The sequence below is a fragment of the Caballeronia eucalypticola genome (assembly GCF_047608185.1).
In the GTDB taxonomy this organism is placed as follows: domain Bacteria; phylum Pseudomonadota; class Gammaproteobacteria; order Burkholderiales; family Burkholderiaceae; genus Caballeronia.
In genome coordinates, this window is record NZ_JBLKRU010000002.1 from 287,625 (window position 1) to 402,967 (window position 115,343).

At 59.7% G+C, this 115,343-nt stretch carries 99 protein-coding genes, 1 tRNA gene and 4 pseudogenes (2 of these 104 cut by a window edge); 67 read left to right on the top strand and 37 right to left on the bottom strand.

The annotated features are described in order from the left end of the window. A protein-coding gene (locus ACMX25_RS03485; RefSeq protein ID WP_414948151.1) for a YadA family autotransporter adhesin crosses the window boundary here: on the bottom strand, nucleotides 1-2,071 show its 5' portion. The gene continues 383 nt to the left of window position 1, outside the view; 2,071 of the gene's 2,454 nt are visible here — the first part of the coding sequence; the start codon lies at nucleotides 2,069-2,071; its stop codon lies beyond the left edge, outside the window. 517 nt (nucleotides 2,072-2,588) lie between these two features. Between ACMX25_RS03485 and ACMX25_RS03490 the strand changes: the two genes are divergently transcribed. The 4 genes from ACMX25_RS03490 to ACMX25_RS03505 all read left to right on the top strand — a co-directional run bounded on the left by ACMX25_RS03490 (nucleotide 2,589) and on the right by ACMX25_RS03505 (nucleotide 6,626). Beyond that, complete coding sequence (locus ACMX25_RS03490; RefSeq protein WP_414948152.1) at nucleotides 2,589-3,599, top strand: YVTN family beta-propeller repeat protein; 1,011 nt, start codon at nucleotides 2,589-2,591, stop codon at nucleotides 3,597-3,599. A gap of 84 nt (nucleotides 3,600-3,683) precedes the next feature. Next, nucleotides 3,684-4,709, top strand: coding sequence for a sterol desaturase family protein (locus ACMX25_RS03495; protein ID WP_414948153.1), 1,026 nt, complete (start codon nucleotides 3,684-3,686; stop codon nucleotides 4,707-4,709). Between the two features lie 225 nt (nucleotides 4,710-4,934). Beyond that, a complete protein-coding gene (locus ACMX25_RS03500) occupies nucleotides 4,935-5,792 on the top strand; it encodes an EI24 domain-containing protein (RefSeq protein WP_414948154.1) in 858 nt (285 codons plus the stop codon). A gap of 21 nt (nucleotides 5,793-5,813) precedes the next feature. Continuing rightward, nucleotides 5,814-6,626, top strand: coding sequence for a competence/damage-inducible protein A (locus ACMX25_RS03505; RefSeq protein WP_414948155.1), 813 nt, complete (start codon nucleotides 5,814-5,816; stop codon nucleotides 6,624-6,626). 39 nt (nucleotides 6,627-6,665) lie between these two features. Here the strand turns inward: ACMX25_RS03505 and ACMX25_RS03510 are convergent, their stop codons facing one another. Continuing rightward, the gene (locus tag ACMX25_RS03510; RefSeq protein WP_414948156.1) at nucleotides 6,666-7,130 is read right to left on the bottom strand and encodes a rhodanese-like domain-containing protein; all 465 of its coding nucleotides are present in this window, start codon (nucleotides 7,128-7,130) and stop codon (nucleotides 6,666-6,668) included. 365 nt (nucleotides 7,131-7,495) lie between these two features. Here ACMX25_RS03510 and glnA point away from each other — a divergent pair, with 365 nt between their 5' ends. The 3 genes from glnA to ntrC all read left to right on the top strand — a co-directional run bounded on the left by glnA (nucleotide 7,496) and on the right by ntrC (nucleotide 11,889). Beyond that, nucleotides 7,496-8,911: a type I glutamate--ammonia ligase gene (gene glnA, locus ACMX25_RS03515; protein WP_213763361.1), complete on the top strand. Its 1,416-nt coding sequence runs from the start codon at nucleotides 7,496-7,498 to the stop codon at nucleotides 8,909-8,911. Between the two features lie 181 nt (nucleotides 8,912-9,092). Further along, entirely contained in the window at nucleotides 9,093-10,238 is a 1,146-nt protein-coding gene (gene glnL / locus ACMX25_RS03520) for a nitrogen regulation protein NR(II) (protein ID WP_414948157.1), read from the top strand. A gap of 145 nt (nucleotides 10,239-10,383) precedes the next feature. Next, nucleotides 10,384-11,889 (top strand): nitrogen regulation protein NR(I), encoded by a 1,506-nt coding sequence (gene ntrC, locus ACMX25_RS03525; RefSeq protein ID WP_414948158.1) that lies wholly within the window; start codon nucleotides 10,384-10,386, stop codon nucleotides 11,887-11,889. A gap of 143 nt (nucleotides 11,890-12,032) precedes the next feature. Here the strand turns inward: ntrC and xth are convergent, their stop codons facing one another. From xth to ACMX25_RS03540, 3 genes are all read right to left on the bottom strand, one after another. After that, nucleotides 12,033-12,809: an exodeoxyribonuclease III gene (xth, locus tag ACMX25_RS03530; RefSeq protein WP_414948159.1), complete on the bottom strand. Its 777-nt coding sequence runs from the start codon at nucleotides 12,807-12,809 to the stop codon at nucleotides 12,033-12,035. A gap of 159 nt (nucleotides 12,810-12,968) precedes the next feature. Further along, nucleotides 12,969-13,262 (bottom strand): addiction module antidote protein, encoded by a 294-nt coding sequence (locus tag ACMX25_RS03535; protein ID WP_414948160.1) that lies wholly within the window; start codon nucleotides 13,260-13,262, stop codon nucleotides 12,969-12,971. After that, the gene (locus ACMX25_RS03540) at nucleotides 13,259-13,615 is read right to left on the bottom strand and encodes a type II toxin-antitoxin system RelE/ParE family toxin (protein ID WP_414948306.1); all 357 of its coding nucleotides are present in this window, start codon (nucleotides 13,613-13,615) and stop codon (nucleotides 13,259-13,261) included. The genes ACMX25_RS03535 and ACMX25_RS03540 overlap by 4 nt, the downstream gene beginning before the upstream one ends. A 257-nt stretch (nucleotides 13,616-13,872) precedes the next feature. Here ACMX25_RS03540 and ACMX25_RS03545 point away from each other — a divergent pair, with 257 nt between their 5' ends. Next, nucleotides 13,873-15,147 carry an amidohydrolase family protein gene (locus tag ACMX25_RS03545; RefSeq protein WP_414948161.1) on the top strand — a complete coding sequence of 425 codons (1,275 nt, stop codon included), beginning with the start codon at nucleotides 13,873-13,875 and terminating at the stop codon, nucleotides 15,145-15,147. 106 nt (nucleotides 15,148-15,253) lie between these two features. On the opposite strand, the gene ACMX25_RS03550 is transcribed toward ACMX25_RS03545, so the two are convergent. From ACMX25_RS03550 to fixL, 4 genes are all read right to left on the bottom strand, one after another. Continuing rightward, on the bottom strand, nucleotides 15,254-17,395 hold the full coding sequence (locus tag ACMX25_RS03550) for a M3 family metallopeptidase (RefSeq protein WP_414948162.1): 2,142 nt from the start codon (nucleotides 17,393-17,395) through the stop codon (nucleotides 15,254-15,256). Between the two features lie 186 nt (nucleotides 17,396-17,581). After that, a complete protein-coding gene (gene folD, locus ACMX25_RS03555; RefSeq protein ID WP_414948163.1) occupies nucleotides 17,582-18,445 on the bottom strand; it encodes a bifunctional methylenetetrahydrofolate dehydrogenase/methenyltetrahydrofolate cyclohydrolase FolD in 864 nt (287 codons plus the stop codon). Between the two features lie 297 nt (nucleotides 18,446-18,742). Then, nucleotides 18,743-19,387, bottom strand: coding sequence for an oxygen response regulator transcription factor FixJ (gene fixJ / locus ACMX25_RS03560; RefSeq protein ID WP_414948164.1), 645 nt, complete (start codon nucleotides 19,385-19,387; stop codon nucleotides 18,743-18,745). Further along, nucleotides 19,384-21,912 (bottom strand): oxygen sensor histidine kinase FixL, encoded by a 2,529-nt coding sequence (gene fixL, locus ACMX25_RS03565; protein ID WP_414948165.1) that lies wholly within the window; start codon nucleotides 21,910-21,912, stop codon nucleotides 19,384-19,386. The genes fixJ and fixL overlap by 4 nt, the downstream gene beginning before the upstream one ends. Before the next feature lie 307 nt (nucleotides 21,913-22,219). Here fixL and aceE point away from each other — a divergent pair, with 307 nt between their 5' ends. The 4 genes and pseudogenes from aceE (at nucleotide 22,220) to lpdA (ending at nucleotide 28,983) form a co-directional block, all read left to right on the top strand. Next, a complete protein-coding gene (gene aceE / locus ACMX25_RS03570) occupies nucleotides 22,220-24,919 on the top strand; it encodes a pyruvate dehydrogenase (acetyl-transferring), homodimeric type (protein ID WP_414948166.1) in 2,700 nt (899 codons plus the stop codon). A gap of 87 nt (nucleotides 24,920-25,006) precedes the next feature. Next, entirely contained in the window at nucleotides 25,007-26,668 is a 1,662-nt protein-coding gene (gene aceF / locus ACMX25_RS03575; protein WP_414948167.1) for a dihydrolipoyllysine-residue acetyltransferase, read from the top strand. Between the two features lie 221 nt (nucleotides 26,669-26,889). Continuing rightward, nucleotides 26,890-27,228 (top strand): annotated as a pseudogene (locus ACMX25_RS40375) (biotin/lipoyl-containing protein); the annotation flags it as partial. A 12-nt stretch (nucleotides 27,229-27,240) separates the two neighbouring features. Further along, the gene (gene lpdA / locus ACMX25_RS03585) at nucleotides 27,241-28,983 is read left to right on the top strand and encodes a dihydrolipoyl dehydrogenase (protein WP_414948307.1); all 1,743 of its coding nucleotides are present in this window, start codon (nucleotides 27,241-27,243) and stop codon (nucleotides 28,981-28,983) included. 231 nt (nucleotides 28,984-29,214) lie between these two features. Here the strand turns inward: lpdA and ACMX25_RS03590 are convergent, their stop codons facing one another. Continuing rightward, nucleotides 29,215-29,787 carry a phasin family protein gene (locus ACMX25_RS03590; RefSeq protein WP_414948168.1) on the bottom strand — a complete coding sequence of 191 codons (573 nt, stop codon included), beginning with the start codon at nucleotides 29,785-29,787 and terminating at the stop codon, nucleotides 29,215-29,217. Nucleotides 29,788-30,106: 319 nt separating this feature from the next. Here ACMX25_RS03590 and ACMX25_RS03595 point away from each other — a divergent pair, with 319 nt between their 5' ends. Together ACMX25_RS03595 and pbpG are read left to right on the top strand one after the other, a co-directional pair. Further along, a complete protein-coding gene (locus ACMX25_RS03595; RefSeq protein ID WP_414948169.1) occupies nucleotides 30,107-31,066 on the top strand; it encodes a histone deacetylase family protein in 960 nt (319 codons plus the stop codon). A gap of 456 nt (nucleotides 31,067-31,522) precedes the next feature. After that, nucleotides 31,523-32,725 carry a D-alanyl-D-alanine endopeptidase gene (gene pbpG / locus ACMX25_RS03600; protein ID WP_414948170.1) on the top strand — a complete coding sequence of 401 codons (1,203 nt, stop codon included), beginning with the start codon at nucleotides 31,523-31,525 and terminating at the stop codon, nucleotides 32,723-32,725. 119 nt (nucleotides 32,726-32,844) lie between these two features. On the opposite strand, the gene ACMX25_RS03605 is transcribed toward pbpG, so the two are convergent. Further along, the gene (locus ACMX25_RS03605) at nucleotides 32,845-33,642 is read right to left on the bottom strand and encodes an IclR family transcriptional regulator (RefSeq protein WP_414948171.1); all 798 of its coding nucleotides are present in this window, start codon (nucleotides 33,640-33,642) and stop codon (nucleotides 32,845-32,847) included. Nucleotides 33,643-33,817: 175 nt separating this feature from the next. Beyond that, a complete protein-coding gene (locus ACMX25_RS03610) occupies nucleotides 33,818-34,378 on the bottom strand; it encodes a hypothetical protein (RefSeq protein ID WP_414948172.1) in 561 nt (186 codons plus the stop codon). Nucleotides 34,379-34,659: 281 nt separating this feature from the next. Between ACMX25_RS03610 and ACMX25_RS03615 the strand changes: the two genes are divergently transcribed. The 10 genes from ACMX25_RS03615 (at nucleotide 34,660) to iscX (ending at nucleotide 41,742) form a co-directional block, all read left to right on the top strand. Beyond that, nucleotides 34,660-34,899 (top strand): hypothetical protein, encoded by a 240-nt coding sequence (locus ACMX25_RS03615; RefSeq protein ID WP_414948173.1) that lies wholly within the window; start codon nucleotides 34,660-34,662, stop codon nucleotides 34,897-34,899. Nucleotides 34,900-35,091: 192 nt separating this feature from the next. Then, entirely contained in the window at nucleotides 35,092-35,574 is a 483-nt protein-coding gene (locus ACMX25_RS03620) for a low molecular weight protein-tyrosine-phosphatase (RefSeq protein WP_414948174.1), read from the top strand. A gap of 163 nt (nucleotides 35,575-35,737) precedes the next feature. Then, on the top strand, nucleotides 35,738-36,265 hold the full coding sequence (iscR, locus tag ACMX25_RS03625) for a Fe-S cluster assembly transcriptional regulator IscR (protein WP_213763320.1): 528 nt from the start codon (nucleotides 35,738-35,740) through the stop codon (nucleotides 36,263-36,265). An 86-nt stretch (nucleotides 36,266-36,351) separates the two neighbouring features. After that, nucleotides 36,352-37,575 carry an IscS subfamily cysteine desulfurase gene (locus ACMX25_RS03630; RefSeq protein ID WP_414948175.1) on the top strand — a complete coding sequence of 408 codons (1,224 nt, stop codon included), beginning with the start codon at nucleotides 36,352-36,354 and terminating at the stop codon, nucleotides 37,573-37,575. A gap of 82 nt (nucleotides 37,576-37,657) precedes the next feature. Continuing rightward, on the top strand, nucleotides 37,658-38,086 hold the full coding sequence (gene iscU, locus ACMX25_RS03635) for a Fe-S cluster assembly scaffold IscU (RefSeq protein WP_299714701.1): 429 nt from the start codon (nucleotides 37,658-37,660) through the stop codon (nucleotides 38,084-38,086). Between the two features lie 156 nt (nucleotides 38,087-38,242). Next, nucleotides 38,243-38,566, top strand: coding sequence for an iron-sulfur cluster assembly protein IscA (gene iscA / locus ACMX25_RS03640; RefSeq protein ID WP_299714671.1), 324 nt, complete (start codon nucleotides 38,243-38,245; stop codon nucleotides 38,564-38,566). 94 nt (nucleotides 38,567-38,660) lie between these two features. Then, nucleotides 38,661-39,185 (top strand): Fe-S protein assembly co-chaperone HscB, encoded by a 525-nt coding sequence (gene hscB, locus ACMX25_RS03645; protein ID WP_414948176.1) that lies wholly within the window; start codon nucleotides 38,661-38,663, stop codon nucleotides 39,183-39,185. A 60-nt stretch (nucleotides 39,186-39,245) separates the two neighbouring features. After that, on the top strand, nucleotides 39,246-41,111 hold the full coding sequence (hscA, locus tag ACMX25_RS03650; protein ID WP_414948177.1) for a Fe-S protein assembly chaperone HscA: 1,866 nt from the start codon (nucleotides 39,246-39,248) through the stop codon (nucleotides 41,109-41,111). A 54-nt stretch (nucleotides 41,112-41,165) separates the two neighbouring features. Beyond that, a complete protein-coding gene (gene fdx / locus ACMX25_RS03655) occupies nucleotides 41,166-41,507 on the top strand; it encodes an ISC system 2Fe-2S type ferredoxin (protein ID WP_414948178.1) in 342 nt (113 codons plus the stop codon). A 37-nt stretch (nucleotides 41,508-41,544) separates the two neighbouring features. Then, the gene (iscX, locus tag ACMX25_RS03660) at nucleotides 41,545-41,742 is read left to right on the top strand and encodes a Fe-S cluster assembly protein IscX (protein WP_031363898.1); all 198 of its coding nucleotides are present in this window, start codon (nucleotides 41,545-41,547) and stop codon (nucleotides 41,740-41,742) included. A gap of 84 nt (nucleotides 41,743-41,826) precedes the next feature. Here iscX and ACMX25_RS03665 read toward each other — a convergent pair whose 3' ends face one another. The 7 genes from ACMX25_RS03665 to ACMX25_RS03695 form a co-directional block, all read right to left on the bottom strand. Continuing rightward, complete coding sequence (locus ACMX25_RS03665) at nucleotides 41,827-42,582, bottom strand: glycine zipper 2TM domain-containing protein (RefSeq protein WP_414948179.1); 756 nt, start codon at nucleotides 42,580-42,582, stop codon at nucleotides 41,827-41,829. 329 nt (nucleotides 42,583-42,911) lie between these two features. Next, complete coding sequence (gene lysS / locus ACMX25_RS03670) at nucleotides 42,912-44,438, bottom strand: lysine--tRNA ligase (protein WP_414948180.1); 1,527 nt, start codon at nucleotides 44,436-44,438, stop codon at nucleotides 42,912-42,914. 229 nt (nucleotides 44,439-44,667) lie between these two features. Continuing rightward, nucleotides 44,668-45,772, bottom strand: a protein-coding gene (gene prfB, locus ACMX25_RS03675; protein WP_414948181.1) for a peptide chain release factor 2 whose coding sequence is annotated in 2 segments (ribosomal slippage) — nucleotides 44,668-45,690 and nucleotides 45,692-45,772 — 1,104 coding nt in all. Because the reading frame shifts where the segments join, the coding sequence is not laid out codon by codon here. A gap of 105 nt (nucleotides 45,773-45,877) precedes the next feature. Continuing rightward, complete coding sequence (recJ, locus tag ACMX25_RS03680; RefSeq protein ID WP_414948182.1) at nucleotides 45,878-47,584, bottom strand: single-stranded-DNA-specific exonuclease RecJ; 1,707 nt, start codon at nucleotides 47,582-47,584, stop codon at nucleotides 45,878-45,880. Nucleotides 47,585-47,625: 41 nt separating this feature from the next. Beyond that, the gene (locus ACMX25_RS03685; protein ID WP_414948183.1) at nucleotides 47,626-48,738 is read right to left on the bottom strand and encodes a regulator; all 1,113 of its coding nucleotides are present in this window, start codon (nucleotides 48,736-48,738) and stop codon (nucleotides 47,626-47,628) included. Nucleotides 48,739-49,019: 281 nt separating this feature from the next. Then, on the bottom strand, nucleotides 49,020-49,322 hold the full coding sequence (locus ACMX25_RS03690) for a HigA family addiction module antitoxin (RefSeq protein WP_414948184.1): 303 nt from the start codon (nucleotides 49,320-49,322) through the stop codon (nucleotides 49,020-49,022). Nucleotides 49,323-49,335: 13 nt separating this feature from the next. Then, nucleotides 49,336-49,614, bottom strand: a complete 279-nt coding sequence (locus ACMX25_RS03695; protein WP_414948308.1) for a type II toxin-antitoxin system RelE/ParE family toxin — start codon at nucleotides 49,612-49,614, stop codon at nucleotides 49,336-49,338. 483 nt (nucleotides 49,615-50,097) lie between these two features. On the opposite strand from ACMX25_RS03695, the gene ACMX25_RS03700 reads away from it, so the two are divergent. From ACMX25_RS03700 to ftsB, 11 genes and pseudogenes are all read left to right on the top strand, one after another. Continuing rightward, nucleotides 50,098-51,351, top strand: a complete 1,254-nt coding sequence (locus ACMX25_RS03700) for a lipoprotein-releasing ABC transporter permease subunit (protein ID WP_414948185.1) — start codon at nucleotides 50,098-50,100, stop codon at nucleotides 51,349-51,351. Further along, nucleotides 51,344-52,051: a lipoprotein-releasing ABC transporter ATP-binding protein LolD gene (gene lolD, locus ACMX25_RS03705; RefSeq protein WP_414948186.1), complete on the top strand. Its 708-nt coding sequence runs from the start codon at nucleotides 51,344-51,346 to the stop codon at nucleotides 52,049-52,051. Before ACMX25_RS03700 ends, lolD begins: the two co-directional genes overlap by 8 nt. Nucleotides 52,052-52,086: 35 nt before the next feature. Then, nucleotides 52,087-52,875, top strand: a complete 789-nt coding sequence (locus ACMX25_RS03710; protein WP_414948187.1) for a TatD family hydrolase — start codon at nucleotides 52,087-52,089, stop codon at nucleotides 52,873-52,875. 149 nt (nucleotides 52,876-53,024) lie between these two features. Further along, nucleotides 53,025-54,056: pseudogene (locus ACMX25_RS03715) on the top strand (ComEC/Rec2 family competence protein); the annotation flags it as partial. 296 nt (nucleotides 54,057-54,352) lie between these two features. After that, nucleotides 54,353-55,549 (top strand): DNA internalization-related competence protein ComEC/Rec2, encoded by a 1,197-nt coding sequence (locus tag ACMX25_RS03720; RefSeq protein WP_414948188.1) that lies wholly within the window; start codon nucleotides 54,353-54,355, stop codon nucleotides 55,547-55,549. 72 nt (nucleotides 55,550-55,621) lie between these two features. Continuing rightward, nucleotides 55,622-56,497: an alpha/beta fold hydrolase gene (locus tag ACMX25_RS03725; protein WP_414948189.1), complete on the top strand. Its 876-nt coding sequence runs from the start codon at nucleotides 55,622-55,624 to the stop codon at nucleotides 56,495-56,497. Nucleotides 56,498-56,642: 145 nt separating this feature from the next. Then, nucleotides 56,643-58,367 (top strand): CTP synthase, encoded by a 1,725-nt coding sequence (locus ACMX25_RS03730; protein WP_414948190.1) that lies wholly within the window; start codon nucleotides 56,643-56,645, stop codon nucleotides 58,365-58,367. Further along, nucleotides 58,364-59,218 carry a 3-deoxy-8-phosphooctulonate synthase gene (kdsA, locus tag ACMX25_RS03735; protein ID WP_414948191.1) on the top strand — a complete coding sequence of 285 codons (855 nt, stop codon included), beginning with the start codon at nucleotides 58,364-58,366 and terminating at the stop codon, nucleotides 59,216-59,218. The genes ACMX25_RS03730 and kdsA overlap by 4 nt, the downstream gene beginning before the upstream one ends. Before the next feature lie 100 nt (nucleotides 59,219-59,318). Continuing rightward, complete coding sequence (locus ACMX25_RS03740; protein WP_414948192.1) at nucleotides 59,319-59,477, top strand: DUF1330 domain-containing protein; 159 nt, start codon at nucleotides 59,319-59,321, stop codon at nucleotides 59,475-59,477. A gap of 198 nt (nucleotides 59,478-59,675) precedes the next feature. Continuing rightward, nucleotides 59,676-60,959, top strand: coding sequence for a phosphopyruvate hydratase (eno, locus tag ACMX25_RS03745; protein ID WP_097262069.1), 1,284 nt, complete (start codon nucleotides 59,676-59,678; stop codon nucleotides 60,957-60,959). A 131-nt stretch (nucleotides 60,960-61,090) separates the two neighbouring features. Further along, a complete protein-coding gene (ftsB, locus tag ACMX25_RS03750) occupies nucleotides 61,091-61,546 on the top strand; it encodes a cell division protein FtsB (RefSeq protein WP_299707698.1) in 456 nt (151 codons plus the stop codon). A gap of 100 nt (nucleotides 61,547-61,646) precedes the next feature. Here ftsB and ACMX25_RS03755 read toward each other — a convergent pair whose 3' ends face one another. The 3 genes from ACMX25_RS03755 to ACMX25_RS03765 all read right to left on the bottom strand — a co-directional run bounded on the left by ACMX25_RS03755 (nucleotide 61,647) and on the right by ACMX25_RS03765 (nucleotide 63,658). After that, nucleotides 61,647-62,006 (bottom strand): hypothetical protein, encoded by a 360-nt coding sequence (locus ACMX25_RS03755; RefSeq protein WP_414948193.1) that lies wholly within the window; start codon nucleotides 62,004-62,006, stop codon nucleotides 61,647-61,649. A gap of 111 nt (nucleotides 62,007-62,117) precedes the next feature. After that, complete coding sequence (gene hslO, locus ACMX25_RS03760) at nucleotides 62,118-63,089, bottom strand: Hsp33 family molecular chaperone HslO (protein WP_414948194.1); 972 nt, start codon at nucleotides 63,087-63,089, stop codon at nucleotides 62,118-62,120. Nucleotides 63,090-63,133: 44 nt separating this feature from the next. Continuing rightward, nucleotides 63,134-63,658, bottom strand: a complete 525-nt coding sequence (locus ACMX25_RS03765; RefSeq protein ID WP_414948195.1) for a gamma carbonic anhydrase family protein — start codon at nucleotides 63,656-63,658, stop codon at nucleotides 63,134-63,136. A 378-nt stretch (nucleotides 63,659-64,036) separates the two neighbouring features. Between ACMX25_RS03765 and ACMX25_RS03770 the strand changes: the two genes are divergently transcribed. From ACMX25_RS03770 to ACMX25_RS03815, 10 genes are all read left to right on the top strand, one after another. Continuing rightward, nucleotides 64,037-64,900, top strand: coding sequence for a ferritin-like domain-containing protein (locus ACMX25_RS03770; protein ID WP_414948196.1), 864 nt, complete (start codon nucleotides 64,037-64,039; stop codon nucleotides 64,898-64,900). Then, nucleotides 64,897-65,802 carry an alpha/beta fold hydrolase gene (locus ACMX25_RS03775; RefSeq protein ID WP_414948197.1) on the top strand — a complete coding sequence of 302 codons (906 nt, stop codon included), beginning with the start codon at nucleotides 64,897-64,899 and terminating at the stop codon, nucleotides 65,800-65,802. The genes ACMX25_RS03770 and ACMX25_RS03775 overlap by 4 nt, the downstream gene beginning before the upstream one ends. A 101-nt stretch (nucleotides 65,803-65,903) precedes the next feature. Continuing rightward, complete coding sequence (locus ACMX25_RS03780) at nucleotides 65,904-66,734, top strand: 3',5'-nucleoside bisphosphate phosphatase (RefSeq protein ID WP_414948309.1); 831 nt, start codon at nucleotides 65,904-65,906, stop codon at nucleotides 66,732-66,734. Nucleotides 66,735-67,006: 272 nt separating this feature from the next. Next, the gene (locus tag ACMX25_RS03785; protein WP_414948198.1) at nucleotides 67,007-67,645 is read left to right on the top strand and encodes an L-threonylcarbamoyladenylate synthase; all 639 of its coding nucleotides are present in this window, start codon (nucleotides 67,007-67,009) and stop codon (nucleotides 67,643-67,645) included. Between the two features lie 157 nt (nucleotides 67,646-67,802). Then, entirely contained in the window at nucleotides 67,803-68,468 is a 666-nt protein-coding gene (locus ACMX25_RS03790) for a site-2 protease family protein (RefSeq protein WP_414948199.1), read from the top strand. Between the two features lie 4 nt (nucleotides 68,469-68,472). Beyond that, a complete protein-coding gene (locus ACMX25_RS03795) occupies nucleotides 68,473-69,675 on the top strand; it encodes a tryptophan--tRNA ligase (protein WP_414948200.1) in 1,203 nt (400 codons plus the stop codon). Between the two features lie 8 nt (nucleotides 69,676-69,683). Beyond that, entirely contained in the window at nucleotides 69,684-70,310 is a 627-nt protein-coding gene (locus ACMX25_RS03800; protein WP_414948201.1) for a class I SAM-dependent methyltransferase, read from the top strand. Between the two features lie 42 nt (nucleotides 70,311-70,352). Next, nucleotides 70,353-71,258 carry a 4-hydroxy-tetrahydrodipicolinate synthase gene (dapA, locus tag ACMX25_RS03805; RefSeq protein ID WP_414948202.1) on the top strand — a complete coding sequence of 302 codons (906 nt, stop codon included), beginning with the start codon at nucleotides 70,353-70,355 and terminating at the stop codon, nucleotides 71,256-71,258. A 162-nt stretch (nucleotides 71,259-71,420) separates the two neighbouring features. After that, on the top strand, nucleotides 71,421-72,563 hold the full coding sequence (gene bamC / locus ACMX25_RS03810; protein WP_414948203.1) for an outer membrane protein assembly factor BamC: 1,143 nt from the start codon (nucleotides 71,421-71,423) through the stop codon (nucleotides 72,561-72,563). Nucleotides 72,564-72,573: 10 nt separating this feature from the next. After that, nucleotides 72,574-73,347 carry an MBL fold metallo-hydrolase gene (locus ACMX25_RS03815; protein ID WP_414948204.1) on the top strand — a complete coding sequence of 258 codons (774 nt, stop codon included), beginning with the start codon at nucleotides 72,574-72,576 and terminating at the stop codon, nucleotides 73,345-73,347. A gap of 236 nt (nucleotides 73,348-73,583) precedes the next feature. Here ACMX25_RS03815 and ACMX25_RS03820 read toward each other — a convergent pair whose 3' ends face one another. Together ACMX25_RS03820 and ACMX25_RS03825 are read right to left on the bottom strand one after the other, a co-directional pair. Next, nucleotides 73,584-73,847, bottom strand: a complete 264-nt coding sequence (locus ACMX25_RS03820) for a hypothetical protein (RefSeq protein ID WP_414948205.1) — start codon at nucleotides 73,845-73,847, stop codon at nucleotides 73,584-73,586. A gap of 228 nt (nucleotides 73,848-74,075) precedes the next feature. Further along, nucleotides 74,076-75,308, bottom strand: coding sequence for a JmjC domain-containing protein (locus tag ACMX25_RS03825; RefSeq protein WP_414948206.1), 1,233 nt, complete (start codon nucleotides 75,306-75,308; stop codon nucleotides 74,076-74,078). Nucleotides 75,309-75,341: 33 nt separating this feature from the next. Between ACMX25_RS03825 and ACMX25_RS03830 the strand changes: the two genes are divergently transcribed. Further along, nucleotides 75,342-75,881 carry an FKBP-type peptidyl-prolyl cis-trans isomerase gene (locus tag ACMX25_RS03830; protein ID WP_031363930.1) on the top strand — a complete coding sequence of 180 codons (540 nt, stop codon included), beginning with the start codon at nucleotides 75,342-75,344 and terminating at the stop codon, nucleotides 75,879-75,881. Nucleotides 75,882-75,974: 93 nt separating this feature from the next. On the opposite strand, the gene ACMX25_RS03835 is transcribed toward ACMX25_RS03830, so the two are convergent. The 5 genes from ACMX25_RS03835 to ACMX25_RS03855 form a co-directional block, all read right to left on the bottom strand. Further along, complete coding sequence (locus ACMX25_RS03835; RefSeq protein ID WP_414948207.1) at nucleotides 75,975-77,405, bottom strand: hypothetical protein; 1,431 nt, start codon at nucleotides 77,403-77,405, stop codon at nucleotides 75,975-75,977. Then, nucleotides 77,392-80,109: a DNA mismatch repair protein MutS gene (mutS, locus tag ACMX25_RS03840; RefSeq protein WP_414948208.1), complete on the bottom strand. Its 2,718-nt coding sequence runs from the start codon at nucleotides 80,107-80,109 to the stop codon at nucleotides 77,392-77,394. Before mutS ends, ACMX25_RS03835 begins: the two co-directional genes overlap by 14 nt. A gap of 257 nt (nucleotides 80,110-80,366) precedes the next feature. Beyond that, the gene (locus ACMX25_RS03845; RefSeq protein WP_414948209.1) at nucleotides 80,367-80,735 is read right to left on the bottom strand and encodes an ElaB/YgaM/YqjD family protein; all 369 of its coding nucleotides are present in this window, start codon (nucleotides 80,733-80,735) and stop codon (nucleotides 80,367-80,369) included. 158 nt (nucleotides 80,736-80,893) lie between these two features. Then, nucleotides 80,894-82,192, bottom strand: coding sequence for a lysophospholipid transporter LplT (gene lplT / locus ACMX25_RS03850; protein WP_414948210.1), 1,299 nt, complete (start codon nucleotides 82,190-82,192; stop codon nucleotides 80,894-80,896). Nucleotides 82,193-82,422: 230 nt separating this feature from the next. Further along, complete coding sequence (locus ACMX25_RS03855; RefSeq protein ID WP_414948211.1) at nucleotides 82,423-83,223, bottom strand: inositol monophosphatase family protein; 801 nt, start codon at nucleotides 83,221-83,223, stop codon at nucleotides 82,423-82,425. A gap of 350 nt (nucleotides 83,224-83,573) precedes the next feature. On the opposite strand from ACMX25_RS03855, the gene ACMX25_RS03860 reads away from it, so the two are divergent. Together ACMX25_RS03860 and cysE are read left to right on the top strand one after the other, a co-directional pair. Further along, nucleotides 83,574-84,380: an RNA methyltransferase gene (locus ACMX25_RS03860; protein ID WP_414948212.1), complete on the top strand. Its 807-nt coding sequence runs from the start codon at nucleotides 83,574-83,576 to the stop codon at nucleotides 84,378-84,380. Nucleotides 84,381-84,620: 240 nt separating this feature from the next. Further along, the gene (gene cysE / locus ACMX25_RS03865; RefSeq protein WP_414948213.1) at nucleotides 84,621-85,409 is read left to right on the top strand and encodes a serine O-acetyltransferase; all 789 of its coding nucleotides are present in this window, start codon (nucleotides 84,621-84,623) and stop codon (nucleotides 85,407-85,409) included. A 19-nt stretch (nucleotides 85,410-85,428) separates the two neighbouring features. Here the strand turns inward: cysE and ACMX25_RS03870 are convergent, their stop codons facing one another. From ACMX25_RS03870 to ACMX25_RS03885, 4 genes are all read right to left on the bottom strand, one after another. Then, entirely contained in the window at nucleotides 85,429-86,238 is an 810-nt protein-coding gene (locus ACMX25_RS03870; protein ID WP_414948214.1) for a UDP-2,3-diacylglucosamine diphosphatase, read from the bottom strand. Then, nucleotides 86,235-86,732: a peptidylprolyl isomerase gene (locus ACMX25_RS03875; protein WP_047896501.1), complete on the bottom strand. Its 498-nt coding sequence runs from the start codon at nucleotides 86,730-86,732 to the stop codon at nucleotides 86,235-86,237. Before ACMX25_RS03875 ends, ACMX25_RS03870 begins: the two co-directional genes overlap by 4 nt. 118 nt (nucleotides 86,733-86,850) lie before the next feature. Continuing rightward, nucleotides 86,851-87,432, bottom strand: a complete 582-nt coding sequence (locus ACMX25_RS03880; RefSeq protein ID WP_414948215.1) for a peptidylprolyl isomerase — start codon at nucleotides 87,430-87,432, stop codon at nucleotides 86,851-86,853. A gap of 104 nt (nucleotides 87,433-87,536) precedes the next feature. After that, nucleotides 87,537-88,415 carry a tetratricopeptide repeat protein gene (locus tag ACMX25_RS03885; RefSeq protein WP_414948216.1) on the bottom strand — a complete coding sequence of 293 codons (879 nt, stop codon included), beginning with the start codon at nucleotides 88,413-88,415 and terminating at the stop codon, nucleotides 87,537-87,539. Between the two features lie 464 nt (nucleotides 88,416-88,879). On the opposite strand from ACMX25_RS03885, the gene cysS reads away from it, so the two are divergent. The 7 genes from cysS (at nucleotide 88,880) to ACMX25_RS03920 (ending at nucleotide 96,701) form a co-directional block, all read left to right on the top strand. Continuing rightward, complete coding sequence (gene cysS, locus ACMX25_RS03890) at nucleotides 88,880-90,298, top strand: cysteine--tRNA ligase (RefSeq protein ID WP_414948217.1); 1,419 nt, start codon at nucleotides 88,880-88,882, stop codon at nucleotides 90,296-90,298. 44 nt (nucleotides 90,299-90,342) lie between these two features. After that, nucleotides 90,343-91,443 (top strand): DNA-3-methyladenine glycosylase family protein, encoded by a 1,101-nt coding sequence (locus tag ACMX25_RS03895; RefSeq protein WP_414948310.1) that lies wholly within the window; start codon nucleotides 90,343-90,345, stop codon nucleotides 91,441-91,443. 132 nt (nucleotides 91,444-91,575) lie between these two features. Further along, complete coding sequence (locus tag ACMX25_RS03900) at nucleotides 91,576-92,547, top strand: acetyl-CoA carboxylase carboxyltransferase subunit alpha (protein ID WP_031363946.1); 972 nt, start codon at nucleotides 91,576-91,578, stop codon at nucleotides 92,545-92,547. A gap of 139 nt (nucleotides 92,548-92,686) precedes the next feature. Continuing rightward, nucleotides 92,687-94,135 (top strand): tRNA lysidine(34) synthetase TilS, encoded by a 1,449-nt coding sequence (tilS, locus tag ACMX25_RS03905; protein WP_414948218.1) that lies wholly within the window; start codon nucleotides 92,687-92,689, stop codon nucleotides 94,133-94,135. 438 nt (nucleotides 94,136-94,573) lie between these two features. Beyond that, entirely contained in the window at nucleotides 94,574-95,824 is a 1,251-nt protein-coding gene (locus ACMX25_RS03910; RefSeq protein WP_414948219.1) for an aspartate kinase, read from the top strand. A 184-nt stretch (nucleotides 95,825-96,008) separates the two neighbouring features. Beyond that, nucleotides 96,009-96,102, top strand: a tRNA-Ser gene (locus ACMX25_RS03915). A gap of 389 nt (nucleotides 96,103-96,491) precedes the next feature. Continuing rightward, nucleotides 96,492-96,701, top strand: a complete 210-nt coding sequence (locus ACMX25_RS03920; RefSeq protein ID WP_414948220.1) for a hypothetical protein — start codon at nucleotides 96,492-96,494, stop codon at nucleotides 96,699-96,701. A 363-nt stretch (nucleotides 96,702-97,064) separates the two neighbouring features. Here ACMX25_RS03920 and ACMX25_RS03925 read toward each other — a convergent pair whose 3' ends face one another. Then, the gene (locus ACMX25_RS03925) at nucleotides 97,065-97,865 is read right to left on the bottom strand and encodes a helix-turn-helix domain-containing protein (RefSeq protein WP_414948221.1); all 801 of its coding nucleotides are present in this window, start codon (nucleotides 97,863-97,865) and stop codon (nucleotides 97,065-97,067) included. A gap of 142 nt (nucleotides 97,866-98,007) precedes the next feature. On the opposite strand from ACMX25_RS03925, the gene ACMX25_RS03930 reads away from it, so the two are divergent. After that, nucleotides 98,008-98,733, top strand: coding sequence for a nuclear transport factor 2 family protein (locus tag ACMX25_RS03930; RefSeq protein WP_414948222.1), 726 nt, complete (start codon nucleotides 98,008-98,010; stop codon nucleotides 98,731-98,733). Nucleotides 98,734-98,790: 57 nt separating this feature from the next. On the opposite strand, the gene ACMX25_RS03935 is transcribed toward ACMX25_RS03930, so the two are convergent. Continuing rightward, nucleotides 98,791-99,171 carry a single-stranded DNA-binding protein gene (locus ACMX25_RS03935; protein WP_414948223.1) on the bottom strand — a complete coding sequence of 127 codons (381 nt, stop codon included), beginning with the start codon at nucleotides 99,169-99,171 and terminating at the stop codon, nucleotides 98,791-98,793. Between the two features lie 180 nt (nucleotides 99,172-99,351). Here ACMX25_RS03935 and ACMX25_RS03940 point away from each other — a divergent pair, with 180 nt between their 5' ends. Continuing rightward, a complete protein-coding gene (locus ACMX25_RS03940; protein ID WP_414948224.1) occupies nucleotides 99,352-99,675 on the top strand; it encodes a hypothetical protein in 324 nt (107 codons plus the stop codon). Nucleotides 99,676-99,907: 232 nt separating this feature from the next. After that, nucleotides 99,908-100,303, top strand: a complete 396-nt coding sequence (locus ACMX25_RS03945; protein ID WP_414948225.1) for a hypothetical protein — start codon at nucleotides 99,908-99,910, stop codon at nucleotides 100,301-100,303. A 106-nt stretch (nucleotides 100,304-100,409) separates the two neighbouring features. Here ACMX25_RS03945 and fabI read toward each other — a convergent pair whose 3' ends face one another. Continuing rightward, complete coding sequence (gene fabI / locus ACMX25_RS03950; RefSeq protein ID WP_414948226.1) at nucleotides 100,410-101,207, bottom strand: enoyl-ACP reductase FabI; 798 nt, start codon at nucleotides 101,205-101,207, stop codon at nucleotides 100,410-100,412. Between the two features lie 196 nt (nucleotides 101,208-101,403). Between fabI and ACMX25_RS03955 the strand changes: the two genes are divergently transcribed. From ACMX25_RS03955 to ACMX25_RS03990, 8 genes and pseudogenes are all read left to right on the top strand, one after another. Beyond that, entirely contained in the window at nucleotides 101,404-103,275 is a 1,872-nt protein-coding gene (locus ACMX25_RS03955) for an extracellular solute-binding protein (protein WP_414948227.1), read from the top strand. A gap of 34 nt (nucleotides 103,276-103,309) precedes the next feature. Continuing rightward, a complete protein-coding gene (locus ACMX25_RS03960; RefSeq protein ID WP_414948228.1) occupies nucleotides 103,310-104,344 on the top strand; it encodes a microcin C ABC transporter permease YejB in 1,035 nt (344 codons plus the stop codon). Continuing rightward, nucleotides 104,298-105,452, top strand: a complete 1,155-nt coding sequence (locus ACMX25_RS03965) for an ABC transporter permease (RefSeq protein WP_414948230.1) — start codon at nucleotides 104,298-104,300, stop codon at nucleotides 105,450-105,452. The genes ACMX25_RS03960 and ACMX25_RS03965 overlap by 47 nt, the downstream gene beginning before the upstream one ends. Then, complete coding sequence (locus ACMX25_RS03970; RefSeq protein ID WP_414948231.1) at nucleotides 105,449-107,047, top strand: ABC transporter ATP-binding protein; 1,599 nt, start codon at nucleotides 105,449-105,451, stop codon at nucleotides 107,045-107,047. The genes ACMX25_RS03965 and ACMX25_RS03970 overlap by 4 nt, the downstream gene beginning before the upstream one ends. 136 nt (nucleotides 107,048-107,183) lie before the next feature. Further along, a complete protein-coding gene (locus ACMX25_RS03975) occupies nucleotides 107,184-107,867 on the top strand; it encodes a C40 family peptidase (protein ID WP_414948233.1) in 684 nt (227 codons plus the stop codon). Between the two features lie 630 nt (nucleotides 107,868-108,497). Further along, a pseudogene (locus ACMX25_RS03980) lies at nucleotides 108,498-111,328 on the top strand (xanthine dehydrogenase family protein molybdopterin-binding subunit). After that, nucleotides 111,325-111,918, top strand: a complete 594-nt coding sequence (locus ACMX25_RS03985; protein ID WP_414948234.1) for a (2Fe-2S)-binding protein — start codon at nucleotides 111,325-111,327, stop codon at nucleotides 111,916-111,918. The pseudogene ACMX25_RS03980 and the gene ACMX25_RS03985 overlap by 4 nt, the downstream one beginning before the upstream one ends. Continuing rightward, nucleotides 111,915-113,154 (top strand): annotated as a pseudogene (locus ACMX25_RS03990) (c-type cytochrome). Before ACMX25_RS03985 ends, ACMX25_RS03990 begins: the two are co-directional and overlap by 4 nt. Before the next feature lie 40 nt (nucleotides 113,155-113,194). Here the strand turns inward: ACMX25_RS03990 and ACMX25_RS03995 are convergent. Then, complete coding sequence (locus ACMX25_RS03995) at nucleotides 113,195-114,322, bottom strand: patatin-like phospholipase family protein (RefSeq protein ID WP_414948311.1); 1,128 nt, start codon at nucleotides 114,320-114,322, stop codon at nucleotides 113,195-113,197. Nucleotides 114,323-114,496: 174 nt separating this feature from the next. Between ACMX25_RS03995 and gltX the strand changes: the two genes are divergently transcribed. After that, nucleotides 114,497-115,343, top strand: the 5' portion of a protein-coding gene (gltX, locus tag ACMX25_RS04000) for a glutamate--tRNA ligase (RefSeq protein WP_414948235.1). Its footprint extends 560 nt past the window's final position; only the first 847 of its 1,407 coding nucleotides appear in the window; its start codon is at nucleotides 114,497-114,499; the stop codon falls past the right edge of the window.

Genomic DNA, 115,343 nt, shown 5'->3' on the forward strand with positions numbered 1-115,343 from the left:
CCACCGAAACCGTGTTCGCACGATCCGCGACTGAGTTCTGGCCCAGTGCTACTGTGTTGTTGGCAGTTGCTTGCGCACCGTTACCCAAGGCAACACCACCGGCGCCGGACGCCACCGAATTCTGGCCGACTGCTGTAGTGCTCTCGGCGGAAGCCTGAGCGCCGTTGCCCATGGCGACTGAACCTGTGCCGCTTGCCACGGCGTTTTGACCGAGCGCCATAGCGTTATCGGCTGTAGCCTGAGCGCCACTGCCCATTGCGATCGAGCCAGCGCCCGTAGCCACTGCCTGCGCACCTACCGCAACCGCCTTCGTGCCGGTGGCTGATGCCGCGTCTGTGCTGCGATCGCCATCTGCGCTGAATAAGGGGTCGCTGGCGTCGATCACGGCGTTATTGACAACATCGCCAACTGACGCGTTGACCTGACCGATAGCGTCGTTCAACTGGCCGACGTTCACGGCGTCGGTGGACTCCACGCCAGCTGCGACGTTGTGAAGCGCCGTTCCGCTGGTGCCTTCGAGAGTCACGCTGTCGTGATTGACTGAGCCGTCGGCATTGCGATCGTATTTGACCGCGCCTTCCGACGCGGTGGTCGCGTTCGCGATTGCCGCGGTCGTCTGGTCACTGACGGCCTGCAACTGTGCGACGTTCACAGCGTCGGTGTCCGCTGCGCCGGGCGCAACGCCGCTGATCGTGCGGCTACCGACGTTGACTTCACCCGTTGACGTCTGCGATCCGGTCAGACCATAAGCGGCGTACCCCGATTGAGCGCCGATGGTCGTTGCCGATCCCGCGCCGAGCGCGACACTATTCGCGTTGTTTGCGATCGCGTTATTGCCGATCGCGATGGAGTTTTCAAATGCGGCATTGGCGGAGTTGCCGACTGCGACTGCGCTTTCCCCCGCTGCGACAGCCTGGTAACCGCCAGCAAACGAGGTTGCGCCCTGTGCTTGTGCAGACGTGCCAATGGCAATTGCATCGGCTGCTGAGGCAACTGCAGCACGGCCGACGGCGATCGACTCTGTTTTGGTCGCCAATGCACCGGCGCCTACCGCTACCGAGTTTTCAGCGGCCGCCGAGTTACCGCCCACGGCGATCGCGTTATCCTGAGTTGCGTTCGCGAAGGCTCCAACCGCGACGCCGTTGAGGCCGCCAGCATTAGCATTGGTGCCAAGCGCACTTGACTGGGCGCCGGACGCGGTGGAGGAGTTGCCAACTGCGACTGCGCTTTCGCCTTGAGCGTCAGCCTTGTAACCGGCAGCAATCGAGTTTGCGCCCTGTGCTTGTGCAGACGTGCCAATGGCAATTGCATCGGCTGCCGACGCAGTAGCCAATGCGCCGAGCGCTACCGCGTTTGCTGCCGCTGAAGCAGAACCGGTGCCAATAGCGACCGAATCAGTGGCCTGTGCGTTTGCACCCGTGCCGAAAGCAATAGCATTACTTCCCTGCGCCTGTGAGGATGCACCGATGGCATTTGAACCATCACCTGTTGCAACCGCGTTTGCGCCAATACCGGTCGATTGTTCGCCGACGGCCGAAGCCGTGTCGCCGAGCGCTGTTGCGCTGTTTCCGGCGGCCGTCGATTCTGCACCAACCGCGACGGACCGGGCGCCGCCTGATGTTGCCTTTGTCCCTATTGCGGCACTGCTGTCGCCACTCGCGTAGGTTCCGCCACCCAAAGCCGTGGATGCATTTGCCGACGCATTTGCCCCCATGCCGTACGCGCTGGCGCCCGTATTTGCGTTAGCGAAGGAACCGGTGGCTGTCGCGCCAGTAGCTTTCGCGCGCGTGGCGTAGCCAATCGCGACCGAATTTTCGCCCGAAGCATTGTCCGGATTCGTGGAGGCATTAGGTCCAACGATGGTGGAGTTAGCACCTGTGCCCTCAGCTGCCCAGTCGTCAGCAGCATGAGCGCCAGACGCAACAGCAAGGCTGCCAACTCCAATTATCAACGCCTGCACTATCGCAAGCTTGCGCGCCGACGACCGCTTGGTCTTCGACTTCGACGTTTCGGAAGCCGCGACCCACGTGCCTGTTGATTCGTTCCAGACTGCTTTAAAGATTCTATTCATGAAAGAAGGATGTCTAACAATTTGACAAATACATGTCGGGTTGATCGGTGGATTCGATCACGTGAATGCCTGCCTGCTGTAAAGGGAGGCATTTGGACGCGATCGTTCCTTGGAACGAGGATCTCCCGCCTCGTAAGTTCTGGCCCGCTGGGGCGTCGGACAGCCTTCCTGCATTGCTACGTCCGGACTCAGAAGGTCGGGATGATCGCGGTTATGGTGTTTTCGAAATACACGATCTTTCCTAAAGTGATCGCAGTGAAGAAAATATAATTTGGATTGCAAAGTAAACTAAAAAATGGTCATTTTTTGTTGCGTATTTTTTCCATTCCAGCGCGCTCCATTTGTATGTGATTCTGTGTCTAGAAGGACCGGGAACACAGCTTCGATAAATGCTTCGGACCTGCTTCCGGGGCAGTTGCGGCGTCAATGTCGAAAAATGCCAAAAACCCGTTCTGGATCAACACTCTGGCCAGTGCAAACGTTCTACAATGACGGCTATTTTCCGACCTGGGTTTTCATGAGCAATTCTCTCCGTACTTGTTTCTCGCGCGCCACTGCTGCCACCGCTGCATCAATCGTTGCTTTTTCTGTCTCCGCACCGGTTTACGCCAACAACGTGATCGTGCTGAATTCCGGCGAGGCGACCCTGAGCCTCATCGACGAAGCGACTCGCCAGGTTGTGTCGACCATTCCGACCGGCAAGGAACCGCACCATTTGATGGCGACGCCCGACAACGGGTCGCTGATCGTGGCGAATTCGGTGTCGAACAATCTGATGTTCATCGACCCGAAGACGGGCAAGCCGCAACGCTGGGTTGAAAACATCGAGGATCCGTATCAAGTCGGATTTTCGCCAGACAAGAAGTGGTTCGTGTCGACCGGCTTGCGACTCGACAGGCTGGATATCTACCGTTACGACGGCGCGAATATCTCGATCGCCAAGCGCATACCGCTGGCGGTCATGCCTAGCCACATTGCATTCACGAATGACAGCAAGACGGCGCTCATCTCGCTGCAGGTATCCGGCGAAGTTGCGGCGATCGACCTGGCAACGCAAACGGTGAAATGGAAGATGAAGGTCGGGCCAGTGCCTGCCGGCCTGTGGATGACCCCGGGTGACAAATACCTGCTGGTGGGCATGACGGGCGCTGACTACGTCGCGGTGGTGGACTGGCGTAACCAGAAGATCGTGAAGACGATCAAGACGGGCAATGGCGCGCACAACTTCCGCTCGCTGGCGGACAGTAAACACGTCGTGGTGTCAAACCGGGTTGCGAGTACGATCAGCATCATCGATCAAGACTCGTTGACGAATGTCGGCGACATCACGGGTTTGCTGCCCGGTCCGGACGATATGGAACTTTCCGCTGACAAGCGTTATCTTTGGGTTACGTTCCGGTTTGCGAAGAAGATTGGCATTATTGATCTGACAAATCGCAAGCTTATCCAGACAATCGCTGTGGGCCGTTCTCCGCATGGCATCTACTTTTTCGACCGCGCGCCGGTGACAGGCCCGAATGGCGGCTGAGATCGACGGACGAAGAAGCGCTTGAATTGAAGTTTGAGGTGCCGCGAGGGAAACGGCGGCGCCTGGTAACAGTAACGGAGCACCATGTTTCATTCCATTTTTTCCCTGTTCGACACGTTCGTGTCAACGCTGCAGACGTGGCTGTACATCGACATCGTGCAGCCGTTTCTGTTCAAGGCCGGCCTGATGGGTTACGACGAAGACACCTATGACGCGCTTTATTGGGTGATCGTGGGCGTGCTCGAAGTGCTGATCATGTACGCGATCCTGCGACCGCTTGAAGCCTTGCGGCCTGCCGAAAGGTGGCAGAACAGGAAAGGCGTGCGAGTGGACGCGCTATATACATGGATCGTCAAACTGGGCATCCTGAACCTGTTCTTTTTCTTCACGTTCCAGCCATTCTTCGATGGCTTTCAAAGTTGGCTGCGGTTGCACAACATCGCCAATATCGAACTCGACAATCTTTGGCCGGGCGTGACTTCCCAGCCGATCATCGCGTTCGCTATTTACCTGGTCGTGCTCGATTTCGCCGGGTATTGGTATCACCGTATGGAACACCGGATTGGCATCTGGTGGGAATTGCACGCGGTCCATCACAGCCAGCAAAAGATGTCGCTGTGGACTGACGACCGGAATCATCTGCTCGACAACATCGTGCAAGCAGGCTTTTTCGCCGCTGTGGCGTTGGTGATCGGTGTACAACCGTCGCAGTTCGTGGTGCTGGTCGCCATCACTAATCTGATGCAAAGCGTGCAGCACGCGAATATTCGGATGCACTTCGGCTGGCTTGGCGAGCGCTTGCTTGTCAGCCCGACGTTCCATCGGCGGCACCATGCAATTGGCTATGGTCACGAGGGCACCACGTACGGATGCAACTTTGGCGTCCTGCTACCGTGGTGGGACATGATGTTCAGAAGTGTGTCGTGGAATCGGGAGCTTGAGCCGACCGGCATTCGCGATCAACTGTCGGTTGCCGACAAACCCGGACGCAATTACGGCGATGGCTTCTTCGAGCAGCACTGGCTAGCGTTCAAGCGCATTGGCGAGCGCATCGCGTCACATCGGGCAACCAGCGCGCCGGGTTCGGATTCGGACACAGCCGCCGTTTAAGCAGCCATACTTGATCAAAACCGGCTCGTTCAGGCGCTCCTGTCTGAGCGGGTGTGTTTTGTTGGAACCTGCTCAGTTTTTTGCGTCTCCGTCCTCGTCAAAACAACTTCGCCGGCTTCCAGCCGGCGAAGTTGTTTTGACTGGCAGCGTTAGCCAAACGGACGAGCAGCGCGCCATGCGCTCAGTGGTTTATCCTGTCTTCTTTCCCTTTCAGACGACCTTTGCATGAATGACTTGCTGCGTTCGTTCGTGCGCGCGCTCGCGAACGCTTTTCACCCGAGAATGCTGTGGCTGACATTCATGCCGTTCGCTGTGGCGACCGTTGCATGGGGCGCTCTCCTGTGGTTTTTCTGGCAAACGCTGACAGGCGCCGCGCGTAACTGGCTTGATGGCTGGGCGCTCACTTCCGCCATGTACCGCTTGTTCGATTCGATCGGGTTTTCGGCGCTGCACGCGGTGATTGCACCGTTTTTTATCGTGATCATGGCGATTCCGTTGATTGTCGTGACCATTTTGCTGCTCATCGCGACGCTTTCAATGCCTTCTGTGATCAAGCTGCTGACGCGGCGTCAGTACGCGTCGCTTGAAATGAGGCGCGGGGGTTCCTGGTACGGGAGTCTTGGGCATTCAGTGATCACCACGGGCGTATGTCTTGTTCTGCTGGTTGTGACGTTGCCGCTGTGGCTGATCCCGCCTTTTTTCGCGATCATTCCGCCTGTTTTGTGGGGCTGGCTGACTTATCGCGTCATGACTTACGACGCACTCGCGTTGCATGCCAGCGCAGAGGAGCGCCGGGCTATCGTGCGTCGTGCGCGCTGGCCGTTGTTCGGGATCGGCGTGATCAGCGGGCTGCTGGGTTCGTTGCCAACCATGCTGTGGGCGTGGTCGGTGTGGCTGCTGCCCTTGTTTCCGGTCATCGCGGCGGCAACCATCTGGATCTACGCATTCATTCTCGTTTTTTCGGCGCTTTGGTTCGCGCACTATTGCCTGCATGCGCTGGAGCGCCTGCGGACGGAAACTACCGCTGCGCCGCCTCCATTGAACGGTCCGGGCGCGGCGGCCAAGTTCCGAATTTCCGGCTAATTTCAAGATCAGGGAGCATTCATGGGCTTTGGCATGATCATCATTGGCGACGAGATATTGTCCGGTCGAAGGACCGACAAGCATCTGCCAAAAGTTATCGAATTATTGTCGGCGAGGGGATTGTCGCTGGAGTGGGCCGAATATATTGGCGACGACCGTGAACGCATCACGGCTACGCTCAAGCGCGCGTTCGCATCGGGCGATGTCGTGTTTTCAACGGGTGGGATTGGTGCGACGCCCGACGACCACACGCGTCAATGCGCGGCCGCAGCGCTTGGCGTGCCGCTTGAGTCGCATCCGGAAGCGGCCGAACTGATTCGGGCGCGGATCAGGGAAACAGCGGGTGACAAACCGGCGGATCTCAATTTGCCGGAGAACCTGCATCGGTTGAACATGGGCACGTTCCCGAAGGGCGCGAGCATTATCCCGAACAGCTATAACCGGATCCCTGGTTTCTCGGTCGGGAACATTCATTTCGTGCCTGGCTTTCCTGTCATGGCATGGCCAATGATTGAATGGGTGCTGGACACGAAATTCGCGGACCTTCACCACGCAACGCCTTATGTAGAGCGTTCAGTATTGGTGTTCGGTCTACCGGAATCACGCATCACGCCGTTGATGGAGTCAATCGAGCGCGATTTCGCGGGGGTGCGCGTGTTCAGCTTGCCAAGCGTCGGCGACGCGACGCGCGGGGAGATTTACGGGCGTGCTCACATTGATCTGGGTGTCAAAGGTGAGCCGGAAGCGGCGAACGCCGCGTTTGCCCGGTTACGTGAGGGTGTGGCGGCGCTCGGCGGCGAGATAGTGGAGATTGAACCGGGCGCAGCGGCTTAAGCCACTCAAGTCACGGAGTCGCCCCGGCATTCAGAGGATTCAAGCGCCGATCCAGGGCAGGCCACGAAAGCACCAGCCGGATACGGTTTTGCGATGTCCCTGGCCGTCCTTGTCGCCCTCAAAGCCTTCGAGCAGGTCGAAAGCTTTGGTAAAACCCTCCTTGTGAGCTAGGACCGCGGCGAGTTTCGACCGCGCGGCGCTACGGCAGAGGAACAGGACGGGGGTGTCGGGCGAGGTCACTTCGCGCAACTGCTCCATAAACGCTGCGTTTGGGACAGAGCCGGGGTATTGGATCCACTCAACGTGCGAGTACTGGGCGGTGTCAATGGCCGGACGGCCAACCCAATCGAGCTCGGCACGCGTGCGCACATCGACCAGGCGAACGGAAGGATCGAGCTGAAGAAGTTCGAAAGCCTCCGCGGGCAGAATGGCGCCCGCGTAGGGCAACTGGTCTTGAACGGCGCGTTGCGTGGCCTGGGCGTACAACTGCTCGAGCGTGCTCATGGACGAGGTCTCCAATCGGACATTTTAATCAGGCATTCTAGCGTGCTGTCGGCGCTTCGATCATGCGCGGTCGGCTGGGTGGTAGAACGCATCGGACTGGTGCGAGGCATTTGAATTGCCCCGAATCGGTGCTAACGTTACGGGTCTCAGTTTTCGATGCACCGAATATGTGCATGACAATGCGGTTTTGATCGAGTAAGCCCCTTGAAGGGTGGTGGTGCTTCCCCGAAAAAGCGCGCAGCTTCAATTGCTTAGCGCAATACTGGTGCACTTGGCATGGAAGCTGCTTTCGACTCTACCGATGGTTTCGAATCGGTTAGGCGGCGAATTGAGTTCGTCGACTTTTGTTAATCAGGAGATAGGTAATGAGCAAATCCGTGGCCGACGTCATGCAACTCGTCAAGGACGAGGACGTCAAGTTTGTCGACTTCCGTTTCACCGACACGCGCGGTAAAGAACAACACGTTTCGGTGCCGGTTTCGGCATTCGACGAAGACAAGTTTGAAAGCGGCCACGCTTTCGATGGTTCGTCTATCGCCGGCTGGAAGGGCATCGAAGCGTCGGACATGCTGCTGATCCCGGATGCGGATACCGCGTTCATCGACCCGTTCTATGAAGAGTCGACGCTCGTGATGTCCTGCGACGTGGTGGAACCGGCGGATGGCAAAGGCTACGAACGCGATCCGCGTTCGCTGGCAAAGCGCGCTGAAGCCTATCTGAAGAGCTCGGGTCTGGGCGACGCCGCTTTCTTCGGTCCGGAACCTGAATTCTTCATTTTCGACTCGGTTCGCTGGAGTGCAGATCAGTCGGGTTGCTTCGTCAAGATCGGTTCGGAAGAAGCACCGTGGTCTTCGTCGATGGAATTCGAAGGCGGCAACACGGGTCATCGTCCGGGCACGAAGGGCGGTTATTTCCCGGTTGCCCCGGTTGACACGTTCCAGGACATCCGTTCGGAAATGTGCCTGTTGCTTGAGCAAATTGGCATTCCGGTCGAAGTGCACCACCACGAAGTGGCGGGCCAGGGCCAGAACGAAATCGGCACGAAGTTCTCGACGCTGGTTCAACGCGCCGACTGGACGCAGCAACTCAAGTACATCGTCCATAACGTGGCGCACACGTACGGCAAGACGGCTACGTTCATGCCGAAGCCGGTCGTGGGCGACAACGGTTCGGGTATGCACGTTCACCAGTCGATCTGGAAGGACGGCAAGAACCTGTTTGCCGGCGACGGATATGCAGGCCTGTCGGAATTCGCGTTGTTCTACATCGGCGGCATCATCAAGCATGCTCGCGCGCTGAACGCAATCACGAACCCGTCGACGAACTCGTACAAGCGTCTCGTGCCGCACTTCGAAGCACCGGTGAAGCTCGCCTACTCGGCGAAAAACCGTTCGGCTTCGATCCGCATTCCGCACGTGTCCAACCCGAAGGGCCGCCGTATCGAAACGCGTTTCCCGGATCCGATGGCGAACCCGTACCTGTGCTTCTCGGCACTGATGATGGCCGGGCTGGATGGCGTGCAGAACAAGATCCATCCGGGCGAAGCTGCCGATAAGAACCTGTACGACCTGCCGCCGGAAGAGGATGCAAAGATCCCGACCGTGTGTGCCGGCCTCGACGAAGCGCTGGACGCGCTTAACGCTGATCGTGAGTTCCTGACGGTCGGCGGCGTGTTCACCGACTCCATGCTCGACGCGTATATCGAACTGAAGACGAATGAATTGCAGCGCTATCGCCAGGCTGTGCATCCGATCGAGTTCGAAATGTACTACTCGCTGTAAAGCGCGTTGCATGGCGCACGCGCTTCTTCGTTCGCTGTCTTACGGAGAAGTGCGTTGCGTGACGCGAAGCAGGAGTATCGGATGATCAAAAAGGGACGGCGTGCCGTCCCTTTTTTTAATCGCCGGCACTTCTCCTGACAAGTTTCAAGACGGGGTCTTAAAGACGGGGTCTCACTGCACGATGGTTCTCAAGAATCTCATCAAGGCGAGAAAGAGTCCTCCCGACAATTCGTTGTCCGACGACGCCACGCTCGTCGCTACGCATTTGCTGCCGGGCATGGAAGCACTGCCCACGGTCGTACTTGTGCTCGACAAGTCGAGCCTCAAGATCGCATTCGCGAATCCGTCGGCCGAAGCCATGCTCGAGCGCTCGCGCAAGCAACTGGCTCAAACCTCATGGCCCGAACTGTTCGCCAATGCAGACGAACTGGTGACGACCATTGCGTCGATTGCCGATCATCGTTTCAACGCAACGCATCTTGACGCCGTGCTCGAACGTCCCGGCCGCGAGCCGCTGCATGTTCACGCGATAGTCGCGTATCTGGAAGTTGCACCGAATTACGTGCTGCTCGAGCTATTCGAGAACGAGCGGCATTTGAAGACCGACCGCGAAGAGCGTATTCATGATCTCACCGCGGTCAACAAGCAACTGATTCGCAACCTCGCGCATGAGATCAAAAATCCGCTTGGCGGCATTCGAGGCGCAGCGCAACTACTCGAGTTTGAGTTAGGCGCGCGTGAACGCGACGAGTTGCGCGAGTACACGCAGGTGATCATCAAGGAATCGGATCGGCTGCAAACACTGGTGGACCGATTGCTTGAGCCGCATCGGCATCCGCATATTGTTGGTGACGTGAACATTCACGAAGTATGCGAACGCGTGCGCGCTGTGATTCTCGCGGAGTTTCCGCGTGGCCTTACGCTTGATCGCGATTACGACGTGAGCGTGCCCGACTTGCGAGGCGACAAAGAGCAGCTCATCCAGGCATTGCTAAACATCGTGCGTAATGCGGCGGAAGCGTTGCGCGAACGCATTTCACAAGGCGATGCGCGTATCGAACTACGTACGCGCATTGCGCGCAAAGTGACAATCGGCAAGCGCCTGCACAAACTGGCACTGGACTTGCATATCACTGACAACGGTCCCGGCATCCCGGAAGAGATACGCGACCGGATTTTTTATCCGCTCGTGTCCGGGCGGGAAGATGGAAGTGGACTGGGTCTTACGCTCGCTCAGACTTTCGTGCAGCAGCACGATGGGTTGATCGAAGTGGAAAGCAAGCCCGGTTGCACCGAGTTCACCATCTTGTTGCCGTTCGAAGGCTGACCGGACACCGATGAACGATCGACGCACCGAAGCATGGAGTTAAGGATCGATTACGAGGGTTCATCGACATTTTGAAAAGCGCTAGAGCGCCTGACCGTTTCGACGGGCTTAAACCGAACCACACGAAGACATCTCGCCGAACTATATGAAGCCGATCTGGATAGTAGACGACGACCAATCCATCCGCTGGGTGCTTGAAAAAGCGCTCGCAAGAGAGAACTTCGCTACGCGCAGTTTTTCCGGCGTCCGGGACGCGCTGACTGCGCTCGAACAGGAGAGTCCGCAAGTACTTGTGTCCGACATCCGCATGCCAGGCGGTTCCGGACTCGAATTGCTGCAAACCGTGCGCGACAAGTTGCCCGGTTTGCCGGTCATCATCATGACGGCGTTCTCCGATCTCGACAGCGCCGTGGCTGCGTTCCAAGGCGGCGCGTTTGAGTATCTGGCGAAGCCGTTCGACGTCGACAAGGCGGTTGAACTGATCCGCCGCGCCGTCGATGAAAGCATGCGCGGTGAAGCGGCCTACGACAATAGCGTCACCGAAACACCTGAAATGCTCGGGCAGGCGCCAGCGATGCAGGACATGTTTCGCGCAATTGGCCGTCTGTCACATTCCGCCGCCACTGTGCTCATCACGGGCGAATCAGGCACCGGAAAGGAGCTTGTTGCGCGCGCGCTGCACCGACATAGCCCGCGCGCGAACGGCCCGTTCATAGCATTGAACACCGCCGCGATCCCAAAGGATCTGCTTGAGTCCGAGCTGTTCGGTCACGAGCGCGGCGCGTTCACGGGTGCGCAGGCAATGCGGCAGGGGCGCTTCGAGCAAGCTGAAAACGGAACCTTGTTTCTCGATGAAATCGGCGACATGCCGTTCGATCTGCAGACGCGTCTGTTACGCGTGTTATCCGATGGGCAGTTTTATCGCGTAGGCGGCCACAACCCGTTGAAAGCGAATGTTCGCGTGATCGCGGCGACGCATCAGAACCTTGAATCGCGTGTGCGGCAAGGGCTGTTTCGAGAGGACTTGTATCACCGGCTTAACGTGATTCGCTTGCGCTTACCTGCGTTGCGCGAGCGCAGTGAAGACATTCCGCTACTTACGCGACATTTCCTGCAGAAAAGCGCACGTGATCTAGGCGTGGAGCCGAAGCGTGTATCGGAAGATGCGCTTGGGTTTTTGGCATCGCTGCCGTTTCCCGGCAACGTGCGGCAACTCGAAAACCTGTGTAACTGGCTGACTGTGATGGCGCCGGCGCAAACGATTGAGCAAAAGGATTTGCCGCCGGATCTCACGCCGACTCAGGAATACGCTGGCGAAAGCACTGCGTTGACGGCGTCTGCGGCGGAAAACGGCGGCGGGTCGAATTCGGCGCTTTCGGGTGGTGTCGGCGGTTTGCCGGCTTCGCTTGGTACGCCGCCTGCGGGCGTTCCCGCAAGCGTTTGGGAAAATGGCTTGCGGACCGAAGTCGCACGATTACTGCGCGAGAATACCGCCGATGTCATGGACGAACTCGCGCGCCGCTTTGAAGCTGCCGTGATTCGCGAGGCGTTGGACTTCACGCGGGGCCGGAAGGTGGAAGCGGCCGAGCGGCTGGGGATCGGGCGCAATACGATCACGCGCAAGATTCAGGAGCTGCATCTGGACGCTTGAGGTGAGTAGCGGAGGGCGTCTGACGACGCCCTCGCAACGGTTCTTCCAGACAGCAGCCTCAAGCCCCAAGTTGCAGGCAAGGCATAACGCAGTCGCCTACGCGCTTGGCATAGTTTCCGCGATCACTCGCCGTTCCCGACTCCTCAGTTAATCGTTGCGATCACTGGCGCGTGATCCGACGGCTGCTCCCACTTTCTCGGCACTTTGTCCACTTCGCACGCTGTGCACCGCGCGGCGAGTTCTGCCGTGACCAGAATGTGATCGATGCGCAGTCCCGCGTTACGCCGGAACCCGAGCATCCGATAATCCCACCACGTGTAAAGCTTCTCAGGCTGCTCGAACATACGGAAGGTGTCAGTGAGACCGAGTTCGATCAACTGCACGAAATGCGCGCGCTCTTCAGGCGAGACGAGGTTCTGGCCTTCCCACGCTTTCGGGTCGTGGACGTCGCGATCTTCCGGTGCAATGTTGTAGTCACCTAGAAGCGCGAGTTGCGGATACGTCTTCATCTCGCCTTCGATCCAGTCCCGAAGTGCTTCCAGCCATCGCATCTTGTAGGCGAACTTTTCGGTTCCCGGCGCCTGGCCGTTGGGGAAATAGGCCGAGATGATTCGCACGCCTCCGACGGTCACGGCAATCACGCGTTGCTGCGGATCCTCGAATGCCGGAATGTTGCGAACGATCGTGGTTTCGTCGACCGCCAGGCTGTCACGTACGAGAATGCCGACGCCGTTATAGGTCTTCTGCCCGGCGAACCAGCTTTTGTAGCCAACGGCCGCGAGTTCAGCGACGGGGAATTTGTCGTCGGTGAGCTTGAGTTCCTGCAAGCACAGCACGTCGACGCCGCTCGTTGCCAGCCAGTCGATGACATGCTGTTGGCGGACCTTGAGAGAGTTGACGTTCCAAGTGGCAATTTTCATTTGATTAGTGCAGAGATTGACTCTCGTCAGTGATGAGCCATAGGCGTGGATCTGTAGCCGGTTGTTGGCCTTTCAGCGCTATAAGCTGAGGCTCGATTAATTAAGGCTTGGGCGAAGCTTACCTGAGCCGCAGATCATGAGCCCGCAACGCGAAGGGCGTCATTGATGCACAGGTACGGCGACCAGTTTCACTCCCAACGCAGCGGCAACTTTTTGGATGGTTTCAAATCGGGGCTTCGCGCCTTCAGCCAGCGACTTGTACAGGCTCTCGCGTTGCACGCCGGCTTCGGAGGCAACTTTGGACATGCCGCGCGCTTTCACGATATCGGCAAAAGCCGCCAGGAGAATGTCGGGGTCGCCCGTGGCGAGCGCCTCGTTCAGATAGGCCGCGATGGCCTCTTCGCTATCGAGATAATCGGATGCGTCGAAAGCTGAAATGTGAGTCGGGTTCATTTCCGTTCCTGTCTGATTCGTTGCCACATGGCCTTCGCTCGGGCGATATCCAATGCCTGCCCTTGCTTGCTTCCTCCGGGCAACAGTAGATAAACCGTCAAGCCGTCACGCACGTAATACACACGACAGCCCGCGCCGGTGTGTATTCGCATTTCCCACACACTGCCGCCGACGTCATGACAATCGCCGAAATTTCCCAACGCGGCGCGTTTGATCCGAACCAGGATGGCGGCTCTTGCCAACACATCAGTCACGCCCAACAGCCAGACCGAAAAGTCGTGCGTTGATTGATTGTGTTCGTCATGCGTGTGGATCCCAAAGAGCGTTAAATGGGATGCCTTGATGAACTGTATCCTATTGGATACGAAAGCTCAAGACATCAATGGAACGGGTTGATTTGATCTGACTTGAACTTGATCACGCGCAACTGAGCATTGGAGGAGACTCGAAGGGGGCTATACACGCCGTCCTTCGTGCGAATGGAGTGTCAACTGTGATCGATCGGCGAAGCCTGGTGCAGTCGACCAAATGGCTAACGTCGCCAGCACACCGAAAATCGTGCTTTCTGTCCCGCTACAATCATCGAAACACTTGGAAAGAGGACAACCCCATGGACCTGGTCATTCGACGCGCAACGCTTGCGCATTCCCGCGATCTGGTGGACATCGGAATTGAAGGAGACCGTTTTGCTGCCATTGAGCCGCAGCTCGCGGCGAGCGCTCCGGAGGAAATTGATGCAGCGGGCTGTCTTGTCACCGCGCCGTTCGTCGATGCGCATTTCCACATGGATGCCACGCTGTCCTACGGATTGCCGCGCGTGAACGCGTCGGGCACGCTGCTGGAGGGAATCGCGTTATGGGGTGAACTGAAGCCCGAGCTGACGCAGGAAGCACTGATCGATCGGGCGATGCAGTATTGCGACTGGGCCGTCGCGCGTGGCCTGCTCGCGATCCGCTCGCACGTGGATGTGTGCGATCCGCGTCTGCTTGCCGTCGAAGCGTTGCTGGAAGTGAAGCGGCGCGTGAAGCCGTATCTGGACTTGCAACTCGTTGCGTTCCCGCAGGACGGTGTTTTGCGCAGCAAGGGCGCTTTTGAGAACCTTAAGCGTGCTATCTCGATGGGCGTGGATGTTGTCGGCGGAATTCCGCACTTCGAACGCACGATGTCCGATGGTGCCGAGTCCGTGCGTATCCTTTGCGAGTTCGCGGCGGAGAAGGGGCTGCGCGTGGACATGCATTGCGACGAGTCAGATGACCCGATGTCGCGTCATATAGAAACGTTGGCGGCGGAGACGCATCGCTTGGGTTTGCAGGGACGCGTCACGGGTTCGCATCTCACGTCGATGCATTCAATGGACAACTACTATGTGAGCAAGCTGATCCCGTTGATTCGCGATTCCGGCGTGGCCGCGATCGCGAATCCGCTGATCAACATCACGCTTCAAGGTCGCGCCGATACCTACCCAAAACGTCGAGGCATGACGCGCGTGCCGGAGTTAATCGCTGCAGGCGTGGACGTTGCGTTCGGCCACGACTGCGTGATGGACCCGTGGTATAGCCTAGGCTCCGGCGACATGCTGGAAGTGGCGCACATGGGATTGCACGTCGCGCAAATGACGGGCATTGACGCAATGCGCGCCGCGTTCGAGGCGGTCACGACAACGCCGGCGAAGATCCTGGGTATCGAAGGGTACGGAATTGCCGTGGGCAACAATGCGGATTGCGTGCTGCTGGATGCCCGTGATCCTGTGGAAGCCATTCGATTGCGTGCAGCGCGTACGGCTGTGCTTCGTCGAGGCAAGGTAGTTAGCCGCGCGCCTGCCATGCGGGCGAAACTCAGCCTGCAAGGGCGGCCGGAGGAAGTGAATTTTCGGCTGGATCGGTAAAGAGCGGCCTGATAAGACCGCAAGATAGCCGCATAAAAAAACCGTTCCAACTCGCGCTGGAACGGTCTTCTTCAATCATGCAAACAGCGTCGCCGCCATCCTGACCTCAATGTGCAGTCTCCGGCGACATGCCGTTATGCCGCAGCAGCGCATCGATATTCGGTTCCCGTCCGCGGAATGCCTTGAACGAGTCCATCGCTGGCCGGCTGCCGCCCACCTCGAGAATTTCCCGACGATACCGAATGCCCGTTGTCGCATCGAGCACCGATCCACCGGCAAGCTTCGCGGCCTCTTCGAATGCCGCGTACGCATCCGCCGACAACACTTCCGCCCATTTGTAGCTGTAATACCCGGCGGCATACCCACCCGCGAAAATATGCGTGAAGGTATTGGTCCAACGGGAGAAGGGCGCTTGCGGCACAACGTGGAAGCGCTCGTTGATTTCACGAGCAAAGTCGTTGACGTTAGTCGCGCCGGCCGGATCGTAGTCGCTGTGAAGCTGGATATCGAACATGGAAAGCACGATCTGGCGCAACGTGCCCAGACCGCTCTGAAAGTTCTTCGCGGCCAGCATCTTGTCGAAGAGTTCGCGCGGCAGCGTGGCGCCCGTGTCCACGTGCCCGGACATGTCGGTGAGTACGTCCCACTCCCAGCAGAAGTTCTCCATGAACTGCGACGGCAGTTCAACGGCATCCCACTCCACGCCGTTAATTCCCGACACTCCGAGTTCATCGACGCGCGTCAGCATGTGATGCAAGCCGTGGCCGAATTCATGGAACAGCGTGATGACTTCGTCGTGCGTAAAGCACGCGGGCTTGCCGCCAACGGGTGCAGAAAAGTTGCACGTCAGATACGCGACGGGCGTCTGTACACCGCCTTCACGGCGTTTGTGGCGTGAACGAGCGTCGTCCATCCAGGCGCCGCCGCGTTTGCCTTCGCGCGCGTACAGGTCCAGATAGAACTGCGCGACAAGCGAACCGTCCTTGTTTTCGACGCGGAAAAAACGTACTTCCGGATTCCAGACCGCGGCTTCATCGCGACGGATGCTCACGCCAAACAGCGTCTCCGTGACCTTGAACAAACCCTTCAGCACGGCCTCTTGCGGGAAATACTGCTTCACTTCGTTTTCCGAGAACGAATATCGCTGCTGGCGCAGGCGTTCGGCGGCGAACGTCGAATCCCACGGCTGCAATTCCGGCATGCCAAGCTCAGTCGCGGCGAACGCACGCAATTCCATCCAGTCTTTTTCCGCGTGCGGGCGCGCGCGCAGGGCGAGGTCCTCGAGGAACGCGACCACTTGCGCCGGCGATTCGGCCATCTTCGGCGCAAGCGATACTTCAGCAAAGTTCTGATACCCGAGCGCATGCGCTTCTTCGGCACGCAGTTTCAACTGTTCGACGACGTTCGCCGTGTTGTCCCATTCGGCCTTGCCGTTGCCGTAGTTCGCGCCCAGTTCGGACGCGCGCGTCACATACGCGCGATACATCGCTTCACGCAGCGGCCGATGCTCCGCGTACTGCATGACCGGGAAATACGAAGGGAAATGCAGCGTGAACTTCCAGCCCTCAACGCCTTCTTTCTGCGCGGCTTCGCGGGCCGCTTCGTTTACGTCTTCCGGCAAACCAGCAAGTTCGCTTTCCTTGGTGACGACGTACGAAAACGCGTTGGTGGCATCAAGGACGTGATCGGAGAATGCCTTCGATAACGCCGCCTGTTCTTCCTGAACGCGCGCAAAACGGGGTTTTTTATCTTCGGGCAACTCGGCGCCCGACAGACGGAAACCGCGCAACTCGTTGCTGAGCATTTTCTTCTGCTCGACGGACAGCGACGCGTGCTCTTCACCCGCAGCAATCGCCTTGTATTTCTCATAGAGCGCCAGATTCTGCCCGACGCTCGCGGAGAACTCCGTCACGCGCGGCAAATTTTCGGCGTGCGCGGCGCGCAATTCGGGGGTGTCGGCGACGGCGTTCAGGTGGCCGATCACGCCCCACGCACGCGACAGCCGCTCGCTCGCACGTTCCACGCTTTCCACAATGTCTCGCCACGTAGCCGGCGTTTCGGGTGCGCTGGCGTGATCGACGGCGGCTTTTGCATCGGCGAGCAGGACGTCGAGCGCGGGCGTGACGTGTTCCGGCTTGATGTCGTTGAAACGGGGCAAGTCGGAGAAGTCGAGCAGGGGGTTGCCTGTGGCTTGGGTCTGAGCCTGATTCGCTGGATTCGCGGTATTCGATGGTGTCGAACTGGACATGACTCTCCCGGTCTCGGATAAAAATGGATGCGACGATGAATGTAACGCCGCGCCCGACATAGCGTCTGACGCAGCGCGCGATTTCAACGAATGCGCTTTCTCTATTGTGGGGACGTCTTTGCCGATTCTCAAATCGATTCTGGCTAAGGCGGTGATTTACCCGATCGGCGTGTTCGCCCGACGGTTTTAATCCCGATCTTGCTGCATCGCGCGTTCAGCCGCTTCGATGGTATTCACCAGCAGCATGGTAATGGTCATCGGCCCGACGCCGCCCGGCACGGGTGTGATGAAACCGGCGACTTCTTTCACGCCCGCGAAATCCACATCGCCGCAGAGTTTGCCGTTCTCGTCGCGATTCATGCCGACGTCGATCACGGTTGCACCGGGTTTGACCATGTCGGCGGTCAGGATATTGCGCCGGCCGGTTGCCGCGACGACTACATCCGCGTTGCGCGTCAGCGCGGCCAGATCGCGCGTTTTGCTGTGCGTGATGGTGACCGTGGCGCCGGCTTCGAGCAGCAGCATGGCCATTGGCTTGCCGACGATGTTCGAGCGCCCGATCACGACAGCATTCGCGCCTTCCAGCGCGATCTTATGCGCTTCGAACATCTTCATGACGCCGTAGGGCGTGCACGGGCGGAACAGCGGTTTTCCGGTCATCAGCGCACCGGCGTTTTCGACGTTGAAACCATCGACGTCCTTGGCGGGAGCAATGGCTTCGATCACCTTGTGGCTATCGATATGTTTCGGTAACGGAAGTTGCACCAGGATGCCGTGTACGTTCGGGTCGTTGTTCAGGTCGTCGAGCCTCGTCAGCAATTCGCTTTCGGTCAGCGTGGACGGGAAACGATCGAATACCGAATGCAAACCGTTGTCCTGACAGGCTTTTACCTTATTGCGGACGTAAACCTCGCTGGCCGGATTTTCGCCCACGAGAATGACCGCCAGGCCGGGTTGCTGGCCACGTGCGGTCAGGGCGGCGGCACGCGTGGCGACATCGGCGCGAAGGGTCTTGGAGAGGGCATTGCCGTCGATGATTTGGGCAGTCATAGGAGGTCTGGGCGGAGGAGAAATCCGCTGATTTTCTTGAGGGCGCAGGGTCGCAGGAGGCCTGTTGCGACAGCGTGGCGCGGCGTTGCGGTCGGTTTTTAATTATACCGGACGGGGATTTTTGCTGGCGCGGACGAGCGGGGGAGGTACTTGGAGGAATAACCGGTTCAGCTTGCGGCCGAGCGGCAAAGAAGCGTTGCGGATGAACCATGACTCCGCGCTCGTACGGCCGAAACGAAAACACGTACGGCCGAGGGACAAACTATGCCCCCGGCGCAGAGAAAAAACGATGAGATCTTACTGAGCTTGCGCCTGCGGCTTGTTGGACAGTGCCAGCCTGAGCAAATCCGCAACCGTGTTCACGGAAAGCTTCTCCATGATATTCGCGCGGTGCGCTTCAACCGTCTTGATACTGATACCAAGATCATCGGCGATCTGCTTGTTCAGGCGGCCCGCGATAATGCGCTCCAGAACCTGATGCTCACGCGCCGTCAGCTTGCCCAGCCGCTCAGCCGCAGCACGCTGCTGCTGCACGCTGGAACTCTCGGTACGCGCCTTGTTCAGCATGCGTTCAACCAGCTTGCGCAACTCGGCTTCATCGAATGGCTTTTCGATGAAATCCATCGCGCCCTTCTTCATGGTCGAGACGGCCATGGGCACGTCGCCGTGACCCGTCACGAAGATGATCGGCAGCAGCGAATTTTCCGCGATCAGCCGTTCCTGCAACTCGAGACCGCTCATGCCCGACATCCGAACGTCCAGGATCAGGCACGAGATCGCGCCTGAATGGGCGATCGGGAGGTACGCATCGAGGTACGCTTCAGCGCTCGCAAAGCACGAGACGCGGTAGCCATTGGCTTCAAGCAGCCAGCGCAAAGAATCACGCACGGCTTCATCGTCGTCGACGACAAAGACGGTTTCCTGAGTGGTGACTGTGCTCATAGCTCTCCCGTAACAGTTTGTTGTGTGGGTTGATGACTGAGAGCTTCCGATCCGCTACTGCCTGGACCATCGGCTTCTCCGATTGGCAAACTGCAATGGAATGTGGCGCCCGTAACGTTGCCCGAGGCATCGATATTGTTCACCACCCAAAGACGTCCACGATGCGATTCAATGATCGATCGGCAAATGTTCAAGCCCATGCCCATGCCATCGGACTTGGTGCTGTAGAAGGGTTCAAACAGGCGTTCCGCCGTGGCTTCGTCCACACCCGGCCCCTGGTCCACCACGCTCACGCAGACAAACCCGCCGTCCACGCGCTGCACGACCACGCGGATCACGGGATCGACGGCGTTCGGCTTGGCATCGTGCATGGCTTCCGCGGCGTTTTTCAGCAAGTTCACGAGCACTTGCTCGATCAGAACCGGATCCACATGGATCACCGGCATGCGCGAGCGGATCTCGGTGAGAATGCGAATCTTGCGTTTACGCGCTTCGATTTCCGCCAGGCCAACAGCGTCCGCAACGATATCCGCCACGCGAGTAGGCTGCCGTTTCGGTTCGCTGCGTTTCACGAATTCGCGAATGCGCTTGATGATCATGCCAGCGCGCACCGCTTGCTGCGCCGTTTTTTCAAGCACCGGCAATAACGCTTCCTGCGTCATGCGGCCCGATTTGACCAGCGCGACGCACCCCGAACAATAGTTGTTGATTGCGGCCAAAGGCTGGTTCAGCTCGTGCGCCAGCGACGAGGCCATTTCGCCCATCGTCATCAAACGGCTGGTGAACTGCAGCTTTTCTTCCTGCTGATCGGCGAGTTCCTGCGCCTGCTTGCGCGTGGTGATGTCGGTGGCGATCTGCATCTGTGCGAGGTGACCGTCCACCCACTGAATGTATTGGCGGCGAACTTCGAACCACTTCTGGATGCTCTCCACATACACTTCTTGCGCATCCGATGTGCTTTCGGTCAACGCGGTAGCGGGCAGGCCGGCGTAGGTATCGACCATATCGATGGAGTCCGACGACGTCTGCGCGGTATCGAATCCCGCACCAGCCAGTTCGAGATGACCGTCCGGGCGAATCCCGAACAAGTGCCGGTAATAGCGGTTTGCAAACAGCAGTTCGGCTTCGTCGGCAGCGAGCACGGATACGGCCGCGTCGAGACTTTCGAGCACGGTGGTAAAGCGTTCGTGCGCGGCGGCGAGATCTTCGCGGGCGCGGCGCGGCTCGGTGATGTCGGTCATGGACGACATCCAGCCGGTCTGGCGGCCCGAACTATCAATCAGCGGCGACACATAAAGCCGCGCGTGGAAGAACGAACCGTCCTTGCGGCGCACGCGCAATTCGAAGCCGGACGAGGGCGCCTTGCCGCGCAAGGTCATGTCCAGTTGCCGCTGCATTTCCGGATACGCGTCTTTCGGCCAGTACGGAAAGGGCGCCACTTTGGACACGAGATCGCTTTCGTCCCAGCCGGTCATCCGGCAAAACGCGGGATTCACGTGCGTGATCCGGCCGTGCATGTCGAGCACGCGCATGCCGATCAGCACGGAGTTTTCCATCGCGCGGCGGAAGAACGCCTCGGCGTAGAGCGCTTGTTGCGCCTCAAAGCGTTGCCGCGTGTGTTTCCACAGGCTCCACAAACTCCACAACACAAAACATGACAAACCGGCGACGAGCCAGACAAGCGTGTTGTTGGTGAAGTTCGTGAGTTGCGGATACGAATAAACGCGTACCGACACCCCTTGGCCCGGTGGATCGAGCGGCAGGTCGTAGAACATGTCGCGCGGCAGACGCGGCCGGCTGGAAGTGGTCGCGAGCTCGCGATTGTTCAGGTCGGTGATCGAAATCTTGTACTTCGCGGAGAGTTCGCTGGGGATGTCGTGCTTGAGAATCCCTTCGATGGAAAACACCGCCGCAATGGACCCGAGGAAATCGCGGTCGCGATAAACCGGCGTCTGCAACGTGATGTAGCCGTTGCCTAAATCGTCGTATAGAAGCGGGGAGTAAACCTGACGGCGGCTGGTGCGGGCTTCATCGAAGGCTGACTGAACGGCGTCGTCCATCTGCGCGTCGGTGGGCTTGGCAAGCCGTGAACCGAGGATAGGCAGCGGCGTATTCGGCCAGCGCGGCTTATGTTGCGCCGTGTACCAGTTCATGTAGAGGATCTCGGGATGCCCCTGCATGATGTCGCCCGTGGAACTCTGGAACGACGCCGGGTCTCCGTGGCCACTCGCGATGTCGCGAGCCAGTGCCTGGATCTGCTCCTGCGCGCCAGTCATGGAAAGCCTGATTTGCTGCTGCGCCCAAGCCACGTTACGGTAGAGCGTGTCTTCCTGTTGTTGCTGTTCGCGCCGGTTGAGACTCCACAAGATCAGGCTCATCACGACGAGGAACACCAGGATCGAGATCAGTGGGGTCAGCAAGTACGAGTTCGACCACCACGGTCCGTGGTGCCAGCGGGTCGGCGCCGAGTCGTTGGGTTTGCCCCGCGATCGCGCCGAGCGTGCGAAAAGCCGTTCGGTCAACATGCGCGCAATTGTAACGCAGCGCCACACTGTTAAATGGCGTAAAAAGTCTTGAAAAGGCCCGCAATTGATCGCAAGGACACCAACGAGACCATCAAAAAGTCCTTGTCCCACGGTGCGTTGCAGCATTTTTCCGCATTATGAGATTGAGTCTCATGATTCGAAATATTGCTTGCACTACAGTTCGGAGGCTCTTTAGAATTGCCGCACGCGCGCTTGTCCCTCATTGTTTTCCGCAACTATGTCTTGCGGATGGCTTAAAGGCTCGCGTCGTCTGTTCACAGAGCGTTCCTCAAATCAGGAGACGAGCATGTCAGCTGTACCCGACGAAGTAATGAAATATGTCGCCAACGCCAAGGACGACGAAGATCCCCAGGAAACAGGCGAGTGGCTGGAAGCCCTCGACGGCGTGATTTCGGCAGTAGGCCCGGATCGTGCCCATTACCTGATCGAAAAGCAGATCGAATTCGCGCGCGTTCATGGCGAACATCTGCCGTTTTCCGCGAACACGCCGTACATCAACACCATTCCGGTTGCAGCTCAGGCGAAGATTCCCGGCGACCAGGACATCGAACACAAGATCCGCTCGTACACGCGCTGGAACGCCATTGCCATGGTGCTGCGCGCCGGCAAGGAGACGAACGTGGGCGGGCACATTGCGTCGTTTGCGTCGGCGGCCACGCTGTATGACGTTGGTTTCAACCATTTCTGGCACGCACCGTCGCCCGAGCATGGCGGCGATCTCGTGTTCGTACAGGGCCATTCGTCGCCGGGTGTGTACTCGCGCGCGTTTTTGCTCGGCCGGCTGAAAGCCAGCCAGCTCGATAACTTCCGCCAGGAAGTGGGCGGCGAAGGTATTTCGTCGTATCCGCATCCGTGGCTGATGCCGGATTTCTGGCAGTTCCCGACCGTATCCATGGGCCTCGGCCCGATCATGGCGATCTATCAGGCGCGCTTCATGAAGTACATGGACGCGCGCGGCATCATCAAGGCGGGCAGCCGCAAGGTCTGGGCATTCCTCGGCGACGGCGAAACGGACGAACCGGAATCGCTCGGCGCGATCGGCATGGCCGGCCGTGAACGGCTCGACAACCTCGTCTTCGTGATCAACTGCAACTTGCAGCGTCTCGACGGCCCGGTGCGCGGCAACGGCAAGATCATCCAGGAACTGGAAAGCGAATTTCGCGGCGCCGGCTGGAACGTGATCAAGGTGGTGTGGGGCAGCCGCTGGGACTCTCTCTTCGCCCGCGATAAAACCGGTGCACTGATGCGCCGCATGATGGAAGTGGTCGACGGCGAATATCAGACCTACAAGTCTGAGTCGGGCGCCTATGTGCGCGAGCATTTCTTCAACACGCCGGAACTCAAGGCGATGGTGGCGGAATGGTCCGACGAAGACATCTGGAACCTGAATCGCGGCGGCCATGATCCGCACAAGATCTACGCAGCGTATTCGGAAGCATCGAAGACGAAGGGTCAGCCGACCGTCATCCTCGCCAAGACCATCAAGGGTTATGGCATGGGCGAAGCCGGTCAGGCGATGAACATCACGCACCAGCAGAAGAAGCTTCACACTGATCAGCTGATGAAATTCCGCGATCAGTTCAAGCTGCCGATCCCCGACGACAAGATCGCCGACGTGCCGTATCTGGAGTTCGAAGAAGGATCGAAGGAACTCGAGTACATGCGTGCTCGCCGCCAGGAACTCGGTGGTTATCTGCCGGCGCGTCGTCAGAAGGCCGAGTCGCTGCCGGTGCCGGATCTGTCGGCATTCGAGCCGGTGCTGAAGGGCACGGGTCCGGGCCGCGAGATCTCCACGACCATGGCGTTCGTGCGGATTCTCAACATCCTGCTGAAGGACAAGGCGCTCGGCAAACGCATCGTGCCGATCGTGCCGGATGAATCGCGTACGTTCGGTATGGAAGGTTTGTTCCGCCAGATCGGTATCTGGAATCAGGACGGCCAGAAGTACGTGCCGGAAGATTCCGACCAGCTGATGTTCTATCGTGAATCGGAAACCGGCCAGATCCTGCAGGAAGGGATCAACGAAGCCGGCGGGATGTGTGACTGGATCGCGGCCGCTACGTCGTATTCGACGCACGGCGAGATCATGATCCCGTTCTACATCTTCTATTCCATGTTCGGCTTCCAGCGTATTGGCGACCTGGCGTGGGCGGCAGGCGACATGCGTTCGCGCGGTTTCTTGCTGGGCGGCACGGCTGGACGTACCACGCTCAACGGCGAAGGCCTGCAGCACGAAGACGGCCATTCGCTGATGTGGGCGGCGTCGGTGCCGAATTGCGTGAGCTATGACCCGACCTTCGGTTACGAACTCGCGGTCATCATGCAGGACGGTTTGCGTCGCATGGTGGCGGATCAGGAAGACGTGTACTACTACGTCACGGTGATGAACGAGAACTACGAGCACCCGGCGATTCCGCAAGGTGAAGGCGTAGCGACCGACATCATCAAGGGCATGTACTCGTTCCGCAAATCGGATGCCGACGCAAAAACGCCGCGCGTTCAATTGATGGGCGCGGGCACGATCTTCAACGAAGTGATCGCCGCTGCCGACCTGCTGAAGAACGACTGGAACGTCGCCGCCGATCTCTGGAGCGTCCCGAGCTTTACGGAACTGGCGCGCGAAGGTGCGCAAGTGGAGCGCTGGAACCTGCTGCATCCGGCTGAAGAGCGTCAAGTCTCGCACGTGACGAAGTTACTGAAGGACGCGAAAGGCCCGGTGATTGCATCGACGGATTATGTGCGTGCGCTCGTCGATCAGATTCGCGGTTACGTGCCGAACAAGTTTGTCGTGCTCGGCACCGACGGTTACGGCCGTTCGGACACGCGCGAAAAGCTGCGTCATTTCTTCGAAGTCGACCGCTACTGGGTCACCGTCGCGGCGCTCAATGCGCTGGCCGACGAAGGCACGATCGACCGCAAGATTGTCGCCGACGCGATCAAGAAGTACGCGCTCGACCCTGCTAAACCCAACCCGATGACGGTTTAACGCATCGGCCCCCGAGTGTTGTTGCGCGAACTCGCCTTGCTTGTCAGCAGGGCGATTTTCGCGTCGCGACCCAGGAGACAATAAACAATGAGTCAAGCGATCGAAGTCAAAGTACCGGATATCGGCGATTACACGGACATTCCGGTGATCGAAGTGCTGGTAAAAGTTGGGGACACCGTCGAGAAGGAGCAATCGCTCGTCACGCTCGAATCCGATAAAGCGACCATGGACGTGCCAAGTTCGGCGGCCGGCGTCGTGAAGGAAGTGAAGGTCAAGGTTGGCGACAATGTGTCGGAAGGTGCGTTGATCGTCGTGCTGGAAGCGGCTGAGTCGGGCGGCGCTGCCGCTGCACCGAAGGCCGCTGAAAAGGCCGCTGATACACCTGCGCAGGAAAAGGCTCCGGCTGCATCGTCGGGCGGCGGATCGGTTGAAGTGAAGGTGCCGGATATCGGCGACTTCAAGGACATTCCGGTCATCGAAGTGAACGTGAAGGTCGGCGACAAGGTCGAGAAGGAGCAATCGCTCGTTACGCTCGAATCCGATAAAGCCACCATGGACGTGCCGTCGCCCGCAGCGGGCACGGTCAAGGAACTGAAAGTCAAGGTCGGCGAAAACGTCTCGGAAGGCACATTGATTCTTGTGCTGGAAGGCGGTGAAGGAGCGGCTCCCGCAGCGGCTGCTGCCGCACCGAAGCAGGAAGCGCCGAAGGCAGAAGCACCTTCGGATGCACCGGCGAAGTCCGCGCCGGCTCGGAGAGAGGCAGAAGCGCCATCCGCACTCGCGCTCGCCCCGGCTATTCCGGCAGGCGACGGAGGTTCGCGGACGTCGAGCCATGCATCGCCGTCCGTGCGCAAATTCGCGCGCGAACTCGGCGTGGATGTCGCGTCAGTCAAGGGTTCGGGTCCCAAGAACCGCATCACCCAAGCGGACGTAACCGCGTTTGTGAAGGGCGTGATGAGCGGCCAGGGTAAAGCGCCGGCGGCAGCTGCCGCAGCGCCGGCTGGTGGTGGTGGCGAGTTGAATCTGCTGCCGTGGCCGAAGGTCGACTTCACGAAGTTCGGTCCTGTCGATCCGAAGCCGCTGTCGCGTATCAAGAAGATTTCGGGTGCGAATTTGCATCGCAACTGGGTCATGATTCCGCACGTCACGAACAACGACGAAGCCGATATCACCGACCTCGAAGCGCTGCGTGTGACGCTGAACAAGGAAAACGAAAAGGCCGGCGTGAAGTTCACCATGCTCGCGTTCGTGATCAAGGCGGTCGTTGCCGCGTTGAAAAAATTCCCGACGTTCAATGCGAGCCTTGACGGCGATAACCTCGTCTTCAAGCAGTATTACAACATCGGTTTTGCCGCCGACACCCCGAACGGTTTGATGGTTCCGGTGATTCGTGATGCGGACAAGAAGGGCCTCGTCGATGTCGCCAAGGAAATGGCCGATCTGTCGAAGGCGGCGCGCGAAGGCAAGCTCAAGCCCGATCAGATGCAAGGCGGCTGTTTCTCGATTTCGTCGCTGGGTGGCATTGGCGGGACGCATTTCACGCCGATCATCAATGCGCCTGAAGTGGCCATTTTGGGGTTATCGCGCGGCGCGATGAAGCCGGTATGGGACGGCAAGGCGTTTGTACCTCGCCTGATTCTGCCGCTATCGCTGTCGTACGATCATCGGGTTATCGATGGCGCCGAGGCCGCGCGGTTCAATGCCTACCTTTCTGCTGTGCTGGCGGATTTTCGTCGCGTGAGTCTTTGAGGGTTTTGCTTGGCGGGCCGCTTTTTGTGGCTTGCCTGTTTCCTCGTTGAACTTGCTTTGCACTGCATCTTGCGAGTCGCCCCTGTGCGGGGCGGCACTTACTTTCTTTGAATTGCCAAAGAAAGTAAGCAAAGAAAGGCAAGTCTGCCGACGGCAGAACCAAGGGCTACGCGTTGCGTTCTTGCTTTTTGGTTCTGCCCGCTTCCTTCTTAGGGGACACCATGAGTCTCACCGAACTTAAAGTACCCGATATCGGCGATTTCAAAGACGTCGATGTCGTCGAAGTCAATATCAAAGCCGGCGACGCCATCGAAAAAGAACAAGGCGTCCTCACCCTCGAATCGGATAAAGCTTCCATCGAAGTGCCGAGCGATCTGGTGGGTACGGTCAAGGAAGTCAAGATCAAAGCCGGCGATAAAGTCTCGCAAGGCACCGTGATCGCATTGGTGGAAACGGCCGACGCCGGCAGCGAAAAGCCGGCAGCGCCCGCTGAGAAACCTGCTGCGGCAAAAGAAGCAACTGCACCTGCCAAGCCCGCCGAACAAAAACCCGCGGGCGGTGGATCGCAGGACGTGAAGGTGCCGGACATCGGCGATTTTACCGACATCCCGGTGATCGAAATTCACGTGAAGGCCGGCGATACAGTCGAGAAGGAGCAATCGCTCGTCACGCTCGAATCCGATAAAGCGACCATGGACGTGCCGTCTCCTGCAGCGGGCACGGTCAAGGAAGTCAAGGTCAAGATCGGCGATAACGTCTCCGAAGGCTCGATCATCCTCACGCTCGAAGGCCAGGGCGGCGGTGTCAGCCAGGTCGAGGAAAAGCCGAAGGCCGCCGCGCCGCAACCAGCCGAAAAAGCCACTGCCGCACCGGCACCGAAGCCTGCCTCGTTCTCCGGTTCCGCCGATATCGAATGCGACATGCTCGTGCTCGGCGCCGGTCCCGGCGGTTATTCGGCCGCGTTCCGCGCAGCGGATCTCGGCATGAAGACGGTTATCGTCGAACGGTATGAAACGCTTGGCGGCGTGTGCCTGAACGTGGGCTGTATTCCGTCGAAAGCCTTGCTTCACGCTGCATCGATCACTGACGCCGCGAAGGAACTTGCGCACCACGGCATCTCGTTCGGTGAACCAACGATCGATCTCGACAAGCTCCGCGACTTCAAGTCGGGCGTCGTCAAGAAGCTGACCGGCGGGCTGGCCGGCATGGCGAAGGCGCGCAAGGTCCAGGTGGTGACGGGTGTCGGCAAATTCGTCGGCCCGAATCACATGGAGATCGAAGGCAAGGACGGCAAGAAGGTCGTGCAGTTCAAGAACTCGATCATCGCGGCAGGTTCGCAAGCCGTGAAGTTGCCGTTCATGCCGGAAGATCCGCGCGTCGTCGACTCAACCGGCGCGCTCGAACTCCGCCAGATCCCGAAGCGCATGCTCGTGATCGGCGGGGGCATTATCGGCCTGGAAATGGCAACGGTGTATGCGTCGTTGGGCGCGGAAATCGATGTGGTCGAAATGCTCGATGTCCTGATGGCCGGAGCTGATCGCGACCTTGTGAAGGTGTGGGAGAAGTTCAACGCCAAGCGGTTCGCGAACGTCATGCTCAAGACGAAAACGACCAAGGCGGAAGCGAAGGACGACGGCATTTACGTGAGCTTCGAAGGCGAAAAAGCGCCGGCCGAAGCGCAGCGTTATGACCTCGTGCTCGTGGCTGTCGGCCGCAGCCCGAATGGTGGCAAGATCGGCGCGGACAAGGCTGGCGTGGCGGTGACGGATCGCGGGTTCATCAACGTCGACAAGCAGTTGCGTACGAACGTCGAGCATATTTTTGCCATCGGCGATCTGGTCGGCCAGCCGATGCTCGCACACAAGGCCGTGCACGAAGGCCACGTTGCGGCAGAAGCGGCGCATGGCGAAAAGTCCTACTTCGACGCGTTGCAGATCCCGTCGGTCGCTTACACCGATCCGGAAGTGGCGTGGGCCGGCAAGACTGAAGACCAGTGCAAGGCCGAAGGCATCAAGTACGGCAAGGCCTCGTTCCCGTGGGCTGCATCGGGCCGGGCGATTGCAAACGGCCGCGACGAAGGTTTCACCAAGCTCATTTTCGATGAAGAAACCCACCGGATCATCGGCGGCGGAATCGTGGGATTGAATGCGGGCGACCTGATCAGCGAAGTATGTCTGGCGATCGAGATGGGCGCGGACGCGGAGGATATCGGCAAGACGATTCATCCGCACCCGACGCTCGGCGAATCGATCGGCATGGCCGCTGAGTTGTACGAAGGCGTATGTACGGACTTGCCGCCGCAGCGCAAGAAGTAAAGAGCGGTTGGTTGGTTGAAAAAGCGGCGCGTTCTGTCAGGAACGCGCCGCTTTGTTTTTTGCGGGCTTGCGCGTTGGACTCGTTAGGTTTGGCAGCTGGACGGTGAAAAAGCACGAAAAGAAAGTACAAAAAAAACCGTCCCAACTTTCGTTGGAACGGTTTCTTATACAGCTTGCTTGTCTCACGGCACCGCCGGATTTCCCGGTGCCACCGCGTGCGATTGAATTCGCTTAGACCGCTTTCTTGGTAGCGCGCGAAGCTTGAGCCGTAGCTTGCGAAGCAGCCTTCGTGGCGGCCGTAGCGGCTGCGTTGAAGTTGCTTTCTGCGATCTCGACAGCTTGCTTGCTAGCCTTGTGGATCGTTTCGTACGTGGTGTTGGCGGCGGTGATGGCCGACTTCATCACGGCGACAGCCGTTTCCGAACCTGCCGGGGCATTCTTCGCGACGTTGTCTACGAGCGTTTGCACCTTGCGGTTCTGGTCTTCGTATTGCTCTTCAGCAACACGGGCAAATTCAGCTTGCGTCGACGATGCGATTTCATAAAGGTGACGGCCATACGACAGCGCCTTTTCCGCGACCGGCTGAGCCAGGCTGGCTTGCAGTGCGAGCAGTTCTTGCGCATCCTTCACCGACAACACGCGTTGCGCGTTTTCCTGGCTTTCAGCCAGCGTCGACTTCACAACTTGCAGATTCAGTTCAAGCAGCTTTTCCAGACCTTCAAATGCCTTGTTCGTCAGGCCGAAGAGGGTATCGAATTGAGCTTTGTTTGCAGCGGCGATTTGTTCCGGGGTCAAAAGGGTCATGTCACGCTCCTGAAAGAGTCGACCCATCATCAGCGCGGGTCGTGGGTTTTGGCGGAGACCGGAAATCCGGAAACCGTATGAGGCGATCAGCTATTGGTGCGTCGCAACATGGAGGCTATTCTAGGCATATTCCTAAAGATGTCAAGCATCTTTTTGTGCGACGCAACATCGGAATGAATGCTTATTAAACAATGGCTTACGAGCACGCTTCTTTGTAGTGGAACTACATTTCGAGATACGTTGCACCAGCTTGGGGCGTAAGTCGCAAACGCTGTCGTTGCGCCGATCATGATTCTGGAAAAGTGGAATTTCGTTCCGAATGAAAGCCTTTTATAGCGATCGATTCGTGTTGCCGCTGCCGCCCGGGCATCGGTTTCCCATGCAGAAATATTACCTTTTGCGCGAGCGTGTTCAGGCCGAACTGCCCGATGTCGTGTTGAACGAAGCACCTATCGCAGCCGATTCCGAGTTGGCGCGCGTTCATGCGGTCGATTACATCGAGCGGGTGGTGGCTGGCGCGCTGGATGCCCGCGAGCAGCGGGAGATCGGCTTTCCGTGGTCGCCGGAAATGGTGGAACGTGCGCGGCGCTCTGTCGGGGCGACCATCGCCGCGTGTCATGCCGCTCGTCTGGATGGTTTCGCGGCAAACCTGGCGGGAGGCACGCATCATTCATATGCGTCGCACGGCGCGGGGTTCTGTGTGTTCAACGACGCGGCGGTCGCCGCGCGGGCGCTGCAGGCCGAGGCCCTGCAGCGCGATGAGCCTAAGCCGCACATTGCGATCATCGACCTCGACGTGCATCAGGGCAACGGAACCGCCGCCATCTTCCAGGACGATCCGAGTGTTTTCACGCTGTCGCTGCATGGCACGTCGAATTACCCGTTCAGCAAGGAGATGGGCGATCTCGATGTCGCGCTGCCCGACGGCTGCGGTGACAACGCCTATATAGAAGCGCTGACGCAGGCTTTGTCGACGATGTTCGAGCGTTTTGAACCTGCCATGCTCATTTATCTGGCGGGCGCCGATCCGCACGTCGATGACCGCCTGGGGCGCCTTGCGCTGAGCGTCGATGGCCTCGCGCGGCGCGATTCCCTCGTGTTCAGCGCCGCTGCCGCCCGAAATTTACCTGTGGCTATAACCATGGCGGGCGGCTACGGCCACAATATTCACGTCACCGTCGACATTCATCTCCAGACCATTCAGCTTGCCGCCGTCGCATTCGGTGTTCGGCGCGATTCGAAAGCACTCGGTACACTGCGTTCGGAAAATCTCATTTGAAACGGTTTGAAACGCAGTAAACCAAATGTGTTAACTCAACGTTAACATTCGAGATCGCCTGTTTTCGTCAAAGTTTGTTGAACAAAAACTGTCGATACCAGTCGAAATGCCGGTTGAGATTCGGCATGGCTTGCCGAAAAGCTTCGTTTTTCTGTCGCCGTCCACACCATTAGTGAAATTTTTTGCCTTGAGGGCGGGATCAAAAGTTCTTCCTCAAGTTTTACCGACTATTGCCGATAAGAGGCTGATAGCTAAGTTTGACATCGAAGTGTGGCAGTTAAAACGATTGCACCATGGGCGATGATTTTTTACGATCGGAACTCAGAATTTGTTCGCTCCAATAAATCGCGTCTTACAAACCGGTTTAAGTAGCGCGGATAAGTGCTTAATATTGCTAATTTTTCGAAGCTTTACTACACTGGCGACACTCTCCCGCCGGTCCAGAACAGAACACTAATGAAAACCGAAATGTTTTCGTCGCTCAGGGTGATCCACGGCGTTGCAGTCCGCACTGCGCTGTCGGTTGCCGTGTCGGTGGCGCTCGCGACGTCTTTCGCGGCCGCACCGGTCGACGCTTTTGCCAAGACGACAACCTCAAAATCCACCAAGAAGCTGGCCAAGGGCGCAGTTGCTGCGCCGCAAGCTAAATCCGTCAAGTCATCGAAAGTTGCCGCACGCGCCGCCAAGGGCGCGAAGGTCGCTCAAGTCGCCGCGGTTCAGGACGACGAGACGCCGCGCGCCACGCGCCGGCATCGTGTGAGTTACCGGATGGACGCGCGCGGCCGCCGTGCCGCTGTACGATCAGTGGCGTTCCAGCCGCGGCCGCCGACCGTCGGCCAGGCGTTCGGACTGCATGAGACGCCAGACAGCCTCGCGTTGCGCTCGAGCGTTGCGTACGTGGTGGACCAGAACACAGCAGAAACCCTCTTCGATAAAAACTCGCGCGCCGTGGTGCCTATCGCTTCAATCACGAAGCTGATGACGGCCATGGTCGTGCTCGACTCGAAAGCGCCATTGACCGAAGACATCACGGTCACCGACGAAGATCGTGATTACGAGAAATTCACGGGTTCGCGTCTTTCGGTCGGCTCTGAACTCAACCGCGAAGACATGCTGCATATCGCGCTGATGGCATCGGAAAATCGCGCGGCTGCGGCGTTGTCGCGTTATTACCCGAATGGGCGTCCTGGGTTTATCGCTGCAATGAACGCCAAAGCGAAGATGCTTGGCATGACCGACACGCACTTCGAAAACTCGACCGGGTTGACGAGTCAGAATGTATCGAGCGCCCGCGATCTAGTGAAAATGGTGAACGCGGCGTATCAATATCCGCTGATTCGCCGGTTCTCGACGGATCGCAGCTACGACGTGTTTACCGGCAAGCGCAATATTGCCTACAACAGCACGAATGCGCTGATTCGTAATCCGAGCTGGGATATTGGCTTGCAGAAGACCGGTTTCATTAACGAAGCAGGCGAATGCATGGTGATGCAGACGACCATTCATGGCCGTCCGGTCGTGATGGTGCTGCTCGATTCGTCAGGCAAGTATTCGCGTTTCGCCGATGCCGGCCGTTTGCGCGGTTTTCTTGAGAGCGAAACTGCTGGTGCGGGCGAGCCGCATATTACTAGCGCTGATGCGGGCGGCGGCGGTACCTGAAGCAGTTGAGTATCGTGTTTCAGTCTCAACAATAAGAAACCGGCCTTATCAAACGATAAGGCCGGTTTTTTTTATCGCATTACGAGCGCTGCGAATCCTTAGGACTCACGCGGAGAATGTCAGCGCTGCTGCGAATCTGCGCTAGCTTCCGGACGATAACCAAGCGAGCGCGATATCTCCAGCGCAGTGCCGCTCAGTTGATTCAACCAGGCGTCTTGCAGCCGGTCGGCGGGTGCCGACAGCGAGAGCCCGGCGACGAGCCGTCCGGTGTCGTCATAGATCCCGGCAGCGATGCAGCGAACTCCCAGCTCCAGTTCCTCGTTATCGCGGGCGCATGCCTGGCTGCGCACGAATGACAATTCACGTTCGAGCTTGCCGATATCCGTAATGCTGTTCTGCGTGTGGCCAGAGAGGCCGGTTCGCGTGGCATACGCGCGGACGCGGGCGGATTCGTCGGCGGCGAGAAAGAGTTTGCCCACCGACGTCAGATGCAGCGGCGCACGGCCGCCGATCGCGCGTACGACCTGCATGCCGGATCGCTCAGAATAAGCGCGTTCTATATAGACGATTTCATCGCCCTGGCGCACAGAGAGGTTGACCGTCTGGCCTGTCTGCCGATGCAGTTCACGCATGGGCGGCATGGCGGCTTCACGCACCGAAAGCCGCGCTTTGACCAGATTGCCGAGTTCGAGCAGACGCATGCCGAGCCGATACGTGCCGGGGTCCGACCGGTCCACCAGACGGCACGTCACCATGTCGTTCAGGATGCGATGCGCGGTGGATGGATGCAGCGACGTGCTCTGCGAGAGTTCTTTCAGGCTGACGGGATCGGTGTGCGCGGCGAGCGCGTCGAGCAAGCGCATCATGCGCTCGATCACCTGTATGGACGTTCTGGATTCCGGGTTTGTATCGCTCATGGAGAAAATCAGTTGATACGTCAAACAGCGGAATAATGATTGTATCTCGTATTGTGAAAAGTGCGAAAGGCTCTGCGGAATGGTCGGCGCGGCAATGCAGATTTTCTGCAGACAATAAAACCCCCGAAACCTTGAAGGCGTTCGGGTGGCGTCACTGCAAGCGAGCGGGTAGGGGCTAGTGGTTATGCTCAGGTTGTTGTGCTGACCCTTTGCCCCAATTAGATTTGCCGATATAAGGCACCGACCCGCGCGACTGCTGCGCCTGCGGTGCGGGTGCTGGCGCCGGCGGCCTGCCGGGGTTGCCTGCCTGTTGTGGCGGCCTGCCGCCTTGAGGGCCACCGGCTTGCGGTCCGCCATGACCACCCCGGTCTCCGCCTCCATGGTTTCCCTGGTCGCCGCGATTTCCGCGATTGCCGCCGCCCCGGTCACCCCAGCCGCCCTGTGGCGGCGGGCGCCGATAACCCGGACCGTCGTTCCAATAGCGAGGGCCCGGGCCGCCGTAATAGGCGTCGCCACCGCCGATGATCACGCCCGACTGAACTACCGGTCCGCCATAGCCGTAACCGGCTTCATAGCCTGGGGGATAGCCGGAGTAGCCCGGGGGATAGGCCGCCGGGGGATAGGCGGAATAGCCGCCGTCAGTCGCGTACGCGGGAGTGCCGTCCGGATAAACGGCGCAGCCTGCTACCAGCGCGGACGAAGCGAGGATCAGGCTTGTAATTGTGAGTTTCATCATGAGCTGGAAAGGCATTCCTTAAACTGATTACCGTATCTGACAGTTTCGCGGAGCGGATGTCGCAAGAAGTTTGTAAAGTTTTATCTCCGCGGTTACAGACTGAAAGTGGCAGGAATTACTCGCAGACCAGCAGACACAACGCGGATGCGGCACACGCTGTTGACAGGACTGCAACAATGCTTTGTCCGGGGGCATCTTTATCGACTTAGGAGAAACCCTTAAAATTACAAATGTCCGGAAGTGGGCCCGTCAGCCCACTGGACCTGAGAAGGGGTTTGAAAATGAAAAAGACAATATCGACCTACTGGCCCATCACGATGCTCGTGCCGCTCGCACTCGCCGGCTACTGTCACGCGATCCACCCGGTTTCTGGGGCAGCGCCCCATCCGCAAAGTGCCGCCAGCGTCAGCGCCGAATTTGCTCGTGCAATTTCGCTTGGACTTGTCGACTCCGATAGCGCCAGCAATGCATATCGACCGGCTAATGCGACATCGGCTACGGCTGTTTCGCAGACGTTCTAAGCAAGCGCGATTAGGTAGAAGTCACAGCCACCACGCGGGCAGCGAGGCCGCTCGGGCGCACAAACGCCGTCCTTTGTATAATTCGGAGCTGTTCTTCGTGGCCTCGTCTGGTTGAGGCGCCGCAAGCATGCCGCGAGTCAATTTCAGGTTCGCGGCCGAGCCAAACCATAGCTAAATCAATGCTGGGATCTGATGAACACTGTCGCCGTCTGTTTCGTGTGCTTGGGCAACATCTGCCGTTCGCCGAGTGCCGAAGCGGTGATGCTGCATCAGGTGGGCAAGGCCAGGCTGTCTGACAAGATCGTGGTGGATTCCGCAGGGACCGGCGATTGGCATATCGGCCAGCCGCCCGACGAGCGAGCGCAGCGCGCGGCCAGGAAACGTGGCTACGACTTGTCGCCGCTGCGTGGCCGGCAAGTCAGCCACGAAGATTTCGCACGATTCGATCTGCTGATCGCGATGGACGATGCCAACGCCGCCGCGCTGACCAAAGCGTGCCCGCCGGAGTATCGCGACAAGATCCGCCTGCTGATGGAATTCGCGACGCGTGATGACACACGGGTCGTTGTCGACCCGTACTTCGGCGGCGAAGAAGGTTTCGAACGCGTGCTCGATCAGTGCGAGGATGCGTGCGAAGGCTTGCTGAGAGCGCTTCGCACGCAATTGGTAGCGTGAACGATCGAGTCGAACAGCGCGGTCGAAAGCGAGTTTCATCCAGCACAATGTTCTCAGCAAATTCCTAAGAAAATGGCTGCAGATACTTGACTAAATCCGTAGGCTATTTATACTTGACCAAAATCATCCAGTATTAGCGGTAGCCCCCGGTAGCTTACAAATTATGAGACTCACCACGAAAGGCCGTTTCGCCGTCACGGCGATGATCGACCTGGCTTTACGCCAGGAGCAGGGCCCGGTGACGCTGGCAGGAATCAGCCAGCGCCAGCATATCTCGCTGTCCTATCTCGAACAGTTGTTCGGCAAGTTGCGCCGGCACGAGATTGTCGAATCAGTGCGCGGTCCGGGCGGTGGCTACAATCTTGCCCGCCGTGCCGAGAACGTCACGGTCGCGGACATCATTATTGCGGTGGACGAGCCTATCGACGCAACGCAATGCGGCGGCAAGGGTGCCTGCGAAGGTACGAAGCAGCACGACGGCCACTGCATGACCCACGAACTCTGGTCCACGCTCAATCAGAAGATGGTCGAGTATCTCGACTCGGTCTCGCTGAAAGATCTCGTCGACCAGCAGCGCGCACGCGAAGGATCGCCAGCAGTATTGCGCGACCGGCGCACCGAATCGGCGGGCGTCGAGCCAGTGCGCGTAGCGCCAAAAGGACCAAATTCCGTTTTCAACCTGGCCGGCTGACGGCTGCCGCTTTATTGAGTGTCTAGTCAATAACGCGGCCGTCTCGCCTTGAACGAGCCAATTGAGTTAAATCCCCGGAGCAACAGATGAATAACGCCATTCCCCACCTGCCCATTTACATGGACTACAGCGCAACGACCCCGGTCGATCCGCGCGTGGTGGACAAGATGATTCCGTATTTGCGCGAGCAATTCGGCAATCCGGCATCGCGTAGCCACCAATACGGCTGGGATGCGGAGCGGGCCGTCGAGGAAGCGCGTGAGAACGTCGCGAAGCTCGTCAACTGCGATCCGCGCGAGATCATCTGGACGTCGGGCGCCACCGAATCGGACAACCTCGCCATCAAGGGCGCGGCGCATTTCTATAAGAGCAAGGGCAAGCACATTATCACGGTGAAGACCGAGCACAAGGCCGTGCTCGATACCTGCCGTGAACTTGAACGCGAAGGTTTTGAAGTCACGTACCTCGATGTGAAGGACGACGGTTTGCTCGACCTGGACAAGTTCCAGGCTGCTATCCGCCCGGACACCATCCTGGTTTCCGTGATGAGCGTGAACAACGAAATTGGCGTGATCCAGGACATCGCTGCGATCGGCGAAATCACGCGTGCGAAGGGCATCGTTTTTCATGTCGATGCAGCGCAAGCGACCGGCAAGATCGAGATCGACCTGCAAAAGCAGAAGGTCGACCTGATGTCGTTTTCGGCGCACAAGACGTACGGTCCGAAGGGTATCGGCGCGTTGTTCGTGCGTCGCAAGCCGCGCATTCGCATTGAAGCGCAAATGCACGGCGGCGGTCACGAGCGCGGCATGCGTTCGGGCACGCTGGCGACGCATCAGATCGTCGGCATGGGTGAGGCTTTCCGGATCGCGCGTGAAGAAATGGCTGTCGAAAACGAGCGCGTCCGGATGTTGCGCGATCGCTTGCTGAACGGCTTGAAGGAGATGGAAGAGGTTTATGTGAACGGCGACATGGACACGCGTGTGCCGCATAACCTCAACATCAGTTTCAACTTTGTCGAAGGCGAGTCGCTGATCATGGCGGTGAAGGACGTGGCGGTGTCGTCGGGTTCGGCTTGTACATCGGCTTCGCTGGAGCCGTCGTATGTGCTGCGGGCGCTCGGCCGTAATGACGAACTCGCGCACAGCTCGATCCGTTTCACGGTTGGCCGCTTCACGACCGAGCAGGACGTGGATTACGTGATTAACTTGCTCAAGAGCAAGATTCAGAAATTGCGCGATCTGTCGCCGCTGTGGGAAATGCATAAAGACGGCATCGACATTTCGTCGATCCAGTGGGCTGCGCACTAAGCGCTTGTCTGGCCGCTTTTGACGGCGGCTCATTTGCGCTCATGTTAGAACGCACACGCATACGAAATTCAAGGAGTTGATCATGGCTTATAGCGACAAGGTTCTGGACCACTACGAAAACCCGCGCAATGTCGGCTCGTTCGGCAAGGACGACGACACCGTCGGCACCGGCATGGTCGGCGCACCGGCATGCGGCGACGTGATGAAGCTGCAGATCCGCGTGGGCGCGGATGGCGTGATCGAAGACGCGAAGTTCAAGACGTACGGCTGCGGTTCGGCCATTGCATCCAGCTCGCTCGTGACCGAGTGGGTGAAGGGCAAGACGCTGGATCAGGCGCTGACGATCAAGAATACGCACATTGCTGAAGAACTGGCTTTGCCGCCGGTGAAGATTCACTGTTCGATCCTGGCTGAAGACGCAATCAAGGCCGCCGTTGCTGATTACAAGCAACGTCATGGTGCGAGCACGGCGGAAGCTGCTCCGGTTGAGTCCAAGCAACACGCGGCTTAAGCGACTTAAACGCGGGCTTCGGCAAGATCGCACTATTCGGGAAGGGCGCTCCAGTATGTTGTTGATCGAGCGTTCTGGTTTTCGATTCAAAGCAAGGCTGCAGTTTGCGACCGGAGAAACGACTGACTCCGGACTAGCGGCTGCTGAAGAGAGACTATGGCAATCACGATGACGGACAAAGCAGCACAGCACGTGCAGAAGTATCTGGTTCGACGCGGCAAGGGCGTTGGCCTGCGCGTTGGCGTGCGCACGACCGGCTGCTCGGGCCTCGCTTACAAGCTCGAATATGTGGACGAGCTCGCACCGGAAGACAAGGTGTTCGAGTCGGCCGGCGTGAAGATCATTGTCGATCCTAAGAGTCTGGCTTATATCGACGGGACCGAGCTGGATTTCGCGCGCGAGGGGCTGAACGAAGGTTTCAAGTTCAATAACCCGAACGTGAAAGACGAGTGCGGTTGCGGCGAATCGTTTCGCGTATAGCTTCGCAAAAGAACAGCAAAGAGGCGGCGCGTGCCGCCTTTTTCTTTAGCACCGCCAGTTTTCAACGTTTCTTGTTCCTGCTCATTCTTCCACCATGGCAACGCTCAACGACAGTCACTTCGATCTGTTCGACCTCCCGCCGACCTACGCTATCGATGCAAACAAGCTCGATGACGCGTACCGCACGGTGCAGGCACAGGTCCATCCCGATCGTTTCGCGGCCGCTGGCGACGCGCAAAAGCGGGTCGCCATGCAGTGGGCCACGCGGGCAAACGAGGCGTACCAGACGCTGCGCGATCCGCTGAAACGGGCAACGTATATGTTGTCATTGCGCGGCGTGCAGGCCGATGCAGAGAACAACACCGCAATGGAACCCGCCTTCCTGATGCAGCAAATGGAATGGCGCGAAAATATAGAAGACGCGGCCGGCGCCAAAAATCTTGGCGCGCTCGAAGCGTTGCTTCATGAACTGCGCGATCAGGAACGCATCCGCTTTGAAAAACTGGCGGCGCTGATCGATAGCCACTCGGATCAGGCTGCGAGCGAAGCCGTGCGCCAGCTGATGTTTATCGAACGCGTGGCGAGCGAGATCGGCGTGCAGATCGAGAAGCTCGACTGAGTGCGCCCAGGCGCTGCATTCCAGACAAAACAGACGTCACCAACCCCCAATAGATCAACGATGGCTTTACTGCAAATTTCAGAACCCGGCATGGCTCCGGCGCCGCATCAGCGGCGGGTAGCCGTGGGCATCGACCTTGGTACGACCAATTCGCTGGTTGCCGCCGTGCGCAACAGCGTGGCCGAAGTGCTGCCCGACGAAGACGGCCATTACCTGTTGCCGTCGGTGGTCCGGTATCTGGAGAAGGGCGGCCGGCGTATCGGCCGCGTGGCGAAGGAAGAAGCGGCGCTCGATCCGCGCAATACGATTGTGTCGGTGAAGCGGTTCATGGGCCGCGGCAAGAGCGAAGTGGAAGGGGCGGAAAACGCGCCGTACGATTTCGTCGATGCGCCGGGCATGGTGCAGATTCGCACCGTCGATGGCGTGAAGAGTCCAGTGGAAGTATCGGCGGAAATCTTGGCCACGCTGCGATACCGCGCGGAAGACACGCTCGCTGACGAACTGGTCGGCGCGGTGATCACGGTTCCCGCTTACTTCGATGAAGCCCAGCGGCAAGCCACGAAAGACGCCGCGAAACTCGCCGGTTTGAACGTGCTGCGCCTGTTGAACGAACCGACCGCCGCCGCGATTGCTTACGGGCTGGACAACGCCTCGGAAGGTTTATACGCCGTGTATGACCTGGGCGGCGGGACCTTCGATCTTTCGATTCTCAAGCTCACCAAAGGCGTATTCGAAGTACTCGCGGCGGGCGGCGATTCAGCGCTCGGCGGCGACGATTTCGATGCGGTGCTGTATCGGCACGTGCTGGTGAAATCCAAGCTGACGCCCGCTACGCCGGAAGACGTACGCCTGCTGCTCGACCGCGTGCGAACGGCTAAGGAAGCGCTCTCGGAGGCGTCTGAGGCAACCATTCAGGCAACGTTGTCCGATGATCGAGAAATCAATTTCACGATCACCGAAGCCGACTTTGCCGCGCTGACTGAGGCGCTGGTTGCTCGAACCTTGACGCCCACACGCAAGGCTCTGCGTGACGCCAAAGTGGCGCCCGCCGAGATCAAGGGCGTAGTGCTCGTTGGCGGCGCGACCCGCATGCCGGTGATCCGTCGCGCGGTGGAAACGTACTTCGGCCAGCCGCCGTTGACGAATCTCGATCCGGATCAGGTCGTCGCGCTCGGTGCTGCGATCCAGGCGGATTTGCTGGCTGGCAATCGGCGCGGTGAAGGCGACGACTGGCTGCTGCTCGATGTCATCCCGCTGTCGCTCGGCGTTGAGACCATGGGCGGATTGACCGAGAAGATCATTCCGCGCAACTCGACCATTCCGGTTGCGCGTGCACAGGATTTCACGACCTTCAAAGACGGTCAAACGGCGATGGCAATCCACGTCGTGCAAGGCGAGCGTGAGCTGGTCTCGGACTGCCGTTCGCTCGCGCGTTTCGAATTGCGTGGCATTCCCGCGATGGCCGCCGGCGCTGCGCGCATTCGCGTGACGTACCAGGTGGACGCGGACGGGTTGTTGTCGGTGTTTGCACGTGAGCAGTTGTCGGGCGTCGAGGCGTCGGTGGTGGTGAAGCCATCCTACGGTCTTGCCGATGACGACGTCGCGCGCATGCTGGAAGAAAGCTTCACGACCGCCGAAGTCGATATGCGCGCGCGCGCGTTGCGCGAGGCGCAGGTCGACGCACAACGGCTGGTGGAAGCGTCGCAGGCCGCGCTCGGCGTGGACGGTGAACTGCTGGACGAAGCGGAGCGGGTCAACATCGACGCGCTGATCGTGAAGCTCGCGGCAGTCACGGGCGGCGACAGCGTCGATGCAATCGAAACAGCGACGAAAGAGCTTGCCGCCGCCACCGATGAATTCGCCGCCCGCCGCATGAACAAAAGCATTCGCCGCGCGCTTGCCGGCCGCAGGCTCGATGAAGTCTGACGGCTTGCCACGGACGCGCCGAGCCTCTCACGTATAAAGAACGGAAAGAAATTCATGCCTCAGATCGTAGTGTTACCCCATGTGGAATTGTGTCCTGACGGTGCGCTGATCGACGCGGATACGTCGAAGAGCATCTGCGACAACTTGTTGGACAACGGCATCGAGATTGAACATGCGTGCGAAAAATCGTGCGCATGCACGACGTGTCACGTGATCATTCGCGAGGGTTTTAACGCGCTTGTGCCATCGGAAGAAGACGAGGACGATTTGCTCGATAAGGCCTGGGGACTTGAGCCGACGTCGCGGTTATCATGTCAGGCGATGGTGCCCGCAGACGAGGATCTGGTTGTCGAGCTCCCACGCTACACCATCAATCACGCCAAAGAGAATCACTGAACTTAAATCAGCGACCATTGAGACAGGAGCGCTCGCTATGAAGTGGACAGACACGCAGGATATCGCGATGGCACTGACCGACGCGCATCAGAACGTCGATCCGCAATTCGTGCGATTTACGGATTTGCATCGCTGGGTGACGGAGCTGCCCGGATTCGACGACGACCCTGAGCGTTCCAACGAGAAAATTCTCGAAGCGATCCAGGCGGCGTGGATTGAAGACGCGGATTATTGAAATACGTGACAGATAAAGCAAAACGGCGATTCCACAGGAATCGCCGTTTTGCTTTTATGCGTGCGCTTGAACGCGGCTTACAACTTAGCCTGCGACCAGCGTACCGTTTTCGATCCGCACGCGCTGACCTTGGTTAAACGGCGGCGCCTGGTGATACGTGAAGTAACGCGTCTTGCCGCTTTCCATATGCACGCGTACCGAATAGTCGGTGCTGCTGCGCAGATGTTTTTCGACCGCATTGCCGCCGAGACCGCCCCCGAGCGCGCCGAGAATCGTCATGCCGGTGCGACCACCCCCACGTCCAAACTGATTACCGATAAGACCACCCGCCACCGCGCCGCCAACCGCACCAATGCCGGTTCCCTGCCCTTCATGCCGTACGGCCGAGATTGCTTCCACCGTGCCGCAGCTCGAGCAATAAGCCGGCTGAGCGGGGGCTTGTTGCGCGTAGTTGGGCTGCTGCACGGGTACGGGCTGCTGAGCCACTTGGGGCGCCGGCTGTTGCTGCTGTTGGGCCTGCTGAGCAGCCTGGGCTGCTGCGCGCTGCTCGGCTTGCTGTTGAGCAAGCTGCTCCTGCTGCGCCTGCTGTTGCTGGGCAGCGGTCGGTCCAGCGGGTTGCGCGGCCGGTTGCATGGCAACTTGCGCCGCCTGGGTCTGATCGTTGGTCGACGATGTACTCGACGCTTTCGGGAACAGACCGGTGACCGCGGCCGTAGCGGCGAGACTGGCAATGATCACCGCGCCGGCTGCGGTAGCCACGAGCGGATGGATCTTGCGCTGGCGTGGCGCGTCAGGATTCGGTGAGTTCGATGTGGTCATGTTGTTGGTGCTGTTATCCATTTTTGGACCTCCGTCTCTAGGCAGAGTGTGGCGTTACGGGTCTGACATTGCTCGTGACGTGATTTTGTTCACAGGAACAGTGTCAAACAATCGGAAGCGTAAGGTTTGTCAATTTGTAACGTTTCCAGGCATCCATTCGATGCAAGAACCGCACCGGCTTGAACATCAACCGGGCCGCCTTGTTTCGTAAGGGTTTTCCAGATAAGACCCGCGTCGAGCGGTAGCCTTGGCCGGCGGCTTTTACCGAAAGTTACAAACTCAGCGTTTCTTAAGGACGTAAAAAAGGCGCTTTCGCGCCTTTTTTACAAACTTCCCTTAACCGCATGCGCTCAGTCTTCGCGACGCAGATGCGGGAAGAGGATCACGTCGCGGATACTCGGGCTATCGGTCAGCAGCATGACCAGCCGGTCGATACCAATGCCACAGCCACCGGTCGGCGGCATGCCGTGTTCCAGCGCGCGAATGTAGTCAGCGTCGTAGAACATGGCTTCTTCGTCACCGGCATCTTTCTGGTCGACTTGTTTCTGGAAGCGCGCGGCCTGGTCTTCCGGATCGTTCAACTCCGAGAAACCGTTCGCGATTTCGCGTCCCACGATGAACAGCTCGAAGCGTTCCGTGATGCCTGGAGCCGTATCCGATGCCCGCGCCAACGGCGAGACTTCCAGCGGATAGTCGACAATAAACGTCGGCTCCCACAATTGCGACTCAGCCGTTTCTTCGAACAACGCAAGTTGCAACGAACCAACGCCCGCGTTCAGGAACTGCGGCTGCGATGCATCGACACCGAACTTCTTCAACTCAACGCGCAGGAACGCGATATCGGCGAGTTGTTCGTCCGTGTATTGCAGCGCGTATTTCTGGATCGCTTCGCAGATCGTCAGCCGATGGAATGGCTTCGACAAATCCAGTTCACGCCCCTGATACACAATGTTCGCATTGCCGCGCGCATCGACGGCCGCCTGACGGATCAACGCTTCGGTGAAGTCCATCATCCACGTGTAATCAGTGTACGCGGCGTAGAACTCCATCATCGTGAACTCGGGGTTGTGTCGCGGCGACACGCCTTCGTTACGGAAATTGCGGTTGATTTCGAACACGCGTTCGAAGCCGCCGACCACCAGTCGCTTCAAATACAGTTCCGGCGCAATACGCAGGAACATCTGCATGTCGAGCGCGTTGTGATGCGTGACGAACGGCTTCGCCGCAGCGCCGCCGGGAATCGGATGCAGCATCGGCGTTTCCACTTCCATGAAATCCGCCTTCGCCATGAAACTGCGGATCGATGCAAACGCCTTCGTGCGCGCAATAAACGTCTGGCGCGTTTCCGGCGTCACGATCAGGTCGACATAACGCTGCCGATAACGCATTTCCTGATCGGCCAAGCCATGGAATTTATCGGGGAGGGGGCGCAGCGCTTTGGTCAGCAGGCGCAGTTCCGTGCATCGAACGGACAGTTCGCCCTTGTTCGTGCGGAACAAGACACCCTTTGTCGCGATGATGTCGCCCAGGTCCCACTTCTTGAACGCGTCGTAGACTTCCTGGCCGACGTCGGCGGGCGTGATGAAGAACTGGATCTGGCCACTGCCGTCTTGCACCGTCGCAAAACTCGCTTTGCCCATCACGCGTTTCAACATCATCCGGCCCGCGACCGCGACTTGCAGCGGCTCGGCTTCGAGCGTTTCCTTGTCTTTATCGGCGTAATCGGATTGCAGCGCGGCGGCTTGGTGCGTCGGCCGGAAATCGTTCGGATACGCAATTCCTTGCTCGCGCAGCGCACGGAGTTTGTCGCGACGCTCGGCGAGGATCTGGTTTTCTTCCGGTTCGGGAGCGACGTCCGGCTGAGTCGGTTCGGTCATGATGTGTTTGGCTTTGAATGCGATGAATGCGGCTTGGGTCTTGGGCCTGCTGCTGCGTCTTGAGTGTCGAAGCACAGGCTTCACGGAGGGTCGCTAATTTTTAGCCATGCAATGCTGCAATACATTACTGAAATGAATTGCCGCGAACGAAGCGAACGAAGCGAGACGGTTGGCGTGGCTCGCTTGTTGCCAAAGCCGAGCCGTTTGCTTGCCGTTCGCTCGCGTCTGCTTACACGCCCTGTTTGAGACTGGCGCCGATGAAGTCGTCCAGGTCGCCATCCAGCACGGCCTTCGTGTTGCTGATTTCCACGTTCGTGCGCAGATCCTTGATGCGGCTGTTGTCGAGCACGTACGAACGGATCTGATGACCCCAGCCCACGTCGGTCTTGCTGTTTTCCAGGTTGTCTTTCTCAACCTGACGCTTGCGCATTTCGAACTCGTACAGCTTCGCTTTCAGCATCTGCATGGCTTCGGCGCGGTTCCTGTGCTGCGAGCGGTCGTTCTGGCACTGCACGACAATCCCGGTTGGCGCGTGCGTCAGTCGCACAGCCGAATCGGTCTTGTTGATGTGCTGTCCGCCCGCGCCGGACGCGCGATACGTGTCAGTGCGAATGTCGGCCGGATTGATATCGATTTCGATGGAATCATCGACTTCCGGATACACGAAGATCGATGAAAACGACGTATGGCGTCCGCCGGACGAATCGAAGGGCGATTTGCGCACGAGGCGGTGAACGCCTGTTTCGGTGCGCAGGAAACCGTAGGCGTATTCGCCTTCCACCTTGATGGTCGCGCTCTTGATGCCGGCGACGTCGCCGTCGGATTCTTCGAGAACTTCGGTCTTGAAGCCTTTGCGTTCGCAGTAGCGAAGGTACTGGCGCATCAGCATGGCTGCCCAGTCGCACGCTTCCGTGCCGCCGGCGCCGGCCTGGATATCGATGAAGCAGTTGTTCGGGTCGGCCGGGTTCGAGAACATCCGGCGGAACTCCATGTCTTCAACGCGTTTTTCGAGCGCCGCCGCGTCTGCTTCGCATGAGACGAGCGTGTCTTCGTCGTTTTCCTCGCGGCCCATGTCGAAGAGATCTTGCGTGTCGCGAAGATCGTTATCGAGGTCCGTGATGGTCGTGACGACGTTGTCCAGCAGCTTTTTCTCGCGGCCCAGGGCTTGGGCGTTTTTCGAGTCGTTCCAGACGTTCGGGTCTTCTAGTACCCGGTTGACTTCTTCAAGACGCAAGGCCTTGTCGTCGTAGTCAAAGATACCCCCGGAGCTCGCCAGCGCGACGGCGCAGGTCGGCGAGGAGGTTCTCGATTGCGTTTAGACGTTCCGCTTCCATTTGATCGTTTTCAGGTTTTTTGGCTAAGAGGGAAATTATAACTTAGCGGGCGCGGCGTATTGGCGCGTGGTTAGGGGCGAGCGCGTTGACTAGTCCGGCGTTTCTTCACCCAACAGCGTGCTCGACGATCATCTGCACCCGCGCGACCCCGTTCCAGGTATCGGAAACCAGCCGGTACGCCACGACGGTGCGCGCTGGCAGCGTATCCGTGTGATTAAACCAGATGGCGTTGAATCGTTGCTGCCCGCGCCGCAATTGCAGCTTCAGATGCTTGTCCTTGACCAGCGCCTGGGACGCCACTTCGAACTCCCCGGAAAACACCGGCGCCGGAAAACCTTGCCCCCACACCGCGCCATCGATCAACTCGACAAACTGCGGCGTGAAATAAGCGTCCTCGAGTTCGCCATCGGTTTCAACCACGCGTGACAACGCGTCCGACGTCAACCACTCCCGCCCGACGGTTTCGAACGCCGCGGTAAAGCGGGGAATATCGGCGGTAACAATGGTCATCCCCGCGGCCATCGCGTGGCCACCGAATTTCACGATCATTCCGGGTTCGCGCTTGGAAATCAGATCGACGGCATCGCGCAGATGGAATCCCGGAATCGAGCGCCCCGATCCCTTCGATAAGACCCCGCTGCCATCGGCGTGAGCAAACGTGAACGATGGCCGGTGAAACTTCTCCTTCAGCCGACCCGCGACAATCCCGATCACACCCTGATGCCACGCCGGATTGAACAACGTCAACGTGGCGGAGTCTGCCGGATCGATACTCGCCAACTCTTCGAGCGCCTGTTCCTGCATGCCGGCTTCAATCTCGCGCCGCTCGCGATTGATCGAATCCAGTTGCTGCGCCAGTTCCCATGCACGGCCGATGTCATCGGTGATCAGGCATTCGATTCCGAGCGACATATCCGATAAGCGTCCCGCCGCATTCAGCCGCGGCCCCAGCGCAAAACCGAGATCGAAGCCCGACGCGGCGCGCGCGTCGCGTGCAGCTGCGCGAAACAGCGCCGCGATGCCCGGTTGCATGCGTCCCGCGCGAATGCGCTTCAGGCCCTGCGCGACCAGGATGCGGTTGTTCGGATCGAGCTTCACGACGTCGGCGACGGTGCCGAGCGCGACCAGATCGAGCAGGCCGTCCAGACGCGGTTCAGGAAAGTCAGTGGTGAAAGCATTGCGACGACGCAACTCGGCGCGCAACGCGAGCAGCACGTAAAAAATCACCCCCACGCCCGCGATGCACTTGCTTTCGAACGTACAGCCTGGCTGGTTGGGATTCACGATCGCGCGCGCGGGCGGCAGATCGTCGCCGGGTAGATGGTGATCGGTCACCAGTACATCGATACCCAACGCATTCGCGGCCTCAACGCCATCCACGCTGGCAATGCCGTTATCGACGGTAATCAGCAGATCCGGTTTCCCACCCGCACGGCTGGCAGCGAGCCCGACAATCTCCGGCGTCAGGCCATAGCCATATTCGAACCGGTTCGGCACCAGGTAATCGATCTGCGCGCCGAACATCCGCAAGCCGCGCACGGCGACGGCGCACGCGGTGGCGCCGTCGCAATCGTAGTCAGCGACGACCAGCATGCGACGGTTGGCGGCGAGCGCATCGGCGAGAACGATGGCGGCTTCATCGCAACCTTTCAGCCCGACGGGCGCGTGCAATTTCTTGAGTTCGGTCTCGATCTCTTCCGGCGAACACACGCCACGCGACGCGTACAAACGCGCGATGACAGGATGAACGCCATGCCGCATGAGGACGGCAGCGTCGACGGGAGAGGGCGCGCGGGTGACGATTCGGGTCATGCGGACAGGCCGGTGATTACTTGTTTCATTATGTGTGTCACTCATTCGATAAGCAGCGCCGCGATCGGACGCCGCCGCCAGAATTTGCGTAGCGCGCCGCGCGTGACGGTCAGCGAAACAGAGCCGGTATCGCTGCACAACGTGAGGTGCAACGTGCCGAGCGTTCCGTTTTCCAATGCAGCCAAAGCGGGCGCAAACCAGTCGCGCTCCAGCGTACCGAGGGCATCGTTCCAGCGCGCCCAGTCCTGTTCGATGAACGGCGCGGAAAACGGATCGAGTTCGATCAGCGTGCGGCCATCGGTTGCCTTGGTTGTTGAAGCCATGAAAGCGCCGAACGATGCCGGCGGCGCTTGCGGAGCGATATCGGCTACCAGTGCGAGGCCGCGCGTGGCCGGCGCGTTCGACATCACCTGCCCGAACGGGCTCGTCACGCTGCGAAGCGCGCCTTGCGCATGCAACCAGATGGAGTTGATTGCGGGCAAGCCGCGCGCTTCACGTTCTTCGTTAAGCGGATGCTCGAACCACGCCATCTGCACTTCGTTCTGAAGCTTCATCCACGAACGCGAGCGTTCGCCCGTGCCCGCTTCGTGCGGCAACCAGATTTCGATGTTGCGCCCGCTCGCGCGCAACGGCGACGCCCCCGCCAGCGCGCCGAGATTCGGTCCAGCGACGTACCAGCGTACCGGCTGCGGCGCCTGAATGGTCAGTCCGAGGTCTTCTATCAGCGGCTTGGCGACATCGAATAACGTGCGGGCTTCGTGCTCGTCCACTCCGAGCGTTGCCGGGTCGATCAGGACTAGATGATCACGCGCGATCCGTACGTGCACTGGTTCGACGCATGCCCAGATGGTGTCGCCTGGCGTTCCACCGTCGGCAAGCAACATATAGGGCGCGAGCGGCGCTTCGTCGGCGGCTTGTCCGGGTGTCTCGTTCACCACGCCGAACTGCCGTGCAATCCAGCGCTCGTGCGGCAGCGTGCGCTGGAAATCCTCGCCGACCACGCGCTCATTGAGCGTCGCGCGGGCCAGCAGCCGGTCGAGCGCGGGGCGGTCCAGCTTGTGCAGCGCGGTGGCGGCGTCCGCAGCCGATGGCAGCGCGAACGGCAAGAGAAGGTGAAGATCTGGGAGCTTGGACGTGGGCATGATGCTGCGCATTGTAGGGCAAAGGTCCCGACCTTTTCCGGGGGCTTGCCGTTTGCGTCGTGTGCTCTACGTAACGCCCGGACAGCTGCCGGATACGAAAATGAACCCTTGAGCGCGTCAAAGCTGGGCGACGTCGGAGCGTTAGAGATACGCCTGTTGCACGTCGGCATGGGTTCCATCGCTCGCGAACAAAATTCGCTAACCCCTCTTCCAAGGTTCTGCCTCAAGGCTGTGCAACGACATATGAAGCCAGAGCAACAGCAAATGCCCGGCTTGATGCGTCGCGTGCGGCTTCACGTGCGCACCGACTCGCGCGGCTCGACCTTCCGATCGATTTCACTACGCGTTGGCAATGTTTTCAGGTCATACATGGCTTGGAGATTCAGCCAGAACTCGGGCGTGGAGTCGAAATAGCGTGCAAGGCGATAAGCGGTGTCGGCCGTAATGCCGCGCCGTTCCTTCACGATTTCATGCATACGCGTAGCCGGCACGTTAAGCGCCAGCGCCAGAGCATTCACGCTCATTTCGAGCGGAACAAGATAGTCTTCTCGCAAGATCTCGCCCGGATGAACCGGACGCATGCCGTTCTTGGACATGTGCTTTCCTTTTTCAGTGATAGTCAATGATTTCGACGTCGACAGGACCCTTCGTCGTCCATTTGAAACAAACGCGCCACTGGCCATTTATACGGATGCTGAGCTGACCCCGTCTTTCACCGGCAAGGGACTCAAGCCGGTTGCCGGGCGGCGACTTCAGATCGCGTATTTCCACCGCAGAGTCCAGCGCCGAGAGTCTTCTGATTGCGACATTGGCGATTGCCCGAAACCGCTTCGGTGTTTCGCCTTCATAAAGTGCTTGAGTGTCCTTGCACCGGAACGTTAGGATCATTATGTTTATCGTATAACGTTTTGCGTAATACGTAAAGAGTTGCAATCATGAGCCATCGCGGCGGCAGGGGCTGAGTTTTGACGGGATATTGCCGCGTGGGTGAGTCAGGCGAGTATGAACTGCGGGATCGGCGTGTGAAGTCAGCCGAATGGCCAGCATGGCGGCTCACGCCGTGGTTTTTCGCTCGGTCGCGTCGTCCGGGCTAAAGGTTCGGCTAAAGGTTCGGCTAAGAATTGTGTGGCAAACTTCGCGCTTGATCGCAGACGGATCGGTGCGGATCGGCGCGTCCCGCTCGCGCCAGATCGATGCGGTAAGGATTGAGAAGATGTTGTGATTGCCACCCGGGCGGACTGGCTCGGGTTAGACAATGGCGCAAGTCATGGGTCGCGCTCTTCACGGGCGCGTGGATTGAAACAAACAAACAGCCGCGCCGCCTGTGCGATGTAAAGATCGAAGAACGTTAGAACGCTGAAAAGGAATCGCTTGAAACTTCCCTACGAATGGCAGATCGGCTGGCGCTATACCCGCGCCGGCAAACGCACCACCGGCAACGGTTTCATCTCGTTTATCGCGCTGGTATCCATGGCGGGTATCGCCCTTGGCGTCGCGGCGCTGATCGTGGTGCTCTCGGTAATGAACGGGTTCCAGAAAGAGGTCCGCGACCGCATGTTGTCGGTGCTCGCGCACGTCGAAGTATTTTCGCCGACCGGGTCCATGCCCAACTGGCAGCTGACCGCGCAGGAGGCGCGCAAGAATCCGGAAGTGATCGGCGCGGCGCCCTACGTGGACGCCCAGGCGCTGCTTACGCGGCAAGGCGCGGTCAGCGGCGTGGCGTTGCGCGGCGTCGAGCCATCGCTGGAACCGCAGGTCTCGGATATCGGCAAGGAGATGCGGGGCGGCACGCTCACCGATCTCGTGCCGGGTAGCTTCGGCATTGTGCTGGGCGCGGATCTGGCGACCAACCTGGGCGTGACCACCGGCGACAAGATCACGCTGGTCGCGCCCGAAGGCACGATCACGCCGGCGGGCATGCTGCCGCGGCTCAAGCAGTTCACCGTGGTCGGCGTGTTCGAGTCGGGGCACTACGAATACGACTCCACGCTGGCGCTGATTTCCATCGCCGACGCCCAGGCGCTGTTCCGGCTGCCGGCTCCAACGGGCGTGCGCCTGAAGCTGAAGGACATGCAGCGCGCGCCGGAAGTCGCGCGGCAACTGTCGCGAACGCTGACTGGCGACCTCTATATCCGCGACTGGACGCAGCAGAACAAGACCTGGTTCTCAGCCGTTCAGATTGAAAAACGCATGATGTTCATCATTTTGACGCTGATCATTGCGGTGGCGGCGTTCAACCTCGTCTCGTCGCTGGTGATGACGGTGACCGACAAACAAGCGGACATCGCCATCTTGCGCACGCTTGGCGCGCAACCCGGCTCGATCATGAAGATCTTCGTGATCCAGGGCGTGACAATTGGCTTTATCGGTACGGCGCTCGGCGTGACGCTGGGGTGCCTTATCGCGTGGAGCATTCCGTGGCTCGTGCCCATGATCGAGCATCTTCTGGGCGTGCAGTTCCTGCCGCCGTCGGTGTATTTCATCAGCGAATTGCCGTCCGAACTCGTTCCCGCCGACGTCGCGCGGATCGGCCTTATCGCATTCGTATTGTCATCGCTCGCGACGCTCTATCCGAGCTGGCGCGGCGCGAAGGTTCGCCCGGCGGAGGCACTGCGCTATGAGTGATAACAACAGCAACATCGTGCTTGAGGCGACGGCGATTTCGAAGACGTTCGTGCAAGGCGGCTTCAACGTGCAAGTGCTGGACAACGCAGAATTGCAGGTCCGACGCGGCGAGAAGCTGGCGATCGTCGGCGCCTCGGGATCAGGTAAAAGCACGCTGCTGCACGTGCTCGGCGGTCTCGACGAACCCAGCGCGGGCAAGGTCTCGCTGCTCGGCAAGCCGTTCACTGCATTGCGTGAACGCGAACGCAACGAGCTGCGTAATCGTGCGCTCGGTTTCGTGTATCAGTTTCATCATTTGCTGGCGGAATTCAGCGCGCTCGATAACGTCGCCATGCCGCTGCGCATTCGCCGCATGAGCGAAACGGACGCGCGCAAGGAAGCCATGGCCGTGCTCGATCGCGTGGGGATTGGCCATCGGGCTAAACATCGGCCAGGGGAATTGTCGGGCGGCGAGCGTCAACGTGTGGCGATTGCACGCGCGCTGGTTACGCGCCCGGCATGCGTTCTCGCCGATGAGCCGACCGGCAACCTTGACGGCGCCACCGCGGACACGGTGTTCAATTTGATGCTGGAGTTGTCGCAGACGTTCGAAACGAGCTTCGTGATCGTCACGCACGACCCCGATCTCGCCGCGCGCTGCGACCGCATCATGCGTTTGCGTGACGGTGTGTTGTTCGAGGAGCCGGTCGTCCCTGTTTAATAGCTGGATAAGCGCTGGAATGCTGGAGGCGTTGCATGTGGATCGACACGCATTGCCATCTCGATGCATCTGAATTCGATGTCGACCGCGATGATGTCGCGGCATCGGCGTTGAAAGAGGGCGTCTCGCGGATCGTGATTCCAGGTGTGAAGCGCCAGAATTTCGACCGGGTGCGCGAGCTTGCGCATCGTATTGAGGGCGGTGCTTACGCGCTCGGCATTCACCCGTTGTTCACGCCACGAGCGCAGGACGACGATCTGCGCGTGCTGCGCGAGCAAATTGCCGCGAGCATGGACGATCCGAGGTTTGTGGGTATCGGCGAGATCGGGCTGGACTATTTCGTGCCCGGCCTCGACGATGCGCGCCAGACCTTCTTCTATTACGAGCAGCTCAAGCTCGCACGCGAATTTGATTTGCCGGTGATCTGCCATGTGCGCAAATCGCAGGACAAAGTGCTCAAGGGCTTACGCGTGTTCTCCGTCAAACTCGGTATCGCGCACGCCTTCAACGGCAGTTTTCAGCAGGCCGAAGCGTTTCTCGCGCACGGCATGCGGCTCGGTTTTGGCGGCAACCTGACCTTCGAGCGGGCTCGCCAGATTCGACGTCTCGCCGCAGAGCTGCCACTGGACGCGATCGTGCTCGAAACCGATGCGCCCGATATCGCGCCTTCATGGCTCTACAAGCATCGCAACGCGCCGGATCAGGTGCCTGGCATCGCGCGAGTGCTTGCAGAATTGCGCAGCATTGGTGAAGAGACGCTTTCTCTAGGCACAACGGCTAACGCGCACGCCGCACTGCCGCGGCTCGGCCTTATCTCCGCATAATCAGTTCTTCGTATTCGTTCGATTGCAGGCATTGAAGGGCGACACTTTCCTTCGATGCGTCTGCGCTCGCGTCGAGTTCTTGAGGAGCGGGCGGGCGGGGTATCTTGATTGGCTTTGCGCTGGGAATCGCGTGTTTGCAGCAGCAAGCTGTGTTGCCTGGTGCTCTTGTTTTGTGGGGGCTTCTGCTCCTGCTCGCGCTTGCCTGCGCGCTCGCGGTTTATGTCCCACGTTGGCGGGCGGTATTCATGATTGCGGCTGCACTGATTATTGGCTTTGGTTACGCCGCCTGGCGCGCAGAGACGCGATTGCAACGCGTCTTGCCCGTTGCGTTCGAGAACCGCAACATCGAGTTGACGGGATTCGTGCGCGGACTGCCATTGCAAGACGCGGACAGCACACGGTTCTTGTTTGAAGTCGAATCGAATGAAGCCGCTTTGCCGAACTTCCCTCGGGTCGTACAACTGTCTTGGCTGACCTTGGACGGATCAAAACGCGGTCCTGCCGAGGCGCCGCCGCCCGCTCTTTGGGCCGGTCAACGATGGACACTGGTCGCGCGATTAAAACGTCCGCATGGCAATGCCAATTTTCGTGGCCGCGATGCTGAAGTGGCGCTGCTCGCCCGCAACATTCGCGCGATCGGTTACGTTTCCATGCCGGGCGCGGCGCGGCGTTTGCCTGCCGATGCGCATGGTTTCGCGCTCACGATCGATCGTTGGCGTTCGCGGTTGCGCGAGCGGGTTTTAAAGGCGCTAGACGACGCCCCGCATCGGGGAATTATCGTAGCGTTGGCAACAGGCGCACAGGACATGGTTAGCGACGCTGACTGGACCTTGCTGCGCGCGACCGGCACCAGCCATCTGGTCGCGATTTCCGGACTGCATATTGGTTTTGTCGCGGGACTCGCGGCGTTATTGAGTGGCGGGTTATGGCGCCGCCTGCGTTGGCGCGGGATGCCCGCGCCGCTGATCGTATCGGCGCAAAAAGCGGCGGCAGCTGGTGCGGCGGTATTCGCAGCCTTCTATGCCGTGCTCGCCGGATTCAACGTCCCCGCGCAACGATCGATGTGGATGCTCTGCTTCGTCGCGCTCGCGGTGTTGAGCGGCCGCCGGCCCGCGTCTTCGCTGGTGCTTGCGTGGGCGCTGGGGTTGGTGCTGCTTGCCGATCCATGGGCGGTGACGGCAGCGGGATTCTGGTTATCGTTCTGTGCCGTGGCCGCCATCCTGTTCGCGATTGCATCGCGCGGGCGCCAGGCGTCGGTCGGATTCGCGGAGGAGTTCGCGGCGCCTCAGGCAGATGAAGGCGGTTCGCCGGACGAACCCGCCGAATCCAGTGATCAAGGCGATGAACGCAACGCTCAGCCACGCCGCCACATTCGCGACCGGCTCGGCGACATGATCGGCGAGTCCGCGTTCGCTTGCTGGCGTGCCTTGGACCTACGGCTCGGCGGATCGGCCGCGGGATTGTATCGAGTGCGCGCGTGCAATACGCCATCACGCTCGGACTCGCTCCACTCACCGCGTACTGGTTTTTCCAGATCCCACTGCTTGGGCCGCTTGCTAATGCGTTCGCGATTCCCTGGATCAGCTTTCTTGTTACGCCGACCGTCCTTGTGGCCGTCTTGCTTCCCGCACCGCTCGACGTATTTGCGTACCGCGCGGCGCACAGCTTGTTAGTCCCAATGTTCAACGCGCTTGCCCACCTGTCTGGACCCACATGGACGCTCTGGCGTTTGCCGCAGCCAGATGGTTTCGCGCTTGTAGCAGCGGCATTCGGCGTGTTGTGGGCGCTCGCTCCGCGCGGCTGGCCGCTGCGGTTCGCCGCTCCGCTCACGTGGTTGCCGCTCGCGCTTCCTGTCTCGCACGCGCCTCCGAACGGCAGGTTTCGCGTGACGGCGCTCGATATCGGCCAGGGGTCTGCAATCGTGATCGAAACCACGCATCACACCTTGCTCTTCGATGCGGGTCCGGGCCCCGAATCCACGCACGCCGGCGAGCGGCTTGTCGTGCCGTATCTATTTGCGCATGGTCTTTCGACCCTCGATACGCTGATGATCAGCCACTCGGATTCGTATCACTCGGGCGGTGCGCCCGCAGTGCTTGAGAGCATTCGGGTACGGCAATTCCTGGCGTCGCTGCGACCGCGCGAACCATTGTGGAAAGCGGCGCGGGATCATGGAAGCGCATTGTTGCGCTGCGTCGCGGGACAGCGATGGCAATGGGACGGCGTGATGTTCGACGTGCTGTGGCCACAGGCCGGACCTTTCGCCACAAAACCGAACGCCACGTCATGCGTGCTGAAAGTGACGAGCGGGGCGGGACGCTCGGCGCTGCTGGCCGCCGACATTGAAGCCGACGTCGAACGTCAGCTTTTGCAACTCAGGAAACCTGACCTCGCCTGGCTCCAGGCCGACATACTGATCGTGCCGCATCACGGCAGCAAGACTTCGTCTACCGAGCCTTTCCTCGACGCCGTGAGGCCGCGCGTCGCGGTATTTCAGGTAGGCTACCGCAACCGATTTAACCATCCGCATCCGACGGTTTTCGAGCGATATCGCCTGCGAAATATCGAGTTATCACGCAGCGACGAAGACGGAGCGGCGCGTATGGAAGTGTCGGCAGAGGTGTCTATCGAGCGTTTCAGGCAGACGCACGCGCGTTACTGGATGGGACGGTGAATCCACCATTAAAAATGAGACGCTGGAAAGAGCGTCACAAAGATAGAGTTGTAAAAAGAGAGGACACGCCGCTTGAAAGACATCCTGCATTTTTCGCATGCGAACGGATTTCCCGCATCGACCTATCGGACGATCTTCGCCGAGCTCGCCGACGATTACGAAATTCGCGCGGTCGAACGTTTTGGTCACGATCCGCGTTTTCCGGTGACACGCGACTGGCCGCATCTGGTGGATCAACTGCTCGAAGACATCGATGCGAGGCGTCCAGCCGAGGTGAAAGTGTGGCTGGTCGGGCATTCGCTGGGCGGTTATCTCTCATTGATGGCGGCGCTCAAGCGGCCGCATTGGGTGAAAGGCGTTGTGATGCTGGATTCGCCGGTGATCGCCGGCTGGCGTAGCAGTGTCCTGCGTTTATCGCAATGGACCGGGCTCGACACGCGGCTTTCGCCTGCCGCCGCCACTAAAAACCGGCGCACGCACTGGCCGAGCAGGGAAGATGCGTGGCGTCACTTTCATGCGAAAACCGCGTTCGCCCGCTGGGACGAGCGGATGCTGTCGGATTACATCGATTTCGCAATTCCGACGGAGGCGGGTCACGGGAGTGGAACTGGGAGTGGTACTGAAAGCGGCATTGACGGGACCATTGAAGCAGCCGCCATCCACCGCCAACGCAAGCTGGCTTTTGATCGCGAGGTGGAGTTTCGCATCTACAAGACGTTGCCGCGTACGCTGGGTGCGCGGGTCGCGCATGGCGTGCCGGTGCCGGTCGGGTTTATCGCGGGAACGCATTCGAAGGAGGTTCGCCACGTTGGACTGGATATGACGCGGCGTATTGTGGGCGGGCATTTCGAATGGATCGAGGGTGGTCATCTGTTTCCAATGGAACACCCGGTGGAAACAGCCCGCGCATTGCAGCGCACGCTTAATGGGCTGCGGCTTGACACGTAAGACGGCATACCATGGCGAAGCACCATTAAAAGCCGCAATTAAAGTCCGCCGCTTGCAGTGAATCGGGTTCCAACGCGGCCCCCTCCCGCGCTGGGTTCCGAGGCGTCTTTCGGGTATAATCCGTTTTTCCCGCGAGCACCTAGCGATGACCAAATATGTATTCGTCACCGGCGGCGTAGTGTCTTCCCTCGGCAAGGGTATTGCCGCCGCTTCCCTCGCAGCGATCCTCGAATCGCGCGGTCTGAAAGTCACCCTCTTAAAGCTCGATCCCTACATCAACGTCGACCCCGGCACGATGAGCCCGTTTCAGCACGGGGAAGTGTTCGTGACAGAAGACGGTGCGGAAACGGACCTCGACTTAGGCCATTACGAGCGCTTCATCAGCACGAAGATGCGCAAGGCCAATAACTTCACGACCGGTCAGATCTACGAGTCGGTGATCCGCAAGGAACGCCGGGGCGAATATCTCGGCAAGACGGTTCAGGTCATTCCCCATATCACCAACGAAATCCAGGCGTTCCTGCAACGCGGCGCGGCTGCGGCCACGTGCGGCGAGCCCGATGTGGCCATCGTGGAAATTGGCGGGACGGTGGGTGACATCGAATCGCTGCCGTTCCTCGAAGCCGCGCGCCAGATGAGCCTGCGGCTCGGGCGCAACAGCGCGTGTTTCGTGCACCTGACGCTGGTGCCGTACATTGCGACGGCCGGTGAACTCAAGACGAAACCCACGCAGCATAGCGTGCAGAAACTGCGCGAAATCGGTATCTCGCCGCACGTGCTGCTGTGCCGCGCGGATCGCCCGATTCCCGGCGACGAACGCGCGAAGATCTCGTTGTTCTCCAATGTGCCGGAAGACGCGGTCATTTCGGTGTGGGATGTGGACAGCATCTACAAGATTCCGCAGATGCTGCACGACCAGGGTCTCGACAACATCATTTGCGAAGAGCTCAAGCTCACGGCGAAACCCGCCGACCTCAGCATGTGGGCCGGCCTCGTCCAGAAACTCGAGAACCCGCAGAATGAAGTGACCATCGGCATGGTCGGCAAGTATGTGGAATTGACCGAGTCGTACAAGTCGCTGATCGAGGCGCTCAAGCATGCCTCCATTCATACGTCGACGAAGGTCAATATCGAATACATTGATTCCGAGCAGATCGAAACGGACGGCGTAGCCGGTCTGAAGCATCTTGACGCCGTGCTCGTGCCGGGTGGTTTCGGCGCGCGCGGAACAGAAGGCAAGATCAAGGCGATCAAATACGCACGTGAATCGAAGACGCCGTACCTGGGCATTTGCCTCGGCATGCAACTGGCCGTGATCGAATTCGCTCGCGACGTTGCGGGTCTTACCGATGCAAACAGCACGGAGTTCGATTCATCGACGACTAATCCGGTTGTAGCGCTCATCACCGAATGGTATGACCGCGCGGGCCGCGTTGAAAAGCGCACGGAGGAGTCGGATCTGGGCGGCACGATGCGCCTGGGTTCACAAAAATGTCCGATCAAGCCGGGCACCATGGCCGCACGCATTTACGGAACGGACGTGAACGAGCGTCATCGGCATCGCTACGAAGTGAACAACCGTTTTGTGCCGCAACTCGAGGCGGGCGGGCTGGTGATCAGCGCGCGTACGCCGAGCGAAGATCTGCCGGAAATGATGGAGTTGCCGGAATCCATGCACCCGTGGTTCGTCGGCGTACAGTTCCACCCGGAATTCACGTCGTCGCCGCGCGATGGCCATCCGTTGTTCAAGGAATTTGTCGAAGCGGCGCGCGCGCATCATCTGGCGCTGAAGGCGAACGGTGCGGTGAGCACTGCTGCTGAGCCTGCACCCGCGCCGGCCGTGGCGGTTTCTGTCGGAGCGCAAGCATGAAGCTGTGTGATTTCGAAGTGGGTCTCGACCAGCCGTTTTTCCTGATCGCGGGCACGTGCGTGGTTGAATCGGAGCAAATGACGATCGACGTCGCCGGCCGCCTCAAGGAAATCTGCGCGAAGGTAGGCGTCCCGTTCATCTACAAATCGTCGTACGACAAAGCCAATCGCAGTTCCGGCAAGTCGTTCCGCGGTCTTGGCATGGATGAAGGCCTGCGGATTCTCGGCGAAGTGAAAAAGCAACTCGGCCTGCCTGTTCTCACCGATGTTCATTCGGAGCACGAGATCGAGGCGGTTGCGTCGGTTGTGGACGTGCTGCAAACGCCCGCGTTCCTGTGCCGCCAGACTGACTTCATCCACGCGTGCGCGCGTTCGGGGAAGCCGGTCAACATCAAGAAGGGCCAGTTTCTTGCGCCGCACGACATGAAGAACGTCATCGATAAAGCCCGCGACGCTGCCCGCGAAGCCGGCTTGTCGGACGATCGTTTCATGGCGTGCGAACGCGGCGTGTCGTTTGGTTATAACAATCTGGTTTCCGACATGCGCGCGCTCGCGATCATGCGGGAAACCAACGCTCCGGTCGTCTTCGACGCCACGCATTCCGTCCAGTTGCCGGGCGGGCAGGGCACGAGTTCAGGTGGCCAGCGCGAGTTCGTGCCGGTGCTGGCACGCGCGGCCATTGCGGCAGGCGTGGCGGGCGTGTTCATGGAGACGCATCCGGACCCGGCGAACGCAAAATCCGACGGGCCGAACGCCGTACCGCTGCACAGAATGGAAGCACTGCTGGAGACACTCGTCGCATTGGATCGGGCCGTTAAGCGCGGGCCGTTCCTCGAGGCCGATTTCAGTTAAAGACGCTGCGAGCGCGCCGTGAATTCAAGCGCGGGCGTTCGCCTAAGCATCAACCTCCGTCACGTACCGGTGGGGAATGTCATGGAGAGAGTTTGTCTTCATGCGCGCGAGCCACACTGACCCCGATAAATTCGCCAGGCTTCAATCGTTGATATTGAAGGCGATTGAAGCATACGGTGGTAAGTTTCTGGTGCGTGAAGGGCGGAGCGGGGCGTTTGCAGGATCAATGCGCCCATCATGGCCGTACTCGCGTTCTTAGGCCATATTGACCACGAGAAGGGCCACAAAACGGGATCACTCCGCTCAATACGAAGCGGCGCGCCACGTGCCAACGGGCGCAGCAGAATTGAACATGATGGTCGTAGAAGGCCTCTGAAGCCAAGCGTTCGCGCCTTGGCGAGATGTTAAACACCGACCTGCTGTCTGACCTGATTCACCGTCATTTCTTGAGGAAACCATGAGTGCTATCGTAGATATCATCGGTCGCGAGATTCTCGACTCGCGAGGCAATCCCACCGTCGAATGTGACGTCCTGCTGGAGTCTGGCACGATGGGCCGCGCTGCGGTGCCGTCGGGCGCATCCACCGGATCGCGTGAAGCGATCGAACTGCGCGACGGCGAAGCCGGCCGCTACGGCGGCAAGGGCGTGCTAAAGGCAGTTGAACACATCAATACCGAAATCTCCGAAGCCATCATGGGCCTCGATGCATCGGAACAAGCCTTCCTCGACAAAACCCTGCTCGAACTCGACGGCACCGACAACAAGTCGCGCCTTGGCGCAAACGCCATGCTGGCTGTCTCCATGGCGGTTGCGAAGGCTGCTGCGGAAGAAGCTGGTTTGCCGCTGTACCGCTACTTCGGCGGCTCGGGCGCCATGCAATTGCCCGTTCCCATGATGAACATCGTGAACGGCGGCGCGCACGCGAACAACAGCCTGGACATCCAGGAATTCATGATTGTCCCGGTCAGCCAGCCGACGTTCCGCGAAGCGCTGCGTTGCGGCGCTGAAGTGTTCCACGCGCTGAAGAAAATCTTGAGCGACCGCGGCATGAGCACGGCCGTAGGCGACGAAGGCGGTTTCGCACCGAACTTCGGCAGCAACGACGAGTGCCTGTCGACCATCGTCCAGGCCATCGAAAAAGCGGGCTACCGCGCGGGCGAAGACGTTTTGCTGGCGCTGGACTGCGCCGCGAGCGAGTTCTACCACGACGGCAAATATCAGCTCGCAGGCGAGGGTTTGCAGTTGTCGTCGGCGGAGTTCACGGATTACCTGGCTACGCTGGCCGATAAATTCCCGATCGTATCGATCGAAGACGGCATGCACGAAAGCGACTGGGACGGCTGGAAGATTCTCACCGATAAACTCGGCAAGAAGATCCAGTTGGTCGGTGACGACCTTTTCGTGACGAACACGCGCATCCTGAAAGAAGGCATCGACAAGGGTATCGCCAATTCGATCCTGATCAAGATCAACCAGATCGGCACGTTGACGGAAACCTTTGCAGCTATCGAAATGGCGAAGCGCGCGGGTTACACTGCGGTCATCTCGCATCGTTCAGGCGAAACGGAAGATTCGACGATTGCAGATATTGCAGTCGGCCTGAACGCTGGTCAGATCAAGACGGGTTCGTTGTCGCGTAGCGACCGGATCTCGAAGTACAACCAGTTGCTGCGCATTGAAGAAGATCTCGGCGATATCGCGAGTTATCCGGGTAAGTCGGCGTTCTACAATCTGCGCTAAAGCTTCGGCCGGAATGGACGTTAGTGAGTCCGGACGGCCGTTGATTTATCCAGTCCGCTGCCTCGCATTCTCGTGAACGCGAGGCAGCGCCAAATCTAGTCGAAGTGTTAGCGTTTTTTCTCGCCTCTTAAATGCGGATTGTCACCTTTGTTCTGATCCTGCTGCTGGCGATGATCCAGTATCCACTGTGGTGGGGACACGGCGGTTGGTTACGTGTCCACGAACTGCAGCAGCAACTCGTCAACCAGACAAAGAAAAACGCCGACCTGAAACTGCGCAATGAACGCGTGCAGGGTGAAGTAGCGGACTTGCAGAACGGTACATCGGCTGTTGAAGAGCGCGCGCGTTACGAAATGGGCATGATGAAGGACAGCGAGGTCTTCGTGCAATTCGTCTCGCCGAATTCGCCGGCGCCTGCTAACTCAGTGAACGCGCAATCAAGTGCTTCCACGCGCGGGCAAGTGTCCGCTGCGCCGTTGCGTGTCGTGCCTAATCCGGTGTCGCGTTCGAAGGAAGAGCGCCGGGCATTCGAGCGGCAAGCGACGAAGGACAAGATGGACGCGGCGAAGAAGAAGCCGGCGGGTTAGCGCGTCGCGCGTCAATCGAAGCACCGGACGCAAAAAAAGCTGTTTCAACGTGAGTTGAAACAGCTTTTTTCTTGGGACGTCTCAGGACATCTCCAAGGTCCTACCAATAATATCCCGGGTATCCATAGCCGAAACCTGTTCCCCACCGGTTACCCCAGCCGCCGCTCGAATAGCCCCCGTACACCGTGACGGGCACGCGATAGTACCGCGAATAAGCCTGCGCGGCGGCTTCGGCAGTCATTGCTTGCTGTTGTTCGGCCAGCACTTGCCGGTCAATCTGGTTGTAGCGCTGTTGCTCGGCCGGTGAAAGCGGCTGCGCCGCCTGGTTCTGCGCAGCCGGCAAGCGGCTATAAATGGGCGAGGGCCCCGGCGGATCCATCATGCAGCCGCCGAGCGCGAGCAACGCTGCGCCGGACAGCGCTGCAGTCAGTTTCGTCAATACACATGGCAACGGTTTCATTTCGACCTCCAGCGGGCCGGACACTAGGCGGAAACGGATCATGCCACGCGGCGGGACGGCAAACATCGATACTGCGACGTCTTGTTACAGAGCCAGCGAGACGGGGCGAATTCAGTGCCGCTGATCCGGTGCCGGGCTCACGCCTAGTGAGATTTCAGCGGCCACAAAAAGTTGCGCCACGTCCACCGGATCGAACTCGTAGCGCTGGTTGCAGAATTCGCAGTGCACTTCCACGTTGCCGCGTTCTTCGATCACGCTGTCCACTTCGCCGCGGCCGAGCATCTTGAGCATCCCGCCTACCTTTTCGCGCGAACAGGTGCATTCGAAACGCGCTTGCGCCGGCTCGAAATGCTGCACGTTTTCCTGCCAGAAGAGCCGCTTGAACACCACTTCCGGTTCTTCTTTCAGCAACTCTTCGTTCGACAGCGTGCCGCCGAGGTGACAAACGCGCTGCCATGTATCGGCGTCGTGTTCACCCGGATGCGGAACGATACCGCCATCGCCGGGAAGCTTTTGCAGCAGCATGCCCACGGCGCGCTCGGTGTTCGCGGCAAGCCACATGCGCGTGTCGAGCTGCTCCGAGTGATGCATGTAGTGTTCGAGCACTTCTGCCATCGATGCCAGCGGTCCATGCTCACCGCTCAATGGCACGATGCCCTGATAAGCCTGCTGCCCGGGCTTCTTGTCGCGCGGATCGAGCGTGATCACGCAGCGGCCCTGGCCGTTGCGGTTGAGCAGATCGGGGAGCGTCATGTCATCCGTGATTGGCACGGGTGCTTCGCTCGCGCCTTCAATGGATTCAGCCAATTTCGCGGTTGCCCGCAGCGACAAGTCCGAATTGCATTGGACGACAAGCATGGTCACTGGCCCGTCGCCGTAGATCTGCATGATGAGCGTGCCATCGAACTTGAGATTCGCCGACAGCAGGGCGCACGCAGCCATCATTTCGCCGAGCACGTTTTGCACGGGCGTGGGGTACGAGCGGCGCGTGAGCACCTCCTGCCAGGTGTCGCGTAGCGAGACGATTTCGCCGCGCACGGGCGCCGCGTTGAACATGAATTTTTGAAGCTGGTCGTTAACCACGCTTGGGTCCTTTGATCGACGGCGTAATGCGTGTCGACCGGCGTTCAGCCGATCCGCACGAGTTGCGCCTTGTAAAATTCGCGACGGTCCGCGTAACCACGCGTCCCGGCCTGCATCTGGGCAATATCTGCTTCCGTGAGCTCGCGCACGGCTTTCGCGGGTGCGCCGAGGATCAGGGTATTGTCGGGGAAGGTCTTTCCTTCGGTCACCACAGCGCCCGCGCCAACCAGACAGTTGCGGCCGATTACCGCGCCATTCAAGACCACGGCCTGAATTCCGACCAGCGCGCCTTCCTTGATCGTGCAACCGTGCAGCATGGCTTGATGGCCGATGGTCACGTTGGCTTCAATCGTCAGCGGAAAGCCCGGGTCGGTATGAAGCACCGCGCCTTCCTGGATGTTGCTGCCTTTCCCGAGCACGATGGGCTCGTTGTCGCCGCGCAGCGCGGCGCCGAACCACACGCTTGAGTTTTCTTCCAGCGTCACACGGCCGATGATGGTCGCCGTATCGGCGACAAAGACGCTTTCGTGGATAGTCGGGGCGGCATCGCCGAGCTTATAGATTGCCACTTTGTCTCCTGTGAGGGCTTGATGCGAGCCATGAGCGCGGATTGGCGGACAGACCTGAAAGCGCGGGCGTGACCGGTACAATTGGATGAAAATTGGTTGAAATCGAGTGTGATTCTCAAATCTCAAGCGATTCCAGGCCGGTATCGTCGATGCTATAGACTGCGGCCCCGGCACGCCTCAAGCCAAAAATCTTCCGCGGAAAGTGCTATTTTAGCCGGTTGCGCCAATGCGACGCGCGGCCCGGTTTTTATGGCGCTTTTATGTCCCGGATCCACGGACTTTGAACCAGCCCATCGGGCAGCGACGCCCCGGGCGGTGCTACCGACCAACCGCCACCGTTCAAAAGCGCCGCACAAATATCCAAAAGCACTCGCAATCATGTCCGAACAGCTCGATTATTCTGCGTTCACCAGTGTCCGGCCGACTGCACTAGCGTTGCTCAGGGAACGCGATCCCGCCACCAAGGCGAACGCTGCCCAGCGTTTCTACGAGCGATTGTTGGCGGACGAAACCACGCTCGACGCCACTGCCCACCTTCCTGATCCGCTTGATCTTCCAGGCCGGCCAGCCGCGCCGGAACTGGTCGCGCCATCATCGTTGAAACGGCGCAGCATGCAGTCGGACGCCGGGCGTGCGGTGTTGCTGCACGCGCTGGCGCATATCGAGTTTAACGCGATCAATCTCGCGCTCGATGCCGTCTGGCGTTTCCCTTCAATGCCGGACGCGTTTTATCGCGACTGGTTCAAGGTCGCTGCCGAGGAATCGCGTCATTTTTCGTTGCTGAGCGCGCGCTTGGCCGAATTCGGCCATCAATACGGCGATTTTCCCGCGCACGATGGCCTGTGGGAAATGGCGGAGCGCACGCGTGGCGACGTGCTCGCCCGCATGGCGCTCGTGCCGCGCACGCTGGAGGCACGCGGGCTGGACGCTTCGCCGCCGATTCGCCGGCGCTTGGCTCAAGCGGGCGACCATGCATCGGCGGCCATTCTCGATGTGATTCTCCACGATGAAATCGGCCACGTGCTGATCGGAAATCACTGGTTCCGGCACTTGTGCAGCGAGTCCGGCGCCGATCCGCATAGCACTTACGCGCAAGTTGCCGAGCAATATCACGCGCCCAAACTCCGCGGCCCGTTCAACTTCGAAGCACGGCGCGAAGCCGGTTTCGACGAAGCCGAATTGCGCGCGCTGGCGGGTCTGGACGACATCGATTCCACGGAAGCTTCCGCGACTCCCCAATGACCATTTTAAAAACGCCCGTCTCCGAATTCGTCACCACGCGCGGCACGCGAATTCACGTACGCAGATGGGGCTCTCCCGACGCGCCCGCCTTGTTCATGCTGCATGGCTGGATGGATATCTCGGCGTCGTTTCAATTTGTCGTCGATGCCCTCGCTGGCGAATGGCAGGTGATCGCGCCCGATGCACGTGGTTTTGGGCTTTCGGACTGGCCGGTCGCGCAGGGAAAGAGCGGCCATTACTGGTTTCAGGACTATTTGGCGGATCTGGACGCGCTCCTCGACCACTACGCGCCTGTGTCGCAGCGTGGAGAACCGGTGAACCTGGTGGGCCATAGCATGGGCGCGAACGTTGTTTGCCTCTACGCAGGCGTGCGGCCCGAGCGGGTGCGGCGCGTGGTCGATCTCGAGGGCTTCGGCATGGCAGCCGCCCGAGCGGAGCGGTCGCCCGCGCGCCTCGGTCAATGGCTGGATGATTTGCGCGCGTTGCCGACGCTCAACACGTACGCCACGCTCGATGACGTCGCCCAGCGGCTAATCCGCACGAATGCGCGCCTGCCGCTGGCGAAAGCACGCTTCCTGGCTCAACACTGGGCCAGGCCCGACGATACCGGCCGTTTCCATCTGCTCGCCGACCCCGCGCACAAAATGCGCGGGCCGTTGCTGTATCGGCTGGACGAGGTGATGGCCGTCTGGTCGCAGGTACGGGCGAAGGTTCTGCACGTCGAAGCGCTCGCTTCTCCGACGCTCGCGATGATCGCCGGCGATGTTCCTATCGATGAATTCAAGCAGCGTTTCAAGGCGTTCAGCGATTGGCGCGAGGAGATCGTCGATAACGCCGGCCATATGCTTCATCACGATCAGCCGGAGCGGGTGGCGGCCCTGATCGAGACGTTTTGCGCGTGAGCCCAGGCGGGGTTGGATCGGGTAATCGAACGATCGGTCAAGCGCTAGAACCCATTTGACGCGTTGCAGTAGAATGGTTGCTAATTACCAGAGCTTCCATGATGAACGCCGATCTGCATTGCCATTCCACTGTTTCCGACGGCCAGCTTTCTCCGGCCGAGGTCGCCGCGCGCGCTCACGCGGGCGGCGTGACGCTGTGGTCGCTCACCGACCACGACCAGCTTGGCGGCCAGCGCGAGGCGCGCGAAGCCGCTCAGGCGCTCGGCATGGCGTATCTGGGCGGGGTGGAGATTTCGGTGACATGGGCGGGGCGGACGGTGCATATCGTCGGGCTGAATGTGGATGCGGACAATCAGGGTTTGATCGACGGCCTCGCAGCCACACGCAGCGGCCGTCAGGCACGCGGTGAAGCCATAGGCGAGGCGTTGGCCAGCATTGGTATCCCGGGCGCCTATGAGGGCGCGCTGCACTATGTGAACGACCCGGCCATGATCTCGCGCACCCATTTCGCACGGTATCTGGTGGAAAAGGGTTACGCGGAATCCACCTCGGATGTGTTCTCGAAATATCTCGGCGACGGCAAGCCGGGTTTCGTCGGCCATCGCTGGTCGAAACTGGCCGACGCCGTGAAATGGATCAAGGCGGCGGGCGGCGAGGCGGTGATCGCGCATCCCGGGCGTTACGATTTCTCGCCGGTCGAATTCGCCGCGTTATTCGATGAATTCATCCAGCTCGGCGGCCGGGCCATTGAAGTCGTGACCGGCAGCCACACGCCGGACCAGTATCGCGAATATGCGGAAGTTGCGCGGCGATACGGCTTTCTTGCGTCGCGCGGCTCAGATTTTCATGCGGCAGGCGAGGGACGTATCGACCTCGGACAGTTGCCGCAACTTCCCGCCGATCTCAAGCCGGTGTGGGAATGCCTGGTTTGACGCTTTACAGCGTCGGCTCATGGTTGGGCCGCGCTTTGAACCTCGCTTGATCCCCGTTTGATCCTGCAAGCGCTGCGCCCGATCTTTGCATCCAACAACTTCTGTTTGTCGCGCAACTGCCTGCATTTGCGGGTATTCTCGCGTGTTCGCACGGAGCCGTTCAGCGCTCTTATCCCAGTGCGAAAAAATACAAAAAACGCAACGCGTGCGTCGAGCGTGTCGGCGACGGTTGACAGCAAGCTTCCGGACAACCCACTTACGTCTATCTGGTCATGTCTCAATTCTTTCGAATTCATCCTGACAATCCGCAGCCGCGCCTGATCAACCAGGCGGTACAGATCATCAACGATGGTGGCATCGTCGCGTTGCCGACCGATTCAAGCTACGCGCTCGCGTGCCATCTCGACGATAAAGACGCCGTTGAACGGATCCGCCGGATTCGCGGACTCGATGAGAAACAACTGCTCTCGCTGCTCGTGCGCGATTTATCGGAATTGTCGAATTTTGCGATCGTCGATAACCGGAATTATCGTCTGATTAAATCGGTTACGCCCGGTCCTTACGTGTTTGTGCTCCAGGCGACGAAGGAAGTGCCGCGGCGCCTGTCGCACCCGTCGCGAAAGACGATCGGCCTGCGCGTGCCGAATCACGCCATCACGCTCGCATTGCTCGAAGCGCTCGGTCAGCCGCTGCTCGGTTCGACATTGATCCTGCCGCCCGACACCCATCCACTCAATGACGCCGAAGAGATTCGCGAGCGGCTGGAAAAACAGATCGATCTGGTCATCGACGCGGGCGCATGCCCGATGGAACCGTCCACGGTGATCGACCTGACCGGCAGCGAACCTGTGTTGGTGCGCCCCGGTCTGGGCAGTCTGGAACCATTCGGTATTACCGCTGAAAATGCCTGAAAACCCCGCACGATGACACAATACGCAGTGACGCTGCGTTCGGGCGAATAGCCCGGGCGCGACACACTGCTTCGACGCTCGCGCCCCATCGCCCTGGGCGAACGCCAAACCGTCCGCCAACGAGTGGCGCCACAACTGCTTGATACAATAGCGAGCTATGGATTCCTCCCTGATACAAACCATCGCGGTCTACGCGCTCCCCGTGATCTTCGCGATCACGCTGCATGAGGCCGCTCATGGTTATGCGGCCCGTTTGCTGGGTGACAACACGGCCTACGTGCTCGGTCGCGTGTCGCTCAACCCAATGCGCCACATCGATCCCGTCGGCACGCTGGCTATTCCGCTGATCCTCTATTTCGTCACAAGTGGCGCCTTCATGTTCGGCTACGCGAAGCCGGTGCCGGTGGCATTCGGGAACCTGCGTAATCCGCGTTGGGGCAGCTTGTGGGTGGCGGCGGCGGGCCCCGCGAGCAACTTCGTCCAGACGCTGATCTGGGGTGTGATCGCGGTGCTGCTCGGGTCGTTTAACGTCAGCGAACCGTTTTTTACGCGCATGGCCGCGGCCGGCGTTGGCGTGAACCTCGTACTCGGCGTGCTCAACCTGTTTCCGTTGCCGCCGCTCGATGGTGGACGCGTGCTCATGGCGCTGCTGCCCGTACGTGCATCGATCATGTTGTCGCGCCTCGAGCCTTATGGTTTTTTCATCGTGATGGCACTCGTCATGACCGGCACTTTGACGCGTTTTTGGCTCGGGCCGCTGGTGAGCGCCGGGTATGTCGCGGTGTCGGCCGTCCTGAATCCCCTTGCCTCGCTTTTACAATAAATCCATGTTCCCTGACCGTATCTTCTCAGGCATGCGGCCGACCGGCTCGCTGCATCTAGGCCACTATCACGGCGTGCTCAAGAACTGGGTGCGGCTGCAGTCCGAGTACCCGTGCTTTTTTGCGGTCGTCGACTGGCACGCGCTTACGACCCACTACGAAACGCCCGAAGTTATCGAGAAGAACGTGTGGGAAGTGCTGATCGACTGGCTCGCGTCGGGCATCGATCCGGCACAGGCCACGCTCTTTATCCAGAGCCGCGTGCCAGAGCATGCCGAGCTTGCGCTGCTGCTCGGCATGAGCACGCCGCTTGGCTGGCTCGAACGCGTGCCGACCTATAAAGAGCAGATTGAGAAGCTGAAGGAAAAGGACCTGACCACCTACGGGTTTTTGGGTTATCCGGTGCTGATGGCTGCCGACATCCTGCTGTACCGCGGCTCGCTCGTGCCGGTCGGCGAGGACCAGGTGCCGCATGTGGAAATGACGCGCGAGATCGCACGGCGCTTCAATTATCTGTACGGGCGCGAGGCGGATTTCGAAGAGAAGGCGCTCGATGCCGCGAAGAAACTCGGCGGCAAGCGCGCAAAGCTTTATCACGAGTTGCGAGTCGCGTATCAGCAGGAAGGCGACGACGAAGCGCTCGAAAAAGCGCGCGCGATGCTGCAGGAATCGCAGAGCCTCTCCATGAATGATCGCGAACGGCTGTTCGGATACTTGGAAGGCGCGCGCAAGATCATTCTGGTCGAGCCGCAGGCGCTGCTGACCGAAGCGTCGCGGATGCCGGGACTCGATGGCGCGAAGATGTCGAAGTCGTATGGCAATACCATCGGCTTGCGCGAAGACGCCGAGACCATCACGAAGAAAGTGCGCACCATGCCGACCGATCCGGCGCGGGTTCGCCGCACCGATCCAGGCGATCCGGACAAGTGCCCGGTGTGGCAACTGCATCAGGTCTATACCGATGAAACCACGCACAAGTGGGTGCAGACGAACTGCCGCAGCGCGGGCATTGGCTGCCTCGAATGCAAACAACCCGTGATCGAAGGCATTTTGCGCGAGCAGCAACCCATGCTGGAACGCGCGCAGAAATACATGGACGATCCGTCACTGTTACGCGCGATCGCGGCGGACGGTTGCGACAAGGCGCGCAAGTTCGCGGTAGAGACCATGCGCGATGTCCGCGACGCGATGGGCCTCTCGTATAACTGATGACCGCAATGCCCGCAACGTCAGCGCAAGAAAAGTCGCCCACGCCGCCCACCGCCGCCAGTGCGTGGATTGAGCAGTGGTCGCATCTGGTGGAGCAGGGCGGCGCGGTGCTTGACGTCGCGTCGGGCAACGGCCGTCATGCGCGCTATTTCGCGTTGCGCGGGCATCCGGTGCTGGCGCTCGATCGCGATGAAACCGCCTTGGCGAACCTCGCTGGCGTGGAGCATGTGACGACCCGTTGCGTCGATCTGGAAAATGCAAGCTGGCCGCTGCGGGACGACGAGAAATTTGCTGCGGTCGTGGTGACGAATTATCTCCATCGGCCGCTGTTCCCGTTTCTATTCGATGCCCTCGCGCCAGGCGGCGTGCTGCTCTACGAAACCTTCGCCGCGGGCAACGAGCGGGTCGGATTTGGCAAGCCATCGAGCCCGGACTTCCTGCTCAATCCCGGCGAACTGCTCGACGCCGTGCGGGGCCGCTTGCGGGTCATCGCTTATCAGGATGGATTTATCAACGTGCCGCGTGCATCCTGCGTGCAGCGCATTGTCGCCGCCGCTTCGCTGCGGCCCATGCCAACAGGCCTTACGGAACGTAACAATGGGTCAGATCCCGTTCGTTACGTACTGCAGGGCTAATCCGCTACAATCGCGGTTTACCGACCAATTTCATAGCGTTTCATGACAAACGGAACACACGGCGGCATCCAGATCCGCGGCAGCATTCCTGCCATCGTCACCCCGATGCAAGAGGACGGTAGTCTCGATCTGCCGGCGTTTCGAAAACTGATCGACTGGCATGCGCAAGAGGGCTCGAACGGCCTCGTCGTGGTCGGCACCAGCGGTGAATCGGCTACGCTCTCAGTGGACGAACACATCCTGATGGTGAAAACGGCCGTCGAACATACGGCCAAGCGTTTTCCGATCATCGCCGGCGCGGGCGGCAACTCCACCTCCGAAGCGGTCGAGCTTGCAAAAGCCGCGAAGGAAGTCGGCGCCGACGCCACCCTCCAAGTCGTTCCTTACTACAACAAGCCGACGCAAGAAGGCATGTACCAGCACTTCCGCAAAATCGCGGAATCCGTCGACCTGCCCGTGATCCTGTATAACGTTCCGGGCCGGACCGTTGCCGACATGAACCACGATACCGTGCTGCGCCTCGCTGAGGTTCCGGGGATCGTGGGCGTGAAAGAGGCAACGGGCAATATCGACCGTGCGGCAAACCTGATCAAGTACGCGCCGGCGCATTTCGCGATCTACAGCGGTGACGATCCGACCGCCATCGCGTTGATGCTGCTCGGCGGCCACGGCAATATTTCGGTGACCGCGAACGTCGCGCCGAAAGCAATGAGCGAACTCTGCCGCGCCGCGCTTGCCGGCGACGCGATCACCGCGCGCAAGATTCACCTGAGCTTGCTGTCGCTGCACAAGCAGATGTTCTGCGAGTCGAACCCGATCCCCGCGAAGTGGGCGCTTGCTGCGCTTGGGCGGATGGAAAGCGGAATTCGCCTGCCGCTGACGCCGCTCGATGCGCGCTATCACGACGCCGTGCGCGACGCATTGCGCGAAACAGGACTTCTGGCCTGACGGCCGGCGGCGGGACGCATTTAAATGTGTGTCCCGCTGCAATGCAGTGGTTTCGGCCTTATTAGCGTTTGGCCAGCCAGCGAGTGTCATCAACCCGTCGTTCATCGACCCGTTCCCGGCTTAGCTTCCAGGCAACGCGCATTCAGCATCACGAAGGACCTCATGAAACGTTCTGCCTTATTCAATCACGCTCGCACCCTGAGCGTGCTGTCGCTTGGAATCGGCACGCTGATCTCGCTTGCCGGTTGTGACACATTGAACGACTGGCTCGCGCCGGATCGGGTCAATTACAAGGGTGCTGAAACGGCGCCTACGCTGACCGTGCCGTCGGATCTGACCACGGCGGATATCAGCCAGCGTTATGCCGCACCGCCCAAGCTGAATACGCTTGGCGGTGCCGCGCCCCGTGCGCTTACACCCGCAGGCAATGCAACCGTGGGCGTGCCGAATCCGCAAGACCCGTTCGGCATGCACGTGGAGCGTGACGGCGATCGCCGCTGGCTCGTCGTCGATGGCCGTTCCCCCGACCAACTCTGGCCGCAGTTGCAGGAGTTCTGGGAAGAGAACGGTTTCACGCTCAAGACCGATGCCGCGTCTACCGGCATCATGCAGACCGACTGGGCTGAAAATCGCGCGAACATTCCGAACGACTGGTTCAGGAAGAGCATTGGGAAGCTGGTCGACTTTGCGTATTCATCGGGTACGCGCGATCAGTTCCGTACGCTGGTCGAGCGCGGCGCAAGCGGTTCTACGGACATTTCCATCAGCCACAGCGCGATGGAAGAAGTGCTGACGGGCCAGGACAAGACGTCATCGAAATGGGTTGAACGGCCGCGCAACCCTGCGCTTGAAGCCGCATTCCTCGCGAAGCTGATGGAGAAGTTTGGTCTCACCGACGCACAGGCCAAGCAGTTGCTCACCGATGCACGCCCGGCAAGCGCGACGGCCTCGGTGGATCCGACAGGTGGTCCGTCCACGCTCGATCTTTCCGAGCCGTTCGATAGTGCCTGGCTGCGTGTAGGTCTTGCGCTCGACCGGACCAACTTCACTGTCGACAACCGCGATCGTGCGAAGGGGCTGTACTACGTGCGCTTCTCGGACTCCATGCAGGAGTTGAAGAAAGAAGGTTTGCTCGGCAAGTTCTTCGGTGGCGGCACACCCAAGCCCGGGCGCGAGTTCATGGTCAACGTGCGTCCGAAGGCTGACGCAATGACTGAAATTGCCGTCGTCGATGCCAACGGGCAGGTGGATACATCCACCGACGCACAACGGATCGTCGCGTTGTTGCACGCGCAGTTGAACTAGGTTTTTGCCCATGCGTTTTGCCAGTCTCGGCAGCGGCAGCGAAGGCAATGCGTTGCTGGTCGAGTCGGTCAGCGGCACGACCACCACGCGCGTGCTGCTGGATTGCGGTTTTTCTGCGAAAGAGGTCGAGCGGCGCCTCGCGCGGCTCGACGTGCGGGCAGACCAGATCGACGCCATTCTTATCACGCATGAACATGCGGATCACATTGGTGGCGCGCTGACTCTGGCGCGCAAATTCTCCATTCCGTTGCACATGAGCTGGGGCACGGCGCACGCAGTGGGTGCCGATGACGCGCCGGTCGATCTACGCGTGCTGTGGGGCGACGAGAGCGTGATGGTGGGGGACTTGGAAGTGCTTCCCTACACTGTGCCCCACGACGCGCGCGAGCCCCTCCAGTACGTGTTCTCGGACGGCGTGAGCCGTTTGGGGGTCCTGACGGATGTCGGGGGCGCTACAGCCCACATCACGAATGTACTGAGTGGTTGCGATGCGTTGGTGCTCGAGTCGAATCACGATGTCGGGATGCTCGCTACGAGCCGCTATCCGGCGTCGCTCAAGGCGCGTATTGGCGGAATGCATGGACACCTGAACAACGACGCTGCAGCAGGAATTCTCGCAGCGCTCGATCGATCGAAGCTACGGCATCTGGTGGCCGCTCATCTAAGCCGGGAAAACAACTTGCCTGAACTGGCCCAGGCGGCGCTCGCCGCCGTGTTGGGTGGTACGCCGGCCGATGTTGTAGTGGCTACACAAGCCGATGGATTCGACTGGCTGTCGCTATGAAAGCTATGAAACCGCGCTGCGGTTCCGTATAAGCGCTGCAGCATATCGCTTCATATCGCCACATAGTGGCATTCGAGCTTTACACCCGAAACCAGCAGACGTAAAAAAACCGGCCCGAGGGCCGGTTTTTTCATAAGCCTCCCAGAATGAAACTCTGCGAGGCTTATTGCGGAGGCTTCGTTTTCAGCTAGATGAAACAGCTAAAAGAGCGAAAAACTAGGCCCCTGACTAGGTGCTTACTGGCTTGCGCCCGAAGCAGGAGCAGCTGCAGATGCTGCGTCGGTTGCCGATGCAGCAGCCGCAGTTGCGTCGCTTGCAGCAGCCGTAGCGCTCGAAGCTGCGTCGCTAGCCGAAGCTGCAGAATCCGAAGCAGCAGCAGCAGGTGCCGAAGCAGCCGAGGTATCGCTAGCAGCGCCCGGAGCAGCCGTATCGCTAGACTTGTTGCATGCAGCAAGAGCAACAGCAGCCAACAGGGATGCTACGAGGAGAGATTTCTTCATGATCACGTCCTTTTATGGTTAAAGGTAAGCAACAGCGCAAAGTACCGGTAATGTGTGCTCCAACACCGACCCGGGCCGTTGTGGACTCACATTATGTATGTCTGTGAGACTTCCTACGGCTTGGGCGGAAATTATATGCACTTTCGTATCGACCGTCGATAAATCAGGGGACAATACGTTGTCTTTCTCATACATTTCAACCCGCGGAACAGCAAGATAGGCCAAACACTAGGCGTTTGCGTCAACTTGTATCCAGCCCGCACAATACCACTCGTGCAGTAGCACTGTCATTGACGAATCGCCTGAGAGTGTTACAAAGCGTTTCCCCTCCAAATAGCGTTTGTCGGCGAGTTCGGGGAGCCATTTTTTCAGCTTTCCCGCCATTAAATCCTGCTCGCCATTCATAAAATAAGCGTGCTTGTCATAAAGCAACACGGTTTTTTTATCGAGTTTCAAACCGGATTGTTTCACGCGCTCGATAAACCGGTTCTCATTCAAAGGGCGTCGCGGCGGATCGAATACAACATTCGGCTTCGGTTCGCTCAGATATGTGCCGAGAAATGAAGCAACGTCCTTCTCATCCCATTCAATGTTTGCAAGGATCGCGCCAACCCGGTCGATCATGAGTTGAGGCAGTTGCGCCGGGTGGCTTACCGCCGGCTGGGCCGGGTCGCGATAGTGTTGAGCGCTATCCTTGCTGCCCGTGTTGCCAGCGCTGCGGGCGTCGTCCAGGCGCTCAGCAAGGTGATACAGGAACTGGCCTGACAGTTCGCTTGCAGAAGGCGCCCTGAAGCCGATGGAGGCGGTCATGCACTCGCCTTCAGCCACGCCCTCATGGGCGATGTGAGGCGGCAAGTAAAGCATGTCGCCCGGTTCCAGTACCCATTCTTCATCCGCTTCGAAGTGCTGTAAAACTTTCAACGGCAACCCCTCTTTTAGCGAGAGATCGCGCTGCGCGCCAAAGCGCCAGCGCCGTTTACCGTGAACTTGCAGCAGAAAGACGTCGTAGGAATCGAAGTGCGCGCCCACGCCGCCGCCGTCGGTGGCGTACGAAATCATGAGGTCGTCGACGCGGGCGTCGGGGATAAAACGGAAGCGGTCGAGCAGCGCGCGGGCACGGTCGTCGTGCAGGTTCACCCCTTGCACAAGTAATGTCCAGTCACGCTTTTTCACAGATGGCAATTCATCGGGCGCAAAAGGGCCGTGCTCCATTGCCCAGGACTTGCGAAAATGCGTGATGAGGCGCGATTCCGCGTCTTCGCTATCGGCGAGTTCGAACAGTTCGTCGCGCGATAGCGGTGCTTGAATGTCAGGAATCGCCTGACGGATCAGGAGCGGTTTTTTCTGCCAGTACCGGCGCATGAATTGCGCAGGCGTGAGGTTACCGAGCAGGGTGGAAGGTTCGTCGGGAAGCGGCACCGCGAAGGGACTTGAGGGAACGTTAGGGGACCGCGCTGGCATCGTATAATTGAGGCTTGTATCTTGGAGAATCCAATGAAAATCGCAAAAGACACCGTCGTATCAGTAGCCTATAAGCTCTCGGACGCTCATGGCAATCTGATCGAGGAAAGCGACGAGCCGATGGTCTATCTGCACGGCGGCTATGATGGCACGTTCCCCAAGATCGAGGAAGCACTCGACGGTCAGGAAGCCGGCTATCAGACCCAGTTGCAGCTCGAACCGCAGGATGCGTTCGGTGAGTACGATCCCGATCTCGTGAAAGTCGAGGCGCGCGGCCGGTTTCCGGAACCGCTCGAAGTCGGCATGCAGTTTGAAGGCACCCCGGAAGACGGCGAGGACGAACTCGATTCGCTGATCTACACGGTCACCGACGTGGCGGAAGATAAAGTCGTGCTCGACGGCAATCATCCGCTAGCGGGCATGGCGCTGCGTTTCGCGCTGAACGTGCAGGAAGTCCGCGAAGCCACCGAGGATGAAAAGGAACATCAGCACGCGCATGGCCTCGACGGTCTTGAAGTCCTCGACGAGGACGACGAAGAGCCAGGCAAGGACGCTGGCCCGACCTTGCACTGAGGCGTTTATACGGCCGATTGAAACGATGTGAAACAAGGCGCAGGCAGGTTGCTGCGCCTTTGTTTTATCTCGCGTAATGATCCGTGATTGCGATCATTGGCTGGTACCCGATCCCGATGCGCTGCTTGCCGGAATTGATGGCACGGGCAGGATCGGCGGCAGGTTTGCGGGAGGGTTCAAGTTGAGTATGGGCGGCGCCGGGGACGCGGGCGTGCCCGTGTCTGGCGCAGGGCGTTGCAACTGCTGTTGCGTTTGTTGCGATGGCTGCACGGGCTGCATCTGCTGGAAAAACGATGAAGGCCCGGGAGTGTCGGTTTCGACGCCGGGTATCGATGGCGACGAGGCGGAAGACGACGAAGGCGAAGCCGCCGACGAGGGTATCGACGACGACGCGGGCACGGTCGGCGCCTGGCTGGCTGACGCCGGCCGCACGATCACGTCGCGCACGCGCACCCGGAAGGGCGGCCGCAGTGCGAAGTCGGACTCCACTTCCAGCCATTGCGATTGTGGTTTCTTCAAACCAATCGCGATCCGCGTCAGATTGGATACCACCGTGCCTTTATCGTTGCGCAAAGGCTGGTCGATACGAAAGCCCCTCGGTATCGGTGTATCGGATTCATGGATCACGATCACCGGCCCGCGAAACGATTCGGCGGCTTTGACCAAGCTGCGCTTGAGCTCGAGAAAACCATCGCGCGACGCGTCGCCGCGAGAAAAGCGTAGCCATGCGAAACGATCGCGACGCTCATAACGGGCAAAGTCAGGGTCGCCCTGGAGGATCACGACGACCGCGCGCATCTCCGAGCGTCGTGCAGTTTCCACCGCATGTTCCAGCCAGAACGCGTTCGCGACAGAGCGGTCCTCGAATTCTCCATTGCGCCCGCCCGCGGTCAGATAGTGATTGTTCGGCGCGGGCGCGTTCAAGCCAATGAACGCAACGCCGTTGGCTTGCCATCGGACATTTTCGCGAAACGGCCGGAAGCGCGCGACATCGCTTTCGCGGATCACGTTCATGGGCGTCCGACCGAGTGAAGTCGAGTCACTGAAGAACAATTGGCGGACGAAATCGAGCCGTTCGACCGGATCGTAACTGCCTGCTTGCGCGAGAGCGCAAGATGCCCAGTCGTTGCCGCCGGGCAGCAGGACGACCGGTTTGCGGGAGCTGTCGAAGATTCGCTGGCGGGTATCGTAGAGCGAATCCCGGCACGGTTCTGCCTCGCCTTTGAGGTCGCCGTTGTAGACAATGAAGGACGTGTTCCGCTCTTGTCCTATGGCATCGAGAAGATGCTGGAACGCAGTTTCGCCGCTGGGCTTGTCGAGACCATTCGACGCGATCGCGAATGTGAGCGGCGCCGAGGGCGCGAGCGTCGGCGCCTCAGCGCTCGCGTGCCGCGATCCTCCGGCCAGCAGGAGGAGTGCGCCTAAACCAGTCACGATGACGCGGCTGGGCACCATGCGCCGCGCACCCGGCCAGTCGATGGCAGCGTCCGCCTTTATGCCAGCGCTAATGCTAACGCGACGCATCCGGAGCGTTCGACGCCAGCTCATGTAGTTCGTAGAGCAGATCGAGTGCGTCGCGTGGGCGCAAGTCGTTCGGGTCGATTGCGCGCAGCCGGTCAAGCGCAGGGTGTGGCTGCGCTTCGGCTGGTTCCTCGTGTTCGTGGGCGTCAGCAATTTCAACAACAGGCGGCGCGAACAGATCGAATTGCGGTGACGGCTGGCCGATCGACTGCTGCTCCAGATGCGCCAGATGCTTCCTCGCGGCCTTGATGACAGCCGGTGGCACGCCAGCCAGTTGTGCGACCTGCAAGCCGTAGCTCTGGTTCGCCGGTCCCTCGTTCACCGCGTGCAGGAACACGATGCCGTGATCATGTTCGACCGCCGATAAATGCACGTTCGCTGCCTGAGCGAACTCGGCAGGCAACTGCGTCAGTTCGAAGTAATGCGTGGCGAACAACGTATGGCAGCCGTTATGCGATAGCAGATGACGCGCGATAGCCCATGCGAGCGCGAGGCCGTCGAAGGTGGACGTACCGCGGCCGATCTCGTCCATCAGCACAAGGCTCGACGGTGTGGCGTCGTTGAGAATGGCTGCCGCTTCCGTCATTTCGACCATGAAGGTGGAACGGCCGCCAGCGAGGTCGTCGGCGGCGCCGATGCGGGTGAAGATCCGGTCGATCGGGCCAAAGCGCGCGCGTTTTGCGGGCACATAGCTGCCCACATAAGCGAGTAGTGCGATCAATGCGGTCTGTCGCATGAACGTCGACTTACCGCCCATGTTTGGTCCGGTGACCAGCAACAGCTTGCGCTCGGTATTCAGGCAGCAATCGTTCGCGATGAACTGCTCGACCTGCGCTTCCACCACGGGGTGCCGCCCTTGCTCGATGTCGATGCCTGCGTCGCCCGCGAATGCCGGTGCGATCCAGTCGAGCGCGAGCGCCCGTTCTGCGAACGCGCCAAGCAGGTCAAGTTCGGCGAGCGCAGCCGCGACGCGCTGGCAATCGCCAATGTGCGGCAACAGCGTTTGCAGCAGCGCGTCGTAAAGCATGCGCTCGCGTGCCAGTGCACGATCCTGCGCGGACAGCGCCTTGTCTTCGAAGGTCTTCAACTCCGGCGTGATGTAACGTTCGGCGTTTTTCAGCGTCTGGCGACGGCGATAGTCATCGGGAACCTTGTCCGTCTGGCTGCGCGTGACTTCGATATAAAAGCCATGCACCTTGTTGTACTCGACCCGCAGGTTCGCGATGCCCGTTCGCGTGCGTTCACGCGTTTCGAGGTCGATCAGGAACTGGTCGCAGTTTTCGGAGATGTCGCGAAGCTCATCGAGGTCAGCGTCGTAACCGCGCGCAATGACGCCACCGTCGCGGATCAGCGCGGCGGGTTCGGGTGCGATTGCGCGGCTCAGCAACGCGAGGCATTCAGGCGGCGGCTCAAGCGATACGTCGATGCGTTCCAGCGATGCCGAATGCATCTTTACGGCAGCCAGCCGTTCACGCAGTTGGGGCAGTGCTGCGAAGGTATCGCGCAGGCTGGAGAGATCGCGCGGCCTTGCCGACAGCAACGCGAGCCGCCCCGTAATCCGTTCGATATCCGAAATTTGCCGTAACGCTGCGCGCAAACCATCGAGGCTCGCGGTTGCGGGCGCATCGAGCAATGCGCCAATTGCACGCTGCCTTCCTTGCGCAATGGTGAAATCGCGGGGTGGATGATGCAACCAATGACGCAGCAGACGGCTGCCCATGGTCGTGCAGCACGTGTCCAGCAGCGAGCACAACGTGGGGGACTCCGTTCCGCGCAAGGTCTCGGTCAATTCGAGATTGCGGCGCGTGGCTGGGTCGAGACCGATGTACTCCGATTCGTACTCCACCTTCAGACTGCGCACGTGCCGCAGTTGCTGACCCTGCGTTGCGGCTGCGTACAGCAGCAGCGCGCCCGCGGCGCCGCACGCGCAGGTCAGCGAGTGCGCACCGAAGCCGTCGAGGCTCGCGACATCGAGTTGCTCACGCAGACGTTGCGTGCCCGAGTCGATATCGAAGTGCCATGCCGGCGCCCGCGTGGTGGCTCCTACGTTCGGGATTTCGAACGGTGCGTTGGTCGTGGAAAACGAGTCGGCGATCAGCGTTTCAGCCGGGCGAATGCGCTCGAGCGCCGCGCTCAATTGATCAGGCGCGACTTCGGCAAGGCGCAACGCGCCGCTCGCCAGATTCAACCAGGCCAGTCCGACGCTCGTGACCACTCCCCGGCGGTTATGCGCCGGGCAGAGGGCAAGCAGGAAGACATCGTTTTTGTCGGAGAGGAGCGCGGCATCGGTCAGCGTACCGGGCGTGACGACACGCACGACCTTGCGCTCGACCGGTCCCTTCGATGTCGCAGGATCACCGATCTGCTCGCAAATAGCGACGGATTCCCCGAGTTTCACGAGCTTCGCCAGATATTGCTCGCACGAATGATGGGGGATGCCGGCCATCTTGATCGGGTTTCCGCCCGACGCCCCGCGCTGAGTGAGCGTGAGGTCGAGCAGGCGCGAAGCCTTGACGGCGTCGTCAAAAAATAGCTCGTAGAAGTCGCCCATCCGGTAAAACACGAGCGTGCCAGGATGCTCCCCTTTGATGCGCAAATACTGCTGCATCATGGGAGTGTGGTGCGACAGGTCCACGGCAACGCCGGGTGTCTGCGCGGCGGGACTCAAGTCTTGAGTGGTAGACGAAACGGAGATATGCGTACCCATCTTGCGTGCGTGATTTGTGCGGAGGTGCTTAAGGCCACGAGTGTACCGCGTCGGCTCGTCGCGGGAATGTCAGCCAAACGGCTAACGCGGTTTGACGTGGCTTAACGTGGCTTAACGTGACGCAGACGGATGTGGCTTGACACGGAATCTTGCGCAATTCCCCTCGTGCGTCCAGCTGCATGGAAGCCACCGTCCAAAAGCAAAAACGCCGGCATGCCGGCGTTTCTACATATTCCACGAATGTCACACAAGCCCAATCACGAACGTCCTGCCAGAAATCCGACAAGCAGCGCGAGTCCCGCCACTGCGCCGAGCGTATGCCACGGCTTGTCGTGTACGAATTCGTCGGCATAACCGGCAGCGTCATTGAGCCGCCCGGCGATGGCGGACGACGAACCGTCGAACTGGGTGCGCGCCGCTTTCAGCTTGGCTTGCAAATCCTTGCGCAACTTGTCGACGTCGATATCTTTCGCATCGCGGATTGAACTGTCGAGCTCGTCGAGCAGGCCGCGCAACTGCGTGCTGGCCGTATCGACAGCGTCGCTTGCGCCCTGAACCGCGCGATGGCCCACTTTGGCCGCGCCATTGATGTTGCTATCGAGTGTGGAACGTGTGAACAGACCCATTTGCAGCTCCTTTGACGTGTCGTTTGCTTAATTTCAAACCACGCACTCCGCGTTTCAATTTATGCATTCTGCGAAGGGCGCGACTTTCTTTCCGGCCGAACAAAGCATGCAGCAGATTCCGTTCCCGCACCCTGATGAATGTCACGCGAGTCACGCGATCACTCTTCAACCAGCGCGCCCAGATCCACCGTCCGCTCGTTGCGCGCGTGCCGCCGCATGGCAAGCCACATCATCAGGCAGATAAACACGCCGAACACCACAATAATCCATTCTACGGGCAGGTTGGTCGTCAGCAAAAGCGCGTACGCGCCGAGCATCGACAATACGGCAAGGTTCTGGTTGAAATTCTGGACCGCGATGGACGCACCGGCAGACAGCAGCGTTGCGCCGCGATGCTGCAGGATGGCGTTCATCGGCACGATGAAAAAGCCCGACAACGCACCCAGCAAAATCATCAGCGGATAAGCGCCCAGGATGTAAAGCGGCGCGAACAGTGGGCCAATATGCAAGCCGGAACCTGCCGGAAACAGGTCTTTGTTGTAGAACGCCATGCCGATAGCCACAGCGCCTGTCACCACGCCGATCGGCAAGACCTTGAGCGAACTGCGCAACGGCACCCACGCGGCGGCGGCACTCGCGCCGATCGCAATACCTAGCCCCGTCACGCCCTGCAGCACCGCGGCTTTCGATAACGACAAACCCAGGTTCGCCGCCGCCCACTTAAGCACCAGCAGTTGCAGCGTTACCGCCGCACCCCACAGCAAAGTGGTGACCCACAGCGCGATCTGCGCCAGCTTGTCGCCCCATAACACCTTGAATGCGTGGATGAAATCGCCAATGAGCTTTGACGGCTCCTTGAGCCGGTTGGGGTATCGCGCGCCGGTATCGGGAATGCCGATGTTGATCACCGCAGCCGCGGCATAAACGATCATGACGGCGAACATGGCGGCGTCGGCTGCCGAGCGAATCAGCACGAGATGCGAGCCGCTAATGAAATGCTGAACGTACTGGCTGACCAGCGCACCGCCGATCACCGTACCGAGAATTGTCGATCCGACTGTTGCCGATTCAAGCCACGCGTTCGCCGGGATGAGTTTTTCGGGCGGCAAAAGCTCGGTGAGGATGCCGTATTTCGCGGGGGAATACGCTGCGGCGCCAAGGCCGACCACGCCGTAAGCGATCATGGGATGCACGCCAAGGATCATCAGCGCGCAGCCACCGGCCTTCAGCGCGTTCGAGACGAACATGACGTGGCGTTTCTGGATCGAATCGGCGAATGCACCCACGAACGGCGCGAGCAGCACGTACGACACCGTGAAGAAAATCTGCAGCAGCGGGGTGACCCACGACGCGGAATGCATCACCGAAAGCATCGCTATGGCAGCGATCAGCAGCGCGTTGTCGGCGAGCGACGAAACGAACTGCGCGGCAATGATCGTATAGAAGCCTTTTTTCATTAGACGGAAGAGCAGCGGCGGCAGAAAGGGTGAGGGATGCCGCGGACGGCGAGCAGGACACTTTAGCGGAGCAGGCGATGGCGTGCAGATTGCGCGGGCCAACGTTAGCCTTTCGGACGGTAGCAGGGCATGTCGGCCCGCATTCGTAGCCGCTATGAGCTTGCCTTGAGGATGCGCACGCTGATAACAAAAAGGCGGCCGTAGCCGCCTTTTTCAATCTCCTCCTGCCATCAAGCGCTTTGGCGCGTGGTGGTGAAGGGATCGAGGATCTTGATCATCTGGGCGTAGACCTTCGGGTTGCCCGCTACGATCTCGCTCTTGTGCAGGAAATCCGATTCGCCCGTGTAGTTACCCACCAGCCCGCCGGCTTCGGTGATCAGCAAGCTGCCCGCAGCCACGTCCCATGCGTTGATGCCTTGCTCGAAGAACGCATCAAGCCGGCCTGCGGCCACATTCGCCAGATCCAGCGCGGCAGCGCCTGGGCGGCGCAAGCCGGCACAGGCTTCAGTCATCTGCGAGAACAGCTTGCCATACGCTTCAAGGCCCGCCCCGTCGCGGAACGGAAAGCCCGTGCCGACCAGCGCGTCGCCGAGACGATCCAGTTTTGCCACACGAATGCGTCGCTCGTTCAAATAAGCGCCGCTGCCGCGCGATGCGGTGAACAGGTCGTTGCGGGTGGGGTCGTACACCACCGCTTGCGTGATGATGCCCTTGTGGGCAAGCGCGATGGAGACGCAGTAATACTGGAAACCGTGGATGAAATTGGTCGTGCCGTCGAGCGGATCGATGATCCACTGGAACTCCGAATCCTTGTCCTGCGCACCGGATTCCTCGGCGAGGATCGAGTGCTTCGGATAGGCCGTAGTCAGCGTTTCGATAATCGCCGCCTCGGAGGCCTTGTCGACCTCCGTCACGAAGTCGTTATGCTGTTTTTTGCTGACCTGGATGCGGTCCAGGTCCAGGGACGCGCGGTTGATGATCTGTCCGGCGCGGCGAGCGGCCTTGACAGCAATATTGAGCATCGGATGCATGAAAATAGTCCTTTGGCCGGCGGCGGCGCTCCACGCACGCGCACGAAGTCGTGTGTGAAGTCCCAACGCCGAACGGAAAACGGCCCAAACCAGCGGGCAAAAACGACGTGTGTCGACGGCAACGAATTGAAGAAGAGCGGGGCGCGTGCCTTCTTTGAACCTGCAATAGCGCCTGATAACAGCGACCAGCAACAGCAGACACACGCGAATGGGGTATTTTACCCGAGTCGGCCGCCGGCGCGCGACGAGTACAAAGTCGAGTGCGCAGCTAATGTCGGCGCAAGGGTCGCCGGATGGGCCGCGCGGCGATACCATGACGTCTCTTTCAACCTTCCGGCAAGCGTTTCCCCTTGGACCTGAACACCTCATCAAACTCCCCGGACCACGCTTTTGCATCGACTCGCTTTGTGCTGGTCGAACCGAGCCATCCCGGCAATGTGGGCGCGGCCGCGCGCGCGCTCAAGACAATGGGGTTTTCCCGGCTTGTCGTCGTCGCGCCGAAAATCGCGTTTGTCACGCGCGAGCCGGAAGCGATCGCGATGGCAAGCGGCGCCGACGACGTGCTCGCGTCGGCGCAAGTCGTCGAAACACTCGCCGATGCCTTGACTGGCGTGCATTGGTCGGTTGCATTGACGGCGCGTTCGCGGGAATACGGGCCGCCGCAAATGGCGCCGCGCGCCGCCGCGGAGAAGGCTTGCGAGTTCGCGGATCGAGGGCAAGCGGGGAATTCGGGCGTTATTGCGTTCGTGTTCGGTAACGAGCGCGTGGGCTTGTCGAATGCCGATGTGGAGCGCTGTAGCGCGCTCGCGCACATTCCGGCGAATCCCGCCTATAGCTCGCTGAATCTGGCGCAAGCGGTTCAGGTTTTGGCTTACGAATTGCGGCTGGCGCTGCTCAGTCGCGCGGACGGTATTCCAGCTGTTTCAACAACGCCGAACCTGGCAACGTCCGTTCCCAGCGCGTCCAGCGACGAAATTGAGGGCATGTATGCCCATCTGGAACAGGCGCTGGTCACACTCGATTTCCTCGATCCCGCCAACCCGAAGAAGCTGATGTCGCGGCTGCGGCGGCTTTTTTCACGCTCCGGACTTGAGCACGAGGAAGTGAATATCCTGCGCGGCATCGCCAAGCATATTCTTCTAAAGATCAAACAGTAGGAAGACTGCGGGCGTGTCAAAAGCGCGGAGGAGCAGTGGTTTTATTCCGTGTGTCGTGTCGAATAAAGCGATCTGCGTTTCGATGCCCGCATCTAACCCTGACCGCTTTGCCAGCGGGGGCATCGCAGCGAACTTCTATTGGCCGTCCTACAATCTGCGGAAATCGAACTATCGGTTCCCGAATCCGTGCTGAGCCGTGGATCCGGGAATCGACATCCCGACACCCACAGAGCCACCGCCATGTTCAATCGACTCCGCGAAGACATCGTCGCCATCCGCGAGCGCGATCCGGCCGCCCGCAGCACCTGGGAAGTCGTGACCTGTTATCCGGGCTTTCACGCCGTCGTCCTGCACCGCATTGCGCACGCTTGCTGGCGCGCGGGCTGGCGCTGGCTCGGGAGATTTGTCTCGCAGTTCGGGCGGTTCATGACGGGCATCGAGATTCATCCCGGCGCGACGCTTGGACGGCGCGTGTTCATCGATCATGGCATGGGCGTGGTGATCGGCGAAACGGCGGAAATTGGCGATGACTGCACGATCTACCAGGGCGTGACGCTGGGCGGCACGTCGCTCGCGCGTGGCGCAAAACGGCATCCGACGCTCGAGCGCGGCGTGATTGTCGGGGCGGGCGCGAAAGTGCTCGGTGGGTTCACGGTCGGCGCGGAAGCGAAGATTGGCTCGAACGCGGTGGTGGTGAAGCGGGTTCCGGCGGGCGGAACGGCCGTCGGCAATCCGGCGCGTGTGGTGATGCCGGCTACCGTCAAACCCGCGCAAAAAGGCTCGGGTGTGCCGGAGCGTGCAGCGTTCTGCGCGTACGGCATCACGCCTAACGCCGATGATCCCGTGTCACTTGCTATCCACGGATTGATCGATCATGCGTCTACGCAGGCACATCGTGTGGATGAGATTGTCGCGGCGCTTGAGAAACTGGGCACGCGTATCGATGCGATCAGCGGCGTCGAGACTGCCGCGTTCATCGACCTGAAGCGTCTCTCCGATGCGATGAAAGGCGAAGCAGCGCGGCGCTGAAAAGCGTCGCCGTTCAAACTCAGGCGAGCGGCAAAGCCCGAATACCTTCGGCGTCCACGCGCAGATATCCGCCGCGCGGCTCGCCGTGATCCAGTTCCCAATCCGGCATGACCCAGCGAACGCCATCAGTTTCCCGATGACGTGCGGGCAAATGCGTATGGCCGTGGATCATCGTGTGAGTGCCGGTGCTTGCGAACAGCTTCGCCACCGCCTCACGCGTGACGTCATATTTCGCGTCCACCGGTCGCATCCTGCCGTCTTCGCTGGTTGATCGCATGCGCTCCGCAATCGATAAGCGCAGCTTCAGCGGCAAGCTCAGGAATAGTTGTTGTGCAACGGGATTACGCGCGAACCGCCGAAAGCGCTGATACGCAGGGTCGGCCGTGCAAAGCGCATCGCCATGCGCCACCACAATGCGCGTGCCGAACGCCGTGATAACAAACGGATCGGGCAACGGCAGCGCCCCGGCGGCGAGCATGAAGCGCTTGCCGAGCAGGAAATCACGGTTGCCATGCATCACATACAACGCAATACCGCGTTCTGACAACGTGTGCATCAACGCCGCCATGCGCCTCGCGAACGCAGCACGTGACCCGGCCACCGATGTTGCCAGCACATCGTCGCCCACCCAGAATTCGAACAGGTCGCCGAGGATGAACACCGAGTCGGCATCGTTCGCCGTCACTTCGATGAAATGCTCGAACGCCGCCACAGTGTGCGGAATGGCATCGCTCAAATGGAGGTCGGAAATGAAAAACAGCGGGCGCGCTGTATCTTTCGCGCCCGCTGTTTCAACTGTTCCGATCACGCTGTGCGTCGAGTCGATCATTCCCCGGCGACGACAGCCTTTTCGATCACGACGTCATCCACCGGCACGTCCTGATGAAAGCCCTTCGAACCCGTCTTGACCTTGCGGATCTTGTCGACGATATCGAGGCCTTCCACGACCTTGCCGAAGACCGCGTAACCCCAGCCTTGCGGCGACGGCGACGAGTGGTTCAGGAACTCGTTGTCACCCACATTGATGAAGAACTGCGCGGTGGCCGAATGCGGGTCATTCGTGCGTGCCATGGCGACGGAACCGTGTTCGTTCTTCAGGCCATTGTTCGCTTCGTTGTCGATAGGCGCGTCCGTCGGCTTTTGCTTCATGCCGGGTTCGAAACCGCCGCCCTGGATCATGAAACCGTCGATCACGCGATGAAAAACGGTGTTGTCGTAGTGGCCTTTCTTTACGTAGTTCAGAAAGTTTTCGACCGACTTGGGCGCCTTCTCAGCGTTCAGTTCAATCTTGATGATGCCGTGATTCGTATGCAGTTCGACCATGATGAGTTCCTTTCCTTTTCAAGAGTAGATAGGGCAATACGCGATGCGCACGGCGTATGCCTGCTTCATGCCCCGCTCGCCGTGACGGCGAGCGGCGGCGCCTTGTTCCCCCGGGGTTTTACTTCCCGACGACGCTAGCCGACTGGATCACGACGTTCGTTTGCGGCACATCGCCCATTGGGCCGCGTGTCGTAGTCGGCGTGCCTTCGATCTTCTTCACTACATCCATGCCCGCGACCACCTTGCCGAACACGGCATAACCGTTGCCGTCGCCGTTGGGGTAATCGAGGCCGGTGTTATCGACCGTGTTGATGAAGAACTGCGAAGTGGCCGAATCCGGATCGCCCGTACGCGCCATGGCGAGCGTGCCAGTCGTATTCTTCAGCCCGTTCTTGCTTTCAAGCGGAATGGGCGCACGCGTGGGCTTTTCGACAAAGCTGGTCGTGTACCCGCCACCCTGAATCATGAAGCCCGGAATCACACGATGAAAAATCGTGCCGTTGTACTGACCGGACTTTACATAGTCCAGGAAGTTGGCGACGCTTTTCGGCGCCTTCTCAGGATACAACTCAACCTTGATGTCGCCTTGTGACGTCTTGAGCAGCACGGTCGGATGAGCAGCAGTCTGCGACGACTGCGCGAAGGCGGGTGCCTGGGCAATGAGTGCAGCGCTGCCGAGCGCCAACAACAAACTTTTCATGAGCAATCGATCCTCTGGTTGGAGCAGTTACGGGTGAAGACTTGTCGAACGTTCGACCATCCAGATGTCTGGTCGACTGAACGTTCGATCCTGCCGGATTGGATTCAAGGATTCGTCGGCGCGAAATAAGGCGTGGTCGAAAGCGGCACGCTGGGTCCGCCAAACGGCGAGTAAAGCGGCGACGACATGTCGTTAGTGTTAGGCGTTGTGTCTGGCGTGGTACCCGTTGTCGGCACTGTCCAGTCACCAGAGGCCGCACTCGGCGAAGACGCGGCCGTGGCCGCCGAAGCCGCCGCTGCGCCCGAAGCAGCGCTGACATGCGAAGCACCCGATGCGGCCGCGGCCGCGGCAGCCGCAGCTTCCGGACGACGTCGCGGCGGCGGTGACACGATCTTCTGGATGTCGCCCACGCGTTGCGCCGTCAACGGACTCTTCGATCCGAGCGACTGCGCCCGCTTATACGATTCGCTCGCGAGCCGCAGATAAAGATCGCCGAGGTTTTCGTACGCCAGCGCGTAACTGGGATTCGCCTTCGTCGCTGTTTCGAGCGCGACGCGTGCTTCGTCGTAGCGGCCCTTCTTCGCGTAGAGCGCGGCAAGATTGTTATACGGCTCGGGCAGTTCAGGGTAGGCCTCGGTGAGCTCCGTGAACGCGGCGATAGCTTCGTCGTCCCGGTTCAAACGCGCGAGCACCGTTGCACGCTTGAACTTGGCCTGGACGTCGCGCGGATTGGTTTTCAGGCGTGCGTCGAGTTGCGTCAGCGCGCTTGGCCATTGCTTCTGCGAGATGGCCAGGTCGATAGCAGGAGTGTCATCCGCGGTGGCGGTGGAGACTTGTGCAAACGCCGGCGCAAGCGGCAAAAACGTTGCGCCAAGGCCGAATGTGACGGTTGCAAGGGCGGTCGCCGCTAGCTTGGCAGCGCTTGATGCGCGGCCGCTTGAAGGTTTCATAGGCTCTGGTCTGGATGTTATACTCCGACCCATTCTAACAAAACGTCTGCCACGTTCCGCTGAACGTTCAGACAGTCATTAAGCCACTCGCGGCCGCCTCCGTTTTGATGCAGTGTGACTGCCCAAGTTTTCTCGCGCCGGCGCGCACGGTTCCCAGCGCTTGACGTTTCGAAGCCGGGCCAGGTCAAACATGTTGAACGTGCTGGAACTTGCTGGAACGTGTCACATCGCTGGTGTTCGCGTTGTCATCGTTCTCGTTGCTCGTCTCATTGTCGTTCTCGATGTTGCTGCCGTTTCACGGCTACCTGTAGCATGGTCGCAGCAGTGCAAAAATGCACCGTTGTTGCACTGTTGTTATCGTCGGCCGGAAACGAGCGCGAACGAATGCGGACATGCAGCACGCCGCCACGATCGCAGTCACATTCGCAGTCACAAAATTGGCCAGCAGTCGAAACACGGATGTCCCGGCCCACGCACTATCCCACGCACCATCGTTTATGAACTCATTGCGCATCTACAACACGCTCGCGCGTGACAAGCAACCTTTCGTGCCGCTCCGTGCCGGAGAAGTGCGCATGTACGTTTGCGGAATCACGGTGTATGACTATTGTCATGTCGGGCACGCACGCATGATGATCGTGTTCGATATTGTCCAGCGCTGGCTTCGCACGCTCGGATACAACGTGACTTATGTGCGCAACATCACAGACATCGACGACAAGATCATTCGTCGCGCGGTGGAAAACGGTGAACCGATCAAAGCGCTGACCGGGCGATTCATCCAGGCCATGTATGACGATCTCGATGCGCTCGGCGTCGCGCGTCCCGACCTCGAACCGCGTGCCACCGACTACGTTCCGCAGATGCTGGGCATGATCCAGACGCTCGTGCAAAACGGTTACGCGTATCAGGGCAAGGACGGTGACGTGAACTATGCGGTCCGCAAGTTCGAGGGCTACGGCAAGCTGTCGGGCAAGTCGATCGAAGACCTGCGCGCGGGCGAACGCGTGGCTGCCAACGACGCCAAGCAGGATCCGCTCGACTTCGTATTGTGGAAAAGCGCGAAGGAAGGGGAGCCGCCGGATACGGGCTGGGACTCCGCATGGGGACGTGGCCGGCCGGGTTGGCATATCGAATGTTCGGCCATGGGCTGCACCTTGCTGGGCGATCGTTTCGACATTCACGGCGGCGGTCAGGACCTGCAGTTTCCGCACCATGAGAATGAAATTGCGCAGAGCGAAGCAGCAACGGGCGTTCAGTTCGTGAACTACTGGATGCATAACGGCTTCGTGCAGATCGACAGCGAAAAGATGTCGAAGTCGCTGGGCAACTTCTTTACCATCCGTGAAGTCCTCGAAAAATTCGATGCGGAAGTTGTGCGTTTTTTTATTGCGAGGGCACACTATCGTTCGCCGCTCAATTACAGCGACGTTCATATAGACGATGCACGTGGGGCGCTCACGCGTTTGTATACGGCATTGAAAGACGTGACGCCGGATGCCGGGCCGCTCGACTGGAACGAAACGCATGCGCAACGTTTTCGCGCGGCGATGAACGACGACTTCAACACGCCGGTGGCTATCGCCGTGTTGTTCGAATTGGCGAGCGAAGTGAATCGCTCGCAAGATGCCGTGCTGGCACGTCAATTGAAGACGCTGGCCGCTTTGCTCGGATTGTTGCAACGTGAGCCGCGTGCGTTTCTTCAGGACACACCGCGAAGCAATCGCGAAACAGTAGGCAAAGAGGGTGCGGAAAACCTCACGCCTGCCGATATAGACATGATGATCGCCGCTCGCGTTGCTGCGAAGCAGGCAAAGAACTATGCCGAAGCAGACCGGATTCGTGCCGAATTGCTCGAAGCCGGGATTGCACTTGAAGACAAACCGGGTGGGTTGACCGAATGGCGCCGCGCTTAAGCGCCTCTCGTTCCCTTTGATCGACTCGCCAGGTAGGAGGCATGATGGCAACGGCCAGAAAGACGCCGGCTAAACGAGCCGCGTCCGGAAGTATTGCAACGCCGCCGAGCACGGTCGCGCGGCGTACGCAAGTGAAAACATCGAAGGTATCGGCGCCCGAGGCGAAGCTCGCCAACGGTGCGGGTCACGACGGAGAACGCAAGGCGGTACCAAAGAAACGTGCGATCAATGGCGTGGACCATGACGGCGCTGTGAGATCGAACGCTAAAACGAATGGTCTCGTTCGTGCACGCAAGTCCGTGCGCGCAACTGCGCCGAAAGCGTCACCGAAGAAGGTAAGCAGCAAGCCGAGCGGTGACGGCAATGGCGTGCTCGATGTAAAAGCCGACGAGACCGACGTTAGCACTGGTGCAACGCAGGCGCTCGTGCGCGCACCGCAGACCGACGGCGAGATTGTCCGCAAGTCGCGTGCGATCACGACTGAGAAAACCGTGCCGGTGCAGACCCCCGGCTTGTCGGCTGAAGCGGCTCGTCCAGAGTATTGGGACAAGGCGTGCGCTGATCTCGTCAAGCGCGACCGTATCCTCAAGAAGCTGATTCCGAAGTTCGGGCCGGTGCATCTGATCAATCGCGACGATCCTTTTACGACGCTCGCGCGTTCGGTTGTCGGCCAGCAAATTTCCGTGACAGCGGCGCAGGCTATCTGGAAGCGCGTCGAAGGGGCGTGCCCGACGCTCGCGCCGCAGCAGTTCATCAAGGTGGGGCCGGTGAAGTTGCAGTCGTGCGGGTTATCGAAGCGCAAGTCCGAATATATTCTCGACGTCGCGCAGCATTTCGTGTCGGGCGCACTGCACGTGGATAGCTGGACATCCATGGAAGATGAAGCCGTGATCGCGGAACTCACGCAGATTCGCGGCATCGGACGATGGACGGCGGAAATGTTCCTGATCTTCAACTTGTCGCGCCCGGACGTCCTGCCGCTCGATGACCTCGGCCTGATCCAGGCCATCAGCGTCAACTATTTCAGCGGCGAACCCGTGACCCGGAGCGAAGCGCGCGAAGTCGCGGCCAACTGGGAACCGTGGCGCACCGTCGCGACCTGGTACATGTGGCGCAGCCTTTACCCCGTTCCCGCCGATCACTAAAATTTCCGGTCGCTTCGTCCGGCGCGAGTCGGAAGACTATTGATATCTTATAATCGATAGTTGCGACCCGAAATTTAGTGAGGCCGGCGCGGTTAGAATACGCGCTGCCCGATGCTTTAGGATTCGAACAATATGAAGACCACGTTTCTGGATTTCGAACAGCCTATTGCTGAACTCGAAGCGAAGATCGAAGAATTGCGCTTCGTTCAGGACGATTCCGCTGTCGATATTTCGGAAGAAATAGAGCGGCTGTCGAAGAAGAGCCAGCAACTCACCAAAGATCTTTATGCAAACCTGACGCCTTGGCAGGTTTCGCAGATCGCGCGCCATCCGCAGCGCCCGTACACGCTCGACTATGTGAACGAGCTTTTCACCGACTTCCACGAACTCCACGGCGACCGCTCGTATGCGGACGATCTGGCTATTGTCGGCGGTCTGGCGCGCTTCAACGGCCAGCCCTGCATGGTGATCGGCCAGCAGAAGGGCCGCGACACGAAAGAGCGCGCAGCGCGGAATTTCGGCATGCCGCGTCCGGAGGGGTATCGCAAGGCTGAGCGGCTCATGCGTCTGGCGGAGAAATTCGGCTTGCCCATTTTTACGTTCATCGATACCCCGGGTGCGTATCCGGGTATTGGGGCAGAGGAGCGTGGGCAATCGGAAGCAATCGGTCGTAACCTGTACGTGATGGCCGAGCTGAAGACGCCGATCGTGGCGACCATTATTGGCGAAGGCGGTTCTGGCGGAGCGCTCGCCATTGCCGTGGCTGACAGCGTGCTGATGCTGCAATTTTCAACCTATTCGGTGATCTCGCCGGAGGGCTGTGCGTCCATTTTGTGGAAGAGCGCGGCGAAGGCGCCGGAAGCGGCCGAAGCGCTAGGTTTGACGGCTCATCGGCTGAAGGCATTGGGACTGATCGACAAGATCGTCAACGAGCCGCTGGGCGGCGCGCATCGCGATCCGAAAGGCATGGCAGCATTGCTGCGCCGTGCATTGGCCGATACGCTGCGCCAGTTCCACGGCATGAATGCGCTTGACGTTCGTGCACGTCGCTTCGACAAGCTGATGGCGTACGGCAAGTTCAAGGAAAACCTGCCGGGTGCGTGAAGCTTGAGCGCGATTGAGCGCGACGCTCATGGTTCGCTCCATGCAGTTTGCCCTGACAAGGGGTGCCTTCAACGCGCCCTGCAGGTGCCTCGAATGTGCCTCGAATGTGCGTTGAAGGCAACTTAACAAGCCGACTCCCGTGACATCCTCCGACATTGACACTCCCGCCAGCCGCCTCGTGATCGATGCGGTGCGCGCGGCGTTTGCCGATGTGACAGCCTCTCCTCAATTCTCCATTGCCGTTGCGCTAAGCGGCGGCCTCGACTCGACCGCATTGCTCGATGCCGCGGTTCGATGCGCGGGGCCATCACGCGTGATGGCGCTGCATATTCATCACGGCCTGAGCCCGAATGCCGATGCCTGGGCCGCGCATTGCCACGCATTCGCGCAAGCGTTGGGCGTGAGGTTCGCGTCGCGTCAGGTCGACGTGGTACGTGAAGGCGGCGAGAGTCTGGAAGCGGCTGCACGTGACGCGCGTTACCGCGCGCTTGACGCGTTGTGCGCCGAGCACGGCGCAAGCGCGCTTTGGCTCGCGCATCATGCCGACGATCAGGCCGAAACCGTGTTGCTGCAATTGCTGCGCGGCGCGGGTGTGGCCGGGCTTGCCGCGATGGCGCCGCAGCGCGCCGATGGTGCCTCCACGCCGCGCGTGCGGCCGTTATTGCATCTGTTGCGTGCACAACTCGAGCACTACGCCCATGAGCGTGATCTGCGCTGGATCGACGACGAATCCAACGCCGATACCCGCTATGCACGCAACGCGTTGCGTCATGACGTGCTCCCGGCGCTTGCCGTGCATTTCCCCGGTTTCCGCGATGCGCTGGCGCGGACCGCGTCGCATGCGGCATCGGCGCAAAGGTTGCTCGATGAACTCGCGCGCATCGACATGGCATCGGCGCAAGGTGACGAAGAAGGGGCATTAACCTTGTCGGCGGTACTCGCTCTCGACGATGAACGCGCGATCAACTTGCTGCGCTACTGGATGCGCTCGCTCGGGCTGCAAGCCGCGTCAGCGGCGCGTATCGGCGAGGTGCTGCGGCAACTGCGCGATGCTGCGATGTCCCGCGACGGCCACGCGCTGCGCATCGATCACGCGGGGTTTTGCTTGCGGGCGTATCGCGATGCGATCTTCTGGGAAAAGGGCGACAGCGCGGACCCCGCCGATCTCGACGATGGCGCAAACCCGGCGCGCATGGCGAGCGTGCTGAACTGGGATGGCGAAAGCATCTGGCGCCTGCCGCATTGGCGCGGGACGTTCGTGTTCAAACCTGCGGCCCAAGTCGACGAAGATGCCGTTTCCGAAGCCACGCTGCGCGCCGCGCCGCTTTGCGCGCGTTCGCGCGCGGGCGGCGAGCGCTTGCGCTTGAGTGCGAACGGACCTGGCCGGACCCTGAAAAACCTGTTCCAGGAACGCGGCGTGCCGGGATGGAAACGCGATGTCCCGCTCGTGTTTCTCGGCGAGATCCTGCTGTTCGTGCCGTCGATTGGCATTAATCGGGCGTGCACGGAAGTCAGTAATGGGCGTGATGAAGGCGGCGACGCTGCATATAGACGGATCGAATGGCAGCCGGACCTTGTCGTAGCTTGAGCCGCTAGCCGCTGCGCGCAAAAACTCGATCTGCCCCGATTTTCTTTGGCACTTCACGCGCGCGAATAAATCCGGTCAACTTTTCTTGACACATGCCTGCGAACGGCCAATGAACCCGTCGAATCGCCCGTTCCGGCTTGTGTTTTGGGCCTCGATCAGGTACGTTTACCGGTTTCCCGCAACGCTTTTCAAGCAGCTTTTCCGTCCAGAAGACGCGTTTTTAGCCGCCAGAATTGCTTTTTGCGCGCGAGCCAACCTTGCGCGTGCGGCCACCGCGCTTCGTCGTCACGCTTAAGTCGTCGATCGCACCGATCCAGGGCGTTGCTTGTGTTTCTTCAAGCCGGCTTCTGATGCAACATGTGAAATACGTGCAGTAGTGCAGTACGCGGCGCATCAAACGGCGCGCCAGCGCGGCTTTTCCTCCTGTTCAAAACGACAATGGCACTCATCGTACATAAATACGGCGGCACTTCGATGGGCTCGGTCGAGCGCATCAAGAACGTCGCCAAGCGCGTCGCGAAATGGCACAAGGCCGGCCACAAGATGGTCGTCGTCCCGTCGGCCATGTCCGGCGAAACGAACCGCCTGCTTGGTCTCGCGCGCGAAATTACCGCCCATCCCGACCCCCGCGAACTCGACATGATCGCCTCCACCGGCGAGCAAGTCAGCGTCGGCCTGCTCGCGATTGCGTTGCAAGCGGAAGGGCTCGAAGCGGTCAGTTACGCCGGCTGGCAAGTGCCGATCAAGACCGACAGCGCGTTCACGAAAGCACGCATTAGCGACATCGACGGCACGCGTGTGCAAGCCGATCTCGATGCAGGCAAGGTCGTGGTGGTCACGGGCTTCCAGGGCGTCGATCCCGACGGGCATATCGCAACGCTTGGACGCGGCGGCTCGGACACGTCGGCCGTTGCGATTGCGGCGGCGTTGAAAGCCGACGAATGCCTGATTTATACGGATGTCGATGGTGTGTACACGACCGATCCGCGCGTGGTCGAAGAAGCGCGCCGGCTGGATCGCGTGACGTTCGAAGAAATGCTGGAAATGGCGAGCCTCGGGTCGAAGGTGCTGCAGATCCGTTCGGTGGAATTCGCCGGCAAATATCAGGTGAAGACGCGTGTGTTGTCGAGCCTGACGGACCCGTTGATTCCGCTCGAAACCGAAATGCACTCGGGCACCCTGATTACTTTTGAAGAAGACGAGACCATGGAAAAAGCTGTTATCTCGGGCATCGCATTTCAGCGCGACGAAGCGCGTATTGCCGTGATGGGCGTGCCCGACAAGCCGGGTATTGCATACCAGATCCTCGGACCGGTGGCCGATGCGAATATCGACATCGACATGATCATCCAGAACACGAGCGTGGACGGTAAGACCGACTTCACGTTCACGGTTGGCCGCGGCGATTACGCGCACGCCATGGAGATCTTGACGAGCCAGGTGAAGGACCACGTGAAAGCAGAGCAGGTACGGGGCGATCCGAAGGTGTCGAAGGTGTCGGTGGTCGGCGTGGGCATGCGCTCGCATGTGGGTATCGCGAGCACGATGTTCCGCACGCTGGCGGAAGAGGGCATCAATATCCAGATGATCTCGACGTCGGAGATCAAGATTTCGGTGCTTATCGACGAAAAATACACCGAGCTTGCCGTGCGTGCGCTGCATAAGGTGTTCGAGCTGGATCGCGGTTGAAACACAGCGGAAGAGGGTGTGACAGCGTGCAGTGGATTTTTGGGCTGTAGCCGAAACACGCTGCGAACCGTTGTTTGATGCAATTCACGAGATGAAAAATTTTGTCTCATGAAATTGACCCGCAGCCGCTAACCCGCTATCATCTTGGCTTCGTCGCGCTGACTCCCGCGTGACAAAAAGTGCAGGAGACGTGGCCGAGAGGTTGAAGGTACTCCCCTGCTAAGGGAGCATCTGGGCTAAAACCTGGATCGAGGGTTCGAATCCCTCCGTCTCCGCCAGAAGAATGCAAAGCCCCGTAGGTCTAACGACTTACGGGGTTTTTGTTTTTTTGGGCATCATATTGTGCCCATGAGCTGATGTGACGGTCGCAATGCCGACGCAGTCCTGTGATCTAGCTTCATCTTAGATTGCTGTCCATAATACGCCGCGCGATTCTGCTACGCCCGAGCCCGAATTCCAATTCCCTACTTACTCAGCTATTCGCGGGGTCTGCGGACGTCGTATCTGGGGCAATCCGTGCCCTTCTTGTTTGTAATTTTTTAGTCAAATGTCGCACCTTCGGATCGGCATCAGTAGAGAGATTCTGCATTGTTAAAAACAATGCGCCGCCTTTTCGCAAACGCAAGGATTGCGTTAGACGGCTGATGGGTTTCGACACCGGGCGAACATGGCAACAGAACTGAAAACGGATTCATGGCACTGCTACATGTTCTATCGCAAGAAGGACCATGCGAGTAGCGCCTTTCCGAGTCCCGAAGAAACACAAGCTGTCGAAACGGGCAAAAAATACGCTTTAAATGCGGACTCAAACATTTGGGCAAAGGACGCGGGATTGGTCAAACGCGTGCGCGAGTTTCTTGGCAAGAATTTTCACTAACATGATTGCCTTGCGAAGAGCGGTTCGGAGTCGGATGTTCTCCAGACACTAATGGAGATGGTCCCTGCGAATCGAATCAACGTATTGAGCAATACCCTCTTCGGCGATGACGCGAGTAAAACGCACCTTTGCGATGGAGGCATCGGGTCTGCCGTTAGTATTTTATTGTCATAGATGGTGCTGCCAGTCATTGATGCTCTCAATCCTGAGATCGTCCGAGCTTGAGCAGTGGGCAACCGGATTCACGCGCTCGATTGGCTGCAGATGCAGGTTAACTAAGACGTGCGGCAACTTCGAGTAAAGGGCATCCGACGGTCGCTCACTCGCTACGGCATGCGCGCCCAAGCCGCTTGCGCGTTCTGGTCATTGCTTGAACGCCGCTACCGTCGCTTCATCCGCTGGAAAGAACAACTCGATCGCCAGCTCCGACAGCGTAATATCGATTGGCGTACCGAATATCATCGTTGTACTGATGAACGACAACTGTCCCGCGGCCGTGTTCAACACAAACGGAATCACGATAGAAGATTCCCCCGCGTCGTCCTGACCCGTTCCGCCCGCATAACTCTTCAACTCATCGCGTAATGCGCCCAACTGCGGATCAGCCGTGAGTGCGATCTGGCGCCCCAGCCGTTCCAGCAAATGCGCGCGCCATTGCCCGAGATTCACAATCCTCGACGCTAACCCTCGCGGATGCAGACTCAGCCGAAACACATTCACGGGCGGTTCAAGCAAGGACGGATCAGCATCGGCGATAAGCGCAGCCACCGCACCATTCCCCGACACCAGATTCCAATGCCGGTCGATAGCCAACGCCGGATAGGGCTCATGCCCCTTCAAGATTTGCTCGACAGCGGTTCGCGCGGGCTGCATCGATTGATCCATGAGCGAGCGTTCCCGGAACACCGGCGCGAAGCCTGCCGCGGTCAATAACTCGTTACGCTCACGCAGCGGCACCTCAAGATAGTCGGCCAGCCGCAGCACCATCGCACGGCTCGGCGCGGCGCGCCCCGTTTCGATAAAACTCAGATGCCGGCTCGAAATCTCCGCCTCGCTGGCCAGGAAAAGCTGGCTCATGCGCCGCCGTTCGCGCCAGTGCTTGATCATCGGGCCTATTCCAACAGTCCCAGCAGCCCCCACAGCCGTTGCAGTCAACGTGTTCATGCTCATAACCTTATCAAACCGCCGCGTGCCGCTCCATTACCTGTCAGGTAATCGACGCACGACATGCTCGTCCGGATTATTGCTCCCAGGCCGCGCTAATCCAGCGCCGCCATAGCCTCATAGATTATCGAAGGAGAGAATCATGACTGAGCATGACGTTCTGGTGGGCCGCTATATCGATACATGGAACGAGACGGACTCGTCGCGCCGCAGCGCGTTGGCCGAGCGGGTTTTGCTCGACGGCGCTCGCTACACCGACCCGATGATGAGCAGCGCCGGCCCGAAAGAATTCGCCGATATGATCGGCGCGTTTCAGGCACAGATGCCTGGGTTGACATTCGAGCGTGTCGGCGGAATCGATGCAACGGGCGCAATCATCCGCTTCAGTTGGCGTCTGATCGATGCCACCGGCCGGCAAATGGCGAGCGGGACGGACGTAGGCGAATTTTCCATCGATGGACGGTTTGCCGGTATCACCGGTTTCCTCGACAGCACCCTGATGGGCCCGGCATGGTGCGTGGAGAAGTACGCCGCTTTCTGGGCCGCGCCCGACTTCAACCGGCCGAGCGATGAGCTGGCGACGGATATCGAAGGATATTGGCCGGGATTGCATGCGCCGTTAGAGGGCGTGGAAGCCTATGTTCGGCCACTGCATGAACTGCTGCGCCGCGTTCCGGATTTCAGGCTGGAAGTTGCCGACCACGCGAGTCGCGGCGATACGGTCTTCATCCGATGGATTGCGACGGGAACGCATGGCGATGTGCCGCTGCGCTTCGAAGGCGTGGACTGCGTGCGTCACAGCAACGGCCAGGTCTACGAAAACCGGATCTACTGCGATCATCCGTTGATTCAGGCGTTGAACCGCTAGCGGTCGGGCAGGGCGCTTCGCGTAGCCGAAATGCCGGCGCGAGCGCCCGAACGCACTTCAGACTTGGTCGTCGTCCAGGTCGTCGGGACTTTGCGGCTCTGTTTGTCCCGTTTCACCCCGTATCGCCCGGCGTTTGCGCTGTACGTGATAGGCAGTCAGCACCGCATGCACGACCATGTCCAGCGCCGGTTTCGCGTTACCTTGCTTGTCGATCCAGGTTTTCGGCGTGAGCGCGCCGGCGAGCGACACGCTGTCGCCGTCATCGAGCGCCTGGAGCGCGTCCTTGACGGTGTCGTCGAAGGCGATCACGTTCACAAACAGACTCTCGCCATCGCCGGCCGAAGCGCGAACCCGGCATGTCACGAAATGCGTGCCGTGCTGACCCGTACGCACTTGCGCCGTGCCGTAGAGACGTCCGGAAACCAGCCCGTCGATCATGATGTGTCTCTCCAAAATTCACCGATTGTCTCACTCGCGAGAGAATGGATGTTTGGCTGAAGAAATGTTGTGTCACACCCTGTTGGCAGTCGTAATTCGGAGTTACCAACTTGAAACATTTAGACCCGGGCGTTCCGCTAAGATTTACTCAACGAACCTACTCCGTTGAGGTGCACTCAAATGAACAACAAACTCAAGACTTCAATTTTCGCCGGCGCGATTGCAATCGGGGCGCTCGGAATGGCCGGTACGGCAATGGCCCAAGTGCGGGTTGGTATCAACGTCGGCGTGCCCGCGCCGGTGTACGTCGCGCCGCAGCCGGTCTACGCTCCGCCGCCACCGCCTGTCGTGTATGCGCCGCCCCCGCCGGTGTATGCTGCCGCTCCGGTCGTCGTAATCGGCTGGCATGGTGATCGTTACTGGGATGGCCGCCGTTATTGGAACCGCGACGACTGGTACCGCTATCACGGTCACGGCGGTCATTACGATCATCGCGGCTACTAAACCGGCTGCAACAGCGCCCGTCAGGAAGCTGGCCTTTGTTTTTCCAGCGCCGCCCGCTTTTCATCCAATGGCGTCCCTGATTCACGGTTTTTCATGATGTAACAAAGAGTAAGCTTTCAGCAGACGATACCCCTTCGCTGAAGAACAACTTACAAAGTTGAAGTACCGGATTGAAGGCGATCGGCTATATTCGCTTCCACCTGAACAATGACGGCTAGAGGCGCGCCTTTACATGAATAAGTTAAAAAGCATCCGGATCCTGACTGGCGTTGCTGGTCTTTGCCTCGCTACCCTATCCGGCATCGCGCACGCTCAAGTGCGGCTGGGGATCAACATCGGGGTTCCTGCGCCCGTCTACGTGGCGCCGCAGCCTTATTACGCGCCACCGCCTCCGCCGGTCGTCTATCAACCGGCTCCTGTCTATGTGCAGCCGGGCATCGTGGTCGGCTGGTATGGAAATCGATACTACGATGGCCGCCGCTATTGGGGCCGTGACGAGTGGTATCGGCACAATGGCGGCCGTGGGAACTACGGTCATGGCGGCCCGGGATACGGCGGCCACGGTGGTGGCAACTATAACCACGGCGGCAATTACAACCACGGCGGGAACGGCGGCCATCGCAACTAAGCACTCTCGTTAGACGCATTAAAAAAGCCGTCCCGCGCAAGCGGGACGGCTTTTGACTTTATATCGGCGGCTAAAAAAGCAGGTGCCTTTATCGAGGCATTACAAATTATTCAGACGCCGCTTGCGCAGCCATCCCGCCGACGACCGCGTTAAAGCCGCTATCGACGTGAATGATCTCGGCGCTCACGCCGCCCGCCAGATCCGACAACAGAAAGGCGGCCACATTGCCCACTTGGCCGATGGTCACATTGCGGCGCATCGGCGCGTTGTTTTCGACGAACTCGAGAATCTTGCCAAATCCCTTGATACCGCTTGCTGCCAGCGTCTTGATCGGACCCGCCGAAATGCCGTTCACGCGCACGCCCTTGTCGCCAAGCGACACCGCCAGATACCGCACGCTCGCCTCAAGCGAAGCCTTCGCCAAACCCATCGTGTTGTAGTTCGGGATTGCGCGCTCGGCGCCCAGATAGCTCAGCGTGAGTAACGAGGCATCGGGGGAGAGCATGGATTGCGCGGCTTTGGCGAGTGCCGGGAAGCTGTACGCGGAAATATCGTGGGCGATGCGGAAATTCTCGCGCGTCATGCCATCGAGGAAATTTCCAGAAATTGCTTCGCGCGGCGCAAAGCCGATGGAATGCACGAGACCGTCGAGCGTGTCCCAGCGTTCTTTCAGCGAGACGAAGAGGGCATCGATTTCCTCGTCGCTACCCACGTCGCACGGAAAGATGAGATCGCTGCCAAATTCGGTCGCAAACTCGGTAATACGGTCCTTGAAGCGGTCCCCGACATAGGTGAAGGCGAGTTCGGCGCCTTCGCGCTTGCAAGCCGCCGCAATGCCATAGGCGATCGAGCGGTTCGACAACAAGCCCGTCAGCAGAATCCGTTTTCCAGCGAGAAATCCCATGAATGCTCCTTAAGAAGTCGATATCGCACATGCGCCGGACTGCGCGCGCCACGCGTTGCGCACGTCGTTACAATGCCCGGAACAGTGGTTTTAGTAGAATTCTCTCACATCGCCTCATGTCGCTTAATGCTCATAGCGCTTGGGGCCGCGAGCTGTTTTTCCGATTATCGTTTCACTGGTACTTATAAAGGCACTCATGGCGACTGGCTCCCGACGGGTCCTCGGTCTTCTCGTTCTTCTGTCTGGCAGCTTGCTGTTCGGTTTCGGCGGGCTCGCGGTTCCGAAAGCGGCGTTCGCCGCGTACGCCATCGCGCAGTACGGCGAGCCGAAATATCCTGCCGGTTTCAAGCATTTCGACTATGTCAATCCGGATGCGCCACGCGGCGGCACGCTTGTTTTGGCGAATCCGAACCGGCTCACGAGCTTCGATAAATTCAACCCGTTCACCCAGCGCGGCAATCCCGCGCCCGGGCTCGGTTATATGTTCGAGAGCTTGGCAACGGGCAGTCTGGACGAGGTATCGACGGCTTATGGTCTTCTCGCCGACGACATCAGCATTGCGCCCGACGGTCTCTCCGTCACGTTCCATATCAACCCCAAGGCGCATTTTTCGAATGGCGATCAAGTCACCGCCGATGACGTCAAATATTCGTTCGATACGTTGAGAAGCCCGCAAGCCGCGCCGCAATATGCGGTGTATTTCGGCCAGATTTCACGCGCGGTCGTTCTCGATCCGCTCACCATCCGCTTTGACTTCAAGGTGCGCACGCGGGAGATGCCGTTTATCGCCGGCGCGATTCCGGTGTTCTCGCACAAGTGGGGCATGAAGCCCGACGGCAGCCACATTCCCTTCGATCAACTCGCGTTTCAGAAGCCGATAGCTAGCGGTCCGTATCTCATCGAACAATACGACAATGGCCGGACGCTCACGCTAAAGCGCGACCCGGCGTATTGGGGCAATACGCTGCCGGTGCGGGTGGGAACGTTCAACTTCGAGCGCATTACCTACAAGCTCTATTCGGATGGCGTCGCGCGGCTCGAGGCTTTCAAGGCCGGCGAGTATGACGCGCTGGTCGAATATATTGCACGCAACTGGGTGCGTCGCGACATCGGCAAACGCTTCGACAACGGCGAATTGATCAAGCGTGAATTCCGCAATCACAACGGCACGGGCATGCAGGGTTTTTTCGTCAACCTGCGCCGGCCGATCTTCCAGGATGTGCGCGTGCGTCAAGCGCTCGATCTCGCGTTCGATTTCCAGTGGCTGAACCGGCAACTGTTTTTCAGCCAGTACACGCGCACGGACAGCTTTTTCGCGAATACCGATCTGCAAGCGACGGGCAAGCCGAGTGCGGGCGAACTCGCGATCCTCTCACCGTTACGCGCACAACTCGACCCCGCTGTTTTCGGCGACATGGTGAAGCAGCCGGACACCGATCCGCCCGGTTCGCTGCGCACGAACCTGATCAAGGCGCGCAAGCTGCTCGCCGATGCGGGCTGGACATATAGCAACGGCGCGTTGCGCAACGCGAAGGGTCAGCCGTTCGTATTCGAGATTCTCGACGACACGGGCGGCGGGGGATCGATGGAACCCGTGGTCGCCACGTACCAGCGCAATTTGCAGAAACTCGGGATTGTCGCGAATTTCCGCACGGTGGACTTTGCGCTGATTCAGAAGCGGCTCGACGCGTTCGACTTCGACGTCACCACCTTGCGCATGCCCGACGTGCAGATTCCCGGCACGGAACAAGAGACGCGTTTTGGCAGCAAGTCGGCGGACCAGCAGGGCTCGGATAACATCAGCGGGCTGAAGTCGCCGGCCGTGGACTCGATCGTGCATACCTTGCTCGGCGCGCAAACACGCGAACAACTGCTCGATGCCACCCACGCGCTCGACCGGGTCCTGATGCATGGCTACTATGTGATCCCGCAATGGTATTCGGCGACGCACAGGGTGGCGTATCGAAACACGCTCGCGTATCCGTCGACCTTGCCGCTGTATTACACCGCCGAAGACTGGATCACATCGACATGGTGGTTCAAGCCGCCTGCCGCCGCAACAAAGTAACCCACGCACTCAATCACTCAAGCGGACCGCGCCCATGTGGAGCTACATCCTGAAACGCATCTTGCTGATGATCCCGACCTTGCTCGGGGTCCTCACGCTCACGTTCTGCGTGATCCAGTTCGTGCCGGGCGGCCCGGTCGAGCAAGCCGTGCACGAATTGCGGCGCGGCGAGCAAGGTGCGAGCTTCGGCATGCGCCAGCATACGGGCGTGGATGCGCAGCAGGTCGCACAGCTTCGCGCGCTTTATGGCTTCGATAAACCGCCGCTCCAGCGCTACGGTCTGATGCTCGGACGCTTCGCCCGTTTCGATCTCGGCGACAGCTATTTTCGTCATCAAAGCGTGTGGTCGCTGATTGTGTCGAAGCTGCCGGTGTCGATCAGCATCGGCGTATGGACGTTCTTTCTGACTTATCTGATATCGGTGCCGCTCGGGATCGCGAAGGCGGTGCGCAACGGTTCCACCTTCGATTTCACCACCAGTTTGCTGGTGCTTATCGGCTTCGCCATTCCGGGTTTCGTGCTCGGCGTGCTTCTCCTCGTGCTGTTCGGCGGCGGATCGTTCTGGCAGCTATTTCCGTTGCGCAACCTCACATCGGATAACTGGGCTACGTTGAGCCTCGGCGGCAAGATAGCCGACTATTTGTGGCACATCACGTTGCCCATCATTGCTTCGGTGGTCGGCAGTTTCGCGGTCGTCACCATGCTGACCAAGAACGCGTTTCTCGATGAAATCCGCAAACAGTACGTTCTGACCGCGCGGGCAAAGGGGTTATCGGAGAGACGGGTGCTGTGGAAGCACGTGTTCCGCAACGCGTTGTTGCCGCTGATCGTGGGTTTTCCGGGCGCGTTCATCGGGGCGTTCTTCACGGGCAGCTTGCTGATCGAAACGCTGTTTTCACTCGATGGCCTCGGCCTGCTTTCCTACGAGTCCGTCGTGCGGCGCGATTACCCGGTCGTGCTCGGCACGCTGTATCTGTTCACGCTGATCGGACTTGCCGCCAAGCTGATCTCCGACCTCTGTTATGTCTGGGTCGATCCGCGCATTCAATTCGAACAACTGGAGCGCTGAGTTGAACCGTTCCCTGCTCCGTACGCCTCGCGACAGCGACGCCCAGCCGCTCAGCGTGCCGGTTTCGATCACGCCGGGACAACGCGTCTGGCAACGTTTCAAAAGCAACCGGCTCGGCTATTGGAGCCTGGTGATTTTCGTGATCGCGTTCGCGATCAGTCTCGCGGGACCGCTGTGGTCGAATGACAAACCGCTGGTCGTCCGTTATCAGGGACATCTTTATTTCCCGCTGGTTAAAACGTACGCCGAGACCACGTTCGGCGGCGATTTTCCGACGCCCGCCGATTACCTCGACCCGTACATTCGCGACCGTTTCAGCGAGGGCAACAACTTCGCCGTTTATCCGCCGAACCACTATTACTACGACACGCTCAACTACTTTTCGAAGGCATCGAATCCGGCGCCGCCATCACGTGAAAACTGGCTCGGCACCGACGATCGCGGCCGCGATGTGTTCGCCCGGTTGCTCTACGGCTTCCGCGTTTCGGTCATCTTCGCGCTGGTCCTGACGGCGATAGGCACCGTGCTCGGTCTGCTCGCCGGCGCGGTGCAAGGTTACTTTGGCGGCCGCACCGACCTGACCGGTCAGCGCCTGATCGAAATCTGGAGTGCGTTGCCCGAGTTGTATCTGCTGATTATTTTCGCGTCCATCTTTGAGCCGAGTCTGATTTTGCTGGTCGTGCTGCTGTCGTTGTTCGGATGGATCGGGTTATCGGACTATGTGCGCGCCGAGTTCCTGCGCAATCGCACGCAGGATTACGTGCGGGCGGCGCGGGCGATGGGCTTGTCCAATGCTCAGATCATCTGGCGTCACATCCTGCCGAACAGCCTCACGCCCGTTATCACCTTCCTGCCCTTTCGCATGAGCGGAGCGATCCTTGCGTTGACCAGCCTCGATTTTCTGGGCCTTGGCGTGCCGCCGCCGACGCCATCGCTGGGTGAATTGCTTGCACAAGGAAAGGCGAATCTCGACGCGTGGTGGATCTCGCTGTCGACTTTCGGCGTGCTGGTCGCCACGTTGTTGCTGCTCACGTTCATGGGCGACGCGCTGCGTAACGCGCTGGACACGCGCATCTCCGACGCCGTCAAAGCCGGAGGCGGTCAATGAGCGCGCCATTGCTGGAAATCACGGATTTGCGAGTGCGCTTTGGCGACACCATGGCTGTCGATGGCGTGAGCCTCAAGATTGAAGCCGGCGAACGCGTGGCGCTGGTCGGCGAATCGGGATCGGGCAAGAGCGTGACGGCGTTGTCCATCCTGCGGCTGTTACGCGATGCCGAGCTGAGCGGCTCGATCCGCCTGGATGGCGAGGAATTGCTCACCAAAAGCGAACCGGCGATGCGCAAGCTGCGCGGTTCGGATATCGCGATGATCTTCCAGGAGCCGATGACCGCGCTCAACCCGCTGTACACCATCGGCGACCAGATCATGGAGACCATTCAACTCCACGATGGTGTGTCCGCTCGCGATGCGCGTCGGCGAGCGATCGATCTGCTCGCGCGCACGGGAATCACGGAGCCGGAAAAGCGCATCGACCGGTACGCGCATCAGCTTTCGGGTGGACAACGGCAGCGCGCGATGATCGCGATGGCGCTCGCATGCCGTCCGCGCCTTCTTCTCGCCGATGAACCCACGACCGCGCTCGACGTGACCATCCGCGCGCAGATCGTGGAATTGTTGCTGGAGTTGCAACGCGACGAAGCCGCGTCGCGCGGCATGGCCGTGTTGCTGATCACGCACGATCTCAACCTCGTGCGGAAATTCGCGCTGCGCGTGGCGGTGATGGAGCAAGGCGTGCTGGTGGAAAGCGGCACCGTTCAGGGCATCTTCGCGTCGCCGCAGCATCCTTATACGGTGCGATTGCTTGAGAGCCGACCGGAGCGCACGGTGTTGCCGGTGCTGCCGCTGTCGCCCATATTGCTCGACGCGTACGAGGTATCCGTGGAATTCGCGACGAAGACGGCGGGCGTAGGCGGCTGGTTCCGGCGCGGCGCGTTCAAGGCGGTCGACCGCGTTTCCGTGACGGTGCGCCAGGGTGAAACGTTGGGTATCGTGGGCGAGTCGGGGTCGGGGAAATCCACTTTGGCGATGGCGTTGCTGGGTTTGCAGCGCACGTCGCACGGCAAGGTGGAATTCCAGGGACGCTTGCTCGGCGATTATCGCGGCCGCGAAAAAACCGTTTTGCGATCAAATATGCAGGTGGTGTTTCAGGACCCGTATAGCTCGCTGTCGCCACGTCAGACCATTGAGCGGATCGTGGGCGAGGGGCTGGCGCTGCATCGTCCGGAACTTAGTGCTGCCGCGCGCCACGCCAAGGTGGTGGCGGTTCTGCGCGAAGTCGGAATAGACCGTACGGCGTTGAATCGATACCCGCACGAGTTCTCTGGCGGTCAGCGGCAACGCATTGCGATCGCCCGAGCGCTGGTGCTCGAACCGCGCATCCTGATCCTCGATGAACCGACTAGTGCACTGGATGTGTCAATTCAGTATCAAGTTTTGCGTCTGCTTGCCGATATACAACGGAAGTACAACCTGGGTTACGTATTCATCAGCCATGACCTGGAGGTTATTGGCGCGATGGCGCACCGGGTCGTGGTGATGCAGAACGGAAGTGTCGTGGAAACCGGCGATGTGGAGAATATTTTTGCCACGCCGTCCCACGAATACACAAGAAAGTTACTGAAAGCCGCGATCGCGGCCTAATTTTCACCAATTAGGTGCGTATCTCAATTGTATTTTTCTATGCCTTTTGACATGTAAATAATATCTGGCTAGTATCAAGCCAACTTTTCCGCATGACTCTGATTTTTCAGACTTTTTCACCCAAAACTACCGACCGATGCAGCAATTAACTTTGACTCAAACATGCGCGCGCGCAGCAGCCAGCATGTTGATCGGCCTGATGATGACAGCAACTTCGGGCGCGTTCGCCGACGAAGTCAACAATTCAAGCCAAAATGCCAGCAATGGCGTTTCCGCATCGACCCGGGCAGCTAACGAGATCTACCCCGTTTCTGGCTCCGGTAATGTGACAGCAAACCCTTCCAGCGGCACGCGTTCTTTCCTTTCCGGCATGGCGAGCAAGGCGGGCGATGTAGTCGTCGGCGCGCTCAATATGATCGGCGTGCGCTATCGCTGGGGCGGCAATACGCCGGATTCCGGTCTCGACTGCAGCGGTTTCGTGCGCTACGTGTTTCAGGACACGCTGGGTATGACGTTGCCGCGGCGTGCGGAAGAGATGAGCCGCGTTGGCGAGAAAGTTCGCGTGAGCGAGCTCAAACCGGGTGACCTCGTGTTTTTCAACACCATGCGCCGCTCGTTCTCGCACGTCGGGATTTATATCGGCGACAACAAGTTTGTTCATTCGCCGTCCACGGGCAGCACGATCCGTGTGGACGACATGGACAACAGCTATTGGGAAAAGCGGTATACGGGCGCTCGGCGTGTTGAAGCGACTTTCCCAATTGACGGCGTCGATCTACGTCAGCGCGTCAGCGCCACGATTGGTAACAACGACAACTAAGTCGTTGCGGCGCATCTAACCCGTCTGACCGGCTGTTAATGACCGGTGCGGTGTACAAAAGCCTGCCTTGAAATAGGCGGGCTTTTGTCGTTTCCGCAGGGAATATGTGTATGACGGGGACCAGCGTTCGCCGCGTCGTTGCTTTTATTCAGGCAATCGACTGCGTATTGCACTGAAAGACCCGATCAAACGCTGCGCATATTCGGACGTTTCCGAGTGACATTGCCGGCGTCACATGCCGTGCACCACAACGTGTTTTCACTCTCCACGCCAACGGCCGCCAAGCACAAAACTTGACATGCCGATCGCTGCTTGCGGGCAAGCTTCGCACGTACAATCGGCCCCGTTTCCCGGGTAGCGCTTAGCGCTCCGCAGCGACAGGAACCCGGCACCAGATAAAGCTTGAAATAGCCAGCCAAACGTTGAAACAGGCTGGTGCAAATCCTTGCACCTTGAAGAACCTGAAGTGCAATTACGATCCGAGATACTCCGATATCTCATCGCTACCGCACACCGGATCAAGTCGTTACATGAACAGAGTAATAATTTCGGAATGCAAAATAAAAACCGAAACCGAAACCCGAAGCAGCTTGGCTTGAGGCTCTCAGCCGATCATTCAAGGAGAGGACCATGAGAGAACTCGACCGATCGCGTCGTGGTTTTTTGAAGGTGAGTGCAATCGCGGAGCTGACCGTCATTATTGCGCCGCTCGGTAGTCGCGCGTTCGCTGCGTTATTTGAAGAAAAAGTCCTGACGCCGATTCAGTGGGATACAGCAACCGGCAGCGCGAAGTTTCGTATTGACGGCATCGCGAAGGTTACCGGTTCGAAGGTATTCGCGAGAGACGTTCGCGCAGCCGACATGCCGCACTGGCCGAACCAGCAATCGCACGCGTTCATTTTGCGTACGACGCAAGCCGACAGGTTGTACGAGGGTTTCGACCTCGGCTTGCTTGGCGACGAACTTCAACCCGACCGGATCGTCACGGCAGCGGAGCTTGCCCGCGACGGTCTCGCTTTTCCCGCCTTTTACGGCGACGACATGCTGCTGCCGCCGGGAAAGACGCCGGCGTATCTCGGCCAGGCTGTTGCCATGCTGATCTATCACGATTTCGCACGCTTCCGGTTCGCCAAGGACAGGCTCCAGTTCCGCGATGAAATCATCCGCTATGGCGAGAAGACCGGCCCGCTCGAACGCGATCCGTGGGGCACGTTCCGCTTCGTGCGCGTGGGGGGAACGACAGCCTATGACGAGGATACGTTCTCAAGCCTGAAGGACTCCATGCTGCTCCCGAGCGCGATGCGCAAGCACGAGCCCGTGTGGGCGGCGGGGCGCCTGGACGGCAAGCTGGACGAGCAGGGCATGTTCCATGCGCAAAGCATGCAGGGCGAACTCGATCATCCGCCGGCGGACTGGCTTGTGCTGGAGCGCAACTACAGTACGCAATCCATCGATACCGCCGCGCTCGAACCCGACAACACGAACTGCTGGTACGACGCGGCGACGCAATCGCTGCATATGGTCGTGCCGACGCAAGGCCCGCATGAAGTCGCCGAAAGCGCGGCGGGCATGGCGGCGAAGAGTCGCTTTCCGGTGAAGAACCTGTTCCTGCATCCGGTCTCGACCGTCGGCTACGGGTCGAAGGATCACTTCACGGTTCCGTTCTACGGATTGATCGCGGCCATGTATGGCGACGGCCGTCCGGTGCGTCTTGCATTTGATCGCTATGAGCAATTCCAGACATCGATAAAACGCCATTCATCGAAGATGCATTATCGGATTGCAATCGACAAGAAAACCAACCTCCTGCAATCGTTCAAGGCGGAGTTCGAAGTCGATGGCGGCGGGCGCTGCAATTTCTCGCCATCGGTGGCCATGGTGGGCGCATCCGCCGCGCAGTCGATCTACTACTTCCCGAAGAGCGACTTGACGGGCGTCGCGATCGCGTCCCGCGCGATCGACGCCGGTTCCGCGCGTGGTTACGGCACGCTTCAGACCATGGCCGCAACCGAGATGCTGATCGATGAAATCGCAACGCAGCTTGGGCTCGATGCTATCGATTTGCGGCTGAAAAACGCGTTGCGCTCGGGCATGAAGAATACCCAGGGCGCGATTCCCGGCGGCGCGATTCGTGTCGATGAAGTCCTGCAGAAAGCCAAGGTTCATCCGCTGTGGACCGGGCGTGCGCAGAAGAAAGCGGAGTTTGAACTCGCGCATCCCGGCAATCGCTACGGCGTGGGTTTCGCCTGCGTGCAGAAAGACTTTGGCACAGGCGCGGAGTCGTCGTTTGCCAGGTTGAGATCGCCGCCGACGGCAAGATCACGATGCATCATTCGGGCGCGGAGATTGGCACTGGCGTGTCGACGTCGCAAGCAATCGCCTGCGCGAAGTGGGTCGGCAAGCCGGCCGCCGAGGTGCGCATGGCGATTATCGACTGGCCCGAGTTGCCGGTCGTGACAAGTGGCGATCCCTACATGATGTCGCAGGGCGAGCAGGACAAGCTGTCGGCAAATCCACGCTGGTCGCTGGGGGTGATATCGCCGTCGAGCGCGACTAATTCAGCTTTCTATTTCACGCATAGCACGCACGAAGCGGCACGCGTGGTTTTCACGCACGGTCTATGGCCGGCGGCGATGGCGAAATGGAGTAGCGGCATAGGCGGCGGTCAGGCTGCGCCGCTCGTCGTGCGTCGTGAAGATGCGCGCTGGGTGGAGGGCAAGCTGACAGCCGCCGGTCTCGAGCCGTTGCCGCTCGAACAACTCGCGCGCAAAGCGCATGACCTCGCGCTCGTCACGGGCGCGGTTGTGCACGTGTTCAATCGATGGCAGTGGAGCGAAGCGGAATTCAGTATCGATGGCGTGACCGAGCGTCTGCCTATCGACGGCTTGTCGCTGCTTCACGGCGCGGGCAAGGCCGATCCGAACAAGGCCAACGCTGCACCGGCCCAGCCTGCTTACCGCGCCCTCGATCGCAAGCGTGTGTTCATTGCGCCAGTTAGCCGCAACAACGCCGCGGTGACCTACTACAGCGCAGTCGGCACGCTCGTCGAACTCGCGGTGAACGAAGCCAGCGGTCAGGTCAGCCTGCTCTCGCATCACTCGATCATGGAGTGCGGCAACATGCTTTCGCCGCAACTGGTCTCAGGCCAGTTGCAAGGCGGCCTCGCAATGGGCATTGGTCATGCGCTGCATGAATATCTGCCGCTCTACGAAGAGGGTCCCGGCAACGGTACCTGGAACTTCAACCGTTATCGCCTGCCGCGTGCAAGCGATGTCGCCGTCTGGGCCCAGACCGGTGAAGTGCTGCCGCCCTTGTCCGAGACCGACCCCCCGAAGGGCATTGCAGAGGTGGTGATGATTCCGGTCGTCGGCGCCATCGTCAACGGGATTGCGCACGCCATTGGGCATCGTTTCAACGACTTGCCGGTGAAACCTCAAAACATTCAGGAGGCGCTTGCATGACTGCTGCCCACCCCACTCCGACACCGATCATGAACCAGCCCCTGATCCAGATGAAGCCCATTTCGCTGACGATCAACGGTGCTGCCATGGGTCCGATCCAGACCCCCGACGGCCTCATGATGATCGATTTCCTGCACGAGTACGTGGGCTTGACCGGCTCGCGGCTTGGCTGCGGGCAGGGCGTCTACCACGCGTGCGTGGTGATTCTCGACAAGGCCGACGGATCGAGCGAGGAGGTGCGCACTTGCATCACGGGCGCCCACTTCTTCGACGGCAAAAAGGTGCGGACCATTGAAGGCCTTGCCAAACGCAACGAGCAAGGCGAGGTAGTCGAACTCTCGCCGGTGCAGCAGAAATTCCTCGAACACTTCAGTTTTCAGTGCGGGTATTGCACGCCGGGGTTCGTCAATGCGGCGACGGTGCTGATCGAGCGACTAAAGCGCGATCCGATTGCCAAGGCGTCAGTGGAACAGGAGATTACGAAAGCACTCGACGACCACATCTGCCGCTGCACCGGCTACGTGCGCTACTACGAGGCGGTCAGGGACGTGATTCTGAATACACCTGGACTTGTTAAGGATTCCGCATGAACCGGGCAATTTCATTTCGCCTCGGCGCACTTGCGCTATGCGTCGGCGCGCTGTCCGCTTGCAACGATCGTGCCGATGTAACTGCCGCAGCCCCCACGCATGAAACGGCCGCCGAGCAGATTGTGCGCGGCGGTTATCTGGCGAAAGCGGCCGACTGCGCGGCCTGTCACACGATGCCCGGCGGCGCGCCGTTTGCCGGTGGCGTGAGGCTCGGGTCGCCGTTCGGCACCTTCTACGGTACGAACATTACGCCGGATTCGGAGCACGGCATCGGCAAGTGGAATGCGGCGCAGTTCTACAAGACCTTGCACGACGGCGTGGCGCCTGACAAGCAGCTTTATCCGGCAATGCCTTACACGTCCTACCGGACAATATCCCGTGCCGACAGCGACGCTATCTATGCGTATCTGATGGCGCAAAAACCGGCCGCCGTACCGAACCGGGAACCCGATCCGAAGTTTCCGTTCAACGTGCGGATTGCCGTGATGTTCTGGAACATGCTGTTCCTCAAGGACACATTGCCGGATGCATCGGCGGGAACTTCGGCTGACTGGAGCCGCGGACGATATCTCGCCAATGCGCTGGGTCACTGTGCCGAATGCCACACGCCGCGTGGTGCGTTCGGGCAGATGAACGGCGCGAAGACGTTGCAAGGGTCAACGCTTGGCCGTGTCCAGCCGCCGGATATCACCCCCGCGGGACTTGCCGCGCGAGGCTGGAACGGCGCTGATTTGCAGACATTCTTCGCCACGGGAATCAGCCGCCAGGGTCCTGCGTTCGGTGAGATGCATCCGGTCGTGATGCTGAGCACTCAGTACCTGAACCAGGGTGACCTGCGCGCGTTGTCGACCTATATGCTCGGCGATGCGCCGCTTCCTCCCGCGCGGGTTCAACCGGGCGCAGCCGATGCCGCGCAAGCGGCAGCCGGCCGGAAGAGCTATGTCGCTGTGTGCGCGGGGTGTCACGGGCTTGGCGGGGAGGGCAAGCCTCACGTGGCGGTATCGATGCAAGGAAGCTCCACGCTGCGTCAGGCCAATCCACACAACCTGCTTGTTGCGATGCTCGATGGCGTGGAAGCCGCCGACTTCGCGGGAACGGAACACATGCAGGCCATGCCGGGATTCGCCACCACGCTCAGCGACGATGAACTCGCGAATCTGGCCAACTACCTGCGCTCGAGTTGGGGTGGGCAGCCGGGGCGACGTAACGGCGGCAAGCGTCAAGGCATTGCGCTAAGCCTCTTGGTTCTACAAGTCGAAAGGCGCTACCGTGTCATTCAAACGGTAGCGCCTTTCGCCGCCATTTGCCGCTGCAATTCCGGCCAGATCTTCGCGACCGCTTCCTCACCGGCAAGGATGGCCGCGTTGCGTTGGCCGAAGTCACTGCCGCTCATGGCGGCCAAGTTCGGGCGGATGACGAAGTCGGCGTATTTATCGAGTTCGTACGCCTTGATGGTCTGACCCATGATCGTGAAAGTCTGCATCAGGACATCGAAGGAACTCTGCGTCAATGCCGTCTCCGGGCGCGCTGAAATATCCACCGCGATGACAAAATCCGCGCCCATCTTGCGCGCGAACGCTGCCGGCACCGGGCTCACCAGGCCGCCATCCACGTACTCATGACCGCCGATCTTCACCGGTTCGAAGATGGACGGCACGCTGCACGACGCGCGCACCGCAATGCCGGTGTTCCCCCGCTGGAACAAGATGGGCTGTCCGGTCTTCAGGTCCGTCGCGACAATGCCGAGCGGCTTCGCCATCTTCTCGATCGGCCGATCGTCGAGGGTCTTGTTCAGGTAATTCTGCAGCGCGACGCCCTGCAGGAAACCGCGTGTGCGAAATGGCATCGCCCAATCGCTGATCGACGCTTCGTCCATGGTCAGCGCGAGCTTGTTAATGGCAATGCCGGTCATTCCCGACGCCGATAACGCCGCGATCACTGAGCCCGCGCTCGTGCCGCTCAGCAGATCCACCTTCAAGTTGCGCGCTTCGAGCGCCTTGATGACACCGATATGCGCAAACCCGCGCGCCGCGCCGCCGCCCAGTGCAAGGCCGATCCGCACGGTCCGCTGGGGCGTGCTGGCGCCCGGTACTGGCGACGTGGGGGGCACGGGAGTCACGGCTGGATTGAGCGCGGTGGTGGAGCTCGTCGTCGTGGTGCAGGCCGTGAGCACGGCCGATGCGCAGCCAAGAGCGAACGCGCGCCGCGACAACTGAGGCAGCGACGAAAGCGAGGGTGGCGAGGGTGGCGATATCTTCAAGGAATTCTCCTGCGATGCAACGGGGGACGAGCTTGGGGCGTGGCGGGTGAAGGTCGCCCAGGCGGTCTGGTTAGCTGGGGATGACCGGGGTAATAGCCGCTTGCTGGCTGAATGGTTAAGCCATTCACTAACGGCGCACATGATAAAACATGATGACCCCCGAAAGCAGGGCAAAAGCGCCCGGCGGGTATAATTCACACTCGTTTTGACCGCTCGCCAAGTTCGTCCATCAGACGCGCTGAAGCCGGTCCCCGATATATCGCTTGCCGGGCTCCTCCCGTGCCGGCAAACGCATTTGAGCTATCGAGCACACCGCACATGACCCAAGTCCGTACCCGTTTCGCTCCCAGCCCCACAGGCTTCATCCACCTCGGCAACATTCGCTCCGCGCTTTATCCGTGGGCGTTCGCGCGCAAGATGAAGGGCGTTTTCGTGTTGCGCATCGAGGACACAGACCTGGAGCGTTCGACCGACGCGTCCGTCGACGCCATCCTTGAAGGCATGGAATGGCTCGGCCTCGACTACGACGAAGGTCCGATCTATCAAATGCAACGCATGGACCGCTATCGCGAAGTGCTTAAGCAGATGCTTGACCAAGGCATGGCCTACCACTGCTATATGTCGACGGAAGAACTCGACGCATTGCGTGAACGCCAGCGCGAGGCCAATGAAAAGCCGCGTTACGACGGCACGTGGCGCCCTGAAGAAGGCAAGGTGCTGCCGCCTGTTCCAGAAGGCGTCTCGCCCGTCATTCGCTTTCGCAATCCGTTGGGTGGTGTTGTGAGTTGGGACGACGCGGTGAAGGGCACGATCGAAATCTCGAACGACGAACTCGACGACCTCGTGATCGCGCGCCCGGACGGCACGCCAACGTATAACTTCTGCGTGGTCGTGGACGATCTCGACATGAAGATCACTCACGTGATCCGCGGCGACGACCACGTGAACAACACGCCGCGCCAGATCAACATCCTGCTCGCGCTGGGCGGCGAAGTGCCGGTGTACGCGCACTTGCCGACCGTGCTCAACGAGCAGGGCGAGAAGATGAGCAAGCGCCACGGCGCAATGAGTGTGATGGGTTATCGTGACAGCGGTTATCTGCCGGAAGCCGTGATGAACTATCTGGCGCGGCTTGGCTGGTCGCATGGCGATGCGGAGATTTTCT

Excerpts from the sequence above, each read along its gene's own strand:
- ACMX25_RS03770 (WP_414948196.1), top strand. The coding sequence starts at position 64,037 with ATGTCCGAACAGCTCGATTATTCTGCGTTCACCAGTGTCCGGCCGACT.
- lplT (WP_414948210.1), bottom strand. The coding sequence starts at position 82,192 with ATGAAAAAAGGCTTCTATACGATCATTGCCGCGCAGTTCGTTTCGTCG.
- fdx (WP_414948178.1), top strand. The coding sequence starts at position 41,166 with ATGCCTCAGATCGTAGTGTTACCCCATGTGGAATTGTGTCCTGACGGT.
- aceF (WP_414948167.1), top strand. The coding sequence starts at position 25,007 with ATGAGTCAAGCGATCGAAGTCAAAGTACCGGATATCGGCGATTACACG.
- ACMX25_RS03595 (WP_414948169.1), top strand. The coding sequence starts at position 30,107 with ATGAAAGCCTTTTATAGCGATCGATTCGTGTTGCCGCTGCCGCCCGGG.
- glnA (WP_213763361.1), top strand. The coding sequence starts at position 7,496 with ATGAGCAAATCCGTGGCCGACGTCATGCAACTCGTCAAGGACGAGGAC.
- ACMX25_RS03830 (WP_031363930.1), top strand. The coding sequence starts at position 75,342 with ATGAAAATCGCAAAAGACACCGTCGTATCAGTAGCCTATAAGCTCTCG.
- ACMX25_RS03630 (WP_414948175.1), top strand. The coding sequence starts at position 36,352 with ATGAATAACGCCATTCCCCACCTGCCCATTTACATGGACTACAGCGCA.
- kdsA (WP_414948191.1), top strand. The coding sequence starts at position 58,364 with ATGAAGCTGTGTGATTTCGAAGTGGGTCTCGACCAGCCGTTTTTCCTG.
- ACMX25_RS03730 (WP_414948190.1), top strand. The coding sequence starts at position 56,643 with ATGACCAAATATGTATTCGTCACCGGCGGCGTAGTGTCTTCCCTCGGC.
- ACMX25_RS03880 (WP_414948215.1), bottom strand. The coding sequence starts at position 87,432 with ATGAAAAGTTTGTTGTTGGCGCTCGGCAGCGCTGCACTCATTGCCCAG.
- ACMX25_RS03835 (WP_414948207.1), bottom strand. The coding sequence starts at position 77,405 with ATGCGTCGCGTTAGCATTAGCGCTGGCATAAAGGCGGACGCTGCCATC.
- ACMX25_RS03935 (WP_414948223.1), bottom strand. The coding sequence starts at position 99,171 with ATGATCGACGGGCTGGTTTCCGGACGTCTCTACGGCACGGCGCAAGTG.
- ntrC (WP_414948158.1), top strand. The coding sequence starts at position 10,384 with ATGAAGCCGATCTGGATAGTAGACGACGACCAATCCATCCGCTGGGTG.
- lysS (WP_414948180.1), bottom strand. The coding sequence starts at position 44,438 with ATGACCGAACCGACTCAGCCGGACGTCGCTCCCGAACCGGAAGAAAAC.
- ACMX25_RS03780 (WP_414948309.1), top strand. The coding sequence starts at position 65,904 with ATGAACGCCGATCTGCATTGCCATTCCACTGTTTCCGACGGCCAGCTT.
- ACMX25_RS03885 (WP_414948216.1), bottom strand. The coding sequence starts at position 88,415 with ATGGGTCGGAGTATAACATCCAGACCAGAGCCTATGAAACCTTCAAGC.
- iscR (WP_213763320.1), top strand. The coding sequence starts at position 35,738 with ATGAGACTCACCACGAAAGGCCGTTTCGCCGTCACGGCGATGATCGAC.
- fabI (WP_414948226.1), bottom strand. The coding sequence starts at position 101,207 with ATGGGATTTCTCGCTGGAAAACGGATTCTGCTGACGGGCTTGTTGTCG.
- ACMX25_RS03970 (WP_414948231.1), top strand. The coding sequence starts at position 105,449 with ATGAGCGCGCCATTGCTGGAAATCACGGATTTGCGAGTGCGCTTTGGC.
- ACMX25_RS03975 (WP_414948233.1), top strand. The coding sequence starts at position 107,184 with ATGCAGCAATTAACTTTGACTCAAACATGCGCGCGCGCAGCAGCCAGC.
- ACMX25_RS03820 (WP_414948205.1), bottom strand. The coding sequence starts at position 73,847 with ATGAAGAAATCTCTCCTCGTAGCATCCCTGTTGGCTGCTGTTGCTCTT.
- ACMX25_RS03545 (WP_414948161.1), top strand. The coding sequence starts at position 13,873 with ATGGACCTGGTCATTCGACGCGCAACGCTTGCGCATTCCCGCGATCTG.
- ACMX25_RS03690 (WP_414948184.1), bottom strand. The coding sequence starts at position 49,322 with ATGTCCAAGAACGGCATGCGTCCGGTTCATCCGGGCGAGATCTTGCGA.
- ACMX25_RS03920 (WP_414948220.1), top strand. The coding sequence starts at position 96,492 with ATGGCAACAGAACTGAAAACGGATTCATGGCACTGCTACATGTTCTAT.
- recJ (WP_414948182.1), bottom strand. The coding sequence starts at position 47,584 with ATGACCCGAATCGTCACCCGCGCGCCCTCTCCCGTCGACGCTGCCGTC.
- ACMX25_RS03955 (WP_414948227.1), top strand. The coding sequence starts at position 101,404 with ATGGCGACTGGCTCCCGACGGGTCCTCGGTCTTCTCGTTCTTCTGTCT.
- ACMX25_RS03790 (WP_414948199.1), top strand. The coding sequence starts at position 67,803 with ATGGATTCCTCCCTGATACAAACCATCGCGGTCTACGCGCTCCCCGTG.
- ACMX25_RS03815 (WP_414948204.1), top strand. The coding sequence starts at position 72,574 with ATGCGTTTTGCCAGTCTCGGCAGCGGCAGCGAAGGCAATGCGTTGCTG.
- ACMX25_RS03740 (WP_414948192.1), top strand. The coding sequence starts at position 59,319 with ATGCGCGCGAGCCACACTGACCCCGATAAATTCGCCAGGCTTCAATCG.
- aceE (WP_414948166.1), top strand. The coding sequence starts at position 22,220 with ATGTCAGCTGTACCCGACGAAGTAATGAAATATGTCGCCAACGCCAAG.
- ACMX25_RS03590 (WP_414948168.1), bottom strand. The coding sequence starts at position 29,787 with ATGACCCTTTTGACCCCGGAACAAATCGCCGCTGCAAACAAAGCTCAA.
- ACMX25_RS03755 (WP_414948193.1), bottom strand. The coding sequence starts at position 62,006 with ATGAAACCGTTGCCATGTGTATTGACGAAACTGACTGCAGCGCTGTCC.
- ACMX25_RS03910 (WP_414948219.1), top strand. The coding sequence starts at position 94,574 with ATGGCACTCATCGTACATAAATACGGCGGCACTTCGATGGGCTCGGTC.
- ACMX25_RS03825 (WP_414948206.1), bottom strand. The coding sequence starts at position 75,308 with ATGCCAGCGCGGTCCCCTAACGTTCCCTCAAGTCCCTTCGCGGTGCCG.
- ACMX25_RS03775 (WP_414948197.1), top strand. The coding sequence starts at position 64,897 with ATGACCATTTTAAAAACGCCCGTCTCCGAATTCGTCACCACGCGCGGC.
- ACMX25_RS03785 (WP_414948198.1), top strand. The coding sequence starts at position 67,007 with ATGTCTCAATTCTTTCGAATTCATCCTGACAATCCGCAGCCGCGCCTG.
- xth (WP_414948159.1), bottom strand. The coding sequence starts at position 12,809 with ATGAAAATTGCCACTTGGAACGTCAACTCTCTCAAGGTCCGCCAACAG.
- ACMX25_RS03795 (WP_414948200.1), top strand. The coding sequence starts at position 68,473 with ATGTTCCCTGACCGTATCTTCTCAGGCATGCGGCCGACCGGCTCGCTG.
- ACMX25_RS03930 (WP_414948222.1), top strand. The coding sequence starts at position 98,008 with ATGACTGAGCATGACGTTCTGGTGGGCCGCTATATCGATACATGGAAC.
- ACMX25_RS03620 (WP_414948174.1), top strand. The coding sequence starts at position 35,092 with ATGAACACTGTCGCCGTCTGTTTCGTGTGCTTGGGCAACATCTGCCGT.
- ACMX25_RS03855 (WP_414948211.1), bottom strand. The coding sequence starts at position 83,223 with ATGCATCCGATGCTCAATATTGCTGTCAAGGCCGCTCGCCGCGCCGGA.
- ACMX25_RS03870 (WP_414948214.1), bottom strand. The coding sequence starts at position 86,238 with ATGATCGACTCGACGCACAGCGTGATCGGAACAGTTGAAACAGCGGGC.
- ACMX25_RS03895 (WP_414948310.1), top strand. The coding sequence starts at position 90,343 with ATGGCAACGGCCAGAAAGACGCCGGCTAAACGAGCCGCGTCCGGAAGT.
- mutS (WP_414948208.1), bottom strand. The coding sequence starts at position 80,109 with ATGGGTACGCATATCTCCGTTTCGTCTACCACTCAAGACTTGAGTCCC.
- ftsB (WP_299707698.1), top strand. The coding sequence starts at position 61,091 with ATGCGGATTGTCACCTTTGTTCTGATCCTGCTGCTGGCGATGATCCAG.
- hscB (WP_414948176.1), top strand. The coding sequence starts at position 38,661 with ATGGCAACGCTCAACGACAGTCACTTCGATCTGTTCGACCTCCCGCCG.
- ACMX25_RS03500 (WP_414948154.1), top strand. The coding sequence starts at position 4,935 with ATGAATGACTTGCTGCGTTCGTTCGTGCGCGCGCTCGCGAACGCTTTT.
- iscA (WP_299714671.1), top strand. The coding sequence starts at position 38,243 with ATGGCAATCACGATGACGGACAAAGCAGCACAGCACGTGCAGAAGTAT.
- lolD (WP_414948186.1), top strand. The coding sequence starts at position 51,344 with ATGAGTGATAACAACAGCAACATCGTGCTTGAGGCGACGGCGATTTCG.
- ACMX25_RS03900 (WP_031363946.1), top strand. The coding sequence starts at position 91,576 with ATGAAGACCACGTTTCTGGATTTCGAACAGCCTATTGCTGAACTCGAA.
- pbpG (WP_414948170.1), top strand. The coding sequence starts at position 31,523 with ATGAAAACCGAAATGTTTTCGTCGCTCAGGGTGATCCACGGCGTTGCA.
- ACMX25_RS03985 (WP_414948234.1), top strand. The coding sequence starts at position 111,325 with ATGACTGCTGCCCACCCCACTCCGACACCGATCATGAACCAGCCCCTG.
- ACMX25_RS03945 (WP_414948225.1), top strand. The coding sequence starts at position 99,908 with ATGAATAAGTTAAAAAGCATCCGGATCCTGACTGGCGTTGCTGGTCTT.
- ACMX25_RS03605 (WP_414948171.1), bottom strand. The coding sequence starts at position 33,642 with ATGAGCGATACAAACCCGGAATCCAGAACGTCCATACAGGTGATCGAG.
- ACMX25_RS03845 (WP_414948209.1), bottom strand. The coding sequence starts at position 80,735 with ATGGGTCTGTTCACACGTTCCACACTCGATAGCAACATCAATGGCGCG.
- ACMX25_RS03550 (WP_414948162.1), bottom strand. The coding sequence starts at position 17,395 with ATGTCCAGTTCGACACCATCGAATACCGCGAATCCAGCGAATCAGGCT.
- ACMX25_RS03535 (WP_414948160.1), bottom strand. The coding sequence starts at position 13,262 with ATGAACCCGACTCACATTTCAGCTTTCGACGCATCCGATTATCTCGAT.
- ACMX25_RS03710 (WP_414948187.1), top strand. The coding sequence starts at position 52,087 with ATGTGGATCGACACGCATTGCCATCTCGATGCATCTGAATTCGATGTC.
- ACMX25_RS03940 (WP_414948224.1), top strand. The coding sequence starts at position 99,352 with ATGAACAACAAACTCAAGACTTCAATTTTCGCCGGCGCGATTGCAATC.
- ACMX25_RS03800 (WP_414948201.1), top strand. The coding sequence starts at position 69,684 with ATGCCCGCAACGTCAGCGCAAGAAAAGTCGCCCACGCCGCCCACCGCC.
- ACMX25_RS03665 (WP_414948179.1), bottom strand. The coding sequence starts at position 42,582 with ATGGATAACAGCACCAACAACATGACCACATCGAACTCACCGAATCCT.
- ACMX25_RS03960 (WP_414948228.1), top strand. The coding sequence starts at position 103,310 with ATGTGGAGCTACATCCTGAAACGCATCTTGCTGATGATCCCGACCTTG.
- bamC (WP_414948203.1), top strand. The coding sequence starts at position 71,421 with ATGAAACGTTCTGCCTTATTCAATCACGCTCGCACCCTGAGCGTGCTG.
- iscU (WP_299714701.1), top strand. The coding sequence starts at position 37,658 with ATGGCTTATAGCGACAAGGTTCTGGACCACTACGAAAACCCGCGCAAT.
- dapA (WP_414948202.1), top strand. The coding sequence starts at position 70,353 with ATGACAAACGGAACACACGGCGGCATCCAGATCCGCGGCAGCATTCCT.
- cysS (WP_414948217.1), top strand. The coding sequence starts at position 88,880 with ATGAACTCATTGCGCATCTACAACACGCTCGCGCGTGACAAGCAACCT.
- fixJ (WP_414948164.1), bottom strand. The coding sequence starts at position 19,387 with ATGAGCACAGTCACCACTCAGGAAACCGTCTTTGTCGTCGACGACGAT.
- ACMX25_RS03965 (WP_414948230.1), top strand. The coding sequence starts at position 104,298 with ATGTCTGGGTCGATCCGCGCATTCAATTCGAACAACTGGAGCGCTGAG.
- ACMX25_RS03925 (WP_414948221.1), bottom strand. The coding sequence starts at position 97,865 with ATGAACACGTTGACTGCAACGGCTGTGGGGGCTGCTGGGACTGTTGGA.
- hscA (WP_414948177.1), top strand. The coding sequence starts at position 39,246 with ATGGCTTTACTGCAAATTTCAGAACCCGGCATGGCTCCGGCGCCGCAT.
- ACMX25_RS03695 (WP_414948308.1), bottom strand. The coding sequence starts at position 49,614 with ATGATCCTAACGTTCCGGTGCAAGGACACTCAAGCACTTTATGAAGGC.
- fixL (WP_414948165.1), bottom strand. The coding sequence starts at position 21,912 with ATGTTGACCGAACGGCTTTTCGCACGCTCGGCGCGATCGCGGGGCAAA.
- ACMX25_RS03615 (WP_414948173.1), top strand. The coding sequence starts at position 34,660 with ATGAAAAAGACAATATCGACCTACTGGCCCATCACGATGCTCGTGCCG.
- ACMX25_RS03685 (WP_414948183.1), bottom strand. The coding sequence starts at position 48,738 with ATGCGCAGCATCATGCCCACGTCCAAGCTCCCAGATCTTCACCTTCTC.
- ACMX25_RS03505 (WP_414948155.1), top strand. The coding sequence starts at position 5,814 with ATGGGCTTTGGCATGATCATCATTGGCGACGAGATATTGTCCGGTCGA.
- ACMX25_RS03610 (WP_414948172.1), bottom strand. The coding sequence starts at position 34,378 with ATGATGAAACTCACAATTACAAGCCTGATCCTCGCTTCGTCCGCGCTG.
- folD (WP_414948163.1), bottom strand. The coding sequence starts at position 18,445 with ATGACTGCCCAAATCATCGACGGCAATGCCCTCTCCAAGACCCTTCGC.
- ACMX25_RS03875 (WP_047896501.1), bottom strand. The coding sequence starts at position 86,732 with ATGGTCGAACTGCATACGAATCACGGCATCATCAAGATTGAACTGAAC.
- ACMX25_RS03495 (WP_414948153.1), top strand. The coding sequence starts at position 3,684 with ATGTTTCATTCCATTTTTTCCCTGTTCGACACGTTCGTGTCAACGCTG.
- iscX (WP_031363898.1), top strand. The coding sequence starts at position 41,545 with ATGAAGTGGACAGACACGCAGGATATCGCGATGGCACTGACCGACGCG.
- cysE (WP_414948213.1), top strand. The coding sequence starts at position 84,621 with ATGTTCAATCGACTCCGCGAAGACATCGTCGCCATCCGCGAGCGCGAT.
- eno (WP_097262069.1), top strand. The coding sequence starts at position 59,676 with ATGAGTGCTATCGTAGATATCATCGGTCGCGAGATTCTCGACTCGCGA.
- ACMX25_RS03490 (WP_414948152.1), top strand. The coding sequence starts at position 2,589 with ATGAGCAATTCTCTCCGTACTTGTTTCTCGCGCGCCACTGCTGCCACC.
- glnL (WP_414948157.1), top strand. The coding sequence starts at position 9,093 with ATGGTTCTCAAGAATCTCATCAAGGCGAGAAAGAGTCCTCCCGACAAT.
- ACMX25_RS03510 (WP_414948156.1), bottom strand. The coding sequence starts at position 7,130 with ATGAGCACGCTCGAGCAGTTGTACGCCCAGGCCACGCAACGCGCCGTT.